General features: G+C 66.7%; 93 protein-coding genes and 1 pseudogene (2 of these 94 running past the window's edge). 38 read left to right on the top strand and 56 right to left on the bottom strand.

The window, feature by feature from the left end:
* The 4 genes and pseudogenes from cysS to betC all read right to left on the bottom strand — a co-directional run.
* A pseudogene (gene cysS / locus AB3K92_RS20175) lies at nt 1–49 on the bottom strand (cysteine--tRNA ligase) (it extends 1,362 nt beyond the left edge of the window).
* Nucleotides 50–434: 385 nt separating this feature from the next.
* Nucleotides 435–1,574, bottom strand: coding sequence for a porin (locus AB3K92_RS20180; protein WP_021161478.1), 1,140 nt, complete (start codon nt 1,572–1,574; stop codon nt 435–437).
* 260 nt (nt 1,575–1,834) lie between these two features.
* Nucleotides 1,835–2,803, bottom strand: a complete 969-nt coding sequence (gene choX, locus AB3K92_RS20185) for a choline ABC transporter substrate-binding protein (RefSeq protein WP_059853320.1) — start codon at nt 2,801–2,803, stop codon at nt 1,835–1,837.
* Between the two features lie 45 nt (nt 2,804–2,848).
* Entirely contained in the window at nt 2,849–4,384 is a 1,536-nt protein-coding gene (betC, locus tag AB3K92_RS20190; RefSeq protein WP_021161480.1) for a choline-sulfatase, read from the bottom strand.
* Nucleotides 4,385–4,671: 287 nt separating this feature from the next.
* On the opposite strand from betC, the gene AB3K92_RS20195 reads away from it, so the two are divergent.
* On the top strand, nt 4,672–5,577 hold the full coding sequence (locus AB3K92_RS20195) for a LysR family transcriptional regulator (RefSeq protein WP_042976344.1): 906 nt from the start codon (nt 4,672–4,674) through the stop codon (nt 5,575–5,577).
* A gap of 283 nt (nt 5,578–5,860) precedes the next feature.
* Nucleotides 5,861–6,748 (top strand): formyltetrahydrofolate deformylase, encoded by an 888-nt coding sequence (purU, locus tag AB3K92_RS20200; protein WP_060222306.1) that lies wholly within the window; start codon nt 5,861–5,863, stop codon nt 6,746–6,748.
* A gap of 21 nt (nt 6,749–6,769) precedes the next feature.
* On the opposite strand, the gene AB3K92_RS20205 is transcribed toward purU, so the two are convergent.
* Nucleotides 6,770–7,762 carry a DMT family transporter gene (locus AB3K92_RS20205; protein WP_369465691.1) on the bottom strand — a complete coding sequence of 331 codons (993 nt, stop codon included), beginning with the start codon at nt 7,760–7,762 and terminating at the stop codon, nt 6,770–6,772.
* A 166-nt stretch (nt 7,763–7,928) separates the two neighbouring features.
* Nucleotides 7,929–8,540 (bottom strand): TetR/AcrR family transcriptional regulator, encoded by a 612-nt coding sequence (locus tag AB3K92_RS20210; RefSeq protein ID WP_369465692.1) that lies wholly within the window; start codon nt 8,538–8,540, stop codon nt 7,929–7,931.
* Here AB3K92_RS20210 and AB3K92_RS20215 point away from each other — a divergent pair.
* The 3 genes from AB3K92_RS20215 to AB3K92_RS20225 all read left to right on the top strand — a co-directional run bounded on the left by AB3K92_RS20215 (nt 8,539) and on the right by AB3K92_RS20225 (nt 11,920).
* The gene (locus AB3K92_RS20215; RefSeq protein ID WP_369465693.1) at nt 8,539–9,048 is read left to right on the top strand and encodes a phospholipase D-like domain-containing protein; all 510 of its coding nucleotides are present in this window, start codon (nt 8,539–8,541) and stop codon (nt 9,046–9,048) included. The two genes, AB3K92_RS20210 and AB3K92_RS20215, sit on opposite strands and share 2 nt — an antisense overlap.
* 3 nt (nt 9,049–9,051) lie before the next feature.
* Entirely contained in the window at nt 9,052–10,368 is a 1,317-nt protein-coding gene (locus tag AB3K92_RS20220) for a sel1 repeat family protein (RefSeq protein WP_369465694.1), read from the top strand.
* A 226-nt stretch (nt 10,369–10,594) separates the two neighbouring features.
* Nucleotides 10,595–11,920, top strand: coding sequence for a sel1 repeat family protein (locus AB3K92_RS20225; protein ID WP_369465695.1), 1,326 nt, complete (start codon nt 10,595–10,597; stop codon nt 11,918–11,920).
* 111 nt (nt 11,921–12,031) lie between these two features.
* Here the strand turns inward: AB3K92_RS20225 and AB3K92_RS20230 are convergent, their stop codons facing one another.
* From AB3K92_RS20230 to AB3K92_RS20280, 11 genes are all read right to left on the bottom strand, one after another.
* Nucleotides 12,032–13,687, bottom strand: a complete 1,656-nt coding sequence (locus AB3K92_RS20230; protein WP_369465696.1) for an APC family permease — start codon at nt 13,685–13,687, stop codon at nt 12,032–12,034.
* Between the two features lie 178 nt (nt 13,688–13,865).
* Nucleotides 13,866–14,729 (bottom strand): glycine betaine ABC transporter substrate-binding protein, encoded by an 864-nt coding sequence (locus AB3K92_RS20235; RefSeq protein WP_021160639.1) that lies wholly within the window; start codon nt 14,727–14,729, stop codon nt 13,866–13,868.
* Nucleotides 14,730–14,863: 134 nt separating this feature from the next.
* Nucleotides 14,864–16,012 (bottom strand): hybrid-cluster NAD(P)-dependent oxidoreductase, encoded by a 1,149-nt coding sequence (locus AB3K92_RS20240; RefSeq protein ID WP_021160638.1) that lies wholly within the window; start codon nt 16,010–16,012, stop codon nt 14,864–14,866.
* A gap of 26 nt (nt 16,013–16,038) precedes the next feature.
* On the bottom strand, nt 16,039–17,280 hold the full coding sequence (locus AB3K92_RS20245; protein WP_021160637.1) for an SRPBCC family protein: 1,242 nt from the start codon (nt 17,278–17,280) through the stop codon (nt 16,039–16,041).
* Nucleotides 17,281–17,332: 52 nt separating this feature from the next.
* Nucleotides 17,333–18,118: an electron transfer flavoprotein subunit beta/FixA family protein gene (locus tag AB3K92_RS20250; protein WP_060349666.1), complete on the bottom strand. Its 786-nt coding sequence runs from the start codon at nt 18,116–18,118 to the stop codon at nt 17,333–17,335.
* Nucleotides 18,115–19,284, bottom strand: coding sequence for an electron transfer flavoprotein subunit alpha/FixB family protein (locus AB3K92_RS20255; RefSeq protein ID WP_369465697.1), 1,170 nt, complete (start codon nt 19,282–19,284; stop codon nt 18,115–18,117). The genes AB3K92_RS20250 and AB3K92_RS20255 overlap by 4 nt, the downstream gene beginning before the upstream one ends.
* Nucleotides 19,285–19,288: 4 nt before the next feature.
* A complete protein-coding gene (locus tag AB3K92_RS20260; protein WP_059494909.1) occupies nt 19,289–21,214 on the bottom strand; it encodes a (Fe-S)-binding protein in 1,926 nt (641 codons plus the stop codon).
* Between the two features lie 3 nt (nt 21,215–21,217).
* Nucleotides 21,218–23,281: an FAD-dependent oxidoreductase gene (locus AB3K92_RS20265; RefSeq protein ID WP_369465698.1), complete on the bottom strand. Its 2,064-nt coding sequence runs from the start codon at nt 23,279–23,281 to the stop codon at nt 21,218–21,220.
* A 68-nt stretch (nt 23,282–23,349) separates the two neighbouring features.
* Nucleotides 23,350–23,883, bottom strand: a complete 534-nt coding sequence (locus tag AB3K92_RS20270; protein ID WP_021160632.1) for a DUF5943 domain-containing protein — start codon at nt 23,881–23,883, stop codon at nt 23,350–23,352.
* Between the two features lie 142 nt (nt 23,884–24,025).
* Nucleotides 24,026–24,997: a dipeptidase gene (locus AB3K92_RS20275; RefSeq protein WP_021160631.1), complete on the bottom strand. Its 972-nt coding sequence runs from the start codon at nt 24,995–24,997 to the stop codon at nt 24,026–24,028.
* 31 nt (nt 24,998–25,028) lie between these two features.
* On the bottom strand, nt 25,029–26,303 hold the full coding sequence (locus AB3K92_RS20280; RefSeq protein WP_048026434.1) for a serine hydroxymethyltransferase: 1,275 nt from the start codon (nt 26,301–26,303) through the stop codon (nt 25,029–25,031).
* A gap of 445 nt (nt 26,304–26,748) precedes the next feature.
* Here AB3K92_RS20280 and AB3K92_RS20285 point away from each other — a divergent pair, with 445 nt between their 5' ends.
* The gene (locus AB3K92_RS20285; protein WP_059677179.1) at nt 26,749–27,774 is read left to right on the top strand and encodes a GlxA family transcriptional regulator; all 1,026 of its coding nucleotides are present in this window, start codon (nt 26,749–26,751) and stop codon (nt 27,772–27,774) included.
* A 59-nt stretch (nt 27,775–27,833) separates the two neighbouring features.
* On the opposite strand, the gene AB3K92_RS20290 is transcribed toward AB3K92_RS20285, so the two are convergent.
* Complete coding sequence (locus AB3K92_RS20290) at nt 27,834–29,246, bottom strand: discoidin domain-containing protein (protein WP_226203833.1); 1,413 nt, start codon at nt 29,244–29,246, stop codon at nt 27,834–27,836.
* Between the two features lie 270 nt (nt 29,247–29,516).
* On the opposite strand from AB3K92_RS20290, the gene AB3K92_RS20295 reads away from it, so the two are divergent.
* The 3 genes from AB3K92_RS20295 to AB3K92_RS20305 all read left to right on the top strand — a co-directional run bounded on the left by AB3K92_RS20295 (nt 29,517) and on the right by AB3K92_RS20305 (nt 33,031).
* Entirely contained in the window at nt 29,517–30,938 is a 1,422-nt protein-coding gene (locus AB3K92_RS20295; RefSeq protein ID WP_369465699.1) for a PLP-dependent aminotransferase family protein, read from the top strand.
* Nucleotides 30,939–31,202: 264 nt separating this feature from the next.
* On the top strand, nt 31,203–31,973 hold the full coding sequence (locus AB3K92_RS20300) for a hypothetical protein (protein WP_060222313.1): 771 nt from the start codon (nt 31,203–31,205) through the stop codon (nt 31,971–31,973).
* Between the two features lie 170 nt (nt 31,974–32,143).
* Nucleotides 32,144–33,031 carry a DMT family transporter gene (locus tag AB3K92_RS20305; protein ID WP_369465700.1) on the top strand — a complete coding sequence of 296 codons (888 nt, stop codon included), beginning with the start codon at nt 32,144–32,146 and terminating at the stop codon, nt 33,029–33,031.
* Here AB3K92_RS20305 and AB3K92_RS20310 read toward each other — a convergent pair.
* The 9 genes from AB3K92_RS20310 to AB3K92_RS20350 all read right to left on the bottom strand — a co-directional run bounded on the left by AB3K92_RS20310 (nt 33,020) and on the right by AB3K92_RS20350 (nt 44,094).
* Nucleotides 33,020–33,934 carry a LysR substrate-binding domain-containing protein gene (locus tag AB3K92_RS20310; protein WP_369465702.1) on the bottom strand — a complete coding sequence of 305 codons (915 nt, stop codon included), beginning with the start codon at nt 33,932–33,934 and terminating at the stop codon, nt 33,020–33,022. The two genes, AB3K92_RS20305 and AB3K92_RS20310, sit on opposite strands and share 12 nt — an antisense overlap.
* Before the next feature lie 232 nt (nt 33,935–34,166).
* Nucleotides 34,167–35,363, bottom strand: coding sequence for a formaldehyde dehydrogenase, glutathione-independent (gene fdhA, locus AB3K92_RS20315; protein WP_027789739.1), 1,197 nt, complete (start codon nt 35,361–35,363; stop codon nt 34,167–34,169).
* Nucleotides 35,364–35,618: 255 nt separating this feature from the next.
* On the bottom strand, nt 35,619–36,809 hold the full coding sequence (locus AB3K92_RS20320) for an efflux RND transporter periplasmic adaptor subunit (protein WP_369465703.1): 1,191 nt from the start codon (nt 36,807–36,809) through the stop codon (nt 35,619–35,621).
* Nucleotides 36,809–38,686, bottom strand: coding sequence for an efflux transporter outer membrane subunit (locus tag AB3K92_RS20325; protein ID WP_369465704.1), 1,878 nt, complete (start codon nt 38,684–38,686; stop codon nt 36,809–36,811). The genes AB3K92_RS20320 and AB3K92_RS20325 overlap by 1 nt, the downstream gene beginning before the upstream one ends.
* A gap of 8 nt (nt 38,687–38,694) precedes the next feature.
* On the bottom strand, nt 38,695–39,645 hold the full coding sequence (locus AB3K92_RS20330; RefSeq protein ID WP_021162575.1) for a glycosyltransferase family 2 protein: 951 nt from the start codon (nt 39,643–39,645) through the stop codon (nt 38,695–38,697).
* 10 nt (nt 39,646–39,655) lie between these two features.
* Nucleotides 39,656–41,257, bottom strand: coding sequence for a DHA2 family efflux MFS transporter permease subunit (locus AB3K92_RS20335; protein ID WP_059494921.1), 1,602 nt, complete (start codon nt 41,255–41,257; stop codon nt 39,656–39,658).
* Nucleotides 41,254–42,537, bottom strand: coding sequence for a glycosyltransferase (locus AB3K92_RS20340; RefSeq protein WP_059812653.1), 1,284 nt, complete (start codon nt 42,535–42,537; stop codon nt 41,254–41,256). Before AB3K92_RS20340 ends, AB3K92_RS20335 begins: the two co-directional genes overlap by 4 nt.
* A gap of 17 nt (nt 42,538–42,554) precedes the next feature.
* On the bottom strand, nt 42,555–43,124 hold the full coding sequence (locus AB3K92_RS20345) for an isoprenylcysteine carboxylmethyltransferase family protein (RefSeq protein WP_021160336.1): 570 nt from the start codon (nt 43,122–43,124) through the stop codon (nt 42,555–42,557).
* A gap of 67 nt (nt 43,125–43,191) precedes the next feature.
* Entirely contained in the window at nt 43,192–44,094 is a 903-nt protein-coding gene (locus AB3K92_RS20350) for an alpha/beta fold hydrolase (protein ID WP_059620296.1), read from the bottom strand.
* 719 nt (nt 44,095–44,813) lie between these two features.
* Here AB3K92_RS20350 and betI point away from each other — a divergent pair.
* The 3 genes from betI to betA are packed head-to-tail and all read left to right on the top strand — an operon-like array spanning nt 44,814 to nt 48,626.
* On the top strand, nt 44,814–45,398 hold the full coding sequence (betI, locus tag AB3K92_RS20355) for a transcriptional regulator BetI (protein ID WP_021160333.1): 585 nt from the start codon (nt 44,814–44,816) through the stop codon (nt 45,396–45,398).
* Between the two features lie 32 nt (nt 45,399–45,430).
* A complete protein-coding gene (gene betB / locus AB3K92_RS20360; RefSeq protein ID WP_027789748.1) occupies nt 45,431–46,900 on the top strand; it encodes a betaine-aldehyde dehydrogenase in 1,470 nt (489 codons plus the stop codon).
* Between the two features lie 25 nt (nt 46,901–46,925).
* Nucleotides 46,926–48,626, top strand: coding sequence for a choline dehydrogenase (gene betA / locus AB3K92_RS20365; RefSeq protein WP_193094458.1), 1,701 nt, complete (start codon nt 46,926–46,928; stop codon nt 48,624–48,626).
* Nucleotides 48,627–48,710: 84 nt separating this feature from the next.
* Here betA and AB3K92_RS20370 read toward each other — a convergent pair whose 3' ends face one another.
* The 12 genes from AB3K92_RS20370 to AB3K92_RS20425 all read right to left on the bottom strand — a co-directional run bounded on the left by AB3K92_RS20370 (nt 48,711) and on the right by AB3K92_RS20425 (nt 60,751).
* The gene (locus tag AB3K92_RS20370; protein WP_124842077.1) at nt 48,711–49,997 is read right to left on the bottom strand and encodes a type II toxin-antitoxin system HipA family toxin; all 1,287 of its coding nucleotides are present in this window, start codon (nt 49,995–49,997) and stop codon (nt 48,711–48,713) included.
* The gene (locus AB3K92_RS20375) at nt 49,990–50,304 is read right to left on the bottom strand and encodes a helix-turn-helix domain-containing protein (RefSeq protein ID WP_319002050.1); all 315 of its coding nucleotides are present in this window, start codon (nt 50,302–50,304) and stop codon (nt 49,990–49,992) included. The genes AB3K92_RS20370 and AB3K92_RS20375 overlap by 8 nt, the downstream gene beginning before the upstream one ends.
* 417 nt (nt 50,305–50,721) lie before the next feature.
* Complete coding sequence (locus AB3K92_RS20380; RefSeq protein WP_021160329.1) at nt 50,722–51,312, bottom strand: dual specificity protein phosphatase family protein; 591 nt, start codon at nt 51,310–51,312, stop codon at nt 50,722–50,724.
* Between the two features lie 13 nt (nt 51,313–51,325).
* Complete coding sequence (locus tag AB3K92_RS20385) at nt 51,326–51,820, bottom strand: hypothetical protein (RefSeq protein WP_048026409.1); 495 nt, start codon at nt 51,818–51,820, stop codon at nt 51,326–51,328.
* On the bottom strand, nt 51,817–52,959 hold the full coding sequence (locus AB3K92_RS20390) for a glycosyltransferase (protein ID WP_176130160.1): 1,143 nt from the start codon (nt 52,957–52,959) through the stop codon (nt 51,817–51,819). The genes AB3K92_RS20385 and AB3K92_RS20390 overlap by 4 nt, the downstream gene beginning before the upstream one ends.
* 419 nt (nt 52,960–53,378) lie before the next feature.
* Nucleotides 53,379–54,470 carry a hypothetical protein gene (locus AB3K92_RS20395; protein WP_369465707.1) on the bottom strand — a complete coding sequence of 364 codons (1,092 nt, stop codon included), beginning with the start codon at nt 54,468–54,470 and terminating at the stop codon, nt 53,379–53,381.
* Nucleotides 54,471–54,704: 234 nt separating this feature from the next.
* A complete protein-coding gene (locus AB3K92_RS20400) occupies nt 54,705–55,211 on the bottom strand; it encodes an activator protein (RefSeq protein ID WP_369465708.1) in 507 nt (168 codons plus the stop codon).
* A gap of 180 nt (nt 55,212–55,391) precedes the next feature.
* Nucleotides 55,392–55,895, bottom strand: coding sequence for a hypothetical protein (locus AB3K92_RS20405; protein WP_021160324.1), 504 nt, complete (start codon nt 55,893–55,895; stop codon nt 55,392–55,394).
* 121 nt (nt 55,896–56,016) lie between these two features.
* Complete coding sequence (locus AB3K92_RS20410; protein ID WP_048026405.1) at nt 56,017–56,841, bottom strand: OmpW family protein; 825 nt, start codon at nt 56,839–56,841, stop codon at nt 56,017–56,019.
* A gap of 74 nt (nt 56,842–56,915) precedes the next feature.
* Complete coding sequence (locus tag AB3K92_RS20415; RefSeq protein WP_059589774.1) at nt 56,916–58,169, bottom strand: DUF2957 domain-containing protein; 1,254 nt, start codon at nt 58,167–58,169, stop codon at nt 56,916–56,918.
* Between the two features lie 71 nt (nt 58,170–58,240).
* Nucleotides 58,241–59,836, bottom strand: a complete 1,596-nt coding sequence (locus AB3K92_RS20420; protein WP_369465709.1) for a DUF2957 domain-containing protein — start codon at nt 59,834–59,836, stop codon at nt 58,241–58,243.
* Between the two features lie 618 nt (nt 59,837–60,454).
* Nucleotides 60,455–60,751, bottom strand: coding sequence for a cupin domain-containing protein (locus AB3K92_RS20425; RefSeq protein ID WP_021160319.1), 297 nt, complete (start codon nt 60,749–60,751; stop codon nt 60,455–60,457).
* A 431-nt stretch (nt 60,752–61,182) separates the two neighbouring features.
* Here AB3K92_RS20425 and AB3K92_RS20430 point away from each other — a divergent pair, with 431 nt between their 5' ends.
* The 3 genes from AB3K92_RS20430 (at nt 61,183) to AB3K92_RS20440 (ending at nt 64,477) form a co-directional block, all read left to right on the top strand.
* Entirely contained in the window at nt 61,183–62,130 is a 948-nt protein-coding gene (locus AB3K92_RS20430; protein WP_021160317.1) for an ABC transporter ATP-binding protein, read from the top strand.
* A 3-nt stretch (nt 62,131–62,133) separates the two neighbouring features.
* Complete coding sequence (locus AB3K92_RS20435) at nt 62,134–62,895, top strand: ABC transporter permease (RefSeq protein ID WP_059620304.1); 762 nt, start codon at nt 62,134–62,136, stop codon at nt 62,893–62,895.
* 160 nt (nt 62,896–63,055) lie between these two features.
* Nucleotides 63,056–64,477: an MFS transporter gene (locus tag AB3K92_RS20440; RefSeq protein ID WP_021160315.1), complete on the top strand. Its 1,422-nt coding sequence runs from the start codon at nt 63,056–63,058 to the stop codon at nt 64,475–64,477.
* 199 nt (nt 64,478–64,676) lie between these two features.
* Here AB3K92_RS20440 and AB3K92_RS20445 read toward each other — a convergent pair whose 3' ends face one another.
* A complete protein-coding gene (locus AB3K92_RS20445; RefSeq protein ID WP_021160313.1) occupies nt 64,677–64,907 on the bottom strand; it encodes a hypothetical protein in 231 nt (76 codons plus the stop codon).
* A gap of 208 nt (nt 64,908–65,115) precedes the next feature.
* On the opposite strand from AB3K92_RS20445, the gene AB3K92_RS20450 reads away from it, so the two are divergent.
* On the top strand, nt 65,116–65,547 hold the full coding sequence (locus tag AB3K92_RS20450) for a YciI family protein (protein WP_059494943.1): 432 nt from the start codon (nt 65,116–65,118) through the stop codon (nt 65,545–65,547).
* A gap of 65 nt (nt 65,548–65,612) precedes the next feature.
* On the opposite strand, the gene AB3K92_RS20455 is transcribed toward AB3K92_RS20450, so the two are convergent.
* Nucleotides 65,613–66,209 (bottom strand): TetR/AcrR family transcriptional regulator, encoded by a 597-nt coding sequence (locus tag AB3K92_RS20455; protein ID WP_059709392.1) that lies wholly within the window; start codon nt 66,207–66,209, stop codon nt 65,613–65,615.
* Nucleotides 66,210–66,391: 182 nt separating this feature from the next.
* Here AB3K92_RS20455 and AB3K92_RS20460 point away from each other — a divergent pair, with 182 nt between their 5' ends.
* From AB3K92_RS20460 to AB3K92_RS20480, 5 genes are all read left to right on the top strand, one after another.
* The gene (locus AB3K92_RS20460; protein WP_042975586.1) at nt 66,392–67,162 is read left to right on the top strand and encodes an alpha/beta hydrolase; all 771 of its coding nucleotides are present in this window, start codon (nt 66,392–66,394) and stop codon (nt 67,160–67,162) included.
* An 87-nt stretch (nt 67,163–67,249) separates the two neighbouring features.
* Nucleotides 67,250–68,056 carry a DinB family protein gene (locus tag AB3K92_RS20465; RefSeq protein WP_021160308.1) on the top strand — a complete coding sequence of 269 codons (807 nt, stop codon included), beginning with the start codon at nt 67,250–67,252 and terminating at the stop codon, nt 68,054–68,056.
* Nucleotides 68,053–68,847: an alpha/beta fold hydrolase gene (locus tag AB3K92_RS20470; RefSeq protein WP_369465710.1), complete on the top strand. Its 795-nt coding sequence runs from the start codon at nt 68,053–68,055 to the stop codon at nt 68,845–68,847. Before AB3K92_RS20465 ends, AB3K92_RS20470 begins: the two co-directional genes overlap by 4 nt.
* 79 nt (nt 68,848–68,926) lie before the next feature.
* The gene (locus AB3K92_RS20475) at nt 68,927–69,805 is read left to right on the top strand and encodes an alpha/beta hydrolase family protein (protein WP_059552768.1); all 879 of its coding nucleotides are present in this window, start codon (nt 68,927–68,929) and stop codon (nt 69,803–69,805) included.
* A gap of 68 nt (nt 69,806–69,873) precedes the next feature.
* Nucleotides 69,874–70,191, top strand: coding sequence for a hypothetical protein (locus AB3K92_RS20480; RefSeq protein WP_369465711.1), 318 nt, complete (start codon nt 69,874–69,876; stop codon nt 70,189–70,191).
* 87 nt (nt 70,192–70,278) lie between these two features.
* On the opposite strand, the gene AB3K92_RS20485 is transcribed toward AB3K92_RS20480, so the two are convergent.
* The gene (locus tag AB3K92_RS20485) at nt 70,279–70,512 is read right to left on the bottom strand and encodes a hypothetical protein (RefSeq protein ID WP_021160304.1); all 234 of its coding nucleotides are present in this window, start codon (nt 70,510–70,512) and stop codon (nt 70,279–70,281) included.
* A 207-nt stretch (nt 70,513–70,719) separates the two neighbouring features.
* Nucleotides 70,720–71,619 (bottom strand): hypothetical protein, encoded by a 900-nt coding sequence (locus AB3K92_RS20490; RefSeq protein WP_369465712.1) that lies wholly within the window; start codon nt 71,617–71,619, stop codon nt 70,720–70,722.
* A gap of 78 nt (nt 71,620–71,697) precedes the next feature.
* Here AB3K92_RS20490 and AB3K92_RS20495 point away from each other — a divergent pair, with 78 nt between their 5' ends.
* Together AB3K92_RS20495 and AB3K92_RS20500 are read left to right on the top strand one after the other, a co-directional pair.
* Nucleotides 71,698–72,036, top strand: coding sequence for a helix-turn-helix transcriptional regulator (locus tag AB3K92_RS20495; RefSeq protein ID WP_021160302.1), 339 nt, complete (start codon nt 71,698–71,700; stop codon nt 72,034–72,036).
* 1,058 nt (nt 72,037–73,094) lie between these two features.
* Complete coding sequence (locus AB3K92_RS20500) at nt 73,095–75,023, top strand: protease pro-enzyme activation domain-containing protein (protein WP_369465713.1); 1,929 nt, start codon at nt 73,095–73,097, stop codon at nt 75,021–75,023.
* Here the strand turns inward: AB3K92_RS20500 and AB3K92_RS20505 are convergent.
* From AB3K92_RS20505 to AB3K92_RS20540, 8 genes are all read right to left on the bottom strand, one after another.
* Complete coding sequence (locus AB3K92_RS20505) at nt 75,001–75,285, bottom strand: hypothetical protein (protein WP_175926569.1); 285 nt, start codon at nt 75,283–75,285, stop codon at nt 75,001–75,003. The genes AB3K92_RS20500 and AB3K92_RS20505 overlap by 23 nt on opposite strands.
* 59 nt (nt 75,286–75,344) lie before the next feature.
* On the bottom strand, nt 75,345–75,728 hold the full coding sequence (locus tag AB3K92_RS20510; protein ID WP_060058415.1) for an energy transducer TonB: 384 nt from the start codon (nt 75,726–75,728) through the stop codon (nt 75,345–75,347).
* 567 nt (nt 75,729–76,295) lie between these two features.
* Complete coding sequence (gene pqqE, locus AB3K92_RS20515; protein WP_219707003.1) at nt 76,296–77,435, bottom strand: pyrroloquinoline quinone biosynthesis protein PqqE; 1,140 nt, start codon at nt 77,433–77,435, stop codon at nt 76,296–76,298.
* A 1-nt stretch (nt 77,436) separates the two neighbouring features.
* Nucleotides 77,437–77,718 carry a pyrroloquinoline quinone biosynthesis peptide chaperone PqqD gene (gene pqqD / locus AB3K92_RS20520; RefSeq protein ID WP_021160296.1) on the bottom strand — a complete coding sequence of 94 codons (282 nt, stop codon included), beginning with the start codon at nt 77,716–77,718 and terminating at the stop codon, nt 77,437–77,439.
* Complete coding sequence (gene pqqC / locus AB3K92_RS20525; RefSeq protein WP_059494956.1) at nt 77,715–78,434, bottom strand: pyrroloquinoline-quinone synthase PqqC; 720 nt, start codon at nt 78,432–78,434, stop codon at nt 77,715–77,717. The genes pqqD and pqqC overlap by 4 nt, the downstream gene beginning before the upstream one ends.
* Before the next feature lie 2 nt (nt 78,435–78,436).
* Nucleotides 78,437–79,360: a pyrroloquinoline quinone biosynthesis protein PqqB gene (gene pqqB, locus AB3K92_RS20530; protein ID WP_021160294.1), complete on the bottom strand. Its 924-nt coding sequence runs from the start codon at nt 79,358–79,360 to the stop codon at nt 78,437–78,439.
* 61 nt (nt 79,361–79,421) lie between these two features.
* On the bottom strand, nt 79,422–79,496 hold the full coding sequence (gene pqqA / locus AB3K92_RS20535) for a pyrroloquinoline quinone precursor peptide PqqA (RefSeq protein WP_006485436.1): 75 nt from the start codon (nt 79,494–79,496) through the stop codon (nt 79,422–79,424).
* A gap of 312 nt (nt 79,497–79,808) precedes the next feature.
* The gene (locus AB3K92_RS20540; protein ID WP_059494958.1) at nt 79,809–81,827 is read right to left on the bottom strand and encodes a sigma-54-dependent Fis family transcriptional regulator; all 2,019 of its coding nucleotides are present in this window, start codon (nt 81,825–81,827) and stop codon (nt 79,809–79,811) included.
* A gap of 314 nt (nt 81,828–82,141) precedes the next feature.
* Between AB3K92_RS20540 and AB3K92_RS20545 the strand changes: the two genes are divergently transcribed.
* Nucleotides 82,142–83,176 carry an alpha/beta fold hydrolase gene (locus AB3K92_RS20545; protein WP_369465714.1) on the top strand — a complete coding sequence of 345 codons (1,035 nt, stop codon included), beginning with the start codon at nt 82,142–82,144 and terminating at the stop codon, nt 83,174–83,176.
* A 46-nt stretch (nt 83,177–83,222) separates the two neighbouring features.
* Here the strand turns inward: AB3K92_RS20545 and AB3K92_RS20550 are convergent, their stop codons facing one another.
* A complete protein-coding gene (locus AB3K92_RS20550; protein WP_369465715.1) occupies nt 83,223–85,622 on the bottom strand; it encodes a TonB-dependent receptor in 2,400 nt (799 codons plus the stop codon).
* A gap of 430 nt (nt 85,623–86,052) precedes the next feature.
* Here AB3K92_RS20550 and AB3K92_RS20555 point away from each other — a divergent pair, with 430 nt between their 5' ends.
* From AB3K92_RS20555 to AB3K92_RS20585, 7 genes are all read left to right on the top strand, one after another.
* Nucleotides 86,053–87,774: a methanol/ethanol family PQQ-dependent dehydrogenase gene (locus AB3K92_RS20555; protein WP_021163956.1), complete on the top strand. Its 1,722-nt coding sequence runs from the start codon at nt 86,053–86,055 to the stop codon at nt 87,772–87,774.
* Nucleotides 87,775–87,845: 71 nt separating this feature from the next.
* Nucleotides 87,846–89,087: a transporter substrate-binding domain-containing protein gene (locus AB3K92_RS20560; RefSeq protein WP_369465716.1), complete on the top strand. Its 1,242-nt coding sequence runs from the start codon at nt 87,846–87,848 to the stop codon at nt 89,085–89,087.
* 87 nt (nt 89,088–89,174) lie between these two features.
* Nucleotides 89,175–89,489, top strand: coding sequence for a high-potential iron-sulfur protein (locus AB3K92_RS20565; protein ID WP_021163958.1), 315 nt, complete (start codon nt 89,175–89,177; stop codon nt 89,487–89,489).
* Nucleotides 89,473–91,383 (top strand): sigma-70 family RNA polymerase sigma factor, encoded by a 1,911-nt coding sequence (locus tag AB3K92_RS20570; RefSeq protein WP_369465717.1) that lies wholly within the window; start codon nt 89,473–89,475, stop codon nt 91,381–91,383. Before AB3K92_RS20565 ends, AB3K92_RS20570 begins: the two co-directional genes overlap by 17 nt.
* A gap of 277 nt (nt 91,384–91,660) precedes the next feature.
* On the top strand, nt 91,661–93,643 hold the full coding sequence (gene acs / locus AB3K92_RS20575) for an acetate--CoA ligase (RefSeq protein WP_369465718.1): 1,983 nt from the start codon (nt 91,661–91,663) through the stop codon (nt 93,641–93,643).
* A 185-nt stretch (nt 93,644–93,828) separates the two neighbouring features.
* Complete coding sequence (locus tag AB3K92_RS20580; RefSeq protein WP_059487078.1) at nt 93,829–94,899, top strand: porin; 1,071 nt, start codon at nt 93,829–93,831, stop codon at nt 94,897–94,899.
* A gap of 267 nt (nt 94,900–95,166) precedes the next feature.
* Nucleotides 95,167–96,573: a methyl-accepting chemotaxis protein gene (locus tag AB3K92_RS20585; RefSeq protein WP_048024905.1), complete on the top strand. Its 1,407-nt coding sequence runs from the start codon at nt 95,167–95,169 to the stop codon at nt 96,571–96,573.
* A 31-nt stretch (nt 96,574–96,604) separates the two neighbouring features.
* Here AB3K92_RS20585 and pbpC read toward each other — a convergent pair whose 3' ends face one another.
* Nucleotides 96,605–99,016 carry a penicillin-binding protein 1C gene (gene pbpC, locus AB3K92_RS20590; protein WP_053076296.1) on the bottom strand — a complete coding sequence of 804 codons (2,412 nt, stop codon included), beginning with the start codon at nt 99,014–99,016 and terminating at the stop codon, nt 96,605–96,607.
* A gap of 54 nt (nt 99,017–99,070) precedes the next feature.
* Nucleotides 99,071–105,073 carry an MG2 domain-containing protein gene (locus tag AB3K92_RS20595; RefSeq protein ID WP_369465719.1) on the bottom strand — a complete coding sequence of 2,001 codons (6,003 nt, stop codon included), beginning with the start codon at nt 105,071–105,073 and terminating at the stop codon, nt 99,071–99,073.
* A 12-nt stretch (nt 105,074–105,085) separates the two neighbouring features.
* On the opposite strand from AB3K92_RS20595, the gene AB3K92_RS20600 reads away from it, so the two are divergent.
* Both AB3K92_RS20600 and AB3K92_RS20605 read left to right on the top strand, forming a co-directional pair.
* Entirely contained in the window at nt 105,086–105,370 is a 285-nt protein-coding gene (locus tag AB3K92_RS20600; RefSeq protein WP_124469811.1) for a hypothetical protein, read from the top strand.
* Nucleotides 105,371–105,381: 11 nt separating this feature from the next.
* On the top strand, nt 105,382–106,635 hold the full coding sequence (locus AB3K92_RS20605; protein WP_369465720.1) for a lipoprotein-releasing ABC transporter permease subunit: 1,254 nt from the start codon (nt 105,382–105,384) through the stop codon (nt 106,633–106,635).
* A gap of 28 nt (nt 106,636–106,663) precedes the next feature.
* Here the strand turns inward: AB3K92_RS20605 and AB3K92_RS20610 are convergent, their stop codons facing one another.
* Nucleotides 106,664–107,479 carry a hypothetical protein gene (locus tag AB3K92_RS20610; RefSeq protein WP_021163910.1) on the bottom strand — a complete coding sequence of 272 codons (816 nt, stop codon included), beginning with the start codon at nt 107,477–107,479 and terminating at the stop codon, nt 106,664–106,666.
* Between the two features lie 590 nt (nt 107,480–108,069).
* Between AB3K92_RS20610 and AB3K92_RS20615 the strand changes: the two genes are divergently transcribed.
* The 3 genes from AB3K92_RS20615 (at nt 108,070) to AB3K92_RS20625 (ending at nt 112,638) form a co-directional block, all read left to right on the top strand.
* Nucleotides 108,070–110,022 carry a Xaa-Pro dipeptidyl-peptidase gene (locus tag AB3K92_RS20615; protein WP_369465721.1) on the top strand — a complete coding sequence of 651 codons (1,953 nt, stop codon included), beginning with the start codon at nt 108,070–108,072 and terminating at the stop codon, nt 110,020–110,022.
* Between the two features lie 502 nt (nt 110,023–110,524).
* A complete protein-coding gene (locus AB3K92_RS20620) occupies nt 110,525–111,487 on the top strand; it encodes a cyclopropane-fatty-acyl-phospholipid synthase family protein (protein WP_042978216.1) in 963 nt (320 codons plus the stop codon).
* A 47-nt stretch (nt 111,488–111,534) separates the two neighbouring features.
* Nucleotides 111,535–112,638, top strand: a complete 1,104-nt coding sequence (locus tag AB3K92_RS20625; RefSeq protein ID WP_175850564.1) for a methyltransferase type 12 — start codon at nt 111,535–111,537, stop codon at nt 112,636–112,638.
* 134 nt (nt 112,639–112,772) lie between these two features.
* On the opposite strand, the gene AB3K92_RS20630 is transcribed toward AB3K92_RS20625, so the two are convergent.
* Nucleotides 112,773–113,702 carry a 2-hydroxyacid dehydrogenase gene (locus AB3K92_RS20630; RefSeq protein WP_369465722.1) on the bottom strand — a complete coding sequence of 310 codons (930 nt, stop codon included), beginning with the start codon at nt 113,700–113,702 and terminating at the stop codon, nt 112,773–112,775.
* Between the two features lie 164 nt (nt 113,703–113,866).
* Here AB3K92_RS20630 and AB3K92_RS20635 point away from each other — a divergent pair, with 164 nt between their 5' ends.
* Both AB3K92_RS20635 and AB3K92_RS20640 read left to right on the top strand, forming a co-directional pair.
* Nucleotides 113,867–114,790, top strand: a complete 924-nt coding sequence (locus tag AB3K92_RS20635) for an ABC transporter substrate-binding protein (protein WP_027790640.1) — start codon at nt 113,867–113,869, stop codon at nt 114,788–114,790.
* Nucleotides 114,787–115,343, top strand: partial view of an ABC transporter permease gene (locus AB3K92_RS20640; RefSeq protein ID WP_048024894.1) — the 5' end (the start) only. 622 nt of this gene lie beyond the right edge of the window; the window shows 557 of its 1,179 coding nt (coding positions 1–557); it begins with the start codon at nt 114,787–114,789; its stop codon lies beyond the right edge, outside the window. Before AB3K92_RS20635 ends, AB3K92_RS20640 begins: the two co-directional genes overlap by 4 nt.

The following is a 115,343-nucleotide window of genomic DNA, read 5'->3' on the forward strand; positions in this document are numbered from 1 at the left end:
TGAACGGGCGTACGGTACGCGACCAGGTGTCATACAGCGCAAGCGGCATCGAGTTTCTCCGTCCGAAGGTGTCGGCCCAAAAACAAAAAGGCCGCCTGTCTTGCATCACAGGCGGCCGGAAGGCGATTGCTTGAATGTTCAGCGAGTTCGCTGGACGCAACTTCCCCCTGGCACGTTCTGACAACATGCGCGGAGCAGCGACGAGAGGAAATGGGCGCGATCAAGCATGGGGACGATGCTAGCGTCTATAGACGGCACCGGTCAATACCGTCGGGCAGTCGCCCGGTGACGATCCCGGTGCGGCGGCCCGGCAGCGGGCCCTGACCGGACGGCCCTCGTGCCCACTCACTCCCGTCAGGCAAAAAAAAGCGCGAACCTCGGTTCGCGCCAAAGAGAGACCTCGCTGAAGACGTCACAACCTCACACCACCCCGCTTAGAACGAATGCCGCATCCCGATCCGCACGTCGGCCTGCGTCTGCGTCGTCGACGGCGTGAAGCTGTAGCCGACCACCGCATCGACGCCTTGCGACGCGCGCAGGTAATCGCCGGAGATATACACGTCGGTCCGCTTCGACAGCAGGTAATGCAGGCCCGCCGTGCCCTGGTTCCAGTGATGGCCTTCGAAGCGCGTGTGCTGGTAGCCCGCGATCAGGCTCAGCGCCGGCGTGAACTGGTACAGGCCGCCGCCTTCATACACCTGCATGTGCGACGACTGGCCGAAACCCTTGATCGTCGTGTACGAGAAGTTGGCGTCGAGCGTCAGCTTGCCGATCGTGTAGCTCGAGCCGATGCCGAACGTGCCCTGGCTGTCGACGTCCATCGGCGTGTTCGCGAACAGGTCGGTGCGTGCGCCGGTCGCCGGATCGACGGTCACCGTCTGCTGGCCGAGGAACGTGTGCGTGCCGATCATCGCGTACGGGTCGAACGCATAGATGCCGTTCGGGTTGTTCAGGCGCGTGTACGCGGCGCCGATCGAGAAGTCGCCCTTCGTGAAGCTCGCGCCCGCGCTCCACGCGCTGTTGCGGTGGAAGTTGCCGGCGACGTTGCCGAACGAGTACATCGCGCCGAACTTGAAGCCGCTGAGGTCGTTCGACAGGAACTTCACCGAATTCGGCAGGCGGTCGCCGTTGAAGCGGTCGAAGTCGCCCTGGTGGATCGCATAACCGCTGCCCCACGCGGAGATGTTGTAGATCGACACGAGTTCGTTCGTGATGTCGAGCTGGTTGCCGAACGACAGCGTGCCCCAGTCGTTCTGCAGGCCGACATACGCCTGCCGGCCGAATTCGGCGCCGCCGAAGCCGAGCTGCCCGGTGCCGAGGCGGAAGCCGCTCTCGAGGGTGAACACGGCCTTCAGGCCGCCGCCGAGGTCTTCCGTGCCCTTCAGGCCGAAACGGTTTCCGTACGCGACGCCGTCGTCGAACTTGACCACGTGCGAGCCGCCCGTGTTGTTCACGTACGTGATGCCTGCGTCGAGAATCCCGTACAGCGTCACACTGCTCTGCGCATGCCCGATGGCGGGCACGCAGGCCGCGCATGCAAGCGCGGCGGCTACGGCAACTTTGGTGTGCTTCATTGTCGACCACCCTCCCTGAACCGTTCGATGGAAAGAATCTCGTCCCGGCGCGTGCCGCGATGCGCCGGTGGATTCGAATTCGGTACGCCCGCTGGCTTCGGCATTTCGTTTTCCGCAATAACGCAGCCATTGGCGAAAAATACAAACCCATATTTCGCGTCACCCGTCTGAAGGCGACACCAAATGGTCACGATGCGACCCGCTCGGGAAAACACGTAGACGGGCGGCCCGGTAAAAACCGGCCGCCCGGAAGGAGGGAATCAGCGCCCGTCGAGGGCCGCGCGCACGGCCGGCAGGCCCGGTGCGCCGGCCGCCGTCGTCACGCCGTCCAGCCAGCCGGCAACCAGCGCCGGGTCGGATTTCAGCGCACGCTGCGCCGCGAGCGCGGGCGACGTCTTGTGGTCGAGCATGTCGGCGATCATCCTGTTCTCGACGTCGACGGAGAACGTCATCTGCCGGAACAGCCGCGCCAGGTTCGCGCACTGGCCGGCGAACCCGGCGCGCGTAACGGTATTGACGGTCGCCCCGCCGTAGTTCGGGCCGAAATACGCATCGCCGCCCGACAGGTAGGTCAGGTGGAACTTCGTGTTCATCAGATGCGGCTCCCAGGCCAGGAACACGATCCACCGCTTGTCGCGCACCGCGCGCTCGACCTGCGTGAGCATGCCCGTCTCGCTCGATTCGACGAGCGACCAGTTTGCCGCGCCGAGCGCATGGTCGGCGAGCATCCGCTTGATGTTCTGGTTCGCGGGCGCGCCAGGCTCGATCCCGTAGATCTTGCCGCCGAAGCGGTCGGCGTAGCGCGCGAGATCGGCGAACGTACGCACGCCGGCGGCGGCCACGTAGTCGGGCACCGCGAGCGTGAACTTCGCGCCGCTCAGGTTCGCGTGCAGCACGTCGATCGATTTCTCGTCGACGAACGGCTTCACGAGCGGCGCCTGCGCGGGCATCCAGTTGCCGAGGAACACGTCGACCTGCCCTTTCTTGAGCCCCTGGTACGTGATCGGCACCGACAGGTTCGCCACGTCCTGCCGGTAGCCGAGCGCCTTCAGCACGACGCCCGCCATCGCATTCGTCGCATCGATGTCGGTCCAGCCGGGCGCCGCCATCTTCACGTCGCCGCACGTCTGCGGGTCGGCCGCGTGCGCAGGCTGCGTCGCCGCCACGCACGCGGCGGCGGCGAGCGCCGCGCCGATCCTTCGGATTGCTGCATTGCGTTGCCGTTTCATGGTTCGCTTCCTCCGTCGTTCTTCAATGATCGCGATGCGGGGCGCTCAACGCCCGATGCGCGGAAAGCGCGCCATCGCCTCGAGCGTGTCGAGTTCGATGTGATTGCGCATGTAGCGCTGGCTCGCGTCGGTGAACGGCTGCCAGTCCCACGCGTGGATGCGGCCCTGCGTCGTCGCCGCGTAATGGAAACGCCGGCGCCGCTGGCTCGCGCGCACCTGGCGATCCAGTTCGGGCAGGTTCCAGCGCTGCGCGGCTTGCGCACGGAACGCGGCCAGCACGTCCGCGGCTTCCGGCGTGCCGGCGAGGTTCGTCAGCTCGCGCGGGTCGTCGCCGAGGTGATAGAGCTGGTCGGGATCGGCCGGGCAATGCACGTACTTCCAGTCGCCGCTGCGGATCATCACGACCGGCGCGACCGCACCTTCCGCGAGGTATTCGCCGAGCGCAACATCGTGCGCCGGCGTGCCGTTCAGGTGCGGCACGAGGCTTGCCCCGTCGACGGGGTCCGGCCAGCCGCCGGCGGGGGCGGCGCCGGCCAGGTCGACGAGCGTCGGCAGCAGGTCGACGTGCGACACCGGCCCGCGCACGCGCGCGGCGCCGAAGCGGCCCGGCGCATGCACGATCAGCGGCACGCGGCAGCCGCCCTCGAAGAAGGTCATCTTGTACCAGAGCCCGCGTTCGCCGAGCATGTCGCCGTGGTCGGACGTGACGATCACGATCGTGTCGTCGGCGAATCCGCACTGCTCGAGCGCGGCCAGCACACTGCCGAACTGCGTGTCGACGTACGAGGTTGCACCGTAGTACGCGCGACGTGCGGCGCGGATCTGTGCGTCGGTGGGCGGCGTCCGGTCGTTCTCGCAGACGAAACGCAGCCGCTGCGAATGCGGATCGCTTTCCGCCGCGTCGAGGCGCACGGCCGGCAGGTCGATCTCGTCGTCGCGATAGAGATCCCAGTATTCGCGCGTGATCGCATACGGGTCGTGCGGATGGGTCAGCGACACGACCATGCAGAACGGCCGCGCATCGTGTCCGGCCGCGCGCTCGCGCGCGACGTCGTACAGCTTCTGCTTCGCGGCGAACGTGACCTCGTCGTCGAAATCGAGCTGGTTGGTGCGCACGCACGGGCCCGCGTCGAGTACCGAACTCATGTTGTGATACCAGCTCGGCCGCTCCGCCGGGCTGTCCCAGTCGGGCACCCAGCCGAAATCGGCCGGATAGATGTCGGTCGTGAGCCGCTCCTCGAAGCCGTGCAACTGGTCGGGCCCGCAGAAGTGCATCTTGCCGGACAGCATCGTCCGGTAGCCGCCCGCGCGCAGGTAGTGCGCGAACGTCAGCGTTTGCGCCGGCAATTCGGCGGCGTTATCGTAGGCGCCGATCCCCGACGGCAGCTTGCCGGTCAGCAGCGAAAAACGCGACGGCGCGCACAGCGGGCTCGCGCAATACGCGGCGTCGAACACCACGCCTTGCGCGGCGAGACGGTCCAGCGTCGGCGTGCGCGCGACGCGGTTGCCGTAGGCCGGCAGCGCGAACGGCGTAAGCTGGTCGGCCATCAGGATCAGGATGTTGGGTGTCGGGTTCGTCATCGGCAGTCGTGGGGAAAACGGTGTTCGAATGGAACGGCGCGCCGCTCGCGCAGCGAGACGTCCGGCATGACGGAAGCGGCCCGACGAAAGTGCCGCGCGGGCACGCCGCGCTGGCTAGAATCGCGGAATGCGTTGCGTGCCACCCGTGGCGCGGAATGCGAAGCGGGGCGTGAAGCAGCCCGTGAAGCAGCCTGTAAAGCACGTGTGCCGCACCGTCCGATGCACTATCGCCTGCCCGAATTCGCGCGGGAAGGCGTCCGGCCCTTATGGGGCCATTAGAGGGACTTATGTCGAAATCCGAACCGTTACCGTCGATGCAGGCGCTGCGCGCGTTCGAATCGGCTGCCCGGCTCGCGAGCTTCACGGCCGCCGCGCGCGAGCTCGGCTCCACCCAGCCGGCCGTGAGCCAGCAGGTGTTCCAGCTCGAGGCCGAACTGGGCGTGCCGCTGTTCGAGCGCAGCCCGCGCGGTGTCACGCTGACGGCCGACGGCGAGTGCCTGTACGAAGCGGTGCGGCTGAGCCTCGACACGCTGCGCGGCGCCACCGCGACCCTGCGGGCGCGCCGCGAGCACGGCGCGCTCACGATCGTCACCGACTTCGGCTTCGCCACCTACTGGTTGATGCCGCGCCTGGCCGGGCTGAAGCGCGTGATGCCGGATGTCGACGTGCGGGTCGTCACGTCGCAGGATTACGACGCGCAGCGCGACCACGGCGACATCGCGATCCTGTTCGGCGACGGCCACTGGCCGTCGTGCACGGCCGCGCGACTCTTTCCGGAATCGGTCACGCCCGTGTGCTCGCCCGCGTTCCGCGACGCGCACCCGCACGTCGCCCGGGCCGATCACCTGCTCGCGTTGCCGCTGCTGCACGTGCAGCCGACGCGCCCCGAGCGCTGGCTGTCGTGGTCCGGCTGGTTCGACGCGCACGGCCTCGACACGGCAGCCGCCGCGCGCGGCGTGACCTTCAATAGCTATGCGCTCGTGATTCATGCGGCGCTGCTCGGCGAAGGCGTTGCGCTCGGCTGGGCACCGCTCGTCGACGAACTCGTCGCGTCCGGGCAGCTCGTGAAGCTCGTCGACGCGCCGGTCGTCACGCCGCGCGGCTACTTTCTCGTGCGGCCGCCGCAGCGGCCCGAGCCGGACGCGACCCACGTGTTCCGGCGCTGGCTGCTCGACGCGTGCGCGCCGGCCTGAACGGCCGTCCGTCCGGCCGGCGGCACCGGGCCTGATGCACGCCTGACGCCCGCTGGACCGGCCGCGCCCGCCCCGCCTGACGCCTCCCCCGGCGCCCGCCTGAAGCCCCGCCCGCACCCCGCCGCCGTCCGGCCGCGCTGGCGTGCCGATACCAGCCACACGGCGGGTTGGTTCTATCCGCGCCCCAATCGTCCTGATTTACTTGAGCCTCCCGCTACCCGCGTAGCGTGGCGCCCCGTCGCGCCGCCGCGCGGGTTGCGTTCCATGACATCCGAGGAATCTCATGACCGCCGACTCACGCCCCGATCAATTCGTCCTGACGCTGTCGTGCCCGAGCGCGGCCGGCCAGGTCGCCGCCGTCGTCGGCTTTCTCGAGCGCCATCGCTGCTACGTCGATGCGCTGAACGTGTTCGACGACGATCTCAGCAATCGCTTCTTCGTGCGCTGCGTGTTTCATCCGACCGATGAAACGCTGCAGATCGACGCGCTGCGCCAGGAATTCGGGCCGATCGCGACCGCGCTCGGCGGCGGCGGCGCAGGCGACACGCAATGGGCGATTCACGACGTGAATGCACGGCCGAAGGTGCTGATCATGGTGTCGAAGCTCGAGCACTGCCTCGCGGACCTGCTGTTCCGCTGGCGGATGGGCGAGCTGAAGATGGACATCGTCGGCATCGTGTCGAACCATCCCGACTTCGAGCCGCTCGCCGCGCAACACGGCCTGCCGTTCCGCCATTTCCCGATCACGGCCGATACGAAGGCGCAGCAGGAAGCGCAATGGCTCGACTTCTTCGAGTCGAGCGGCGCCGAACTCGTGATCCTCGCGCGCTACATGCAGGTGCTGTCGCAGGAAACGAGCGCGAAGCTCGCGAACCGCGCGATCAACATCCACCATTCGTTCCTGCCCGGCTTCAAGGGCGCGAAGCCGTATCACCAGGCGCATGCGCGCGGCGTGAAGCTGATCGGCGCGACCGCGCACTTCGTCACCGACGATCTCGACGAAGGCCCGATCATCGAGCAGGTCGTCGAGCGCGTCGATCATGCGCTGCGTCCGGAGCAGTTGCTCGCGGTGGGGCGCGACGTCGAATGCATCACGCTCGCGCGTGCGGTGAAGGCGTTCATCGAGCGCAGGGTGTTCCTGAACGGCGACCGGACGGTGGTGTTTTCGTAAGCGGGCGGGCCTCGCCGTCCGTCACGCGGAAGCCGACGGCACGCGCGCACGCGCCGTGCCGATTCGTCGTGCACGGTGTCGCAGATAGAGGTTGTTGAGGATCAGCGCCACGCCCGTCAGCGCGGCCCCCAGGATCTGCGCGCGGTTGGGCACGACGCCCGTGACCGCGGATACGATGAATGCCGTGATGGGCACGACGTCCATGAACAGCACGCCGTTCATCGGCCCGAGGTTCCGGTTGCCCGTCATCCACAGCAGGATCGCGCCGAAGCCGGCCACCGGCCCCATGTACGCGAGATGCGGCAGCACCGCATGCACCGCGGCGAGTGACGGTGCCGCGATCCGGTGCGTCGCGATCAGCACCAGGTTGACTGCGACGATCGTGGTCAGTCCAAGCCACGTCGTGAAGGTCGTGTATTTCAGTGCCGACCATTTCGTGAACCGCGCTGCGCCGAACGTATAGACGACCCAGCACAACGCGCCGACGACGATCAGCGCGTTGGCCGCGTAGTGCTGCGGTTCGTGCAGTGCGGCGATCACGTCGCCGCGCGTGATGACGAGCGCGACGCCGGTAAAGGACAGGACGACGAACAGCACCGACACCGGCGCGGGCGCGACGCGCCGCACCAGTGCGTTGAGCAGCAGCCCCATCATCGGCTGCGTGGCCATCATGATCGATGCGGTCAGCGCGCCCTCGTCGCCGGCCAGCTGCTGGCCCAGGAACACGAACGACCCGAATCCGCAGAAGCCGACCGATCCGAGCAGCCATGCGAGCGCCACGGGTTCTCCGGCAGAACGAAACGCACCAGGCCCTTCGACGACCCGCAGCAACACGAGGAAGCACATCCCGGCGATCAGATAGCGCAGCGACGTGAACGTAAAGGGATCGATGTACCGCAACGCATCGGTCATCACCGGAAACATCACGCCCATCAGGATCGTTGCGGTCACACATGCGACGACGCCTTTCCCGTACGCGTTCGCGGCAGGCATTGCGAGTGTTGCGTCATTCATGACTGATCATTCCCAAATTGATTGAAAAACGATGCCGGTACGGTTGCGCGCAGCGGCAGTGTCGTATCGCGTTCGTTACCCTGTTTGCCTACCCTTCACGGTCGCGATGCGGGGCCTCGGTATGCCTCGCATTTGAAACCATTCATTCTCAAAATAACCAAAAAAATCAGGTCAGTGCCCGCATCGCGATTTCGACGATCGATGCCAGCTCCGCCTCCGATGCACTCGACTTGCCCAACACACGCATGCCCTGGATCAGGCACAACAGGAACCGGCCCACCTCCTCCGGATCGAGATGCCGGTCGAAATCGCCCGACTGCTGGCCGCGCGCGACAGCCAGGCTGAATTGCGAGCCAATGCGCAGCAGGGTCGATTCGATGTACGGGCGCAACGCGTCGTCGCCGGGCAGGAGTTCGACGGCCGAATTCGTGATGAAGCAGCCGCGCCGCTCCGACAGGCGTGCGCCGATTTCCGTGTAGTACAGGAGCGCCGCCTTGAGTGCCTGCCGTGGCGGCAGATCCGCCACGAGACGCTCCTTGAGCCGTGCGATCGCACCTTCCGCATAGCGGTCGAATGCGGCGACCAGCAACCCGTGCTTGTCGCCGAAGGTGCGGTACAGGCTGCCGCGAAAGACACCGGTCGCGTCGCACAACGCGTCGATCGATGTCGCGTGATACCCCTGCTCCCAGAACACGCGTGCCGCCGCGTCGATCACCTCGTCGGTGTCGAATTCGCGTGGGCGGCCCCTGTCACGGGAGCTGGGAGAGGTCGGGCTCATGAGTCCGGATATTAGAACTGATCATTCCCAAAATCAAGCTCGAACACCGAAAGTCGTCGACGACCAGCTCACCGCGCAGCAGAACTCCCCCTTGTCACAGCTCGCGGCAGAGCAGGCATCGTTACAGAAAATACAGTCTCAAGGAGCAAATCCGTTCGACGACTCGCACCCGGACAACTGGTTGCCGGTATACGTTCATGCCAAACTGATGACGGTCGACGACGCATTCATGACGCTGGGCTCGGCGAACGTGAACATCCGAAGCATGAACGTCGATAGCGAGCTCAATATCTGTCACGAGAACAGCGATGTCACGAAGCCGTTGCGAAGGAAGCTTTGGGGGCTTCATACCAAAAACCAGGGCGCCCAGGATGATGTCACGAGCGCTTTCACTGGCTGGACCATGGTTCTCGGCCAGAACAAGATCAACGAAGACAAAGGGCTTGCTCCGTTTGCATCGCTTGTCAAATTCGCGAGAGCTTCTGACAGTCGCACCTACGACGATTGATCGATGAAAAAATACATACTGCTTATTTCATTTGCCGTACTCGTCTGTGCCTGCTCGAAAAAGGATACTCCCGTGCCCCAATCGACCCAGCTACCCGATCTGAACACCGTGCACGCCAATCTCGCATTCAACTGCGCGCATGAGGCTGATCATCTCCCGGCGCTTGATCCGAAAGCTGACCTTCTGTACCAGTACGCCAGATACCTGCAAAAGCAGAGCGCGCCAAAAGACTTCGACGATATCGTCCATTACTATCGGATCGCGGCAGCATACGGTCACTACAAGGCGAACAACAACGCTCAACTCCTGATTTCGCAAGAACTGGCCCACTCGCCCAACGCGCCGAAAGAATCCGTGGACCTTGCAGCACAGCTCGTCGAACAAGGCATTCCCGCCGGATACTATGACATTGGCCACTATCTCGAGATCGGGTACGGCCTGAAACAGGATCCGGACGTATCGTTGCGTTACTTTCGCAAAGCGGCTGACTTGGGAAGCCCGCAGGCCCAGTATTACGTTGGGGAACTACTCGCTCCACGAGACAATGCACCTGCCATTGCAAAACAAATGCGGGAATGCGCTACGGCGCAAGGCTATGGGAAAGCAGCTTTGATGCTCGGACTGGACTTGAAGACCGACGGGGCATACCCGGAGGCGCTGAAGACCTTCCAGAAAGGCGTCGAGGCCGGAAGTACCGAATGCGCGTTTACACTGGAAAATGCATTTCGAGGGCCGTCGAAATCCGACACGCTGTATTACCTGTCGCTCTCGAACGATCCTGAGCGCTCCAGACGATATCAAGTGATCGGCAAATTCATCAACAGCAACGATGGCCGCAATCCCAAGGTTCCCGATATCGACAAGATCGTCCCTCTGCCGCCGGCCAAGCTCCCGCCCTGGGACGGTACCTTCCAGTGGCAAAAGGAGCAGGATGCCGCCGCGCCTCCGCAAAAGCCTTCTGACGAGATGATCAACGAAATGGCGAAGGCGAAGCACCTCGACCCGGCGACGGGCTTGCCGCTCGCCGGCGTACAGGACAAGACTTCGGCTGAGCCGCAACCGGCAACCCTCGCAGCTCGACTGCCGATCGGAACGGTCGCTCGCACCGGGGAACGCTGCCCCGAAGACGGCGTCTGGTGTGCGGCGCTGAAGGAAGGTCAGGCCGGCGACTCGGAACGGCGGTTCCTGAAGGGCGATACGCTGCCTTCGATCATCGTGCACGAATCAAGAGCACTTCCGCTCCTCGATCGCGTGATCGGCATGCGTCAACAGACCACGCAAGTCGCGTGGCGGCTTGTGTCGTACCTCGATCAGGCCTGACGACGATGCGTGCGCCACATTCTACGCCGCTCTTCCCGTTCCCGCCCCATGTACGGTTTCCGTATCCGGCTCGGGGGTCACTTCGAACGCTACATGCCCACGCAAAACAGCACGACCGTCAGATCGTCTGCGCCGCATACAGCATGAGATTCGGCCACACGCTGCGCAGCGGCACTTCGAGCTCCAAGCCGTGCAGCATCCGAACCGTACTTACTACGATTGCTCGATGAACAGATTCGTCCTGTGCATTTCGCTCGCCCTTCTCATGGCTTCGTGTACGAAAAAGGACACCCCCGTGCCCCAATCGACCCAGCTACCCGATCTGAACGCCGTGCACGCCAATCTCGCATTCAACTGCGCGCATGAGGCTGATCATCTCCCGGCGCTTGATCCGAAAGCTGACCTTCTGTACCAGTACGCCAGATACCTGCAGAAGCAGAGCGGCCCAAAAGACTTCGACGATATCGTCCGTTACTATCGGATCGCGGCAGCATACGGCCACTACAAGGCGAACAACAACGCCCAACTCCTGATTTCGCAAGAGCTGGCCCACTCCCCCGACCCGGCGAAAGAAGTGGTTGATCTCGCTTCAAAACTGGTCGAGCAAGGCATACCGTCCGGCTACTACAATATCGGCCACTATCTCGAAACTGGATATGGCCTGAAGCAAGACTACGAGATGTCGCTGCGTTACTTCCGAAAGGCTGCCGATTTGGGCAACCCCGATGCGCAGTACTACATCGGCGAATTGCTCGCACCGCGAGACAATGCACCGGCCATTGCGAAGCAGATGCGGGAGTGCGCAACTGCCCAAGGCAACGGCAAAGCAGCCAACATGCTTGGCGCCGACTTGATGACCGACGGTTTCTATCAGGAAGCACTCAAGGCCTTCCAGAAAGGTGCCGAGTCCGGAGACACGCAAAGTGCATTCCTGCTCGAACACGCGTTCCAAGGCCCGCCCAAGTCCGATGCCCTGTATTACCTCGACTTGGCCAGCGATCCCGAACGCACACGACGCTACGCACAGATCGGAAAATTCATCGACCGCAACGACGGCCGTAACCCCAAGGTTCCCGATATCGACAAGATCGTCCCTCTGCCGCCGGCCAAGCTCCCGCCCTGGGACGGCACCTTCCAGTGGCAAAAGGAGCAGGATGCCGCCGCGCCTCCGCAAAAGCCTTCTGACGAGATGATCAACGAAATGGCGAAGGCGAAGCACCTCGATCCGGCGACGGGCTTGCCGCTCGCCGGCGTACAGGACAAGACTTCGGCTGAGCCGCAACCGGCAACCCTCGCGACTCGACTGCCGATCGGAACGGTCGGAACGGTCGCTCGCACCGGGGAACGCTGCCCCGAAGACGGCGTCTGGTGTGCGGCGCTGAAGGAAGGCCAGGCTGGCGACTCGGAACGACGGTTCCTGAAGGGCGATACGCAGCCTTCGATCATCGTGCACGAATCAAGAGCGCTTCCGCTTCTCGATCGCGTGATCGGCATGCGCCAACAGACCACGCAAGTCGCGTGGCGGCTTGTGTCGTACCTCGATCAGGCCTGACGCACGCGCGCCGGGCAATCGTGAAGCGCAAGCAGTGCACCAGCTCCTCTCGCGTCGGACCCGTGTGCGGTTTCCGTGTCCGGCGCAAGAGTCGCCTTGCTCACCACCCGCTCACTTCACCCACGCAAAGTAATACGACAACCAGATCGTGAGCCCTGCCCCGACCAGCGCCGCATACGGCATCAGGTTGAGCCACATCGCTCGCTTCGGCACCTCGAGTTCCATGTCGCGCTGCATCTGCGCAGGGAACCGGCCGCGATCCTGCCAGTAGTGGCGATAGAGAAACACCGGCACGATCAGCAGCATCGCGATCAGTCCGTTGCGCAGCGTGCCTTCGCCCTGCAGGTTCGCGCCCGCGCCGACATAGACGAGGTTCGCGTAGCCGCAGATCGAGCCGGCAACGAGCAGCCATGTCGGGCAGCGGAACGGCCGATCCCAGTTGCCGCGGTCCATCCGGTGGATCCAGCCCGACTGAAGATTCAGGAATACGAACAGCATGTAGCAGACGTTCGAGATCGACAGCACCGTCATGTAGTCCGACATCATCAGCAACACGAGGTTGAAGCCGAGATCGGTCCACATCGCGCGCGTGGGCGAGCCGTGCTCGTTCACGTGCGACAGGTACTTCGGCAGCCAGCCGTCGACCGATGCCTGGTACAGCGTGCGCGACGAGCCCATCATCGACGTCATCACGATCAGCAGGATCGACAGCATCAGCATCACGACGACCGCGTTCGCGACCCACGCGCCGCCGCCGACGATCTTCGCCATTGCGGCCGCGACGCCGGTGCCGTCGCCGATCGACGGATCGAGCATCGCCTGCGTGCCGAGCGCACCCTGGAACGCCATCGGCACGAGCGTCATCACGACGAGGCACAGCGCGCCCGACCAGAAGATCGCCTTGGCGGTATCGCGACGCGGGTCGCGGAATTCGCGCGTGTAGCAGACGGCCGTCTCGAAACCATACGACGCCCAGCCGGCCATGAACATCGCACCGAGCGCCATCGTGACGCCCTGCCCGTTCCACGAGCCGAACGTCGCGGTCGTGAGATTGCCCTGTGCGTCGTGACCGAGCGGCAGCAGCGGGAGCAGGTTCGACATCGGCACGTCGCCCGTGACGAACGGCACGATGCCGACGATCAACAGCGGCGTGAGCGACGCGATGCCGAGAATGCGCTGCGTGCGCGCCGCCTTCGATGCACCGCTGTGTTGAAGCTTGAACGTGATGAGAAGCAGGATCGTCGCGATGATGAACGTCGCATTGATCCGCAGGGACAGACCCGGCTTGATGAACCCGAGATCCGCAACCTTGAGCTGCCAGTGCAGCACCGCCGCGTCGGCGGGAAAGAGACTCGTGAGCGCATAGCTCGCCGCGAGGCCGCAGCCGAGCGCGAGCATCGGCGACCACGCGAGCCAGTTGCACCACACGGAAACCGGGGCAATCAGCTTGCTGTAACGGACCCAGCCGATCGCGCCATATACGGACGCGCCGCCCGATTTATGGGGAAATAGCCCCGATATTTCCGCATAAGTCGCGCTCTGAATCAGCCCCATCGTGATCGCGGCGATCCAGATCGCCCACCCGGGCTGGCCGATCGTCGCGCATACGCCGCCGATCGTGAACAGCACGCCTGCCGGCACGCCGCTCGTTACCCAAAAAGCGTCTTTCCAAGTCAGGCCACGATGCAGCGTGTGGCCCGTCGAATCATGTGAGATGGTTGCCTCAACATCACTGGTGCTGTTCGCACGCAGTCCTGCCTGACTCATCCAATTCCTCCTGTGATGACTCCGCACAAGGGCCGTAGTGTAACAACATACCGGCTTTCTTGCAGAATCAAAAAAATAATTCCGGGATATGATCGCATCGCAGTGCAATTATTTCGCTATCCTGCCGATCAATCCCGGACTGTCTCTTCGTCTTTTTATTGCGGCGAATCGTGGCGGCTTATTGCGCGCCTTCCGTCCACGAATTCACGCGGTCCGCATGCGCTGCAATCCATGCATCGGCAGCCGCTTCCGGCTTCGAGCCGTTCTGGATCGCGAGCATCACGCTGTCGATCTCGCCCGGCTTCCACTGGAATTTCTTCAGGAACGCAACGACCGGCTTGGCCTTCGTTTCGAGCTGCGGGTTCACGACACTGTCGACATGCTCCGCACCGCCGAACACCTTCTTCGGATCCTCGAGGAAGCGCAGCTTCCACTTCGCGAACATCCAGTGCGGCGCCCAGCCGGTCACGATCACCGGCTTGTTCGCGCCGACCGAGCGCGACAACTCGGCCGTCATCGCGCTGCCCGAGCTCGGCATCAGCGTGTAGTTCAACCCGTAGCTCTTGATCGCGTCGTCGGTCTTGCGCATCACGCCCGCACCTGCGTCGATACCGACGATCCGGCCGCCGAAGCTGCTTTTTTCGGCATTCAGGTCGTCGATGCTCTTCGCCTTCACGTACGCGGGCACGATCAGGCCGATCTTCGCATCGGGGAAATTCGCGCCGAGGTCGACGACCTTGGCCTTGTACTCGTCCCAGTACGAGCCGTGCGTGACCGGCAGCCACGCGGACAGCGTCGCGTCGAGGTCACCGCGCGCAACGCCCTGCCACATGATGCCGGCAGCGACCGGCACGAGCTTCACCTCATAGCCGAGCTTCTTCTCGATCACGCGCGCCGCGACGTTCGACGTCGCCACGCTGTCGTCCCAGCCTTCGACGTAGCCGATCTTCAGCGTGGGCTTCGTATCGGCGAGCGCCGATGCGCTCAGTGCCACCATCGCCGACAGTGCGCCGGTCCACATCAGTTTTCCGAACAGCTTCATGGTCGATCTCCTTGAAATGCGCACCGTGCGCGTTGTCTCTCTAGGTTCTTCAACCACAAATCCGCGGTATCGTTGTTTTCCGACGGATGCTTGTCCGGACGCGACGCGCCCGGACAGCCGATGGCGAGTTTCGACTACTTGTCGATCACGAGATCCGACAGCGGCTTGCTGCAGCACAGCAGCACCATCCCCTGGTCGATCTCGCGCTGGCGGATACCGCCGTTGTGCTTCATTTCAACCTGCCCCGACACGAGCTTCACCTTGCAGGTGCCGCACATGCCCTGCGTGCACGAGGCCGGCAGCCGCACGCCGGACTGGCGCGCCGCATCCAGCACGTGCTGCTCCGAGCCGCATGAAATCTCGCGATTGCTCTTTGCAAAGCTGACCGTGTACTGCTTCGTATCGGTGTCGGCGCCTTCGGCGGGCGGGGCGAGATCGGCGAGCAGCTCGTCGCTTGCGGTCTGCGCGAGCGTTTCGAACGAGAAGCTCTCCTCGTGATACTGCTTGCGATCGAAGCCGGCTTCGTCGAGCAGGTCGCGCACGGCCTTCATGTACGGCGCGGGGCCGCACGTGAAGATCTCGCGCTCCATGAAATCCGGTGCGATCAGCTTCAGCAGCGGCAGCGTCAGGAAGCCCGTGACGCCCGGCCAGTTGGTGCGCGCGCCGACGCGCTCGACGACGAACGACGTGCGGAAATTCGTGTGATTCGACGCGATCAGGTCGAGCTCGCGCGCGAAGATGATGTCGTCCGGCGTGCGTGCGCTGTGCACGAACAGGATGTCGCGATCCTCGGCGAGATCGTGGTGCGCGCGGCTCATCGACATCAGCGGCGTGACGCCCGAGCCCGCCGACAGGAACAGGTACTTGCGCGCCGGATGTCGTGCGCACGTGAATTCGCCGGCCGGGCCGAGTACGCGCACCGGTGCGCCCGGCTGCAGGTTGTCATGCAGCCAGTTCGACACCTTGCCGCCCGGCACGCGCTTCACCGTGATCGACACCGTGTGCGGCCGCGCGGGCGACGACGAGATCGTGTAGCAGCGGTTGATCGTTTCGCCGTCGATGTCGAGCTCGAGCGTGAGGAACTGCCCGGGCTCGAACGAGAACGAGCGGCCCTGCGGCGAACGGAAGAAGAAACTCTTCACGTCGTGCGTTTCCTGCCGCACATGGCAACACACCAGCGTTTCCTCGACGTCGCTCGTCCAGCGCTCGGGAAGGGCGTTCCAGAACGCCGGGCGTGTGACCCGGCTGTCCACCGGCTCGAAATTGGCCGCATCTCGCATCATCTGTAACTCCGCTTCAGTGCTGGGTACTACGCGCCGGTTTTTTCGGCGAGCCGGCCGATGTACCAGGCCGAGAATTTTTCGACGAGACCTTCCGTGAACGGCGAATACGGGCCCGGCTCGTACGCGCTGCTGGTCGCGCCGCGCTGCGAGAACTCGACGAGCGCGCGATCCTGGTCGTTGGTCGCGTTCCACACGGCCGTGAGGTTCTTCACGTCGTAGTCGATGCCTTCCTTCGCATCCTTGTGCACGAGCCACTTCGTGCGCACGAGCGTCTTGCCGGCCGACAGCGGGATCACCGAGAACGTCACGATGTGATCGCTCATGAAGTGGTGCCACGAGTTCGGCTGCGTCCAGAACGACAGCCCGCCGAGGTCGGCCTTGTCGAAGCCGCCGAGCAGCTTCTTCGACGCGACCTTCGCGTCGAGCGTCTGCGATTCGCCGTGGCGATCGAGCGGCAGGCGCTGCGTGCGGAAACCCGTCACGTCGAGCAGCTTCTCGATCTCGGCGGACGGCAGGCCCATCTCGGCCCACTCCTTGCCGCGCCGCACGCAGGTTTCCGCAAACGCATCCATGCCTTCCGCGTTGGCGTCGGAACGCTGGTAGCCGAAACCGTATTCGTACAGCGAGATGGTGAGCTCCGGATGGTTCGCGACGCAGTGATAGCACTCGCGGTTGTTCTCCATCGTGAGCTTCCAGTTGCCTTCCTCGATGATGTCGATCTGCGCGGCGATCTTCGTGTTCGGCAGGTCGTGCGGCAGCAGGTACGGCTCCATCTCGGCGCGCAGCTGCGCGAAATCGACCGGCGGCTCGTCGGCGAGGCAGATGAAGATCAGGCCCGCGAGGTTCTCGACGTGCACCGACTTCAGGCTGTGCTTGCAGCGGTCGAACTTCTCGCCCATGTGCTCGGCGAACATCAGCTGGCCCGTCAGGTTGTAGGTCCAGCTGTGGTACGGGCACACGATGTTGCCGACCGAGCCCTTGTCCTCGTTGCACAGGCGCGCGCCGCGGTGACGGCACACGTTGTGGAACGCGCGGATCGCCATGTCGTCGTCACGCACGATCAGGATCGAATCGCTCCCCAGCTCCACGGTCACGTAGTCGCCCGGCTCGGGAATGTCCGGCTCGACCGCCACCTGGATCCAGTGCTGGCGGAAAATCGCCTCCATGTCGAGCGCGAAGATGTCCTCGCTCGTGTAGAACGGCGCTTCGAGGCTGTAACCTTCCTTGCGCCGCTCGATCAATGCACGAATGTCTGCCGATACTTTCATCGTTTGCTCCGGATTCCTTGCATCCCTGGGTTCTTGCCGACAGGCATCAAAATCAGTAGTCGATGAGCTGATGCTCGCGCAAATACGCGAGGATCACTTGTGCTTTTTCGACCGAACTCCCTTCATTTACGACGTTGCCGCCACGGCTTTCGGTCGTCGTCGCGGACAGCATCCGGGCATGCCCGGAGCGCTTCTCGGCGGCGACCAGCTTTACGGGTTTACGCTCGACCGGGCCGACCGTCCACGCAGCCGCGTCGGCGTCCGCGCCGGGCGCCGCGAGCGCCGGCCGGATCGCGCCGGCGCGCAGCCGCGCATACGCATAACGCGGCTCGGCATTCGCGAGCGGGTGGACGGCGACAACGGCCGGCAGTGCCGCGTCCACGCGCCGCCGCAGCCCTTTCGGCAAAAATTGCCGGACCGCCGCACGGCCGCCCTCGACCGTCACGTCGACGGCCGAGCCGACCAGCGGATAGCCGAGCGCCGCGGCGATGCGATACGGCAGCATGCCGGTGTCGTACGCGCCCTCGGCGCGCGTGCCGGTCAGCACGAGGTCGTAGCCGTCGATACGCGCGGCGAGCGCATGCACGGCATCGTCGCCGTCGCGGCAGGCCAGCACCTCGACCTCCCGTGCGCCGAGCGCGAGATATTCGGCAAGCGCCGCATTCGCGGGATCGCCGGCATGGATCACGTCGAGCTTCGCGCGATGCTGCTCGGCGAGCTGGCGGCCGGTTTCGAGCGCGGCCGCGTCGTTGCGGCTGTAGCGCGCGACGCCGCTGACCGGATGACGGCCGACGGACACGAGCACCGCGATGCGTTGCAAGGGACGGGGGGCGTTCATGCGGCGACTCCTTCCGGTTCACGGGTGCCGACCGCGGCCGGCGATTCTCCACGCGCGGCGCGCGCGGCCTGCACCTGCTCGATCAGCGCGGCGATCGTCGCCTGCGCATCGCCCACCACCGTCAGGTTCGCGCGTTTCGCGATCGGTGCGCTGCCGTCGAGGTTCACCGCGATCACGTGGCGGCAGTCCTTGATCCCCTGCAGGTGCTGCACCGCGCCCGAGATGCCGAACGCGATGTACACGCTCGCCTCGACCGTCTTGCCGGTCGCGCCGACCTGCTTGTCGCGCGTGAAGTGACCGTTGTCGACCGCGACGCGGCTCGCGCCGATCGCCGCGCCGAACACGCCGGCCAGCCGCTCGAACGCGCCGATGTCGGATACGCCGTTGCCGGCCGACACGATGAAATCGGCTTCCTCGAGCGCGACCTGGGCCGCGTCGATTTCATCGAGGCCGAGATCGCGATACGGCTGCGCGGCGTCATGGGCCGGGCGGATGAAGTCGGCAGCGAGACGCTCGCCCGCGCCGACGAACGGCAGCTTCGCGTCGACCGCGTTCTGCGCGAGCAGGACCACGTCGGGCAGCGCACGGGTGGCGAAGGCGCGCCCGGCCTGCGCATACGCGCCGACATGCTTCGCGTCGATCTCGACAACGTGGGTCGCGACGCTCGCGCCGGCGGCGGCCGCGTAACGCCGGCCGAGATCGCCGTCGCCCGTCGCGTTGTCGGGCACGAACACGTGTTTCGGCGCGAGTGCGGCCACACAGGCCTGCAACGCTTGCAGTTCGCTTTCGGGATCGAACGCGCGGCGATCGAAGCCGGTCAACTCGAGCAGCTTGTCGACGCCCAGTTCGGCCACGTCGTCCTTCAGTTCGCCGAACGCGAGCAGCGCGACTTCGGTCTGGGCATCGGCGAGCAATGCCGCGGCGGCGATCGCCTGCCGCGAATGATCGTCGAGTGCTCCCCGCTCACCGTGCGCCACCACCAGCATCACGTGCTTCGGGTCCTGCACCGCGCGGCGCGGTTTCGCGGCCGCTGCGCCATGTCCGTGTGCGGACCACTGCGCGGCGTTCGCATCGGCGCTGCCTTCCTCGCCGAGCGTGATGCGCTTCAGGCCCGCGGCCGTGATGATGAACGGCCGGCGCGGATCGATTCGTTTGATCGTGTTCATCGATTCACTCCAGCGAGGCGGCGACGAGTTCGGCCACGTCGAGCACGTCGGGGCGCGGGCCCACGACGCCTTCGAGCATCGCCGTGCAGTTCGGGCAGGCAACCGCGACCACGTCCGCGCCGATCGTGCGCGCGTCGGCGATGCGGATGTCGGGAATGCGCTGCTTGCCGGGGATGTCGGTCAGCGGCGCACCGCCGCCACCGCCGCAGCAGCGGCCGCGCATGCCGTTGCGCTCCATCTCGACGACCTGGATGCCGATCGTCTTCAGCAGCTTGCGCGGCGCTTCCGTCTCGCCGTTGTAGCGGCCGAGGTAGCACGGGTCGTGATAGGTCGTGCGCTTCTCCTGCAGCGCCTCGACGGCCTTCGGCGCGATCTTGCCGCTGTCGGCCAGTTCGGCGAGAAACGTCGTGTGATGCTTGACCGTCACGCGCAGCCCGAGCGCGCGGTATTCGTTGCGCAGGCTGTGCATCACGTGCGGGTCGGCCGTCACGATCTGCTTGTACGACAGCGTGCCGAGCGTGCCGATCAGGCGCTTCGCCATCTGCTGGAACGTCGCTTCGTCGCCGAGCCGGCGTGCGACGTCGCCCGTGTCGGTCTCGGTCGAGCCGAGCACCGCGTAGTCGACGCCCGCCTTGTTCAGCACCTTGACGAACGCGCGCAGCGTGCGCTGGTAGCGCATGTCGAACGCACCCTCACCCGCGACGAACAGCACGTCGACCGGCTTGCCGGGCTGCGCGACGGGCGCGCTCAGGTCGACCGACCAGTCGTAGCGCGCGGCCGTGTCGTAGCCGCCCATCGTGCCCGTCTCGCGCAGGTTCGCGAGCACTTCCTGGCCCTTGCCCGGCACCGTGCCGTGCACCAGCGTGCGGTTGCGGCGCATGTCGACGATCGCGTCGACGTGCTCGATCAGCATCGGGCATTCCTGCACGCAGGCGCGGCAGGTCGTGCACGACCACAGCGTCTGCTCCTCGATCAGGCCGGACACGATCGGGCCGTTCGGCTCGCCGCGATGCTGGCCGACCGCGAGGCCCGGCGAAGGACTGCCCGCGTATGCCGCATCAGTGCCGCCCGCCATCCCGACGACGAGATCCTGGATCAGCTTCTTCGGGTTCAGCGGCTGGCCCGACGCGAACGCGGGGCACGCGGCTTCGCACTTGCCGCACTGCACGCACGCGTCGAAGCTCAGCAGCTGGTTCCAGCGGAATTCGACCGGCTTCTCGACGCCGTACTCCTGATGCTCGATGTCCGGCAGTTTCAGCGCGGTCGGCGGCGTGGCCGTGCCGTTGCCGGTGAACGATTCACGGGTGGCCGCGAAGCGTTCCTGGCGCGGGTGGAAGGCAAGGTGCAGCAGGCCGGCGATCGCATGCTTCATCGGGCCGCCCTTCGCGGCGCCGACCGTCATCGTGAATGCGCCGACGCCGATCAGCACCGCGCAGAGCACCGCGAACGCGCCCGACATCGCGCCGGTCGGCACCAGCATGAACAGCACGAGGCCGAGCGCGAACGAGCCGAGCAGCCAGGGCAGCGTATTCCACGGGCCTTTCGACAACCGTGCGGGCACGTCCTTCGCCGCGCGCCGGCGCCACACGAACACCGCACCGACCAGCATCGCGAGCGCCGCGAGGAAGATCAGCTTGTCGAGCCACGGCGAGTAGATCGCGAGGCCGTAGTTGATGAACACCAGCGCGAGCGCGCCGATCGCGCCGCCGGCCGTCGCGACGTGGGTCTTCGCGATGTACGGATCGCGGGCGACCACGTGGTGCAGGTCGACGAAATAACGCTTCGGGATCGCGAACAGGTTCGCGACGCCGAACGCGCCGGGCGCCGTGGCGCGGCCGAGCCGCCAGTATGACGAGCGCTTCGCGACCGCGAACGCGAGCCCCGCCACCGACAGCCACAACAGGGCGGTAATGAGGAAGGACGGGTTCATCGTTTAGAAATCCTTCACGAGACGCAGCGAGTCGTAGATCGCACCGTGGACGTTGTGCATCGAGATGCAGTCGCCGACACGGAACAGCAGGAAACGGCCGTTGCCGAGTTCTTCCGACAGGCACGGCTGCGGCTCGGCCGCGAACAGCGTGTGCGGATCGATCTGGCCGCGGTTCACCGATTCCGGCTTGAGCTTCCAGTACAGCTCGTCGTTCGGCGACGAACCGTTCTCGATCACCACCTGGTCGACGGCGCGTTCTTCGAGTTCTTCCGTGTACTCGTTGCGCAGCACGGCGATCAGCTTGCCGTCCTCTTCATAGACGCGATCGAGCATCGTGTTCGGCGTCGGGATCACGCCGAACGCATACAGCCGGCGATAGAAGATCGGGAACGTCGTGCCGCCGCAATCGTCGGCGACCTTCACGTCCGGCGTGACGACCTCGACCTTCGAGCCGCGGCTCGCCATGAAGTCGGCCACGCCCGCGCCGGCATGCGTGCTCACGCCGTCGAACAGCAGCACGTTCTGCTTCGGCTCGACCTTGCCGGTCAGGATGTCCCACGAGCTGACGGCGAGGCCCTCGGCCACGCCCCAGCCCGGCACCTGCCACGTGAAGCTCGACCCGCCGGTGGCGAGCACGACGATGTCCGGCTTCTCGGCCATGATCATCTTCTCGTCGGCGGCCACGCCGAGGCGGCGATCGACGCCGAGGCGCTTCGTTTCCATGTCGAACCAGCGGATGATCCCCGACATCTGTTCGCGCTGCGGCGCCTTCGCCGCGATCATCACCTGGCCGCCCACTTCGGCGTTCTTCTCGAACAGCACCACGTCGTGGCCGCGCAGCTTCGCGACACGCGCCGCCTCGAGGCCCGCCGGGCCCGCGCCGACCACCACGACCTTGCGTTTCGGGCCGCGCGACTTCTCGATGATGTGCGGCATCGTCGCTTCGCGCGACGTCGCGGCGTTTTGAATACACAGCACGTCGAGGCCGTTGTACTGGCGGTCGATGCAGTAGTTCGCGCCGACGCACTGCTTGATTTCGTCTTCGCGGCCGTCGCGGATCTTGATCACCATGTGCGGATCGGCGATCTGCGCGCGCGTCATGCCGACCAGGTCGATCATGCCGGTCGCGAGCAGGCGCTCGGCCTGGCCCGCGTCGCGGATGCTCTGCGCATGCATCACCGGAATCTTCACGACCGACTTGATGCCGGCCGCGAGGTGCACGAACGGCTCCGGCGGCAGTGCCATCGGCGGCATGCAGTTCGCGATCGTGTTGTGCGTGTCGCCGCCCGAGCCGACCACGCTCAGGTAATCGATCAGGCCCGTCTCCGACATCGCCTGCGCAATTTCCTTCAGCGCTTCGTGATCGAGGCCGTCCTCGTGGAATTCGTCGCCGCACATGCGCAGGCCGACGCAGAAATCCTTGCCGACCGCCTCGCGCACGGCCGTCAGCACTTCGATACCGAAGCGCAGGCGGTTTTCCAGGCTGCCGCCCCATTCGTCGGTGCGGTGGTTCGAACGCTTGCTCCAGAACTGGTCGATCAGGTGCTGGTGGGCGGCCGAGATTTCGATGCCGTCCATGCCGGCCGCCTTCACGCGCTTCGCGGCCGCCGCGAAATCGCCGATGATGCGGCGGATTTCCTCGATCTCGATGATCTTCGCGTTACCGCGGTGCACGGGTTCGCGCACGCCCGACGGCGACATCAGGTGCGGCCAGTGCTCGCCGTGGAACGACGAGCGGCGGCCCATGTGCGTCGCCTGGATCATGATCTTCGCGCCGTGCTTGTGCATCGTGTCGGCGAGACGCGTGAGCGGATCGATGATCTTGTCGGTCGACAGGTTCACTGATTTCCACCAGCCCTGCGGGCTGTCGATCGACACCGGGCTCGACCCGCCGCAGATCGCGAGGCCGACGCCACCCTTCGCCTTCTCTTCGTAGTAGCGGATATAGCGGTCGCCCGGCAGGCCGCCCGGCTCGGCATACACCTCCGCATGCGCGGTGCTGACGATCCGGTTGCGCAGCGTCAGCTGGTTCAGCTGCATGGGTTTGAACAGGTGGGAATAACGCATCGCTGGCGACCTCTGGCGTTCGAATGTCTCGTGTTGCGGGTGTTGTTCTGCTTCAGTGAATCAATGCGTCAGTGCGCGATCGGCGACACTTCGAAGATGCAGTGGTCGTGATGCTCGGCCGCGCACTGCACTTCCTTCGAGAACGCGCGCGGCGCGCCCTTGCCTTCCGGCGTCGTGTCGTTGACCCAGTCCATCGCGCCCGCGAACCAGCCCGCGAACATGTAGCAGAGCTTGCCTTCCTTGCCCGGCTGCTGGAGCACGAACGACGAGTGGCGCAGCTCGATCTTCGCGCGCGCGCTGGCCGGATCGGCCTCGATGATCGAGAACAGGCCCCAGCCGCGCTGCGACAGGCGCTTCAGGTAGTGCTCGAACACGGCCATGCCGGTCAGGCCGTGCAGCTTCGCTTCCTTGTCGCACCAGTGGTAAGCGGACTTGTAGCCGGCCTTGTAGAGGATCTCGGCATACGCTTCGACGCCGAGCGCTTCCTCGACCGCGACGTGGTTGTTCGTGAAGAAGTGGCGCGGCACGTACAGCATCGGCAGCGCGTCGGTGGTCCAGACGCCGGTATCGGGATCGACGTTGATCGGCAGTTGCGGTTGCATCGTGGTGACTCCGTGAGGAAATGGGTCGCGCGGCTCAATGCGCGGGCGCGACATCGTCCGCGTGCCCGCGCGGCTTGCGCGGGCACGTCCCGATTTTTGTTGTTGAATCGCTGCGGGTGAGGCGGTCCGGCGTTCGCGGCGCTTACGCGCCCCACACGTCCTTGAACACGCGCACCCAGTTTTCGCCCATGATCTTGCGGATGCGCGACTCCTTCCAGCCGTGGCGTTCCATCGCGGCAGTCAGGTTCGGGAATTCGCCGATCGTGCGGATGCCGTCGGGGTTGATCACCTTGCCGAAGTTCGTCAGCTGGCGATAACGACCCTTGTCATGCGTGAGCATGTCGAAGAATTCCTTCGCGTAGTCCTGCGTGAAATCCGTGCCGATGCCGACCGCGTCCTCGCCGATCAGGTTCACGACGTAGTCGATCGCCTCGATGTAGTCGTCGATGTTCGCTTCGATCCCGCGCTTCAGGAACGGCGCGAACATCGTCACGCCGACGAAGCCGCCCGCGTCGGCGATCTCCTTCAGCTGTTCGTCGCTCTTGTTGCGCGGATGCTCCTTCAGGCCCGACGGCAGGCAGTGCGAATAGCACACCGGCTTCTTCGAGAACGCGATCGCTTCCGACGACGTGTTGCCGCCCACATGCGACAGGTCGACCATGATGCCGACGCGGTTCATCTCGGTGATCACTTCGCGGCCGAAGTCCGACAGACCGCCGTCGCGTTCGTAGCAGCCGGTGCCGACCAGGTTCTGCGTGTTGTAGCAAAGCTGCACGACGCGCACGCCCATGTCGGCGAACGCCTCGATGTAGCCGATGTTGTCCTCGAACGCATGCGCGTTCTGGAAGCCGAGGATCACGCCGGTCTTGTCTTCCTTCTTCGCGCGGAAGATGTCTTCCGTCGTACGCACCAGCGTCAGCAGCTCGCTGTTGTCGCGGATCTTCTTCTTCATCACGCCGATGTTGTCGACGGTCTTCGTGAAGTTCTCCCAGACCGACACCGTGCAGTTCGCGGCCGTGATGCCGCCGCGGCGCATGTCTTCGAACACGGGCTTCTCGAACTTCGAGATGTTCAGACCGTCGATGATGATGCTGTCTTGATGCAGCGTGCTCATGAGTAGCTCCAGTATTGTCGGGTCGGTCGGATCAATAGATCGGGAAGCGTTCGCACAACGCGAAGATCTCGCGGCGCACGCGCTGTTCGGTGGCGTGGTCGCCTTCCGGGTTCGCGCGCAGCGCGTCGAACACTTCCAGGATCAGGCGGCCCACCTCGCGGAACTCCGCGACGCCGAAGCCGCGCGTGGTGCCGGCCGGCGTGCCGAGGCGGATGCCCGACGTGACGGTCGGCTTCTCGGTGTCGAACGGAATGCCGTTCTTGTTGCAGGTGATGCCCGCGCGCTCCAGCGCCTGTTCGACCGGTGCACCCTTCAGGCCCTTCGGGCGCAGGTCGACCAGCAGCAGGTGGTTGTCGGTGCCGCCGGTCACGAGATCGACGCCGCCCGCCTTCAGCACTTCGCCGAGCGCCTGTGCGTTCGCGAGCACGTTGTCGATGTAGGTCTTGAAGTCCGCGTGCAGCACTTCGCCGAACGCCACCGCCTTGCCGGCGATCACGTGCATCAGCGGGCCGCCCTGCAGGCCGGGGAACACGGCCGAGTTGATCTTCTTCGCGATGTCCTCGTCGTTGGTCAGCACGAAGCCGCCGCGCGGGCCGCGCAGCGTCTTGTGGGTGGTCGACGTGACGACGTGCGCATGCTCGACCGGGTTCGCGTGGCGGCCCGCGGCGATCACGCCGGCGATGTGCGCCATGTCGACCATCAGCTTCGCGCCGACGCTGTCGGCGATCGCGCGGAAGCGCGCGAAGTCGAGCGCGCGCGGGTATGCCGAGAAGCCGGCGATGATCAGGTTCGGCTTGTGTTCGTGTGCGAGCGCTTCGACCTGGTCGTAGTCGATCAGCATCGTGTCGCGGTTCACGCCGTACTGGACCGCGTTGAACCACTTGCCCGACAGCGCCGGCTTCGCGCCGTGCGTCAGGTGGCCGCCGGCATCCAGCGACATGCCGAGCACCGTGTCGCCCGGCTTCGCCAGCGCGAGCATGACCGAACCGTTCGCCTGCGCGCCCGAGTGCGGCTGCACGTTCGCATAACCGGCATTGAAGATCTGCTTGACGCGCTCGATCGCCAGCGCCTCGACTTCGTCCGCGAACTCGCAGCCACCGTAGTAGCGCTTGCCGGGATAGCCTTCCGCGTACTTGTTGGTCAGCACCGAGCCCTGCGCCTCGAGCACGGCTCGCGACACGATGTTTTCCGACGCGATCAGCTCGACCTGCGACTGCTGACGCTCGAGTTCCTTCAGGATGGCGCTGCGCACCGGCGCGTCGCGCTCGGCAAGGGACTGCGAGAAGAAAGGCTGGGTGTTCGACATAGTGCGTCCGTGACGAAGAATAAGGGGCTGAAACCGAAGCTCAAGGCCCGCCCTGCCTGGGTTTCCCGCTCGTCCCGTACAAGGCTGCCGACGGCTCTATTCTTGTCGTTCGGATTTTCGGCGGATTGATGAATTTAGACGCGTTCTTTGCCTTTTCCGCCATCCGCGTCCGTTTTATACAAGTGACCGGTCGTGCTTTTTCGGATGACCAAGCAAATCGCCGTCGACGGTTCACCTATGAACAGGCACGCCGTCGGTGCGATTGCCGCCCGGTCGGGGTGCACTCCGTCACGAATACGGTGCAGTGCAGCATGCGGCTTTCAGCCATACAACGTATGGAGCTAGGGTTTAGCCGTATGGCACGCTTGTTGCGCTGGCTCACACAATACCGCAGCCCGATCCGTGCCCCGGGCCTATAGCTATTAGAGATTTCAGGAAGCTCCCCATGTCCCCCGACCGCACAGCGTCGCTGTCCCACTTCGCGTTCATGCCGTTACCGAATTTCACGATGATCGCGTTCACCAATGCGATCGAGGTGCTTCGGATGGCGAACTACCTGAGCGGCCAGCCGCTCTACCGCTGGTCGGTCATCAGCCCGGAAGGCGGCCCGGTCACAGCGAGCAACGGCCTGACGGTCGATACGGGCCCGGCCGAATGCGTGGGGCAGCCCGACATCGTGTTCGTGTGCGGCGGCGTCGACGTGCAACGCGCGACCACGCCCACCCATCTGTCGACGCTGCGCCGCTTCGCACGCGCGGGCATCCCGCTCGGCAGCCTGTGCACGGGCACGTATGCGCTCGCGAAGTCGGGGCTGCTCGCGGGCTACGCGTGCGCGATCCACTGGGAGAACATGTCGGCGCTGAAGGAGGAGTTTCCGGATACGCGCTTCCTGAAGGAACTGTTCGTGATCGACCGCGACCGCATCACGTGCACGGGCGGCGTCGCGCCGCTCGACATGATGCTGAACCTGATCGCCGCGCGCGTGGGCACCGCGCGCGTCACGCAGATCGCCGAGCAGTTCATCGTCGAACACGTGCGCGACACGAGCGCGCAGCAACGCATGCCGCTCGTCGCGCGCCTCGGCTCGGCGAACAAGTCGCTGTTCGAAGTGATCTCGCTGATGGAGAACAACATCGAGGAGCCGCTGTCGCGCGAGGAGCTCGCGCGGCTCGCGAACATGTCGCAGCGGCAACTGCAGCGCCTGTTCCGCGAACACCTCGGCATGACGCCGACGCACTACTACCTGACGCTGCGGCTGCGCCGCGCGCGCGAACTGCTGCTGCAGACCGACATGTCGATCATGCACATCACGATGGCGTGCGGGTTCCAGTCGGCGTGCCATTTCAGCAAGAGCTATCGCGACGCGTTCGGCGTCGCGCCGACCCGCGAACGCCGCAAGCAGGTCGCGCCGCTCGCGCAAGGTGCGGCGAGCGCCAGCCCCGCCTTTCCGGCGCACGTGCTGCATGCGTGAGCGTCGCTGCGATTGACGCATAAAAAAAACGGCCTGAAAAGGCCGTTTTTTTCTTGCGCTTACGATCCCCACACCTGCATTTCGTACAGCGAGTAACCCCACTGCGTCGCGCGTTTCGTGCCGAGCATCCGCACGTAACGACCGCTGCCGTTGAGATTCGGCAGCGTGACGTGGGTATATGAACCGCCGTTGCTCGTCGAATAGATCGTCGTCCAGTTGACGTTGTCGTTCGACGTCTGGATCTGATAAACGAGCGCGCCCGCATCCCAGTACAGATCGACGTGATCGATGCGCTTCACCGCGCCGAGATCCACGGAGATCCATTGCGAACCGGCACCGGCGCCTTCCGGCGAATCCCAGCGCGTGCCCGTGGTGTTGCCGTCGAACGCCTTGTCCGGCGTGAGCGACGCGTTGTAGCTCGCCGACGCGGCGGCCGGATGCCCCTGCGACAGCAGCACCGGCTGCGCGCCGGCCGGGCCGCCGTAATAGCTCGCCCCGAGCTTGGCCTTCGTCGTGTCGGCATTCACGCCGAATTGCGACAGGCTCCAGCGCTGGCCGGTCGTCACGTCACCGACGTAGAGCTGATAACCGCCCGCCGTCGTCGACGAGAAGAACACGTAGTTCGTGCCGTTCACCGGAGCCGGATCCGAGTTGTTGCTCACGCAGTCGTTGATCGGCAACGCGTTCGGCGTCGATGCCGGGTCGGCGGTCTTCGTATAGATCTGGTCGGCCTGGCCGCTGTCTTTCCAGCGCGCGTAGAACACCATGCCGTCCGCACGCACGATCGGGTAGTACGTCTGCAGCCCGGCCGGATTGTCGAACGTCGCGGTCGCGCCGGTCGCGAGCGTGCGCTTCATCAGCCCCATGTTCGCGCCGGTGCCCGTCGCGTAGTACACGGCGCTCGAATCGGGCGCGAGATACGGCATCGAATACTCGGCGCCGGCCGGCGCGTTCGTCAGGCTCACGACCGACGTGAACACCGGGCCCGCGCTCGTGTACGACAGCGTCGCCTGCTTGACGTCGCCGTTCTGCTTGAACACGAGCGTCTTGCCGTCGGCGCTGAACTTCGGATCCTCGTTGCGCGTGGCACCCGTGCTGTTCGTCAGGTTGACGGGCGGCGTGCCGGCGCCGAGCTGCAGCATGAACACGTTCCATGCGCCGTTGCTGATGCCCATGAACGCGAGCCACTTGCCGTCGGGGCTGAACACGCCGTTCATCGGATCGGTGATACCCCACGTGCTCTTGCTCAGTTGCGTCAGCGTATGGGCCGAGAAGTCGTAGAGGAACAGCTGGCTCGTGCCGTCGCCGTACTTCACGTAGCTGTGGTAGACGAGCTTGCCGGTGAGTGTCGCGGGGAACGTCGCGTTCGGCTGGGCGGCGGGATTGCTGATGCAGGCGGCCGTTGCGATGCCGCTCGACAGGTTGAGGGCGATGCCGGCCACGAGGCCGGCGACGAGAGTCTTCAATTTCACGCTGAATGTTTCCGGGCAAGGTTGTGACGCCGCAGAAAAGGTCCCGCGCAGGATGTGCGCGGGCCAGGAGTCCGCCGTCGGGCAGCGTCGATTCCGGTCGGTCGGACATCGGGAACGCGGATTGCTCGAGAGCATGCCGGCTTGTCAGACGAAAGAAAAGAATCAGAGCCCGGCAAAAACATGCGGATCAGCAATTGGGGGCGCGCTTGCACGCGACGGGTGCCGTGCTACTCTTTTTTCGGCAAGGCCCCGATCGGGCGGAGGGCTGGCATGAAGCGATACGCTGTGCTCGCACGAACGATCGCCGACGCAATCCACCGCGGCGACCTGCCGCCCGGTGCGCGCATCCCCACCGTGCGCATGGCCTGCCGCGTGTATGGCGTGAGCCCGTCCACCGTGTTTCGCGCGTATTACGCGCTCGAAGGCGAGGGCCTGATCGTCGCGCGGGCGCGATCCGGTTATTTCGTTGCGAACCTCGAAGACAAGCACGTGCGGTTCGCCCGCGATCCGCCGCGCAAGCCGGCCGCCGAGACGACCGGCGGCGACGATGTGCTGTTCCGCCTGCTCGACTCGCTCAAACGCGACGAGATCGTTCCGCTCGGCTCGGCCTTCGCCAGTTATTCCCTGTTCCCGATGAGCAGCCTGTGGCGCGCGATGGCGTCGGCGGCCCGCAACATGGATCGCACGGCGCTGCTGTCCGGCTTGCCGCCCGGCTACGACACGCTGCGCCGCCAGATCGCGCTGCGCTACCTGAACGCAGGCGCGGCGTTGCCGATGGACGAGATCGTCATCACGACCGGCGCGCTCGAAGCGCTGACGCTCAGCCTGCAGGCACTGACCCGCCCGGGCGATATCGTCGCGATCGAGCGTCCGGCATTCCACGCGGCCCTCGACGCCGTGCAGCGCCTGCACCTGAAGGCCGTCGAGATTCCGGTCGACCCGCGCACCGGCCTCGATCTCGATGCGCTCGAAACGGCGCTCGACACGCATCCGGTGCGGGCATGCTGGTTCATGACGTCGTTCCACAACCCGACCGGCGCGACGCTGACCGACGAGCGCAAGCGCGAGCTGATCGACCTGCTCACGGCGCGCGGCGTACCGCTGATCGAGGATGACGTCTATGGCGAGCTGCATTTCGGAACGGCACCCACGCGCCCGGCCAAACTGTATGACGACAGCGGGCTCGTCCTGCATTGCGGTTCGTTCTCGAAATGCCTCGCGCCCGGGTTCCGGATCGGCTGGGTCGCGGCCGGACGTTACGTGCGGCAGATCCGTCAGGCAAGAGGCGTGAGCGCGCCGGCGGCCGACGTGCCCGCGCAGATGGCGCTTTCGAACTACCTGCGCGACGGCGCGTACGACCGCTTCCTGCGCAAGCTGCGCCGCAATCTCGCCGCGCACCAGGCGCAGATGCTGGCGGCCGTGCGGACGTATTTTCCGGACGGCACCGAAGTGTTCGCGCCGCGCGGCGGGTATTTCCTGTGGATCGAACTGCCGCCGCGCGTCGATGCGATGCACCTGTTCGACGATGCGATGGAAAACGGCGTCAGCATCGCGCCGGGGCCGATCTTTTCCGCAACCGGCGGATTCCGCCGCTTTCTTCGGCTCAATTACGGCCGGCCGTGGACACCGGCCGTCGAGCACGCGATGGAGACCATCGGGACGCTCGCGGCCCGGCAGCGGCAGGACGGATAGCACGAAACGTGCACGTCGCGATGCTCCTTTTTGCGCATTGCGTTTCACGCGCAGGCAGCCAAGAATGAAGCGGAAGGTAACCGCGGAAGAACGTGCTCCGCCCACCCGACGTCACGGAGAATCCCATGAGCACCGCATGTGCACGACCGTCGGCGATGCACGCGCCGCCGGATTCCGGCTCGGGCCGATCGGTTGCCTTGCAGGAAAGCGTCATGTCGACCGGCGAACGTTCGCCTCGTTGACGGCACCTGCCCGCTTCCGGCGATGCGAGTCCTGCCCAACCGGACGTTCCGCGCACGCGACGACTGGCGCGCGATCCTGAACGCGCGAGCCGACGCGCGGCGCACTGCCCGCTGCCGCTGCAGGGAATGCGGCTTCGTGGCCTTCCGCGCGCTCGAGCACTGCCCCGTTTGCGGCCAGTGGGACTGGCCGTTCGATCCGGTTCGCCGCACGCCGGACGACGCGCGCACCCCGCACGCGGTGCAGCGCTTCGATACGTGGTCGTCGCGCGTCACGCGGACGCTTCGCAACGCGGCGTTCCGGCGGCCGCGCGCATCGAGCGCGCCGATCCTGAGCATCCTGACGCTCGTGCTGCTGGTCGGCGGCTACGTGATGGTCGACCGGTCGTGCAATGCCGATCCGGTCTGTCGCGGCTCGAAGATATCGGGCGCGGCGACGAGCGATGCGGGTGCGTACGTGTCGAACGATCCCGTGCTGCCGGTCCTGCCGGCGCCCGCCTATCCGTTTCATTCGACTGATGGAACCCAGGTGGCGGCCGCGCGACAGCGCAGCCCGGACGTCGGCGAAGCCGCCGGACGAACCACGGTCGCGCGGGCCGCGCCGGCCAACCGTGCACCCGATCGGCCGCATGCCGCCGCCACGGTTCGGGTGGCCGACCTGAAAGCCGGTCGCAATGCCGCGCATCGCGCCCGCGTTTTCCACCGAGTGAGCGCGCACACCGCACACACCGCGCGTGCGCGACGCACCACCACCGCCAGCAATACGCAACTCGCCCAGCTCTATCGCGGCCACTGAGCGCGTACACGCAATCCGTGCGCACGCTTGCGTCGATTCATTTTTCTAAACCGCCCCTCGCAAAACCTCGTTTGCGCCGCGACGCATGCGTGACGTTCAATGGGTCATTCGCCCGCGCCGGCGCGTATCGCGTTCCGGCCGCTCACCCGATCCACCGAACGGAGCCGTCGATGAATGCACTACAGCTCGTGACCCTTGCTGCCATCTGGGGCGCGTCCTTCCTGTTCATGCGCATGGGTGCGCCGGAATTCGGCGTGGTTCCGCTGATCGCGCTGCGCGTCGCGATCGCGGCCGTGCTGTTGTCGCCGGTGCTGCGCAACGCGCAAGCGCGACAGGAATTCCGCTCGCACGTCGTGCCGCTGTTCGTCGTCGGCATCGCGAACTCGGCGCTGCCGTTCTGCCTGCTGACCTACGCGGCGCTGTTCGTGACGGCCGGCACCGATTCGATCCTGAATGCGACGACGCCGTTGTGGACCGCGATCGTCGCATTCGCATGGCTGCGTACACCGCTGACGAGACCCCAGGCGATCGGCCTCGCGCTGGGCTTTGCCGGTGTCGTCGTGCTCGCCGGTTCCGCGGTCGGCGCCGGCACGCCCGGCGCACCGCGCGCGATCGCCGCCGCGATGCTCGCGACGCTGTCGTACGGGTTCGCCGCGCATTACTCGAAGCGCAAGCTGGCGAATGTCAGGCCGTTCGTGTCGGCGTTCGGCAGCCAGTTGTTCGCGACGGTCGCACTCGTGCCGCTCGCGCTGCCGATGTGGCCGCACGGCCCCGTTCACATGTCCGCATGGATCGCGGTGGTGCTGCTCGGCGCGATCTGCACGGCCGTCGCCTATCTGCTGTATTTCGGGCTGATCCGCAACGCGGGCGCGCAATATGCGGCGTCGGTCACGTTCCTGATCCCGATCTTCGGTGTCGTATGGGGCGCGATCTTCCTGCACGAGACGATCACCGTGCAGACGGTCGCCGGCTGCGCGATCATCCTGCTCGGCACCGCGCTCGCAACCGGTAAGCTCAAGGGGTTCGCAACCGCCGCCGTGCGCGGGTCACGCCAATAGATCGCGCGGGCCGTCGTCGCCACTGCCGATCTCGCTCGCGAGCCATTCGCGGAATGCGGCGATCTTCCACTCGTGCCGGCGCGCTTCGCTGCACACGACGTAATAGGACAGTTCGGTCGGCCAGGGCCGCGCGAGCACGCGCACCAGCCGGCCGGCCGCGACTTCGTCCCGCGCATAGATGTCGCGCACCAGCGCCATGCCCTGCCCGGCGACCGCCGCCTTGATCAGCAGCGCATCCTCGCTGAAGCTCGCGCCGCGCGGCGCACGGGCATCCTCGATTCCCTGCGCGCGCAGCCACAGCGCCCAGTCGGCGCGGTCCGCGTCCTGCAGCAGCGGATACGACAGGCAGTCGGCCGGCGTGGCGATCGGGCGGGCGGGATCGAGCAGTTGCGGGCTGCAGACGGGCCACAGCTCGGGTGTCCAGATGCGGAACGATGCATGCCCGGGATAATGGCCCAACCCGTGCCGGATCGCGACGTCGACATAGTCGCGACGCAGGTCGACCAGTTGCGCGCGTGTTTCGACGGTGATTTCGATTTCGGGGTATGCGGCATTGAACGCGCCGAGGCGCTGCACGAGCCACGTGTTCGCGAAGGAGGCGGTGGTCGTCACGGCGAGGCGGACGATGCGCCGATGGGCACCGTGCACGTTCGCCCATGCGGCCTCGATCTCGTTGAAGCCGCCGGCGAGCTGATCGAACAGCGCGCGGCCCGTGCCGGTCAGCTCGAGCTCGCGGCCGGTGCGCTCGAACAGGCGCACGGCAAGGCGATCCTCGAGATTGCGGACATGCTGGCTGACGGCGCCCGGCGAAATGCAGAGCTGGTCGGCCGCCTGCTTCATGCTGCCGCAGCGCGCCACTTCGACGAACGTGTGCAACGCGGCGAGGGGAAGTGACTTGGCCATTCGTGGATGCGGCGCCGGGCGGCGGCGGCGATGGGTCGGGAACGGGCGACGATTATCGCAGCAATTCCGTGCGGCCGGGATCGGCGGTGCGCAAGCGTTCCGGCCCGCGCGATACCCACGCGCTACCCGCGCGCAACCTGCCCTTCCCCGTGCTTCCTCAGCAAAAACGGGCGACCCGTTTCCGGTGCCGCCCGTTTTGCGTGACGCGCTGCGCGCGTCGGACGCTAGCGCGTCACGCCGCCAGCAACCCGTGCGGATCGATGACGAATTTGCGCGGTGCGCCGCCGTCGAACTTCTTGTAGCCTTCCGGCGCCTGGTCGAGCGAAATCACTTCGACGTTGACGATCTTCGCGATCGGCAGACGGTCGAACAGGATCGCCTGCATCAGGTTGCGGTTGTACTTTAGCACCGGCGTCTGACCCGTGAAGAACGAGTGCGACTTCGCCCAGCCGAGGCCGAAACGGATGCTCAGGCTGCCGTGCTGCGCGGCCTTGTCCTTCGCGCCCGGATCGTCCGTCACGTACAGGCCCGGGATGCCGATCGCACCGGCCGGCCGCGTGATTTCCATCAGCGAGTTCAGCACCGTGGCCGGAGCCTCTTCCGCGTGGCCCGACGAGCCGTGGCCGTGCGCCTCGAAGCCGACGCAGTCGACCGCGCAGTCGATCTCGGGCACGCCGAGAATCTGCTCGATCTGCTCGCCGAGCGACGCGTCCTTCGACAGGTCGACCGTCTCGAAACCCATCGCCTTCGCGTGCGCGAGGCGTTCCGCGTTCATGTCGCCGACGATCGTCACGGCCGCGCCGAGCAGGCGTGCCGATGCGGCCGCCGCCATCCCGACCGGGCCCGCGCCCGCGATATAGACCGTCGAGCCCGGCTTCACGCCCGCGCTCACCGCGCCGTGATAGCCGGTCGGCAGAATGTCGGACAGGCAGGTCAGGTCGCGGATCTTCGCCATCGCCTGGTCGCGGTCCGGGAATTTCAGCAGGTTGAAATCGGCATACGGCACGAGCACGTACTCGGCCTGGCCGCCGATCCAGCCGCCCATGTCGACGTAGCCATAGGCGCCGCCGGCACGCGACGGGTTCACGTTCAGGCACACACCCGTATGCGTGTCCTTGCACATCGCGCAGCGGCCGCAAGCGACGTTGAACGGCACCGATACGAGATCGCCGAGCTTCAGCGTTTCGACGTCGCGGCCGATCTCGACCACCTCGCCCGTGATTTCGTGACCGAGCACGAGGCCGACCGGCGCGGTCGTGCGGCCGCGCACCATGTGCTGGTCGGAACCGCAGATGTTCGTGCTGACCACTTTCAGGATCACACCGTGGCCGATCGCGCGGCCGCTCGGATCGACCATCTTCGGATAATCGATTTTCTGGACTTCGACCTGGCCCGGTCCAAGATAGACGACACCTCGATTGCTGCTCATCGTATTGTCTCCATGTCTCGTTGGTGGCGCCGCGGCGCGCCGGCGCCATCCGGCGCACGCGCAACGTGCTGTTCGAGAGTAGTCCCGGAGGCAGGGGCGCCGATGTCTCAAACGCGACACGCGTTTGAACGGCGCCGACATCGATGGCGGAAATACGAAAGTCGGGCGGGAACCGATGGAAAGGTTTCGCGGGCGGCGTGACGCGCGGGGGGCGGGCCGGTCGTCGCGATCGGCCGCCCCTCTCCCGGGCAGGCGCTACCCGCCCTGATTCTCGCGAATGATCGCGGCCGCCGCCGCTTCCGCGTCGCTCGCCACCCCGTCGTGCACGCGCGTGCTGACGGCCGGCGTCGGCGGCTCGCTGTCGAGCGCGTGGCCGTTGCGGTCGTGCGTGTCGACCGTGGCGCGCATCGACAGCCCGACGCGCAGCGGATGCGCGGCGAGATCGCGCGGCTCGAGCGCGATGACGACCGGCACGCGCTGCACGACCTTGATCCAGTTGCCGGCCGCGTTCTGCGACGGCAGCATCGAGAACGCGCTGCCCGTACCCGCCGAGAAGCCCTGCACACGGCCGCGATAGGTCACGCGCGAGCCGTAGAGATCCGACACGACCTCGACCGGCTGCCCGATGCGCATGTGGCGAATCTGCCCTTCCTTGAAATTCGCCTCGATCCACAGCTGGTTGAGCTGCACGATCGACATCAGCGGCACGCCGGGCCCGACCTGCTGGCCGACCTGCACCGAACGCTGCCCGATCGTGCCGTCGACGGGCGCGACGATCGTCGTGCGCTTCAGGTTGCGGTACGCGAGCTTGAACTGCGCGGCCGCCTGCACGACGGCCGGGTTTTCGTCGACGGGCAGCCTGGTGCCGAGCGCGCGCGCCGCGTCGAGCTGCGCCTGCGCGGCCGCGAGATTCGCCTGCGCACCGGCGACCGCCGCCCGTGCACGTGCGAGTTCCTCGGGGGCGACGATCTCGACCGACGCACCGGAGCGCGCGGCGAACGCGCGCTGCGCGAGCGACAGGTCGGCGCGTCGCGCGTTCACGGCCTCGACGTACATCGTGTTCGAGATCTTCGCGTTCGCGACCTGCCGCACGGCCTGTGCGAGCTGCGCCTTCGCCTGCGCGAACGCGACGGACGCCTCGGTGTCGTCGAGCTTCACGAGCGTCTGGCCGGCGCGCACGGCCTGCGTATCGGCGACCACGACGTCGGTCACCGATCCCGGGATCTGCGCGGCGACCTGCACGATGCTGCCGGCCACGTACGCATCGTCGGTGTCTTCGTAATAACGATCGCTCAGCAACCAGTATGCGATCCACGCAAGCGCGGCCACCAGCACGACCGCGAAGTACACGATGAAGCGCTTGCGACGCGTCGCGCGGCGCGCGTCGAGTGCAGGATCGTTCAGTGCGGCCGGCGGCGCGGCGGTATGTAGGTTGTCGTGGTGCATCAGTCGCTTTGCGTAACGATCAGACGATCGTGCTGGAACAGAGGGATCGGCGGCATGACCGACTGGCTCGGCGCCGGAGTCGCAGCCGCCGTGCGCGCGGGAACGGCGGTGCCGCGAGGCGTCGCGCCGACAGCCGGCGTGCGTGCCGCGTCGTCGCGTCGTGCGGCCGCGGTATCCGATGCGGCGACGACCTGCGGGACGGCCACGCTCCGCGCATGCGCATCGGCCGACGGCCCCGCCATCGATGTGCCCGCGTTCGCGGCGGATGCGGTCGTGGCGGTCGCAGCCGCCATCGCGCGTGCTGCGGGCGCTGCCGGTGCGACGGTCGACGCACCTCGTTTCGCCGCCCCGCTACGCGCCCGATGCGCGGCCGGCGCCTGCGCGACCGTCGCGCCCGCATCGAACCCGCCGCCCAACGCACCGACCAGCCCGACACGCAGCGTGCGCTGCCGGCCGAGCAGCGCGATCAACTGCGCGCGCTCGTCGATCAGCGTGAGATCCGCGACATCCACGTCCTTCTGCATCAGCACACCGCGCCGATGGCGGTCGGTCGCGATCTGCACGATCTTTTGCGCGGCCGCGACCGCATCCTGCTGCTGCGCGACGAGTGTCTGCGACGTCTGCAGCGACGTGACGAGTTGCGCGACCTGCCCGAGCGCATCGTCGACGGTCTTGTTGTACAGCCCGATCGCCACATCGGCCTGCGCGACGTCCGCACCGAGCTTCGCCTTCAGCCGGCCGCGATCGAAGACCGGCAGCGAGATCGCCGGGCCGACCGAACCGGCGAGCGCGTCGCGCGAGAACAGCGACGCGGGCGTCAGCGCGAACACGCCGCCGAGCGCAACGAGGTTCACGTCCGGATAGAACTGCGCGCGCGTCGATTCGGCATTCGCGAACGCGGCTTCGACGCGCAACCGCGCGGCGACGATGTCGGGCCGGCGGCCGAGGAGACCGGCCGGCAGCCGCGCGGGCAACGCGCCGCCGGCAAATGCGCCGACGCGCGGCCGCTGCAGCGCGAGCCCGCGCTCCGGGCCGCGGCCCGACAGCACGCCGAGCTGCAATTGCGCGAGCTTGATCTGCTCGTCGTTCTGCGCGATCTGCGCGAGCAGCTTGCTGCGCTTGATCGAGGCATCGCTCGCGTCGTATGCGTTGTCGAGCCCACGCGCGGTGCGCTCGCGCAGCACGGTCGTCACGCGCTGGCTCACCTTCAGCTTCTGCTGCAGCAGTTCCTGCATCGCATACGCCTGGTCGAGCTGGCAGTACACGGTGACGATCGCGACCGCCAGCGTGAGCCGCACCTGCTCGGCCTCGACCCGCGCCGCTTCACGCAGCGACATCAGGCTCTTCGTCGCGGCGCGGTTCTTGCCCCACAGGTCGAGCTGGTAGTTGAGCCCGACGAACACCGACGACGGCGATACGTTCGGATCGCCGAAGATCTCGACCGGCACGCGGTAGCCGCCGACCGACACGTTGGCGACGTCGTCGCCCGGCTTCGGCATCCGCGCGCGGCTGACCGTTGCGCCGGCCGTGCCCGTCAGCCCCGTCAACGAATCGAACTGCTGAAGCTGCGCCTGCGCGATCCGCAGCCGCGCCTGCGCAACCTGCAGGTCGGGGTTGTTCTGCGATGCCTCGGCGACCAGCGCATCGAGCTGCGGATCCCGCAACTGCTTCACCCAGTCAGGCGCGGGCCATGCGCCGTTCACGCCGGGGCCGGCCGTCTGCGCGAGCGCATCGTCGGCCGGCGCGTGCAACGACAGCGACGGCAGGAAGCCCGTCGGCACGCATCCGCCCAATGCCAGCGACACCGCCGCGGCACCGATCGCCGCGCCGCCCTTCATGCGGTGCGCCCAACCCGCCGCTTGTTTCACCCGCCGCATCTCGCTCCTCATCCCTGCTGAATGCGCTGCTCGACGCGCCGCGCACGCTCGGCCAGCCGTGGCCGCGTGCGCTCGAGCGGACCGAGCCGGCCGAACAGGCCGTCCGCGATGCCGAACAGGATGCCGGCGAGCTTCGCGCGCTTGTCGCGTTCGACGAGCGCGATCTGCACGACCTGCCACACGGTCAGCAGGTTCGGCACGATCGCCACCGGAAAGCGCAGCCCGTACTGCATCCCGAGCTGCACCGCATTGCGTGCGCTGTAGTAGCGCCGTTGCCACGAGTGATTCATCGACGTCATTTCGAACGGGCCGATCGCGTGACGCTGCTTCGCGCCGATCCGGTGCGGCAGCACCAGCGACGGCACGACATAAAGCGGCACGTTGCGCGCCAGTGCGCGAAAGCTGTACTCGGTGTCGACGTGATCGATGAACAGCGTCTCGTCGAAGCGGCCGAGCACGTCGAACGCATCGCGCGACACGACGCAGCCCGACGAGATCAGGAACGCGCAACGCTGCAGCGACGCGCCCGGCTCGATGCGCAAGCGGCGCAGCCCGATCCCGTTGGTCGAGAGTTCGGGCAGGAAACTGCGCGCGTTCTCGTCGAAAATGCGCGGGCCGGCCAGAAACGCGCGCCCCGCGAGCCCTGCGCAGACGTCGCGCATCGCCGGGAAATACGCGGCGGGCACGGACGAATCCTGGTCGAACAGCGCGACGGCATCGACGCGGTCGCGAAACAGCGCCGCGAGGCCCGCGTTGTACGCGCCGGCTATGCCGCCGCGATTGCCGTGATGCAGCAGCGCGATGCCTTCCCTATCGCACAGCGCGCGCGCCCGTGCATCGGGCTGCGGCGTGTTGTCGACGACGAGCAGCGCGTCGCACGCGTGCCGCCAGGTGCCGAGCGCGTCGAGCTGCGCGTCGCTCGGGTGATACAGGATCACGAGTGCGCCGAGTGTCGTCATGTTCCTCTCCTCAATGCCCGAACGACGCGGCCGCGCCACGCTTCGGCCGCGTCAGCCACATCATCGCCGCGAGTGCGAGACACGTCATGCTCGCCATCCAGAACATGTCGTTGGTCGCCATCATGTAGGCCTGCTGCATCACGACCTGGTGCAGCGTCGTCAGCTCGCGCACGCCGTCCACGCCCATCGCGTTCAGCGTGTGCACGAAGCGCTGCGTGTTCGCCGATGCGTGCGTGACGGATTGCGACACGACGTCGTAGTGATAGGTCGCGCGGTTGTCCCACAGCGTCACGCTCATCGCGGTGCCGAACGCGGCCGACAGCGTGCGCAGGAAGTTCGACAGGCTCGACGCGGCGGCAAGCCGGTCGTCCGGAATGCGCGACAGCGTTGCGGCCGTCAGCGGAATGAAGAAGCACGGCAGCCCGATCCCCTGGATCAACCCGGGCGCGGCGATCTGCGCGAACGTCATCTTCAGCGTGAAATGCGCATCCCACGCGAGCACGGCCGCGAACACGAGGAAGCCGAAGGTCGCGAGCACGCGCGCGTCGAAGCGATGCGCATGCAGCCCGACGAGGATCGAGAACACCAGCGCGAGCACGCCGAGCGACGCCGTCGCGAGCCCCGCGTGAAACGCGTTGTAGCCCATCACGGCCTGCATCCACAGCGGAAACACGACACCGACCACCGAGAAGCTCATCATCCCGAGCGAGATGATCAGCACGCAGAACGAGAACGTGCGATCGCGGAACAGGCTCAGGTCGACGACGGGATGCGCCTCGCCCGCCTCCCAGATCAGCAGCGACACGATCGCGAGCGCCGCGACCACCGCCAGCGTGACGATCAGCGGTGAACCGAACCAGCCGCGATCATGGCCGAGATCGAGCATCGCCTGCAGCGAGCCGACGCCGATCACGAGCAGCACGATGCCCGGCACGTCGATCGGGCCGGCCGTGCCGCGTTGCGCGTCGGGGCGCAACATCGCGGTGCAGACCGCGAACGAGAACAGCCCGATCGGCAGGTTGATCAGGAAGATCCACGGCCACGAGAAGTTGTCGACGATCCAGCCGCCGACCACCGGCCCGAAGATCGGCGCGAGCAGCACCGTCATCGCCCACAGCGCGAGCGCGATCGTGCGCTTGTCCGGCGGGAACGTGCGCAGCAGGATCGTCTGCGACAGCGGCACCATCGGCCCCGAGCACAGCCCCTGCAGCGCGCGGCAGATCACGAGCACGTGCAGGTCGCGCGCGAGCCCGCACAGCAGCGACGTCAGCGTGAACAGCAGCACCGCGCCGACGAACAGCCGCAGTTCGCCGACGCGGCGCGCGAGCCAGCCCGTCAGCGGCACCGCGATCGCGGCCGCGACCGAATACGAACTGATCACCCACGTGCCCTGGCTGTTCGAGACGCCGAGACTGCCGGAAATGGCCGGCACCGCGACGTTCGTCACGGTCGAGTCGAGCACCTCGATGAAGGTCGCGAGCGACAGCGCGAACGTCAGCAGCGCGAGCCGGATGCCGCGCACCGGCTGCGCGGCCGGTTCCGACGCCGGGGCCGGCGCATCGAACGCGGACGCCGCGACGGGCCCGTCGTGAAGCGGCGACGCGGTGCTCATGCGCCGGCCGCCGCGACAGCGGCCCGCGCGGTTGCCCGCGTGCGCTTCGGCGCGAACCGTTCGATGAAATCGGCGGCCGCGCGACAGCCGTCCGGCGCGGCGGCGAGCAGCGCACGGGCGCGCTCCGCATGCACCGCGAACGCGGGTTCGTCGAGCACGTGCGCGAGCGCCGCGCCGAGGCGCGCACCGTCGATCGGGCCGTCCACGCGCACGCCGCAGCCGCTCGCCGCGACGCGTTGCGCGTTGTCGAACTGGTCGTGCGCGAACGGCGTGACGACCTGGACGATCCCGGCTTCGAACGCGAGCGCCGCCGTGCCGATCCCGCCGTGATGCACGAGCGCGCGGCAGCGCGGCAGCAGCGTGCGCATCGGCACGAAACGGCGCACCAGCAACCGGTTGCCGTCCGGCGCCGCATCGTGCGGCGTCAGCAGGATCCCGCGCGCGCCGGTCGCGCGCAGCGCGTCCGCCACCGCGCGCGCATACGCCGCGTGATCGACGAGCGTCGAGCCGGCCGTGAACACGACGGGTGGCTCGCCGGCCGCAAGAAACGCATCGAGTTCCGCATCGTCGTCAGGCACCGCGATATCGTTGAACAGCGGAAAACCGCTTTGCAGATGATTCGACGGCCAGTCCGGCTGCGGCGGCGCGAACCAGCCGGGAAACAGGCACAGCACGCCGTCGGTGGAATGCAGCCAGCGGCCCAGCACGCGCCGCGCGGGCGCGAGCCCGAGATCGCGGCGCACCGCGTTGAGCGCGGGGCCGCATGTGCGATCGAGCACCTGGCGCTCGATCAGCGTCATCAGCGCCGTCTTCACGGGCAGCGGCCAACGCGCGGGAATCGTCAGGCGCGGGTGGGTCGGCGGCGCATGCGCGGACAGCAGCGTCGACGGCGACACCTGCACCGACACATACGGCGTGCCGTGCAGCTCCTGCATGAAGCGCGCGGAGAACGCCCACAGCGTGCCGACGAGCACCGTGTCGCCGTCGGCCAGCGCACGCAGCGCGTCGTAGTGCGGGCGCAGCGTCGGTGCGATCACCTGCCACAGCGTGCGAAACGACGTGCGCGAATCCCACAGCGCGGGGTTCGCCATCGCGGCCTCGTATTCGGCCGCGGTGCCGATCGGCACGAATTCGAACCCGCAATGGCGCACGGCCGCCTCGAACGGCGCGTGCGTGCAGAACACGACGTCGTGGCCGCGCGCCGCGAGCGTGCGCGCGACGCCGAGCAGCGGATACACGTCGCCCGCCGAGCCGATCGCGGTCACGATCATCTTCGCCATCGCGCGCCTCGCGGGGATCAGTAGAAGCCGGGAATCAGCGCCGCGACCTCGCGGCGGTACTGCGTGTATGCCGGCCCGAAATACCCGGTCAGCCAGCTTTCCTCGACACGCACCTTGTACGCGAGCGACGCGAACACGAGCAGCACGCCGATCGCGCCGCGCCATTCGCCGCCGATCAGCGCGGCACCGGCGAGCGCGATCAGGCAGCCCGTATAGATCGGGTGACGCACGAGCGCGTACGGCCCGGTGCGCACGAGTTCATGGTCTTCCTTCAGCGTGACCGACACGCTCCAGTTCGTGCCGAGATGCAGCCGCGCCCACACCGAGAACAGCAGGCCCGCGACCAGCACCGCGAGCCCGCACTGCGCCTGCAGGCCGAAGCGCTGCCAGTCGGGCACGAGTGCCTGCCACGACGGATCGGGCAGGATGATCAGCGCGCCGCCGACGATCAGCGGAATCGACTGCAGCGTGCGCGAGCGCGACGCTTCCTTGCGCACGGTCGCCTTCACGCCTTGCGAAGTGGCGATCCAGTAGGCGAGCCACGCGGCCCACGGAACGACGATGGCGATGGTCTGAACGATATTCACGGCTGGCCTGCCTCGTTGGGATGGGAATTCGGATGCGCGTTGCGTACCGGACGCACGGCGCGCGGCGTCACGACGACAGCGCGTGCATCGGCGCGGGCACGCACGCCTGCGCGGCGGCGAGCGCGATGCCGGGGGCGAGCGACGACTCGCCGCAGAAAAAGTCGAGCAGCGCCGCACGCGTGTATTCGCGCTGCGCGCGGCCTTCGATGTCGAGGAAGTGGCCGGCGTCCGGCACCGTCGCGAACCGCGCGCGCGGCACGTGCGCGCCGAGCTGGCGCACGTCGGCGGGCGTCGTGTATTCGTCACGCTCGCCGTTCAGGAACAGCAGCTCGCAGCCGATGTTCGAGAACTCGCTGAGGTAGCGCTCGGGCTGCAGCGACAGGATCTGGTCGACGTGGAACGCGACCTGGTCCTGTTCGTCGCGCGGCAGGCGCGTGAGATAGCGGTAGTTGTACAGCTTCATGATGCGCGGCAGGTAGCGGCCGACGGTGTCGTTCAGCAACTGCGCGGCCTTCAGGTTCTCGCCGGCCGCGATGTGGTCGCGGGCGCGCGTCACGTAGTCGACCATCGCGTCGTTCAGGAACGGCGAGAACGAGCAGATCGCCGCGCGCCGCACGCTCGGGCAGCCGCGCGCGAGCGCGAACAGCGACGCCACGCCGCCCCACGATACCGACACGAGGTAGGCCGGCGCGAAACGCTCGACCAGGTACTGCAGGATCGCGGCTTCGTCGTCTTTCGTCAGGATGAAGCAGCCCGGATTGTGCTGGCGCGACTGCCCCGCGTACGGCAGGTCGAAGCAGATCGTGTTCATCCGCTCGCCGAGATACTGGACGGTCTGCCCGAACGACGCGGTCGTCGCGAGCGCGCCGTTGACGAGCATCGCCGTGTCGAACGCCGGGTCGAACACGTTCCGTTCGACGTAGACCTTCAGACCATTCGGTAGCGGGACCACGTGTTTTTCGGTCAGCATCGTCGTTCTCCGGTGGATGCGGCGTCTCGACGTCGCGGCATGCTGCAGGTGCGCAATGGCTGCGCCGGTTTTCGCGCGCAATCCGAATCGCGCGGTTGGCCAATGCGCCGCGGCAATACCGGCGGCATCGATTCATTCCTCGTAGTGCGGCGCCATACTAATACGGACAATATTACTGACTCAAGTCATTCCAACGATACCCTCTACTCTGTCAGGAAATACCGCCGCTTCAAATTATTCCGTCATTTTTTATGGTAAGCGGAATCCTTTCGAGGGTGACCGCAATCGTTTGCGGAGCGCCGGCCCAAGCCCGCCTTACCATGCATTATTCATTGCAAATCAATGACTTGATCCGTTTCATTCGCTTATTTCAAACGGATTTTCATGAATGAATCGTGACGTCGTTTCTTCGTCCGACTTCGATATTTCACCGAATATCACATAGCTCAATATTCTTTCATTTCGCAATCGCTTCGGCACCCGTAACGATTAACCGGATTGATTGCCTAATTCAGAAAGCGTTTTAAACAAACTTCTGTTTTCTTAACCATCTTTCGATTATTTTTCCGCACCTGCACAACGCTCGGCCGACTGCCCTTTCGTCTGCCCGGCACCCGTCGTCACCATCAGACCCCGATTTTTTATTGATTGAACGATCAATAAAAAACCGCTAAGCTCTCGACTTCCATGGACGGCCCGTCCGGGCGAAGGGAGTCGCGATGCCGAAAGTCGGAATGCGGGAGATTCGCCGCGCACAGTTGATCGACGCCACGCTGCGTTCGATCGACGAAGCGGGCCTGCCCGGCACGACGCTCGCGTCCGTCGCGCAGCGCGCGAACATCTCGACGGGTATCGTCAGCCACTACTTCGGCGACAAGGACGGCCTGCTCGAAGCGACGATGCGGCACGTGCTGCGCGACCTGTGGTCGGCCACCACGCGCCGCCGCGTGGCGGCACGCAAGGACCCGCGCTCGCGGCTGCGCGCGATCGTCGCCGCGAACTTCGACGACACACAGGTGAGCGCGCCCGTCATGAAGACGTGGCTCGCGTTCTGGTCGCAGAGCATGCACGACCCGATGCTCAAGCGCCTGCAGCACGTCAACACGCGGCGCCTCCATTCGAACCTGTGCGCGGAATTCGCGAAGGCGTTGCCGCGTACGCAAGCGCGCGAAGCCGCCAGCGGCCTCGCCGCGCTGATCGACGGCCTGTGGCTGCGCGGCGCACTCGCCGGCGGCCCGATCGACACCCGGGCTGCATTGAAGCTCGCCCACGATTACATCGACCTGCTGCTCGCGTCCGACTGACGCGCGACGCAGTCGCCCTCAAGGAGATCCTCATGTCCGTATTCGGTTTGCAGCGCCTCTACATCGGTGGCGGTTACGTCGACGCCACGAGCGGCAAGACTTTCGACACCTTCGATCCCGCCACCGGCGAACTGCTCGCGCAGGTGCAGCAGGCCAGCGCGGCCGACGTCGATCGCGCGGTTGCATCCGCGCAGGAAGGCCAGCGTGAATGGGCCGCGATGACCGCGATGCAGCGCTCGCGCATCCTGCGCCGCGCGGTCGACCTGCTGCGCGAGCGCAACGACGAGCTCGCGGCGCTGGAAACGCGCGACACGGGCAAGCCGATCGCCGAGACGCTCGCGGTCGACATCGTCACCGGCGCGGACGTGATCGAGTACTACGCGGGCCTCGCCACCGCGATCGAAGGGCTGCAGGTGCCGCTGCGCGCCGAATCGTTCGTCTACACGCGGCGCGAGCCGCTCGGCGTGTGCGCGGGCATCGGCGCATGGAACTACCCGATCCAGATCGCGTGCTGGAAGACGGCACCCGCGCTCGCGGCCGGCAACGCGATGGTGTTCAAGCCGAGCGAAGTCACGCCGCTCACCGCGCTGAAGCTCGCGGAGATCTACACGGAAGCCGGTGTGCCGGCCGGCGTGTTCAACGTCGTGCAGGGCGACGGCTCGGTCGGCGCGCTGCTGACGGGTCATCCGGACATCGCGAAGGTGTCGTTCACGGGCGGCGTCGAGACGGGCAAGAAGGTGATGTCGCTGGCCGGCGCATCGTCGCTGAAGGAAGTGACGATGGAGCTCGGAGGCAAGTCGCCGCTGATCGTGTTCGACGATGCGGATCTCGACCGTGCGGCCGACATCGCGGTCACCGCCAACTTCTTCAGCTCGGGCCAGGTCTGCACCAACGGCACGCGCGTGTTCGTGCACCGTTCGGTCAAGGACGCGTTCACGCAGAAGGTGCTCGAACGCGTGAAGCGCATCCGCGTGGGCAAGCCGACCGACGCCGACACCAACTTCGGCCCGCTCGTATCGGCCGCGCAGCTCGACAAGGTGCTCGGCTTCATCGAAAGCGGCAAGGCCGAAGGCGCGAAGCTGCTCGCGGGCGGCACGCGCCTGACGGACGGCCACTTCGGCGGCGGCCAGTACGTCGCGCCGACCGTGTTCGGCGATTGCCGCGACGACATGAAGATCGTCCGCGAGGAAATCTTCGGGCCGGTGATGAGCATCCTCGATTTCGAATCGGAAGACGAAGTGATCGCCCGCGCGAACGACACGCACTACGGGCTCGCCGCCGGCGTGGTGACGGAGAACCTGTCGCGCGCGCACCGCACGATCCATCGCCTCGAAGCCGGCATCTGCTGGATCAACACGTGGGGCGAATCGCCGGCCGAGATGCCGGTTGGCGGATACAAGCAATCCGGTGTCGGACGCGAGAACGGCATCACGACGCTCGAGCACTACACTCGAATCAAGTCGGTACAGGTCGAGCTCGGCCGCTACAACCCGGTGTTTTAAGGATCACGAAAGGAGATTGACCGTCATGACGACACGCGAATACGACTACATCATCTGCGGCGCGGGTTCCGCGGGCAACGTGCTCGCAACGCGCCTGACGGAAGATCCGGACGTGACGGTGCTGCTGCTCGAAGCGGGCGGCCCCGACTACCGCTTCGACTTCCGCACGCAGATGCCGGCGGCGCTCGCCTATCCGCTGCAGGGCCGCCGCTACAACTGGGCGTACGAAACCGACCCCGAGCCGCACATGGACAACCGCCGGATGGAATGCGGGCGCGGCAAGGGGCTCGGCGGCTCGTCGCTGATCAACGGGATGTGCTACATCCGCGGCAACGCGCTCGACTACGACAACTGGTCGACGCACAAGGGCCTCGAGAACTGGACGTATCTCGACTGCCTGCCGTACTTCAAGAAAGCCGAGACGCGCGACGTCGGCCCGAACGACTATCACGGCGGCAGCGGCCCCGTGTCGGTCACGACCAGCAAGCCGGGCGTGAATCCGCTGTTCGAGGCGATGGTCGACGCGGGTGTGCAGGCCGGTTATCCGCGCACCGACGACCTGAACGGCTATCAGCAGGAAGGCTTCGGGCCGATGGACCGCACCGTCACGCCGAAGGGCCGCCGGGCGAGCACCGCGCGCGGCTACCTCGACCAGGCGCGTGCACGGCCGAACCTCGAGATCGTCACGCATGCGCTCGCTGACCGCATCCTGTTCGACGGCAAGCGCGCATCGGGCGTCACGTACCTGCGCGGCAACGAACGGGCGACCGCGCATGCGCGCCGCGAAGTGCTCGTGTGCAGCGGCGCGATCGCGTCCCCGCAATTGCTGCAGCGCTCGGGCGTCGGCCCCGGCGCGTGGCTGAAGGCGCTCGACATTCCCGTCGTGCTCGACCTGCCCGGCGTCGGCCAGAACCTGCAGGATCACCTGGAGATGTACATCCAGTACGAGTGCAAGGAGCCCGTCTCCCTGTACCCGGCGCTGAAGTGGTGGAACCAGCCGAAGATCGGCCTCGAATGGATGCTGAACGGTACGGGCCTCGGCGCGAGCAACCATTTCGAGGCGGGCGGCTTCATCCGCACGCGCGACGACGACCTGTGGCCGAACATCCAGTATCACTTCCTGCCGGTGGCGATCAACTACAACGGCTCGAACGCGATCGAGATGCACGGCTTCCAGGCGCACGTCGGCTCGATGCGCTCGCCGAGCCGCGGCCGCGTGAAGCTGCGCTCGCGCGATCCGAACCAGCATCCGAGCATCCTGTTCAACTACATGGCCGAAGCGCTCGACTGGCGCGAGTTCCGCGATGCGATCCGCGCGACGCGTGAAATCATGCGGCAGCCGGCGCTCGACCGCTATCGCGGCCGCGAACTGAACCCGGGCGCGGACTGCAAGACCGACAAGGAACTCGACGCGTTCGTGCGGGCCCGCGCGGAAACCGCGTTCCATCCGTCGTGCTCGTGCAAGATGGGTTACGACGATATGGCGGTGGTCGACGAAGCAGGCCGCGTGCACGGGCTGGAAGGGCTGCGCGTGGTCGATGCGTCGATCATGCCGATCATCACGACCGGCAACCTCAATGCGCCGACGATCATGATCGCGGAGAAAATCGCGGACAAGATTCGTGGCAAGCAACCGCTCGCGCGTGTCGACGTGCCCTATTTCGTCGCGAACGGGGCGATGGCGCGGAATGTCGCGAAGGCCGTGCGGCAGCCGGAGACGGTTTGACGACGGCGGACGCACTGCCCGCTCATCAATATACTGACGAAGCGCCGCCGACAGGGATTGTCGGCGGCGTATTTACGTGCATCCTCACCGGTGAGCGCGACCCACCGGAGCCTGGCGAAGCAGGGCAACGTTCTCGTTGATGCGGCCCTGGATCGTGCGCAGGGTATCTCGAGTAATGATCCGCGGGTACATGTTCTCGGCCATGCCCGAGAATTGACCGGCCACTTCGCAAATGTCGTCGATCATCCTGCCGGCAACGTCCTGGGGCACTTCGGCTTCCTCGGCAAGCCGAAGCATGTGCGTGCGGGAAATCTCCAGTGCCTCCCCCATCACGTCCATCTGGTGATATCCACCGGGCCCCTCGCAGAAGGTCACATCGTAGGCCGGCGCCAGTTTCCACTGACCATGTGGCGCCATGACGTAGGCGAAGTTCTTGGGATGGTCGTCGCGGTTGTTGAACGCGACGTTGAAGACGGCGCGCTCGAAGGCCCTCCTCATCTCTCGCACGTCGTTGGTACAGATCCGGGTCGCCCGCAAGAAGTTGAGGTAGTCCAGCGAACCCGCATGCCGGTAATCGGCCCCCGTAAACGCCGCGAGACTCTGCATGGGGACACGCGATCCCTCATGCCGATCAAAGCGCTTGCTGGCGAACGCCGCCAGCCCATTGGGCAAACTGAAGTACTGCGTGTCCGGAGTCTCGATGCCACATCTGCGCAGACATTCGGCGTAGACCATCTCGATGGCGCACACCTCGGCGTGCTCGTCTCTTGCGGGGAACTTGACCAGCCAGGCTTCGAAGCCCGGTGTGGCGGCCGTGGTCAACCCGCCGGTTTGCGGATCGCGATAGATCAGGACCTTGGGCCGTGCACCTTGGGGCGAGCCGCCCACCCGCAGCAACGTCTGCAGGAACTCACCCCCTTCACCATGGAGCACGTCCTGAATTTCGGCAGCAAGCTGTTCCAGCGGGATGTGGGCGTCCGGCGCTTCCCCTTCGGGTGCGACGGGTTCGAACGCCATGGCCCCCATCGCGTTGCTGCCGATATACGCCAACCGCTCCAGGGCGCCAATGCGCGCCGTGTTGAGCCCACGGCGCCGGAACATACGGTCCATCAGCAGCATGCCCCACCCGTCCGGCAACGCGTCATAGACAGGCCCCGGCAGTTGCAATTGATGAACCGGGAAATCTCGCCGCAACCGGGGACCCTCCAGCGGCAATGTGTACAAAGACAGCTCCAGGCCCCTCTGCCTCGCCTCGTTGCTGTACTCGAACACGATCAGCGGGCGACCGGTCAGCGCAGTCGTGGAGACCAGCGTGCCCCAAAGCCACCGCTCCCCCCAGCCCTCATAGAAAACATTCACTTGTTCAGGCATCGCCGGATTTCCTCCTCGTACGGAGGCGCTTGGCTGATTTCTCGTAGCGCAGAATGTCCTCGATGCTGTCCAGCTTTGGCTGGAACAGGCCTTCGAGCTCCTTGATCCGGCCGAGCGCCATCGCCACCCGGACCACGGCCTCGAAGCCGACATTGCGCCCGGCCTCCAGGTTCGACACGGTGTTGGTCGCGATGCCGGCACGCCCCGCAAGATCCGACTGCGTCATGCCCGCAGCCAGACGCTCGGTGCGCAGGCGCTCGCAGAGTCGCTTGACGACCTCGCTCGGCTTGCTGAAGCTTAAATCCAACATAGTGCGTCTTACACCCTTTCCATGCCGGTTAACACCCAAAATTATAGAATTAACGCCACCTTGGCTCAAGGAGGTTAATTCTTTAATTCTGCGTTTTATCGGCAAAATTACCAGCTTAGCCACAGTATGTTGGATTTAAGTGGCTTCCCCTCAAAGATGCGGTCGATCAGATCGCCCCGCGGCTGCGCGAACGATCCGGGGCAGTGCAAAGGCCGGATTCCGTGTTGCACGGGTGCACGGCCTTGTTCGCGCCTCTTCGAGGATCGTGGCGGAGCCGACCGGCTGCTTGGGCTTTGCTGCAGCTCGTGGGTGAAGAGCCGGCTGCATGCCGGGAGAGTCGGCTTTCTGCTGCTGCAGCGAAGACGAGCGCCGAGCGCTACGGTGACGTCGGGAGCTGGTCCTCGCAGGTCGGGCTCAGCCGCTATTGACCTCCTGCCGCAACCGCTCGACATCCACGCGCTTCAGATAGTTCGTGATGTTCTGCCAGATCGGATGGAACCCGTAGCCGCCATGCTGCAGCTCGTCGAGCGCCTGCTCGCGCGTCCAGCCCTGGTACACCATCCGGTACAACGCCGACACGAGGCCGGTACGATCGGCGCCGTGCTGGCAGTGGATCAGCACCGGGCCGTCCTGGTCGGCCGTACGCAGCGCCTTCAGCGCCGCGACCATGTCTTCGTCGCGGATGTCCCAGGTGTTGATCCGGATGCGCTGCATCTTGATCTGCGTGCCGGCCAGGATGCTGTCGTCCGCGTGAAACGAACGGAAGCTGATGACCTTGCGAATGCCGAGCTTCTGCAGTTCCGGCACATCCGCGCGCGACAGCTGCGCACTGCGGTACAGCGTCGGCGTGATGCGATGCAGGTTGTTCACATGCGCATCGGTCACGCCCTGCGCCCATTTGATCGGCCTCGGCCGGGCGGACACCTCGGAGGCCGGGTCCGCATGGGCCGGTTGCACGAGCCCGGCGAGCGTGACGGAGAGCGCGGCGATGAAGGCGAGTTTCATGTCGGGTCGGGGATCAGTAAAACGCGCGCTTGCGCTCGCGGGAAAGAATGAACAGCACGATCGCGGCGGCGCTCATCGTCCAGTAGTCGGTCGGTGCCACGCCGAACCAGTGGATATGCCACGGCACGTTGGCGGGATTGAAGCGGGCGAGACCGTAGGCCGGATTCAGCACGAACCACAGGAAATCCTCGGTCAGCCAGAACACCATGATGCACGCGACGATCCGCGCTTCGATGCGCCACGACCACCGTCGGTTGAACACGGCCGGCCAGTGAAAGAACAGCGCGACGAACGGGAAGACCCACGCGTGGTAGCCGGTCATCGGCCGCCCGCCCCAGAAGATGTCGAGCAGCCAGTGATGCTCGATGCGCCACGTCGGCAGGTTGGCCGCCCAGCCCGCGCTGCCTTCGATCTGGATCTCCACGTTCGCGAAGAAATACGCGAGCAACACGACCCATGCAACGACAAACAGCGTATGGCGCGTCGGCACGAAGCGCGCGACGCTCATGCGGCGGGCTCCAGGCCCAGCACGCGATCGAGCACGAAGCGGCCGGCGAGCGGCCGGCCGAGCGGCGCGAGGCGGCGGCGCATGTCGGCGAGACGCTCCGGCGCCTGCAGCAGCGCGCGGATCCGGTAGACGAGCGCGTCGTCGTCGATCGCCTTCAGCGCGACACCCTGTTCGAGCAGGAAATCCGCATTGCGCTCTTCCTGGCCCGGAATCGGCGAGTTGACGATCATCGGCAACTGCATCGCGAGACATTCGGACGTCGTCAGGCCGCCCGGCTTCGTGATGACGAGGTCGGCGCAGGCCATCAGGCGCTCGACCTGCTGCGTGAAGCCCTGCGGAAACAACCGGCCCGGATGCTGCGCGGCGAGCGCCTGCAGCGACGCGAGCATCGCCTGGTTCTTGCCGGCCAGCGCGATCAGCTGGAAGTCGGCGTCCATCCCGAGCAGGCGCGCCGCCAGCACGTCGAGCCCGCCGAGGCCCGCGCCGCCGGACATCATCAGGAAGGTCGGGCGCGCGGGATCGAGGCCGTACTCGGCCGCGCAGGCCGCGCGATCGAGCGGCTGGCCGAACGCCGGCATGATCGGGATGCCGCTGACGTGCACTGTTTCAGGCGCCATGCCGCGCGCATGCATGCGCCACGCGATCTCGTCGTTGGCCGCGAAATAACCGCGCATGTTCGGCACGACCCACATGCTGTGCAGGTCGAAATCGGTGACCTGCACCCACACCGGCGTGTCGACGCGCGCCTTGCGGATCTCGCGCGACAGCAGCTCGGCCGGCAGGAAGTGCGTGCAGATGATCGCGTCCGGGCGCTGGCGTTCGATCTCCGCGAGCAGCGCCCGGCAATTGAGCCGCTCGATCGCGCGCCGGATCTTCTGCGACGGGGCGGCGGGATCGACTTCGTCCGTCTTCTGGTACAGGTAGCCCCACAGCGCCGGCTGGCTGCTGACGAGCTTGATGTAGAGATCGGTGTACAGCTTGCGGAAGCCGGTGGACACGAAATCCATCACGTCCAGGTGGGTGGCGTCGATGCCGGCGGGATGATGGTCGGCGAATGCGCGGATCGCTTCGGCCGCTCGGGTATGGCCGGCGCCGGCGCTGACGCTCAGGAGGAGGATCTTCTTGTTTTGCTTTGACATCTGACTGACCGTTTCGATAAAGGTGGTCGGAACGCGGGTTCGCGGCGGCGCTCTCACACGGCGGCTGTTTGCGTCCGGCTTACAGCAAGCTTGGCAATTCTTCGGCGACGCGGGCGGGCTGTGACGTCGAAGCGGTCGCCGGCATCGTCTGCGGAATCATACTGCGTTCGGGCGATGGCGCCGGAATCGGGGGGCGCAGGCGGGATGGATGGTGCGGTGTGCGGCCAGTGTGGACTGGTGACGGCATGACGGCTCGGCGCGCTGCCGCCCGATGCCCGTTCGCGTGAGCGAACGGGGTCCGGCATGGCGCGCGAATCAGGATGCGCGTACGCGAATCGTTTGGCATCCTTGCGGATTACTTCGAAAGAGGCTTCGGAAAAGCTGGCGCGTCAGCCGGCCTTGCCCCCTTGCTCGTGGAATCAGGGCGCTACACCGGCCCGCTTCCGCATCCGCTTCCCGCGGACGATCGGATTCCATCGCGATGTCAGGCTCATTGCGCCACGCAGGTGATCGAACGCGATGTCCTCCTTCGGCCCGAAGCGATCGACTGCCGGCCACGCGAGCACGTGATCGAGCCACGCCTGCCACTCGTCGCCATGAAAGCGGCGACCGATTTCGCGCACGACGTCCGGCGCTTCGATCACGATGCCCGCCAGCGCGTAGTAAGCCCAAAAGCTGCCCGCACCGACGAGTCGATCCAGCCTGCATACGGATAACGCCGCGAGCAGCCCGTCCACCGACGCGAGATCGGCGCGATGCGTGCGGATCGCCCGCGCGACGAGGTTGTGCTCACCGCCATACGCGGCAATGGAGATCCCGTTGCCGGCAGCGAGCACGGCCGAGAACGTCACGAGCGCAGCCATCTCGTCGATGCGCGATGCATCGTCACGCGGCCCGCATACATGCAGCACGATCGCGTCGATGACGGCGCCCGGCAGGGTCGACGTTTCTCCGCTCGCCGCCGCGATGACGGCGAGCCTGTCTCTCAGGTTCTTCGCAGGCAGCGTGTCGCCCTGCACGCCCGTCTCATGTGCGGTGCATGTGCCGGCATCCCCCCCGCTGCATTCGAGACCGCCGGCAATCCGCTCGAGTGCGGCCCAGCCGACATCGGGATCGTCGAATGCGCACGCATCGATCACGCCGTGCGCGGTGTCGAACACGGCTCGCGAGCCGGGACAACTGCGTTCGGCTTCGGCGAGCTGCTGCATCGAAGGCACATGCGAGCATGCGCCGTGCGGGTCGGTCAGGTCGCATGCACAGGCGCTGCCGTCCGATACGATCCACGGCGCGAGCCCGTGAAGCACGGCCGTTGCGTCACGAGACAGATTCGCGCCTGTCCGCATGCGTATCGCCTGCGACGCGGCGACGGTTGTGTCGCCGGCGTCGGCCGCCATCGCGACGCAAGCGGCAGCGTCGAGATGTTCGATCAGGTACTGCAGCCACGCGGCCGTGCGCAGCCGGTCAGGCGTCGCGCCGCGGGCATCGCCATACTTTGCTGGATCGGTAAGCATGGGTCTTCCGGGATAGTTCTGGCCAATTTGGAATAGTGGTAATTCAGTCGAATCGGATGGCGCGGTACGCCGTACCGATCCTGCAACGCCACACGCATCGGATCGCGATACGTGCGGCCAGCCTGTCGTCACGCGGATACGGAAGACGGCTCGAGCGCATCGACGAAGCGGCAACCCGTGTACATCCCGCACGGCCTTCGTGAACGGCGAGTTCCCCGCTTCGACTCTCGACGCTTACTGCACGTGGAACTTCGGCGACGTCATGATCCAGCCGTTCACCGTGCAATCCGGCGTCAGCACGGCGTTGTTGAGCGTCAGCCGCGAGTCCGGATCACTCCACGCCGTCGTGACCTTGCTCGGTCCGCAAGTACCGAGCACCCGCATGTCCAGCTTCACGTTGTCGATCGACACTTGCGTCGTGCTGCCCACGTTTCCCGTCCATGGCGCCGCACTGCTCGCGCTACCGGTGAACAACACGCACAATGTGCCGCCGGTGAACTGGGTCGACGTGATGTTGATGGTGCCGGTCGGCGTGACCGTGCCGTTGACCGTCGTCGTACAGGAGATCGGACTGAACGCTCCCTTCTGGACCGACGTGAGCCCCGACGCGGAAAACGGCTCGCCGTTCGGATTCATCGGCTGGCCGTCCACGCGCGAAACGGTCACAGCAAAAGCAGGCGCGGCCGAACCCGCGGTGAATGCCACTGCAGCAACAAGCGATGCAATTTGACGAATGTTCATCTGTACGGCCTCTCTCTTGATATATGGCGGCCTTACACGAGAAACGCGACCGCTCTGCCGAATGAATCCGGCCGCCGCGCCCATGCACGCGACGGCACGAGCCCATCGAAACCGCGAATACCCGCCGCACCTGTCGCACGGCCCTCGCGCGCGGCGGGTACCCGCTTCGATCCGCGACGCTTACTGCACGTGGAACTTCGGCGACGTCAGCACCGTGCCGCCCACCGTGCAATCCGGCGTCAGCGTGGCGTTATTGAACGTCAGCGAAGAGTTCGTATCGCTCCACGTCGTGACAACCTTGCTCGGCCCGCAGGTGCCGAGCAGCGTGACGTTCACCTTCACGTTGTTGATCGACAATTGCGTCGTGCTGTCGGCCTGCCCCGTCCACGGCGACGTGCTGCTCGCGCTGCCGTTGATCAACGAGCATGTCGCGCCGCCCGAGAACGTCGTCGACGTGATGTTGACGATGCCGGTCGACGTGATCGTGCCGTTGAACGTCGCGGTACAGCCTGCGCTGATCGCGCCCTTGCTGAGGTTCGTGAGCCCGGTCGCCGAGAACGGCTCGCCATTCGGGTTCATCGGCTGACCATCAGCCCGCGAAACGGTGACTGCGAAAGCAGGCGCGGCGGAAACCGCGGTGAAAGCCACTGCAGCAACAAGCGATACGATTTTGCGAATGCTCATTTGAACTGCCCCCTCTCTTCACAAATGGCGGCACGCCGCCAGGAACGCGACCGCCCGGCCGGATCGTTCCGGCCCGACGGTCGCAGGAAGCCGCCGGTGCGCGTCATGCGCGCCGGACGGCTCAGAACTTGTAGGAAATCCCGACGAACGTGATCAGCGGATCCGCCTTCAACCGTGTGCGCGTGGTGGCGAGCGTCGAACCGTCGGCCGCCTTGATCACGAGCGACGAGTAGGTCTTCAGCGGCATGTACGTCAGCGTCGCCGTCAGCCCCCAGTGCTTGTCGATCGCGTAGCTCGCGCCCACGTTGTAGACCGGCGTGAACGACGACGACGCCTTGCCCTCGACCGACGTCGGCCCCGGCTTGCCGGCGCCCGCCGCGAGCACGCTGCCGAGGTTTTCGTTGATGTCCTTCGCGAAGTTGCCGTTCAGTTCGATGTTGCTGAACCAGCTGTAGGCCACGCCGATCCCGACGAACGGGCGGAACTTCGCCGTCGGCGAATTGAAGTAGTACTGCAGAATGATCGTCGGGCTCCACTGCCTTGCGTTCTTCACGGCCGGCTGGTTGGCCGGGTTGTCCATGTTGACGCTGCCCAGCGCGCCGGACGGCCCGGGCGGCCTGATCGTGCCGTGCCCGGTCAGCGTGAACTCCGGCGGCACGCCGAGCACCGACGTCACCGCGATGTGGTCGGTAAAGAAGTGCGTGAGCGTCAGGCCGACCGTATCGGCGTTGTTGACAGTCAGGCTCGTGCCCGGCGACGTGAACGACCCGGGAAGGCGCAGCGGCCCGTTGATCGGCATGCCGGCGAGATTCGTCGTGAGCCCGTTGGTCGAATCCTGCGGCATGATGTGCAACCAGCCCAGCGTCGCGACGTTGTCGCCCGCCTGCTGGGCCGATGCGAGCGTCGATATGCCTGCGACGACACCCGCGACAATCAGCTTCTTCATGAAGTCTCCTTCTCGTTCTGTCCGGGCGCCGCGCCCCTTCGCGCGGCGCCGCCGTGTCTCCATCCGGGCTTGCGTCACTGCACGAAGGCGCCGACCGTGAAGTACGGATTACTCGTATCGTTCATGTCGAGGAACCCGAACACGCCGCCGGTGAACACGAACTTGCCGGTCGCGGGCCCCGACGCCGCATCCGCATGCACGGTCGTGACGACACCCGGCACCTTCTGCGTGAAATCGAGGTTCAGTGCACGCGTGAGCGCGGCCTGCGACGCGTTGAACGGATCGAGCAGCGTGGCCTGCGCGCCGACGAGCGCGGTCGCGCGGTAGTTGAACGCGCTGTCGACACCCGTGTACTCGCCGTTCTGCGAGCCTTGCGTGATCGCCGTCTGCGGGCTCAGGAACGAGATGCCCGATTCGTCGTCCGCGCTCGGCGAGCCCTGCGTCAGGTCCGCATTCGCCGCGCCGGTGCGGATGAAGATCGGCACGAGCTGGTTGCGCAGCTTGCCGACGATCAGGATCCCCTTGCCGGCCTTCGCGGGATCGACCGCCGCGAGCGTCGGCGGAATCTGCGGCAGGTAGTTGAGCGACTGGAACGCCGGCGCATCCGGACGCAGCGTGAACGGCTGGTTCACGGTCGCGCTCGACGCGAGCGGCTGCCCGCCGTTCTTCTTGCCGAAGTTGTCGGTCTCGACGTAGCTGCCGTCCGCGTTGATCGTCACCTGCTGGTCGAGCGCCACCGGCTGGAAGCTTTGCGACGGCACCTGGTGGTAGCCGAGCTGGTTGTACTTCCCGGCGATCTTCGTCAGGTCGGTTTCCAGCGACGAGAAGCTGATGAACGGGTAGTACGGGAACGTCGTCTTCGGGATCTTGCCGACGCCGATCACGCCGTCGAACTGGATCGTCGCGCCGGGGATCGCGCCGCCCAGCACGCCTTCGCCGAGGAACAGCCGCGCGGGCCGGCTCGGGTCGAGGCTCGCGTTCTGCATCCGGAACGTGCACTGGTTCAGCTTCACCGTCGGCAGCCCCGTCTCGTCGGCCAGCGTGCCGTCGACCACATTGGCGGGCGCAGTATCGCGCGTCGGCTGCACGGTGCCCGTCGTGGTCGGCACCGGCGACGCAAGATAGGTCATCCGGTACGTCATCTTCGTCGTGTCGAGCTGCACCTTCACGAGTTCGCCCGATCCCGAGCCGCCGATGAACACCGTGTTGTAGTCGATCGTCTGCGGGCACAGCCGGACCACCGGCGCGGGCGGCGGGTCGCCGTCTCCGCCGCACGCAGCCAGCACGGGCGCGAGCGATGCAGCGGCCATCCATTGCTTCACATTCATAGGAATCCTCTTGAAATTCGATTCGCCGGCGGCGACGCATGCGCCGCCGGTGTTACGTGTTCAATACAGGGTTACTGGACGAACGCGCCGACCGTGAAGAACGGGTTGACCTGGCTGTTGTTGACGACCATCGCGTAGACATTGCCGGCCGTCACGAGCCAGCCCGTGTCGCCCTTCTTGAAGATCGCCACGTTGCCGCTCGCGCCCTTCGCGTTGAAGTCCTGCGTGGCCGTGACCTTGATCTTGCCGGGCGTCGCCTGCGTGTAGTCGAGCCCGAACTGCGAGGTCACCCCCGACGTCTGCGGATCGATGAACGCCGCGGTACTGCCCTGGAACAGCGTGGACGTATAGTTCGCGGCCATCGTCGAGACGGCCGTGCCGTCATCGCAACTGCCTGCTACCGAATAGAAGGTGTTATTGGTGAAGACACCGGGCAGGTCTGGGTGCGGAATGTTCGGGTTGAAGCTCGGCCCCGGCGACGTCACCTTGTTCGCCTGGCCGCTGGATGTCACAACGCCGCATGCGGATGCGCTGGTCGCACCGATATATCCCCCCTTCAGGGAGTTCGCGGCAATCGCTTTCGTCGACGCCAGCATCGAGATGCCGACTTCGGCATCGGCGACCGATGCGAACAGATTGACCGTATCGACGTGCGTATAGCCGACACGAATCACGATCGGCACAAGTACGCCGTTCAGCCTGCCGACGATCATGATGCCTTTCGCCTGACTCGGTGCAATGATCAGCGTCGAGCCCTGCCCCGCGATCGGATACCCCTGCCCCACCGGATTGCTCACGAATACATTGTCTGCCGATCCGTCCGCGTTCTTGCGCTGCGCCCACGGCGTCCCGGTCGTCTGACACGAGTAGTCGCTGCCCTGCGTGATAGAACACGAACCGTCCGCATTGAACGTCTGATTCCAGTTGACGACGTCGGGCTCCCAGCCGACCGGCCCGGTCGGGCTCTGACCATCACCGCCGATCGGCGACAGATGGATGCCGACCTCGTTGTAGTTGCCCGCCACTTTCGTGAAGTCGGTTTCGGTGTCGGTGAAGCCGATGAACGGATAGAAATCGAAGGTGCGCGACGGTACGACGCCGAGCGTGATGCCCGGGAGCAGCGGGATACCGGCGAACGCAATCGTCGCCCCCGGAATCCCGCCGCCCACCACGCCATTGCCGACGAACAGCATCGGCGGATCCGCACGGTTGATCGTCACCGAATACGCGCCGTCGCTCGTCGCGCCGCTGTCGAGCACGAACGCACAGCGGTTCTGCTCGGCGGTCGGGAGCGTGGTCGGATGATGGAACGCGCCGCTGATCGTCAGGCCTGCGCGCGTGTTGTTGACCTGCCCTGCCGATGTCGGCACCGACGATTCGATGAACTGCATCTGGTAGGTCATCTTCGTCGTGTCGAACTTCACCTTCACGTACTCGCCGCTGCCTGCGCCACCCGTATACGTCGTCGTGTAATCGAGCGCGTCAGGGCACAGCTTCGTGACGACGGGCGGCGTCGTGACGGAACCGCTCGGCCCGCATGCGCTCCCCGAGCACTGCGGCACGTTGATCGGCCCCGGATCGTCGCCGCCGCCGCAACCGGCGACGAACGGCAAAGCGATGACCGCGCACGACAGGATCGCTTTCCGCCATTCAGGAATACAAATCATCAACCCCTCCTTTTCAGGTACGACAAGTCTCGTCCGGACAGGCTGCATGGCCCGCCGGTTGGTATCGCGCCGCCGCACGAACGCGCGGCGCATGACGGTGTGCGCCAGGTTGCCGCGATGCCGGTCAGGCAAATGCGGCACGCGCCGCGGCGGCAGGCAAGCGCTCTCCCGCGGCGCCGTCATGCGGCACGGCGCCGTGAGAACAATCGAAACGGGATGTGGTTCGCCGCTACACGGCGATATGACAACGCAGGTACGCGACCTGCATCGCGCCTGCGTTCAGCGAAAAAACGGGAAACGGCAGTCCGACTGGCCCCGCGGATAGGCGTCTCATCAATTGGTCTCCATCCGTACGCTTGATTCGTTATCGTGATGCGTCGTTTGACGAGACTATGATCGGACGATTCCTACAAGTAAATGGATGCAGAGTTCCAAACGGCCGAAACCGCGCAATCGCAGTGCGTGCCGGGGATTTGACAGATTTTCAAACAGCCTTCAATTTATTTGCTCAGACAAATACATGGCCCGTGTAACACGCGTTTGAATAATCATGGCCGATCCCGCGCTCTGCCTTGCCGGCCGGCCCTCGACGCTCCGCCCGCATGCTGCGGCGCAACCTCATACGTCGACGATCGCGAGCGTGCCGTGGCTGCCCGGCAGCACCGCGTGAGGCGTGCCGGCAAGCGCCAGGTACATCTGCCCGGCCTCGACGACGACCGTCTCGCCCCCGACCTCGAGCATCATCCGGCCGTCGAGCACCAGCAGCCCCTCGTTGTAGTCGTGCACTTCCGCTTCGTAAGCCTGCGCATCCATGCGCAGCACCTTGATCCTGGCCGGCCCGACCTCGCCGACGATCGTGGATTTCCACGCGACGGCCTGTGCGGCCGCCACGGATTTGAAATCGATCAAAGACATGCGTTTCGCTCCGTAAACGATGAAAGGAACGCATTATCGCGAGCGCGGCACACGCCGTCCCGGTACGGCGCGACGGGCTTCGGGCGGCACAGTCGGCCGGCCGCGCCGCATCCGGGCGGACACGCGATCGCCTCCCTGTTCGCGGAAAATGGCGCTCATTGTTCGCAAGCCGCAAATAAATCACCCACGTTATTGGGTAATGCGCCGTCAATTCGCGCCAATCCGACACCGGTAATGCTCGCCCTTTCCACGAGAATGCATTTCCATCTGTCGATTGCTAATATGGCGATCCCGCGATCCCGCACCACAACGCCGTTCGACATGACGCCCGTTCGCCATGCCGTCCCCGGTCCCGGCCGCTTCGCAGCGGCGGCGGCGCCGGGCACGCGCGGCGCACACCGTTGCGCCGGCCGGCCGTGCCATCCGTGAGCATGCAACCGATCCTTTCCGTCTCCGACCTCTCCAAGACTTACGCGTCCGGCTTCCAGGCGCTGAAGCACGTGACCCTCGACATCCGCCCCGGCGAGATCTTCGCGTTGCTCGGGCCGAACGGCGCCGGCAAGACGACGCTGATCGGCTCGATCTGCGGCATCGTCACGCCGACCTCGGGCCGCGTGACGGTCGGCGGCCACGACATCCGCGATCACTACCGCGCGGCCCGCGAAATGATCGGCCTCGTACCGCAGGAACTGACGACCGACGCGTTCGAAACCGTCTGGGCGACCGTGTCGTTCAGCCGCGGCCTGTTCGGCAAGGCGCCCGATCCCGCGCATATCGAGAAGACGCTGAGGGCGCTGTCGCTGTGGGACAAGCGCGACAACAAGCTGATGACGCTGTCGGGCGGCATGAAGCGCCGCGTGATGATCGCGAAGGCGCTGTCGCACGAGCCGCGCATCCTGTTCCTCGACGAGCCGACGGCCGGCGTCGACGTCGAGCTGCGCCGCGACATGTGGAAGCTCGTCGATTCGCTGCGCGAAAGCGGCGTGACGATCCTGCTGACCACGCACTACATCGAGGAAGCCGAGGAAATGGCCGACCGGATCGGCATCATCCTCGGCGGCGAACTCGTGCTCGTCGAGGAGAAGCGCGAGCTGATGCGCAAGCTCGGCAAGAAGCAGCTCACCGTGCAGCTCGAGCACCCGCTCGCGGACGTGCCGCCCGCGCTCGCGCCGTTCGGCCTCGAACGCGCGGACGACGGCACAGCGCTCGTCTACACGTACGACTCGCAGCGCGACGACGCGAGCATCGCGACGCTGATCAACGCGCTCGGTTCGGCCGGCATCGGTTTTCGCGACCTGCATACGACGCAGAGCTCGCTCGAGGACATTTTCGTCAGCCTGATCGACAACCGCCGCAACGGCGTGCAGCAAGGAGCCTGACGCATGAACCTGCATGGAATCCGCGCGATCTACCGCGCCGAAATGGCCCGCACGCGCCGCACGCTGATGCAGAGCATCATCGCGCCGGTGATCTCGACGTCGCTGTATTTCGTCGTGTTCGGCTCCGCGATCGGCTCGCGCATCAGCGACGTGAACGGCATCGGCTACGGCTCGTTCATCGTGCCGGGGCTCGTGATGCTGTCGCTGCTGTCGCAAAGCATCTCGAACGCGTCGTTCGGCATCTACTTCCCGCGCTTCACGGGCACGATCTACGAGATCCTCTCCGCGCCCGTGTCGTACTGGGAGATCGTGATCGCGTATGTGGGCGCGGCCGCGTCGAAGTCGATCCTGCTCGGCGTGATCATCCTCGCCACGGCCGGCCTGTTCGTGCCGCTGCACATCCTGCATCCGTTCTGGATGGTGCTGTTCCTCGTGCTGACGGCGGTCACGTTCAGCCTGTTCGGCTTCGTGATCGGCATCTGGGCCGACAGCTTCGAGAAGCTGCAGCTCGTGCCGCTGCTGATCATCACGCCGCTCACGTTCCTCGGCGGCAGCTTCTACTCGGTCGACATGCTGCCGCCCGCGTGGCGCGTCATCACGCTGTTCAACCCGATCGTCTACCTGGTCAGCGGCTTCCGCTGGTCGTTCTACGGGCTCGCCGACGTGCACGTGTGGATCAGCCTCGCCGCGACCGCGCTGTTCCTCGTGATCCTGCTGGCGATCGTCGCGTGGATGTTCCGCACCGGCTACAAGCTGAAGAACTGATGCAAAGCGGCCGCATCTCGCGCCGCCGCCGATGACGCATTTGGGCAAGCAGGCGGCGTTTTTCCTCTGATGCGGCATTTTGTGGTCGCGTCTACTGAAGACGAAGCATCGGGGCCGCGAAGCACGCGCTTCGCGGCCCCTTTTCATTTCAGAGGACGCCATGCCCGCCGCCACCGCTCCCGCCTCCGCCGCCGCCCGGCTCGAACGCCTGCCGTTCTCCGGCTATCACAAGCGGATCTTCTTCATCATCGCGATTGCGTTCTTCTTCGACTCGGTCGACCTCGGCACGATGACGTTCGTGCTCGGCTCGATCCGCAAGGAGTTCGGCCTGTCGACCGCGGCCGCCGGCCTCGTCGCGAGCGCGAGCTTCTTCGGGATGGTGCTCGGCGCGGCCGTCGCCGGCCTGCTCGCCGACCGCTTCGGCCGCCGGCCGGTATTCCAGTGGAGCATGGTGCTGTGGGGCGCGGCCTCCTACCTGTGCTCGACCGCGCAGAGCGTCGACGCGCTGATCGTCTACCGCGTGCTGCTCGGGATCGGGATGGGGATGGAATTCCCGGTCGCGCAAACATTGCTGTCCGAATTCGTGCCGACCGAGAAACGCGGCCGCCTGATCGCGCTGATGGACGGCTTCTGGCCGCTCGGCTTCATCACGGCCGGCATCGTCGCGTATTTCGTGCTGCCGCAGTTCGGCTGGCGCACGGTGTTCGCGCTGCTCGCGATTCCCGCCGTGTTCGTGCTCGTCGTGCGCCGGATCGTGCCCGAATCGCCGCGCTGGCTCGAGCATGCGGGCCGGCACACGGAAGCCGACACGGTAATGCGCACGATCGAGGCGAAGGTGATGCGCTCGGCCGGCGTCACGACGCTGCCGCCGCCGTCGCGGCTTGCGGAACCGGTCGTGGCACGCGGCCACGGCGCGCTGCGCGAGATCTGGAGCGGCGTGTATCGTCGCCGCACGGTGATGGTGTGGCTGCTGTGGTTCTTCGCGCTGCTCGGCTTCTACGGCCTCACGTCGTGGCTCGGCGCGCTGCTGCAGCAGGCCGGTTTCGAGGTCACGAAATCTGTGTTCTACACGGTGCTGATTTCGCTCGGCGGCGTGCCGGGCTTCCTGTGCGCCGCGTGGCTCGTCGAACGCTGGGGGCGCAAGCCGACCTGCATCGCGTCGCTGATCGGCGGCGGTGCGATGGCATACGCATACGGCCAGAGCGCGCTGTACGGCGGCAGCACGACGCTGCTGATCGTCACCGGCCTCGCGATGCAGTTCTTCCTGTTCGGGATGTGGGCCGCGCTGTACACGTACACGCCCGAACTGTACGGCACGGGTGCGCGTGCGACAGGGTCGGGCTTCGCATCGGCGATCGGGCGCGTCGGCTCGCTGATCGGGCCTTATGTGGTCGGCGTCGTGCTGCCGGTGTTCGGCCAGGGCGGCGTGTTCACGCTCGGCGCGCTGTCGTTCGTCGCGGCGGCAATTGCAGTGTGGACGCTCGGTATCGAGACGAAGGGGCTCGCGCTGGAACAGCTCGCGGCAGGCGACGAAGCGGGCGGCGGCGGCCGGTATGCGGCAGCGGCCGACAAGATGTCCTGAACGCCGAGTCGACGACCCGGGCGTGCTTTCCGGCTGGCATGGCGTTCAGCGCCGTGCCGGCCGCTGCGTGAACTGACAGGATTCGCGCCCGATCACACACGACATCCCGCGCGTGCTCGCCGGCGCGATCGCGCATTGCGAGGCCGCCGCCGCGTAAGCCGTGGAGGCGGCCACCCGACGACGGTCCGGCTGGCTCCGGTCAGGCGCCGGCGACGACGAACTCTTCGGCCGCCTTGCGCTGGACCGCGGCCATCACCGCCAGTTCGCGCTTGCTGCGCGCGTCGCCGGACACGACACCCGTCGCGTTCTTCGCTTTCGCACCCAGCGGGAAAAAGACAAACGACGCGCCGGCCGGGGCCTCCGGTTCCGCGCGCAGGCGTTTGTTCAGGATTTTCAGGTACTTCTTCTTCGACACTTCCTTAGCAGCCATGGCACCCTCCGCGTGAACGTGGTGGGGATCAGCATACCAGTTTTGGCACAGGGCTCCGCCGCATCGCCCGCCGGCGCGTGCATCCCCGAATATTCGTCGGAACCGATGTCGATTCGCGTCGCCGTCGCGCGTCGTGTTGTCGTAACCGATCGTTTTGCCGTCGGCGCGGCCGGCGGCGCCCCCTCATTCCTTTCAAGGAGATACGACCATGCGCGTCCTGGTAATCGTCAAGGCCACCGCCGATTCCGAATCCGGCCGGATGCCCGACCCCGAAATGATCGCCGCGATGGGCCGGTTCAACGAAGAACTGGCGAAAGCCGGCATCCTGCTCGCCGCCGACGGCCTGCACCCGAGCATGCGCGGCAAGCGCGTGCACTTTGCCGGCAGGAACCGCACCGTCATCGACGGCCCGTTCGCTGAAACGAAGGAACTCGTCGCCGGCTTCTGGCTGTGGCAGGTGAAATCGATGGAAGAAGCGGTCGAATGGGTGAAGCGCTGCCCGAACCCGATGCCCGGCGACTCCGACATCGAGATCCGCCCGCTGTTCGAGGCCGAAGATTTCAGCCCGGCATTCACGACCGAGTTGCAGGAACTGAAAGCGCGGCAGAGTGCGCAAGCGGAGGCGGGGAAACACGCGTAAGACGGGCGGCGCCGGACGGTTTCACATGACCGCCGGGCGCGCCCTGTTTTTTGAGTGTGCGCGGCTCATGCGCGTTTGCGCGGCACCGCGAGCCGCTCGACCGCCCCGCCGGTCACGTCCCGGAACAGCCCGGCATTGCCGTACGCCCGCGCGGCAAGCATCGCGCCATAGACCAGCGCCACGAACGTCGCGGCCTCGGTCTGCACCGACACGTCCGGCTGCACGATGCCGTCTTTCACCCCTGCCTCGAGCACGCGCACCAGCCATGCGGCAAGGTCGTCGAAATGCGCCTTTACGGCCCGCGCGACTTCGTCAGGCAGCGCCGGCAGCTCCGCGCCGAGCATGCCGGCCACGCAGAACGGCGCGCTGTCGTCCGCGATGCAGCGTTCCCAGTAGCCGATGTATGCGCGCATCTGCACCAGCGCGTCGGCGCCGCTCGCGTCGAGCAGCGCCATGTCGGCATCGAATTTCGCCTGCGACTGCTGCAGCACGGCGACCGCCAGGTCCGCCTTCGTCGGGAAGTGGTGGTGAATGCTCGCCTTCCGGATGTCGATCGCGTCGGCGATGTCGGCGTAACTGAACCCGCTGTAGCCACGCCGCATGATCAGTTGCCGCCCGGCCTCGAGAATGCGGCCCGCCGTACTGTCCCCCGTTACCGTCATATCTGCCTACCATCTAGTCGGATGAAAAAAAGGGATAGTTTACCGCCCTGAGATACTCTTTTCCAGCCGTGATTTTTCATTGCATCTCACCCTACCTACTAGTAGGATGAGCGTATCGACAGAACGAGATAGCTGTCGATATCCGACGGTTTCCTACCCTGTCTTCCTTCTGGAGAATGAAAATGAAGCGTTTTTCCCAAGTCCGCCAGATCGCCGCGGCACTCGCATTGTCCGCCGCCGCGCTCGGTTCGCATGCGGCCGTCGCGGCCCCCGTCAAGAACGTCGTACTGGTTCACGGCTACTTCGCCGACGGTTCGGGCTGGCAAGCCGTCTCGAACATCCTCACGCGCGACGGCTACAAGGTTTCGGTGGTTCAGCAACCCGAAACGTCGTTCGACGACGACGTGAAGGCGACCCGGCGTGTCGTCGACGCGCAGGACGGCCCGAGCATCCTCGTCGGCCACAGCTACGGCGGCGCGGTGATCACCGAAGCCGGCAACGACGACAAGGTCGCGGGCCTCGTCTACGTGGCCGCGTTCCAGCCCGACACCGGCGAAAGCCCGCTCGACCTCACCAAGAAGACGCCGCCCGCGACGAAGGCGATCAAGGCCACCGAAGACGGCCACCTGTATTTCGACGAAGCGTCGTTCCACGCCGACTTCGCGGCCGACGTGCCGGCCGCCGAAGCGAAATTCATGGCGATCTCGCAAGTCACGCCGGCCGCGCAGTCGTTCGGCGTACCCATCACGCACGCCGCATGGCGGACGAAACCGAGCTGGGCGGTGGTCGCCTCCGCGGATCGCGCGATCAACCCCGAGCTCGAACGCTTCATGACGCAACGCGCCGGAAGCAAGACGATCGAACTCAAGTCGAGCCACGTGGCCTACATCTCGCATCCGGCCGAAGTCGCGAAGCTGATCGAACAGGCCGCCAGGGGCGCCGGCAAGGAGTGATGCCGCGCATCGCCCGACTTCCCCGGTTGACGCTCCCCACCGGGTAACGTATCGTTTTGATACGTTACCCGGCGAACGCCTTCCATCATGCATTCCCGTTTCGACCGCTTCCGCACCACCGCGCTCGGCGCCCAGCTCGAAGCACTGATCGCTCAACCCGAGCGCTACGTCGAATTCGCGGCGCTGTCGCGCGTGGGCGTCGCCGCGATCGGTGCGATCCAGCACGAGATCGCGCTGAAATTCCCTGAAATCGAAACCGACACGACGGCCCGCCAGTTCTGCGGCGCGATGGTCGCGGACGTCATGCGCCGCCACGGCCACGACGTCGTGCAGGCGCGCGGGCGGCTCGGCGGCACGCTGTTCAGTTACGGCGCGGTGTTCAGCGCGCATCCGCAGTTGCTGCCGTTCGCCGGTGTCGTCGCCGCGCTGGCGCAACTGCCCGATCGGCTCGCCGCGTATGCGGCGCACGTGCCGGCCGCACTGCGGACGCGCCGCCCCGACGGCACGGGCTTCTCGCTCGTCGAGCATGCGTGCCACCTGCGGGATCTCGACGCAGTGTTCGCCGAACGCATCGACGCCGTACGCACGCTCGACTTGCCGGTGATCGCCTCCGTCGACGGCACCGCACTCGCCGCGCAACGCGACTATCTCGCGCAGCCGCTCGACGCGGCGGTCGCGGCGTTCCGCACGGGCCGCGCGGCGCTGTGCGCAGTCGCCGCCGCGCTCGATCCCGCGCAGCTCGCACGCTGCGGGCTGCGCGACGGCATCCGCCGCATGTCGCTCGACGAACTCGTGCGCGAACTGCTCGATCACGACCGCACGCACGTGCTCGAACTCGACGAACTGCTCGCCGAACTCGCATTGCCGCCCCTTCCTTGCCCGCCCGCGCCATGACCCAGCCCACGCCCGTCGTCTTCATTCACGGTTTCATCGGCACGCTCGACGTGCGCGGATGGAACGGCCCGCATCTCGCGCCCGACCTGCTCGGCTACGGCGCATATCGCGCGGCGCCATTCGACGCGATCTCGCTTGCCGGCCAGATCGACCATATGCGCCAAACCGTCGATGCTCACTTCGGCGCGCAGCCGGTCGATGTCGTCGGCCACTCGGTCGGTGGCGCGATCGCGATGCTGTTCGCGCATGCGCACCCGGAACGCGTGCGGCGGATCGTCAACGTCGAAGGCAACTTCACGCTCGACGATGCGTTCTGGTCGGCGTCGGTCGGCCGCATGACACCCGACGAAGCCGATGCGATGCTCGACGGGCTGCGCGCCGATGCGCCCGGCTGGCTGCGCGGCGCGATCGACGCGCCGTCGCCGGCCCAGCTCGACGACGCCCGCCGCTGGCTCGCGCATCAGCCTGCATCGACGCTGCGCGCGATGGGCCGCTCCGTCGTCGCGACGACAGGCGAACCCGGCTACCTGCAGGCGCTCGCGCAGGTGTTCGAGCGTCATCCCGTCTGGCTCGTCGCCGGCGAACGCTCACGCACGGGCTGGCACGTGCCCGACTGGGCGCTCGCGCACTGCGCCGGCTTCGACACGATCGCAGGCTGCGGGCACTTGATTCCGGCCGAGCGGCCGGATGCGTTTCGCGATGCAATCGCGCGCATCCTGGGCGCAGCAGGAAACTCCGGTCGTCAGGCGGGGAAAATGTCGAAACCGTATGATTCGCCGAAATTTGGTTGAAAGGCGCGGTTGCTAGAGTCACCGGAACAGGGTTTTCCCGGCGCCCGACGCCGGACTGGGTCGACACATGCAACGATCGATGCACCTGGCACGTACCTTCTGGCTGCTTCTGCTGCTGGCCGTCACGAGCCCTGCCTTCGCGTTTCATGCGCGGGTCGTTGCGATCCCGAGCGCTGCGATGAGCGAGACGCTGAAGGCGACGATCGTGCTGCCCGACGATTACGCGCGCGACAACCGCGGCAACGAACGCTATCCGGTCGTCTATCTGCTGCACGGCTCGGGCGGCGACCATACCGACTGGACGTCGAACACGCACATCGCCGCGCTCGCCGACCGCTATCACGTGATCCTCGTGATGCCCGACGGCGGGCACGAAAGCTGGTATATCGACAGCCCGTTCGATTCGGGCAGCCGCTACGAAACCTTCATCGGCGATGAAGTCGTGTCCTACGTCGACCTGCATTTCCGTACGATCGCGACGCAGCACGCGCGCGCGATCACCGGGCTCAGCATGGGCGGCTTCGGCGCACTGCGCATCGCACTCGACCGGCCCGACACGTTCGGCGCGGTCGGCAGCATCAGCGGCGCGGTCGATCCGCGCTGCTGCGCGGACGAGCCGGGCATCGACCACGTGTTCGGCGATCCCGAACGCCATTCGTCATTCTGGAACCGCAACGTGATCGTCGAAAGCGCGCGCGCGTTCGTGCGCGCCCATCTCGACCTGGCGATCGATTGCGGCCGCGACGATTCATTCGTCGGCTCGAACCGCACGCTGCACGAACGCCTGCTCGCGCTCGGCGTGCCGCACGACTATACGGAGCGGCCCGGCGGTCATACGTGGGATTACTGGGCGAATGCGATCCGCTACCAGATGCGGTTCTTCGCGACCTCGTTCCAGCATCGCGGTTACGCGTACCATCCCGCACCGGCTGTGCCGGAGATGACGCGCGCGGGCTGACGCGTACGCCGCGCGGCCCGCTGAACCCGGTGGTACGTTGCACTGGCATCGACCACCCGACACCTCCCATGCCGCGCGACAACCTGGCGGACCTCCCCGCCGTCATCGCCGTCGCGCGCAAGCGCAGTTTCACGCGAGCGGCCGGGCGCTGTGCGACATCGGTGGCGTTCGCGCTCGCATGGGTCATGAAGAACCGCATCGTCTGCTCGACGATCGCAGGGCTGCGCACCGATGCGCATCGGGACAGCGACATCGCTATGCTGACGCTCGAACCCGGCCGGACGACGAACGGTTCGTCGATTCGCTCGTGCCGCCCGGGCACACATCGACGCACGGGTATACCGATCCCGGCTATCCGGCCGAAGGCCGCAAGGTCTGAAATCTGAATAGTACGAACGAGATGCCGGGCTGCCCTGCCCGGCATGAAGAGGCGCGCGCGTCACTCGACGCGCGGATACATGGAAGCGGCGGAATCAGCTGTCGTGCGCAGTCGTATCGGCGCCGACCACGCGATCGAAGAACTCCTGCGCACGCGCCAGTTCGGCGAGCGCACGATCGAGGCGCGACATCGCGCGCGCGTATTCGGCCGACGAACCGTCGTCGTCGCTTTCGCCGCGCACGGCGCGAAAGGCCTGATCGACGTTGCGCGTCGCTTCGACGAAGCGTTGCGCGGCCCGGGCTTCCCGCGAACAGATGTGGGTCGACATCGACACTTCTCCCTCAGGGTTGCAGTGTGAAGCACGCCGACGCCCCGTGTGCGTGGTGCGCATGTCGGCAGCGCGAACCACGACCCGTCGATCGTCGACGCATCGGCCGCCGCGCAGCGCGCTTCGAGCCGATTGTCCCTCTGCACTCGCCGCTCCGCTATGGCGAGATTGCAACAAATTCTTGCGCGACGTACTGCGCGCGATTCGTCACGCGCGCCCGACGCGCGGATGTGCAAGGCCCGCGAACGCGGTCGCTTCGCCCGGCGACAGGTCGAACAGGTCGCCCGTGAGATCGCGCGGATGCTCGGCCGCCGGCCGGTTGCGCAAGCGCGCCACGTGCGTGGGCGCCACATACGCGGCCGCCGTTTCGATCGGCGGCACGTCGAACAGATCGCGTGTGACGCCGCGCACGGCGTCCGTCGGCGAACGGCCGCGCAAGCGCGCGACGAGTTCGACGAAACGATCGAAATCACCGGCGCGCGTCGCCTTGTTCACTTCCGCGAGATCGCGCGCCTTCAGCACGCACGGCTGGGCGAGCCGCACGAAATACGGGGCCTCGAGCTCGACCGACAGCGCGAGCGGATAGCTCTTGCCCGTCTGCTCCTTCGCTCGCCCGACGCAATCGACCACGGCCGCGCCCTGTGCGGCGCCGAGCGCCTTGCCGGTGCTCACGCTGCGCAGGTGATCGGGAAACACGCGCAATTGCGTGCCGACCGTCAGCGCGGTGGAGGACGCGCAGACGAGCGCGTAGTGCTGTTCGCGGCGCCGGCCCGACGGCAAGGTCGAGCGGCTCGCGATGAAGGTATGCGGCGGCAACGGCCGCACCTGCCCGCTCGCGTCGATCCACGCATTCCACAACAGCGCGTCCTTGCGCTCGCCCGCGCGCGGGCGCGACGCGACCGGCGAGAACAGCGCGAGCAGCGAACCCGTGCGATGCGCGGCGATCTGCGCGCTGTTGCCGAGCGGCTGGTTGATGCCCCACAGAAAACGCCCGCCCCCGAGCCGGCGCTCCCATTCCTTGCGGAGCACGACGGTCGGCAGTTCCTCGCCGGACTCGGTACCGATCTTGGTCCAGCAGAACGTGGGTGGGAGGTGTTTCAGTGTCATCAACTTTCTCGGGATACAGCCTCGCTGGTGACAGCAAGCCCATTCAACAGCCGTAACTGTATAGGTATAATGCATCGCATGGAAGCCCCGGACCAAGATTTTCCCGTACAAGACCTGTTGCGCCGCCTGCTGGCAGATACACGCTCGTCCAGTGAAATAGCGCGACTCTCCGGGGTCAGCCAGCCGACCGTATCGCGCCTGAGGCTGTCGAACGGGCATCGGCTGCGCCGCAGCGCGCCATTCAATAAGCTATGCAATTTCTACGGCGTCGATACCGAGCCATCGCGCCGCCAATACAACGACCTGTTGCGCGACGCGATCGTCGACGCGTGGGACGGATCGGACGAGCACGGCCGCGCGCTGCTGGTCGTGATCCAGGGGTTGAAGGGATTGCAGGCCAAGGCGGACGACGGATGATCGCCGGGCCGTGATGCGCGGCACATGGCGCGCGACCCGCGCGCCGCCGCTGCGCGAAGCAGGAAAGCCGGCAAGAAGGAAAAGAAGATGCCGTGCAACACCAGGCGTGCGATCCGCCCGGCTTCAATCGAAGGGAATCGAGCGCTGCGCCGAACGCGCGCGCTCCCGCCACACGACAGCAAGCAAACCTCGAGATCCGGCGTCGGAACGCCGCCGCGAAATGACAACGGACAGCGGACAGCTGACGCCGGCCGCGCCGGTTCTCGGCGACGCCTGCGCTTCGCCTGCATTGCGTCAATGCCTCATTCGTCAAGGATGACGAACGACTTACATCATCGTTTCCCGTTTATAAAAAACACCCTGAGAAGCGATTATCTAAACTTTTTAAACCCAATCAAAAAAAGTTTGACTCGTCGTTTTCTTTCTTGTTATCTTTCCCCGCAAGAAATCTCGCCGGGAAATCGAATCCGCATCAGGGAATCAACGGCCCGACAATCCACTTCCGTTTTTATTACGTTTCAAACGACAAGTAGCTGATTCGTAAGCCGCAGCACTCGCTCGCAATACACAGCTCCCGCTTCACCGGTCATCCCGTTCCGCTTCCGGCGGAAGAGGACGATGTCGACATCTCTCCCGGCTGACCGGGACATTCGATCTCGCCCGCAGCACCTCACACGAAACACGCACACCACGTCGTCGCTCGACAATGCATTGCCCGCTTATACGGATTTCATACATTGGATTCCTAATTAAGTGATAACGCAGTGAAGCATCCGCAACAGCAGATTGAAGGGAAACAGATGGCCGGCACGCGCGCCGTTGCTGCGACGCGAGCCGGCACGACAGCAGGCCGTGCGCGGGATCGACGTTCGCGAAACGCGAATCCGACACCCGGGCCGGCCTCCGATCTTGATGGTGGGAGGGGGAGGAAAACTCATGTCGCCGTGAATCACGCCGGTCGGTCCGGTCTTGCGTCAGGTTGCATGCGCCGCCCTGCCGCTACCCGCGATCCGGGTCGCGCGCTGCACCGGTTCTTCGTCGAAATCTCGGAGCTCACAATGCAGAGAACTCAGCACGTCAATCGCACACGCTCGCAACGCTTTGCCCTCGCCGCACTGCCGCTCGCGCTAGCCGCCACGCTGGCACCGCTGCCCGCCCAGGCCGCCACCAGCTGGGTGCCGACCCGCACCGCCGCTTTACTGCTGTCGAATGTGCCCGCCGCGGCTGCTTCGGCCGCCACGCAGGCCCAGCCTGCGTACTCGCTCAACAGCATCGGCACGCCGGCGCTCACCGACACGCACGTCACCCCGCTCGAACTGAGCCAGCCGCTGCATGTCACCGTGGTGCTGAAGAACCGCAACACCGACCAGCTCGACGCGTTCCTGCGCGACGTCAACCAGCCGGGCAGCGCGAACTACCGCAAGTACCTGACGCCCGCGCAGTTCAAGGCGCGCTTCGCGCCGACCGACGACCAGGTCGCGGCCGTCGTGGCCCACCTGAAGGCAAACGGCTTCAGCAACGTCACGGTGTCGGAGAACAACACACTGGTCTCCGCCGACGGCAACGCGACCAACGCACAAAACGGCTTTCACGCGAGCATCAAGCGCTTCAACTATCGCGGCAAGCCGGTCTTCGCGAACGATTCGGCCGCGTTGATCCCGGCGTCGCTCGGCCCGGTCGTCGATGCGGTGCTCGGCCTGCAGAACGCCGCCGTGCCGCACCGCCTGCTCCACCGCTTCGCGCCGGCCGCCGCCATCGAGCCGAACAGGATCGCGAAGAACGCGGCCGCCGCGTCGCAACAAGTCGGCCACCAGCCGACCGATTTCGCGAAGATCTACGATGCGAGCGGCCTGCCCGCCGCGACCAACACCACGGTGGGCATCATCACCTGGGGCGACATGACCCAGACCATCGCCGACCTGAACACCTTCACGCAGAATGCCGGCCTGCCGACCGTCAACACGGCCGTGGTCGCGGGCGGATCGGGCACGCTGGCCGACGACGGCGATCCGGGCGAATGGGATCTCGACAGCCAGGACATCATCGGCACGTCCGGCGGCGTCAAGCAGCTGATCTTCTACTCGGCGGTGAACGGCGACAGCAACGACAGCGGCCTCACCGACGCGACGCTGACCGCGGCGTACAACAAGGCCGTGACCGACAACAAGGCGACCGTCATCAACGTGTCGCTCGGCCTCGACGAAACCGCCGCGAACTCGGACGGCTCGCTCGCCGCCGACGACGCGGTGTTCAAGCAGGCCGTCGCGCAGGGCCAGGTCTTCTCGGTCTCGGCCGGCGACGCGGGCGTCTATCAATGGTCGACGTCGCCGCAAGGCGCGCCCGGCTACATCGGCACGTACAACGGCACGTCGGTCAGGACGACGATCAACCTGTCCAAGTACAGCGTGTCGTCGCCCGCGAGTTCGCCGTATGTCGTCGCGGTCGGCGGCACGACGCTCTCGACCACCGGCACCACGACGTGGGCCGGCGAAACCGTGTGGAACGAAGGCGTCGCGTACGCGGATCTCGACAGCAACGGCAACCCGGTCGACAACGCCGTGCGGATCTGGGCGACGGGCGGCGGCGTGAGCGCGTTCGAAACCGCGCCGAGCTGGCAGACGGCCGCGCTCGGCAGCACGGTGACGAAACGCGTGGTGCCCGACGTGGCGTTCGACGCCGCGCAATCGACGGGCGCGTACATCGTCATCAACGGGCAGGCCAACCAGCTCGTCGGCGGCACGAGCCTCGCCTCGCCGATCTTCGTCGGCGGCTGGGCGCGGGTCGAATCGGCGAACAACAACAGCCTCGGCCTGCCGACGTCGGCGTTCTACCAGAACTTCCCGACCAATACGTCGCTGCTCCACGACGTGACCTCGGGCAACAACGGTTATAGCAGCCACGGCTATACCGCGAAGGCCGGCTGGGACGACGATACGGGCTTCGGCAGCCTGGACTTCGCGAAGGTCAGCGCGAGTTCGGCGAAGTAAGCCCCCGGCACGATGCGGTGCGGCGAAGGTGCCGCATCGCATCGTCCATGCAACGCGACACCGCGTGAACGAGATCGACGAACGGACTGTCCTGCTCCCCGAGCGTGTGCATCGCGCCGGCCGCGCCGCCGGCGCCCCGAAAGCGCGCTTCCGCGCTCACCGCGCGGCAACGGATGCCGACGCGTTCGATCGCCTTGATCACGATCGCCGTCCACGATGCGATCGACATCGCGACGAGCAACAGCGCGACCGCGCGCGTCATCGGGTCACCCTGCGTCCATCCGTGCTCGATTCCATGGATTGTCGTGATGACGTGTCCTGTCAGTCGTCGAGGTTGAACGCGATCGGCGCGCGTGCCCGCGTCGGCACCGGAGCGCCGTCGAACACATGCGGCGCGCAGCGGCTCGCCAGTACGGCTTCACGCGCCGCCGCGTCGAGACGCGGATAACCGCTGCCGGTCACGACACGCGCGGCGACGATCTGCCCCGTCGCATCGGTCTCCAGCTCGACGAGCACGGTGCCGTGCTCGCCCAGGCGCAGCGACTGCGGCGGGTAGTCGGGTTTGACCAGCGCGCAGTCGGGATGCGCGACGAAGCGCGGCGGCGCAGATACGGAAGACGATCGGGATTCGGGTTGAGTCGGCGTCGGTGTCTGCGTCGGCATCCGTGCGGCCGCGTCGCCGTGCGACGTATCGCGTTGCGCCACGGCCGGCGGGGACGGATCTGGCCGTGCCGGAGCCGGCGCGGGCGCATCATGCGCCGGTGGGCGGGTACGGCCGGACGCGACCTGCCGGTTCGTCCGCAACGCACTGCCCGCAGATGATCGGGGCGCAGACGTAGCCTCCTGCACCGCGCGCGACGCGGCAACCGGCTTCGCCTTCGCAGCCGCCATCGTCGACGCCTCCGGCACCGCCGCGATCAGCGTCGCCACCATCACCTGCCGTTGCAGTGGTTCGCGTCGTACGATCTGCTGATGTGCGAGCAGAACGAACAGGGCAGCATGCAGAGCGCATACGACTGCGAAAACCGACGCGACGCAAATTCCGCGATGGCGTGCCCGATCGCCAGCAGCACCACGCACGCCGGTCGCCTGCCGCGCGCCGAAGGCAGCGGTGCTCATCGCCCCCGCCTTCCCGCGTTCACCCATCCTCGTACATGCGCGCCACATCGCCGACATGAAGAGGAGTGCATATCTATCGATCCGTCTTCCATCGCGTTGCCTTGCCGTGTTAGCCGCGCCGTTGCCGTTGCCGTTGCCGTTGCCGTTGCCTTTTCAGCAGTCGCAGGCCGCCCCACATTGCGCGAGCGAATTCTCCTTGCTGCGGAACACCAGCGGTCGTTCGTCGCGCGGCGCGGGCCGCCGCGCGAATTGCACGGCCTGCTCGACCCGGCCGTGATGCGCGGACTTCTCGCACACCGGATCGGGCTGCGCCGGGTCGCCGGCCAACTGATACGCCTGGCACCGGCAGCCGCCGTGATCGACATGCCGCTCGTCGCACGTGCGGCACGGCTCGCGCATCCAGTCCTCGCCGCGATACGCGTTGAATGCGTCGCTGTCGTACCAGATTTCCTTCAGCGACCGGTCGCGCACGTTCGGCAGCGCGAGCCCCGGCAGCGACCGCGCGGCATGACACGGCAGCGCGGTGCCGTCCGGCGCGACGCCGAGAAACACCGAACCCCAGCCGTTCATGCACGCTTTCGGGCGACGCTCGAAATAGTCGGGCACGACGAACAGGATCTTGCAACGCTCGCCGATCAGCTTGCGATAGCGGTTGACCGTTTCCTCCGCCTCGCGCACCTGCTCGACGGTCGGCATCAGCTGGTCGCGGTTCACCATCGCCCAGCCGTAGTACTGCGTATTCGCGAGCTCGAGGTAATCGGCGCCGAGGTCGAGCGCCATCTCGATGATCTGTCCGACGTGCGGCAGGTTGTAGCGATGCAGCACGCAGTTGAGCACCATCGGGTAGCCGTGCGCCTTGATCAGCCGCGCGACGCCGCGCTTCAGCTCGAACGTGCGCGTGCTCGTCAGGAAATCGTTCAGCTCGCGCGTCGAATCCTGCAGCGACAACTGGATATGGTCGAGCCCGGCCGCCTTGAGCCGCTCGATGCGCGTGACGTTCAGCCCGACGCCCGACGTGATCAGGTTCGTATAGAAGCCGAGCCCGCGCGCATGCGCGACGAGCGTCTCGAGGTCGTCGCGCTGCAGCGGCTCGCCGCCCGAGAAACCGATCTGCGCGGCGCCGAGCGCGCGCGCATCGCTGATGACCGTGCGCCACGCATCGGTGTCGAGTTCCGCGCCGTGCGTCGCGAAATCGACCGGGTTGTAGCAGAACGCGCAGTGCAGCGGGCATCGGTACGTCAGTTCCGCGAGCAGCCACAGCGGCGCGGACGGACGGGAAGTGTCGGGCGTCATGTCAGTCCAGCCAGCCGCGCAGTCGCGCATGATCGAGGAAACGGTACACGTCGGTCGCGAGGTCCGACTGGCTGAACAGGCGCTCGAGTTCGCCGATGATGTCGTCCAGCTCGCGCGTGCCGTCGCAACGCGCGAGGATCTCGCCGGCACTCGGGTTCAGTTTGACCATTCCTTCCGGGTAGAGGAGCACGTATGCATCCTGGGCCGCCTCCCATTGCAGGCGGTACATGCCCCTGAGGCAGGGGCGCAGCGGCACGCCGCTGGCAGCTTCGATCGCGTTCATAGCGGGTAGGCCTTTTCGACGGCGTCGAGCATCGACCACAGGATGTCGAGCTTGAATTGCAGGATGCCGAGCGCACGCTGCTGCGCATCCGGCGTCGTGAAGTGCTGCAGCGTGACCGCAAGTCCGTGCTCGACGTCGCGCTGCGCAAGCGGCACGCGGCTGCGGAAGTAATGCAGCCCGTCCGGCTCGATCCACGGGTAATGCGACGGCCAGCCCGCGAGCCGGTCGAGATGGATCTGCGGCGCGAACATCTCGGTCAGCGACGAGCACACGGCTTCCTGCCATGGCGCGCGCCGCGCGAAATTCACATACGCGTCCACCGCGAAACGCACGCCGGGCAGCACGTGTTCGAGCGACCACAGTTCGTCTCGCGTCAGACCGCATGCCTCGCCGAGGCGCACCCATGCCTCGATGCCGCCTTCGTTGTCGCCCTGCCCGTCGTGGTCGATCAGCCGCTGGATCCAGCGGCGCCGCGTGTCGCGGTCGGGGCAGTTCGACAGGATCGCCGCATCCTTGAGCGGGATGTTGATCTGATAGTAGAAGCGGTTCGCGACCCAGCCGCGGATCTGCGCGGGCGAACAGGCACCGCTGTTGAGCCGGCGGTTGAACGGGTGATGGATGTGATAGCGCGATTCGAGCGCGCGCAGGCGCGCCTCGAACTCGGTCGCGCTCCAGGGCGTCGGATGCAATGCCGTAGCGGGAATCGGTGCGTTCATGGTCAGACCTGGAATTGCATGCCGTCGTGCGCGACGTCGATGCCATGCGCGCGCAGGTGCGCGTGCTCGACGGAATGCGGATCGAGAATCGGATTCGTGTTGTTGATGTGCGTGAGCACCTTGCGCGTGCGCGCGGGCAGCGTGTCGAGCCAGTCGATCATGCCGGGCCGCCCGTGCTCCGCGCATTGCGCGAGATGCCCCATGTCGGCCGCGTGCTTGCCCGACAGGCCGAGGTCGATCATCTCGGTGCCGCTCCAGAACGTGCCGTCCACCAGCACGAGATCGGCGCCGTCCATCGCCGCGCGCACGTCGTCGGTGACGGCCGCGAGCCCCGGCGCATAAAACGCGCGCCGGCCGCTCGCGACATCCTCGATCGACAGCGCGATGTTGTCGCCGGGCGCGGCCGACGCACGCCGCGGCGAATAAGGCGGCGCCTTGCTGTCGACGGGAATCGCGGTAAAGCGGACGCCGCTTGCCGCCGGCACCGTGAATGGCTCGCCGAGCACGATCGTGTGCGCGGCGACGCCGCAGTAATGGCCGAGCAGCGGCACGAGCGGCAAGCCGGTCGACAGGTCGTCGAGCACCGGCGCGCTCGCGTAGAGCGGCAGCGGCGTCGAACGCTCGCGCAGCATCAGCAGGCCCGTCACGTGATCGATCTGCGCGTCGCACAGCACGACGGCGGCGATGCCGCTGTCGCGAATCGCGCGTGCCGGCTGCAGCTCCGGATCCGCGCGCAACTGGGAAAGGATGTCGGGCGACGCGTTGACGAGGACCCAGTCGATGCCGTCGTCGCTGACCGCGATCGACGACTGTGTGCGAGGCAGCACGTGGCCGCTTCCGCTGCGCGCGCGGCGACAGTTCGCGCAATTGCAGTTCCATTGCGGCAGGCCGCCGCCGGCTCCCGAGCCGAGTATCTTGATCTTCATGGGCGTCAGCTCCCGACGCCGCCCGCGCCGATCACGGCAAGACGGGCGGCACGCTCGGCGATCAGCGGTTGGCGATGTACATCGTGATTTCGAAGCCGAAACGCAGGTCGGTGTAAGACGGGGTGGTCCACTGCATGATGTGTCTCCTGATTGAGTTGATGAGTTGCGTCGGTGAGTCGTACAACCGCGGCAATCGAGCGGTCGGTTCCTATTCAGCAAGGAGCGTGCCGAGGCCGCACTTCGACGGCCCGACAGCGATACGCGGCGGTCGCCCGGGCATCGGGACGGAATCCTTACGATTTGCCTACGCGATTGGCACGAATGCGGTTCGGCGCCACGGCCGCACGATGCGCGTAGGCGGTGACAGGTGTTGAATCGTTGAACACCGGTGTTGCAACTTGACACACCGGCTGTGACAGGCCGCGCGGCCGCGAACCCGTGGCGCGGGTCAGCTTTCGTCGGACGGCTGGCGCTGCGGGTCGGCGGCCGGCATCTTCCGGTAGATCGTGTTGCGCGACACGCCGAGCGCGCGCGCCGCCGCGGACACGTTGCCGCCATGGCGCGCGAGCGCAGCCGCAATCGCGGACGCGGCGACATCCTGCAACCGCGCATCGCCTGCCGGGAGCGCGTCCGCGGGCCATGCCGCGGCGGACGGATCGTGCGCGGCCGGCTCGGCCCGGGTATCGTCGCGGCGCAGGTCGTCGAAGAAATCGTCCGGCAGGTGCTCGCGCCGGATCTCGCCGTCGTCGTCGACCATCGCCGCCGCCGTGCGCAGCAGGTTGCCGAGCTGGCGGAAGTTGCCGGGCCACGCGCAGCGCACGAACAGCGCCATCACGTCCGGCGCGACGGACAGCGGCGGCCGGCCCGGGCCCGCGTAGGCTTCCCGTTGCAGCATCTTCTGCACGACCACCGCGAGATCCGTGCGGTCGCGCAGCGGCGGCAGGCGTACCACGAGGCCGTTCAGCCGGTAGTACAGATCCTCGCGAAAGCGGTTCTGCGCAATCATGTCGCGCAAGTCGCGGTGCGTCGCGCAGATGATCGCGATGTCCACGGCGATCGTCTTCGTCGATCCGAGCGGGTTAACGAGGCGCTCCTGCAGCACGCGAAGCAGCCGCACCTGCAGCGGATACGGCATGTCGCCGATCTCGTCGAGAAACAGCGTCCCGCCGTTCGCCTGCAGCAGCTTGCCGATCGAGCCCTTGCGGCGCGCGCCGGTGAAGGCGCCCTCTTCGTAGCCGAACAGCTCGGACTCGATCAGCGTCTCCGGAATCGACGCGCAGTTGACCGCGACGAACGGCGCATCGCGCCGCGGCGAGTCGTTGTGGATCGCCTGCGCGAGCAGTTCCTTGCCGGTACCGGTCTCACCGGTGATCAGGATCGGGATGTCCTTGCCGATCACCTTGCGCACCTTCGCGATCACGCTTGCAACCTGCGGATCGCCGGTATCGAGGTAGTTGAGCCGCGACAGGCCGGCCGACGTGCCGGCCGCCGGCGCGGGCACGGCATTCGCGCGCGCGGCTGGCGCACCCGCATCGTGAACGTCCGTCGGCCGGCTGCCTTCGGCGAGCGTCGCGCGCCGGAAATGCACGCGCGCGCAGACCACCGCGCCGTTGCAGAGGTTCAGCATCAGGTGCCGGTCGGTGCTTGCGCGCATGCGGTCGATCAACTGCGCGCTCGTGACGTCGAACAGCGACGACAGCGTATGCGCGCGCAGCGCGGCGAGCGGCATGCCGAGCTGGAACTGCGCACTGCGATTGGCCGACAGGAAACGGCCGTCGGCGGTGAAGGCGACGATCCCCTCCATCAGCGTGCCGAGGAACTCGGGGCGGCCATGGAACGACACCTGCAACGTCTCCTGAAAGGTCGTCGTAAACAGGTGATTCTCGATCATCTGCACCGACATCTTCGCGAGCGCCATCGTGTGCTGGTGATAGCTGCGGTGGTCGCCGGTCACGTCGAGCACGCCGATCGCGTCGCCGTACGGATCGAGGATCGGCACGCTCGAACAGGTGAGGAAGCGGTTCGCTGCGAGGAAGTGCTGGTCGCCGTGAACGACCATCGGGCACAGCTCGGCGAGCGCCGTACCGATCGCGTTGGTGCCCTGCCGGTCCTCCGCCCAGTTCGCGCCCGGGCGCAGCGCGACCTTCTCCGCGCGGCGCAGGAAATCGTCGTCGCCGATCGAATGCAGGATCAACCCCTGCGCATCGGTCAGCACGATCATGCTCTGCGTATTGACGATCTGCTCGTGCAGCGTCTCCATCACCGGCATCGCATGCGCGCACAGCACGCGGCTCTGCTCGCGCTTGAGCACCAGCGCCGCGCTCGACAGCACGTCGTAGTCGGGGCGCGCCGAGACCTGCAGGCCGAACGTCTCGGACCGCTCATGGGCTTTCTGGATCGACGGCGCGGGCCAGCCGGCGGGATGCGCGGCCCGCGTTCCGGCCGCCTGCTCTACGTCATCGCGCATTGTCTCCTCCGGGGATCTTCCGGTCAGTTGCCGGACTCTTTGCCGTCATTGCAAGCAAGCATCGGGCCACGCGAGCGGCACGGCTTCAATCGAAAGCAGGATGTAAGACACGATCCGGTTCCGCCGGCGTGTCGAGTCACCCGACGGGCCGGTCTTCGTGATACCGCGTCTGCCCGGCGCGTGACTACCCGTGCGAATCCCGATCTTTGCGGCTGGCGCGTTTCTGGCTTTGTCATGGATCAATTACAGTGGTCGCGTCGGCTCTCTCGCGGCCGCATGACGATTGCCCCGATTCCCAGAACCGATTCGACACGATGCCTGCCCCGATTCGCCCCCTATCCCGATCCCGACCCGCGTCGCCGACGTCACCGGCCGCGCTCGCCGCGCCCGTTCGCGGACACTTGCACCGCGACGCGCAATCGATCGCGTTCTCCGTCGCCGGCGCGGCGCACGGTCATCCGGTCGTGGTGCTGCACGGCGGGCCCGGCAGCGGCAGCCAGGCCGGCATCCTGCGGCTGTTCGACCTGACGCGGGTGCGCGTCGTGCTCGTCGACCAGCGCGGCGCGGGCGCGTCGGCACCGCGCGGCGGCACACGCCACAACGACACCGCGCGGTTGATCGACGATCTCGAAGCGGTGCGCGCGCAGCTCGGCATCGCGCGCTGGGGCGTCGTCGGCGGCTCGTGGGGCGCGGCGCTCGCACTGGCATACGCGGGCACACATCCCGCACGGATCACCGGCGTCGTGCTGCGCGGGCTGTTCCTGACGTCGCGACGCGAAGTCCGCCGGTTGTTCACGACGTCGCGAACGCGCGCACCCCGCGAATGGCGACGCCTGTACGCGGCGGCCGGCTGCAGCCGGCCGGATCGCCTGCTGTCGTGCTGCGCGCGGCGGCTGCAACCCGGCGCGGGCGCGGCCCGGCAGCGGGCGGTGGCGCTTGCGTGGCACGCGTACGAGAACGCCATCCTCGCATCGCCGAACCCGCGCCGCTCGCCCGCGAATGCGATCCGCTCGCACAAGACCGTCGCCCGGCTGATCGACAAGTACCGGATCCAGGCGCATTACCTGCTGCGCGACTGCTGGCTCGGCGAGCGCCGCGTGCTCGCGCTCGCGCGCCGGGCGGCGCAGGCGGGCGTGCCGCTGTTCGCCGCGCACGGGATGCACGATCCCGTCTGCCCGGCCGCCAACGTCGCCCGCCTCGCGCGTGCCGTGCCCGCGGCCACGATCGAACACGTGAGCGCCGGGCACCTCGCAAGCGACCCGGCATTGGCACGCAGCATCGCCCGCGCCGTGGCCGCGATGTTCGCGGCGGCACCGCTCGCCCGACCGGGCCCGTCGCGCACATCCTGAGCGCCGCTCAGGCTGCGACGCGGCAACGCACGCAGCCGGGCAACGCTCAATCCCACGCGTAACGCACGCCGACCCACGCACCGCGCGGCGCACCCGGCCCGACGAACTGCTCGTTGACCGGATTCGCACCGTCGAACGTGTGATTCGGCCCGTTGAAGAAGTTCTGGCCCAGCACGCCGAAGCTCGCATAGCGCTTGTCGAACAGGTTCGTCACGCTCGCGAAGACTTCGAAGCGCTTCGTGATCCGGTAGCGCATGTCGAGATCGACGAGCACGTAGCCCGCGATCCGGCCGTTCACGTCCTGGTTGTTCTCGTCGCCGCGCGCATACACGCCGCTGCGCCACGTGACGTTCGCGCCGATATCCCACCTGGGCGTCGCCGCGTAATCGAGCCGGAGTTTCACCGTGTGTGCGGGAATACCGGGAATATGGTCGCCTTGCTTGACGGCCACGTTGCCGTTCGCGTCGGCCGCCGAATTCGCCGGGCTGTGCTCGGTCCACGACGACCGGTAGGTCGCATCGACATAGCTGTACGAAAGCCCGACACCGAGCGGGCCGAACCGCGTGCGGCCCGCGAGTTCGATGCCTTGCCGCCGCGTATCGCCGACGTTGCGGAAATAACCCTGCGCGCTTGCCGGGCTGCTGATGAACTGGATGTCGTCGGTCAGCGTCGTGCGGTAGGCGGCGGCGCTCCAGGTCGTCGCGGCGCCGATGCGGCCGCGCATGCCGGCTTCGAACGTCTTCGAGATCACCGGCTTGAGCGCCGGGTCCGCGATGAAGTCGTTCGGCAGCGAGCACGGCGCGGCCGGATCCGCGCATGCGAGTTCGATCGCGGTCGGCGAGCGCATCCCTTCGTTGTACGTCGCATAGGCGGTGAAGCCCGCGACCGGGTTCCAGTTGAGCCCGACTGCCGGGTTGAACCGGGAGAACACGTGGTTGCCGTCGAGCAGCGGCTGCATGCCGCTCTCGTCGCCGATCTGCGCCTTCGACCAGTCGTAGCGGCCCGACACCGTCAGCGTCCAGTGCGGCGTCAGCGACAGTGCATCGCTCAAGTACACGCCGAGGTTCGCGTTGCGCGTCTTCGCGCGGGTCTGCGGCTCGAAATCACCGACGCCGATCGCCGCGCGCGTGTCGGTGAAATACGCGTCCTGCGACGACGCGACGTAGCTCGAGTTCGCGACATCGGCCGCCACGCCCGCGATCAGCTGGTTCGCCATCCCGCCGAGCTTGCCGAGCAGCGTGAGCTGCAGGCTGCCGCCGTAGCTGTCGGTCACGATCGTCGACTGCGCATTGGTGCCCTGCACCGCGTCGACCGTGCCGTCGTCGCCGACCGATCCGTAATCGGTATTATTGTTGCTGCTGATGTTGGTGTTGCGCAGGTGCCGATAATACGCATTGCCGCTCAGATCGACGTGCTCGCCGAAGAAGCGCTCGCCCGACAGCGTCAGGTAGCCGGCGCTGTTGCGATTCAGGTCGGGATAGGTGTACGCCTGCTTCCGGTTGTCGAGGAACGAGCGCGGGATCGTCTGGGTGCCGTACAGCGCATTGTCGGCGCCGCCGGCGGAAATCGACAGCGTCGTGTCCGAATCCGTGTAGCGCAGCTTGCCGAACGCCTGCCGCACGCGGCTCGCATTGTGGTCGGCCCAGCCGCCGTCGTTCGCGACGTTCACCGTCGCGTAGTAGTCGAGGTTCGGGCCGATCGTGCCGCCCTGCTCGAGTGCGGCCGTCTTGCGGCCCCACGAGCCGCCCGACACCTCCGCTTCGCCGCCCGGATTCGACTTGCCGTTCTTCGTCGTGATCGCCAGTGCGCCGCCGAGCGTATTGCGCCCGTATACCGGGTTGGAGCCCGGGATCAATTGCATCCGGTCGATTGCCTGCGTCGGCAGGATGTCCCAGTTCACGACGTCGCCGAACGGTTCGTTCACGCGCACGCCGTCGACGAACACCGACAGCCCCTGCGGCGTACCGAGCAGCGGCGATGCGGTGAAGCCGCGATAGTTGACGTCCGTCTGGTACGGATTGCCCTGCGCCTCCGAGATCGTCACGCTCTGCAGGTTCGCGGCGAAGAAGTCGGCAAGCGTCGCGCGGTGCTGGGCGTCGAGTTCCGCCGCGCGTACCGTCTGCACGTTCGCCGGCACCTTCTGCAGCGGCGTACCGATCCCGAGCAGCGGCGTCGTGCCGACGACCACCACCGTCGGCAATGTGACGGCCGGCGCTTGCGGCGCTTCCGGAGCGACCGCGACGGCAGCCGGCGGCACCGCACCGCCCGTCGCGGCCGTGCCGTCCGCAGGCTGCTGCGCACGCGCGCTGCCCGCCGACAGGCCGAACAGCGCGATGGCGCCGAGGGCCGGCCCGAGAAGCGCGCCACGCATCGCGCCACCGTGCAGCGCGCGACGTTCGCGTCGCATCGCGCCGCCCTTTCCGGCTGCCTTTGGCCTCCTGATCATTTCATTCGTCTCCATGCTTGTATTCCGCCGTGGTGTGCCCCGCACCGCGCGGCGTGCTGTTGTCGCGAAGCAGCGTGCGAGAACCGTGCCAGCCGCATCGGCACGACGCCCACGCGCGTCGCCGCGCACGGCGTGCGTGACACCGGCGCGGGCGGCGCTCCACCTGTCACGGATGCCGCGCCACCTGTCATGTTTGGCAACACTGCGCGCACGGGGGTGTACCTGAATGCAACACCTTCGTTGCCACGTGCGCGCGACGCGCACCGACGCCGCACGATGCACGATGCGCCCGTGTGCCGCGTCACACCGGCTTCGCGCCGCGATGGCATGCGACTTGCGTGAACGGCAGCGCACTCGGCCCGGAATCCCCACCGTGCCGGCGCGACGAATCGTTCGCGGCGGTGCGACCACAATGACTCAGGAGACAACCATGAAGAAACTCTCGGCTTCAGCGAGCCGGCTGGCGACGATCGGCATCGCGGCGGCAGCGGCCGTCGCGTTGAACCCCGGCCTCGTCGAAGCGGCCGCGGACTACCCGGCCGTGACCTACCAGCGGCTGACCGATGCGCACACCGATCCGGGCTGGCTGACCTACTACCGCACCTACGACGGCCAGTCGCATTCGCCGCTCAAGCAGATCGACGCGTCGAACGCGAAGGAACTCAAGCAGGTATGGGCCTACAAGTTCCCTGCCGAGCTGAAGCAGGGCTTCGAAGCCACGCCGATCATCAACGGCAACTACCTGTTCGTGACCACGCCGAAGGACAACGTCTACGCATTCGATGCGAAGAGCGGCAAGCAGCTGTGGAAATACGAACCGAAGCTTGGCGCGGCGTCGTTCAAGACCGCATGCTGCGACGTCGTCAACCGTGGCGTTGCGCTGTACGGCAAGAACGTCTACGTCGCGATGCTGAGCGGCGAGGTCGTGGCGCTCGACGCGCAGACGGGCAATCTCGTCTGGAAGAAACAGATGTTCGAGCCGGGCCTCGGTTATGCGTTCTCGCTCGCGCCGCTCGCGCTGGACGGCTCGATCATCGTCGGCACCTCCGGCGGCGAATACGGGATTCGCGGGTACATCGCCGCGCTGAACCCCGAAGACGGCTCGCTGGTCTGGAAGCGCTACACGATCCCGAGCCCCGGCGAAAAAGGCGCGGACACCTGGCCCGACGGGATGCAGGCACACGGCGGCGGCGCCGCCTGGCTGACGGGCACGTACGATGCGGCAAGCCGCACGCTGTACTGGGGCGTCGGCAACCCCGGCCCGTGGCTCGCGGCGCTGCGTCCCGGCGACAACCTGTATTCCGACTCGCTGCTCGCGCTCGATCCGAAGAACGGCAACCTGAAGTGGCACTACCAGTACACGAGCAACGACACGTGGGACTACGACGGCGTCAACACGCCGATCCTCGCGGACATCAAGTACAAAGGCAAGGACTACGATGCGATCATCCACGCCGACCGCAACGGCTTCTTCCATGCGATCGATCGCACGACCGGCAAGCTGATCTACGCGGAGCCGTTCGTCACGGCAACGTCGGTCACCGGCTACACGGCCGACGGCAAGCCCATCGCGGACCCGTCGAAGTTCCCGAAGGCCGGCACGACGATCGACACGTGCCCGAGCTTCCTCGGCGGCAAGAACTGGTGGTCGGTGTCCTACGACCCCGCGCGCCACATCGCGGTCGTCCCTTCCCTTCATGCGTGCATGAGCCTGTCCGGCAAGTCGGTCAGCTACATGGAAGGCCTGCCGTATCTCGGCGAAGGCTTCGAGATCAAGCCTGAACCGGGCAGCCAGGGTTATGGCGAACTGCAGGCCATCGACGTGAACACCGGCAAGAAACTGTGGGGCCACTGGTCGAAGAAGCCGTGGAACGGCGGCGTCGCGACCACCGCGAGCGGTCTTGCGTTCAGCGGCTCGCTCGACGGCCACCTGTATGCCTTCGACACGGCGACCGGCAAGGTGCTGTGGGAGAGCCCGCAGCTCGCGAGCGGCATCATCGCGCAGCCGTCGGTGTACGAGGTCGACGGCAAGGAATATGTCGCGGTGCTCGCCGGATACGGCGGCGCGAACCCGATCTGGGGCGGCCCGATGGCCGACGTCGCGAAAGACGTTCCGCGCGGCGGCACGCTCTACGTATTCGCGCTCGACTGAACGCGCGTCGCGCCCGGCATGCGCCCGATCCGGGCGCGACGCCCCCACTGTTTCAACCGGAATGCACGAACATGAAGACTCGACTCGCTCCCCTGACCCTCGCCAGTCTGCTCGCCGCGGGCGTGGCGCTGACCCCGATCTCCGCCGCGGCCGGCGGCGTGCGCGTCTGCACGCTGCCCGGCAGCCCGACCGCCGCCCTCGACATGTCGGTCGCACGTGAAGTGCTGCGCACTGCCGGCATCGCCGCCTCGTTCAACCGGCGCGGCGTGGACGACGACGGCGGCGACGACGGCATCTCCGCCGCCGAACTGAAGCACTCGCTCGAACGCGACTGCGACATGATCGCCGGCTTCCCGCGCTCGGCGATCGCCGATGCATCGAATGCCCGGATGAGTTTCTCGCAGGGGTATCTGCGCTCCAGCTACGTCAGCGTGACGCTGCGCGACGCGCATGCATCGTCCACCGGCAAGGAAACGATCGCGGCCACGTACTCGAGCCCGTCGCAACTGATCGCGGCACAGGCGACGAATGCCCGCTTCGATCTCGAGAACACGTCCGAGAAGACCATCGACGCGCTCGCGACCGGTCGCGCACAGCGCGCGATCGTCTGGTATCCGAGCGTCGTGGCGTACCGGCGTACGCATCCCGGCCAGCCGTTCCGGATCGCGGCCACGGCGTCACCGTACTCGGACTGGCAGCTCGCGTTCGCGTTCGGCCCCGATCGGGACGCGCTGCGGCAGCGCATCGACGCGGCGTTGTCGCGGCTGAATGCCAACGGCCGGATCGCCGCGCTCACACGCGGCTGGAACCTGCCGGAAAACATCGCTCAAGCGGCCAATACGCCGTCGCGCGGCCGCTTCCTCGACGGTGCTGTCGCGTCGGCCGGGCATTCGCGCACCGGCGTGCTGCTCGCCCGCGGAACGTCTGCGACGGGCGGCTTCATCAAGGTGTCGGCGAGTGACGACAGCGGCGTGCCGTCGTTCGACAATGCGCAGGCACAGCACGGCAAGAAGCTCTATATCGATGCCTGCGCGAAATGCCACGGCGACCAGCTCGAAGGCAATACCGCTCCCGCGCTCAGCGGGGAGTCCTTCGCGCCCGAGGGCAAGTCGCACATCACGGTCGGCGGCATCTTCCAGTACATGTCGAACAACATGCCGGCCGATCGCCCCGGCAAGATGACGGCACAGGAATACGAGGACCTGATGGCGTTCCTGCTCTATTCGAACGGTTATGACGCGTCGAAGAGCAAGCTGACCGCCGATGTCGCCACCTCGTCGAAGGCGCCGCTCGTCGCCGGCCCGCGCAAATAACGCCTTTCACCCTCCGCTTCGATCGACCGCCGCGCCGGGAAGCAATCCCGGCGCGCGGGGCCGTACTTTTTTATTCAGGAAAACCACATGATCTCCCGCACTCGCAGAACCTTCATCGTTCAGACCGCCGGCCTGTGTGCCGCACTCGCAGCCGGAACCGGCGCATTCGCGGCAGCGCCGCTCGTCGACGAAAACGACGCGGCCGCGAAGACGCTCGGTTACCGCGCGAAGGCAACGACCGTCGATGCAGGCAAGTTCCCGAAGTACCAGGCCGGCCAGACGTGCTCGAACTGTCGCTTCTACAAGGCCGGCGCCGGCGAATCCTCGGGCACGTGCCCGATGTTCGGCGGCAAGGCGGTTGCCGCCGAAGGCTGGTGCAACGTCTATGCAAAGCTTGCTTGATCCCGGGCGCGGGCGCGAACACGACGGCGTGCCGCGCGGCGGCACCAACGCGGAGCGCACGGACCATTTGAATGCGCTGGTCGCGCTGGGCATCGGGCGCGGCTACGTGACGCGCGGTGAAATCGTCGACGCGTTGCCCGACGATGCGGCAGACGGCACGGATTTCGACGCCGCCGCGTCGATGCTCGGCGAATGGGGGATCGAGGTTCGCGAGCACGTCGACTCGCGAAGCGCATGGACGCTCGATCGTCATTTCGCGCGAGCGGCGGACACGACGTCGCCGCTCGCCGACGCGTCGGCCCCGCTCGCGACCGCCGATCTGCTCGCGGCCCGCACGAGCGATCCCGTGCGCATCTACCTGCGCGAAATGAGCGCGACACCGCTGCTCGACCGTGAAGAAGAGATCGCGCTCGCGCTTCATCTGGAAAGCGGGCGCGCGGCGTGCATCGACGCATTGTGCCGCGACCCGGCTGCGCTCGACGCCGTTGCGTCGATCGCCGGCGACATCCGCGCCGGCAAGGTGGCGGCATCGGTCTACGTGACGGGGTTCGTCGGCGACGCCGAATCGCTCGATGAAGCGCGCGCGGTTTTGCCCGGGGAATCGCCCGCCAATGCAACGGCGCCTGATGATTCAACCATGGCATCCCCGGAGGGGGAGGACGACGCGGACCGCGCGCCGGACAGCCCCGCATGGCGCGACAGCGTCGTCGCATCGCTCGACCGCGCCGGCGCGCTGGCCGCCGGGATGCAGCATGCATTGCGCACCGGCGGTTTCGCGTCGGCCAGTTACCGGGCGCTCCTTCGCGAGGCCGCCGCGTCCACCGGCAGGATCCGCTTCACCGCACGCGCGATCGAACGCATCGGCCACGCGATTCGAGACCGTGCGACACAAGCACGCAAGTTCGAGAAGCGCATCGTCGACATCCTGGCCGAATCGGGCATCCGCAACGATTCGCCGCGCCGTGACCTCTTCATGCCGTGCGACGACGTGCGCGCATGGATGACCGACTGCATCGCCGCGCATGCCGACTGCGCCGCTGCCCTCACCCGCCGCGCGCCGGCGCTGATCGAAGCACGCGCCGCGCTCGCCGGCCTCGCCGGCGAGTCGAGCCTGCCGCTCGACATCGCGATCGCGATCGACGCGCGACTGTCGCGTATCGAGCGCGCGATGCAGCCCGCGAGAACGAAGCTGTTCCAGAGCAATCTGCGGCTCGTCGTGTCGATCGCCAAGCGCTATCCCGATCGCGGCCTGCAGTTTCTCGACCTGATCCAGGAGGGCAATCTCGGCCTGATGAAGGCCGTCGATCGCTACGATCACCGGCGCGGCTTCAAATTCGCGACGTATGCGACCTGGTGGGTCCGGCAGGCCATCACGCATGCGATCGCCGACCAGGGCCGCACGATCCGCGTGCCCGCGCATACGGTCGACGCGATCAACAAGCTGGCGCGCCTCGCGCGAACGCATGCGCAACGAACCGGCGAGGTTGCCGGCGCCCCGACGCTCTCGGCGCAGATGCGGATCCCGGTCGACAAGGTGCGGGACCTGATGGATATCGTGCGCGAGCCCATCTCCGCGGACCTGCCCGTTTCGCCCGATCACGACCTCACGTTGTGCGACGTCGCGATCGACCACGCCGCGCCGACCCCGGAAGAATCCGCGAGCGCCCGCCAGCTTCGCGCGGCGGTTGCGGCGCTGATCGACCGCCTGCCGGCACGCGAAGCGTGGATTCTTCGCTTGAGGTACGGCATCGACGTCGAAAGCGAGTATTCGCTGCGCGAGATCGGCCGGCAACTGAACCTGTCCGCCGAACGCGTTCGCCAGATCGAGGTGTCGGCGCTCGAACGGATCAGACAGTTCGGGCACGCACCGGCGCTTCGGTCGCTGATCGCCTGACGCCGCCAGGTCGCCCCACCGCGCTCCGGAACGAGCGGCCGATCACCTTCCCCGGCGCGCGCCACCTGTTGAGGACTGCAACACGATGTGCTGCATTTATGAACGGCCGGCTTCGGCTTGACGGTATCCACCCCGTCGCCCGTTCGACCGGATCGCTCGCAACGCGCACGGTGCGCCGCGACTTTCGCCGAATGCGCGCATCGATCGCTGACGCTGGCACGCATGTTGCGTTTTCCTGAACAGCAGCCCTGCATCCCAAGAACGCATGGAGACACGCTTGTCCACGATTGAATCGGTTCTTCACGAAACCCGCCAGTTTGCGCCGCCCTCGGCGCTCGAGCAGGCGGCGACCATTTCCGGCATGCCGGCCTATCGGGCGCTCGTCGCCGAGGCCGAGCGCGATTACGAAGGCTTCTGGGCGCGCCTCGCGCGCGAGGGCCTCGCGTGGCACAAGCCGTTCACCAAAGTGCTCGACGAGTCCAACGCGCCGTTCTACAAGTGGTTCGACGACGGCGAGCTGAACGCGTCGTACAACTGCCTCGACCGTCACGTCGAAGCCGGCAACGGCGAGCGCGTCGCGGTGATCTTCGAAGCCGACGACGGCACCGTCACGCGCGTCACCTATGCGGATCTCCTCGCCCGCGTGTCGCGTTTCGCGAATGCGTTGAAGAAGCGCGGCATCGGCAAGGGCGATCGCGTCGTCATCTATATCCCGATGTCGATCGAAGGCATCGTCGCGATGCAGGCCTGCGCCCGCATCGGCGCGACGCACTCGGTCGTGTTCGGCGGCTTCTCCGCGAAGTCGCTGAACGAGCGGCTCGTCGACGTCGGCGCGACGGCGCTGATCACGGCCGACGAGCAGGCGCGCGGCGGCAAGACGCTGCCGCTCAAGAGCATCGCCGACGAGGCGCTCGCGCTGGGCGGCTGCGAAGCGGTGAAGAGCGTGATCGTCTATCGCCGCACCGGCGGCAAGATCGACTGGCATGCCGACCGCGACCTGTGGATGCACGAACTGACGGCCGGCGAGTCCGACACGTGCGAGCCGGAATGGGTGAGCGCCGAGCATCCGCTGTTCATCCTGTATACGTCGGGCTCGACCGGCAAGCCCAAGGGCGTGCAACACAGCACCGGCGGCTACCTGCTGTGGGCCGCGCAGACGATGAAGTGGACCTTCGACTGGAAGCCCACCGACGTGTTCTGGTGCACGGCCGACATCGGCTGGGTCACCGGCCACACGTACATCACGTACGGCCCGCTCGCCTGCGGCGGCACGCAGGTCGTGTTCGAAGGCGTGCCGACCTGGCCGGACGCCGGCCGCTTCTGGAAGATGATCGGCGACCACAAGGTCAGCGTGTTCTACACCGCGCCGACCGCGATCCGTTCGCTGATCAAGGCCGCCGAGGCCGACGACAAGGTGCATCCGAAGAGCTACGACCTGTCGAGCCTGCGCATCATCGGCACGGTCGGCGAGCCGATCAATCCGGAAGCGTGGATGTGGTATCACAAGCACGTCGGCCAAGAGCGCTGCCCGATCGTCGATACGTGGTGGCAGACCGAGACGGGCGGCCACATGATCACGCCGCTGCCGGGCGCGACGCCGACCGTGCCCGGTTCGTGCACGCTGCCGCTGCCGGGCATCATGGCCGCGGTGGTCGACGAAACCGGCCAGGACGTGCCGAACGGGCAAGGCGGCATTCTCGTCGTCAAGCGCCCGTGGCCGGCGATGATCCGCACGATCTGGGGCGACCCGGAACGCTTCAAGAAGAGCTATTACCCCGAAGAACTCGGCGGCACGCTCTATCTCGCCGGCGACGGCACCGTTCGCGACAAGGACACCGGCTACTTCACGATCATGGGCCGGATCGACGACGTGCTGAACGTGTCGGGCCACCGGCTCGGCACGATGGAGATCGAATCGGCGCTGGTCTCGCACGAGCTGGTGGCCGAGGCGGCCGTGGTCGGCCGTCCTGACGACACGACGGGCGAGGCGGTGGTCGCGTTCGTGGTGCTCAAGCGTTCGCGTCCGGAAGGCGAGGAGGCCGCGGCACTTGCCAAGACGCTGCGCGACTGGGTCGGCAAGCAGATCGGGCCGATCGCGAAGCCGAAGGACATCCGCTTCGGCGACAACCTGCCGAAGACGCGCTCGGGCAAGATCATGCGGCGCCTGCTGCGTTCGCTCGCCAAGGGCGAAGCGATCACGCAGGACACGTCCACGCTCGAGAACCCGGCCATCCTCGAGCAGTTGAACCGTTCGCTGTAACACCGCCCGCCCGGGCGGAGCGTTTCGCTTCGTCGCGGTGCCGGGATGCGGTCGCATTCCGGCCCTCGCGAAGCACCGCCGTGCGTTCCCCGACGGCACGGCATGCAGGCGGCACGCGTCGATTCCGCCGCCGCAATATTAATTAGCTATACGTATTACTAAATTCAACAAAACGGAGACAGACGATGAAGATCACGACACGGACGATTTGCGCGGCGCTGCTCGGCGCGGCGGCGAGCACGAGTGTTTTCGCGCAGAGCAGCGTCACGCTGTACGGCGACCTCGACGCCGCGTTGCTTTACACGAGCCGGTCGCTCGATTCGACGACCGGCGGCAATGCGGGCCGCCAGTTCGCGCTGACCGATACCGGCATGACGCCGACCAACTTCGGCTTGACGGGTACCGAGGATCTCGGCGGCGGGCTGCACGCGAAATTCAAGCTCGAGAGCGGCTTCAACATCACCGACGGGGCGTTCGGCCATTCGAACGGCAACTTCTTCGGCCGCCAGGCGTGGGTCGGGATCGACGGCGGGTTCGGCGAAACGAAGATCGGCCTGCAGTTCTCGCCGTTCGTGCTCGCGGTGCTCGGATCGGACCCGCGCAACGTTTCGCACTTCGGCGCCGCGCTGATCCCGTACGTCGACAACGTGCTCGTCACCGGCCTCTTCAACCCGAATGCGATTTCGTACACGAGCCCGACGATCGCCGGGCTCACGGGCAGCGCGATGTTCGGCTTCGGCGGAAAAGCCGGGGACTTCCAGGCGGGACGCCAGTATTCCGGCAGCCTCACGTATGCGAATGGCGGTTTCATGCTCAACGCGGCGCTCTACGACGGCAACGGCGGCACGTCGCCGACGCCGGTATCGAGCACGGTCGCGTTCGTCGGCCGCACGATCGGCACCGCCTACACGTTCGGGCCCGTGACCGGCAAGGCGTCGTTCACGAGCTACAAGGTTGCCGGTTCGTTCAGCAACAACGTGTACAGCGCCGGCCTCGACTATCGTGTCACGCCGGCCCTCGACCTGAACACCGGCGCGTGGTACACGATCGATCGCAACGATTCGCACAATCATTCGCTGCTCGCCGCGCTCGGCGCCGACTACAGCCTGTCGAAACGAACGGGCCTGTACGCGCAGGTCGGTGTCGTCAACAACCATGGCGCGATGAATACGGGCCTCGGCATCACGGGCGGCGCGCTGTTCGGGTTGCCGGGCACGACGGTCGGCGTCAACGCCGGCATCCACCACGTGTTCTGACGCGGCGCGACGCGCCGGGCCGGCCGGGCAGCCCGCGTGCGCCCGTCCGGCCCGGCGCCGAAACACGGCCGCCGAAAACGCCGCAAAAGCAGCAAAAGCCGTGAATGGCGGGCAACGCGCGGCACCGGCCCGACGATCCGCCCTCCCGATCCCGGCCTCGATGTTTACCCGCCCTCAAGTCCGTGCCCTCGCTGCCGTCAAGACAGGAACGCACGCCCAGCATCCGCCAATAACCAGGCACGCGTCCCTTCAAGGAGACCCAGCAACGTGAACTTCTTCGGAATCGGCCGCGGCCACCGTTCGTCGCGCGCGCTCGTCGGCGACATCGCCGAGCAGGCCGGCAAGCTCGGCATCGAGATCTGCGACGTGTCGGGTCACGTCGAGGAAGTCGCGGCCCGCGTGGCCCGACAGGCGGAGGTCTGCCACACGCTGCGCGAATCGGCCGCCGTCACGTTGCGCGGCAACCACCGGATTGCCGAGGCCGCGCAGCAGGTGCGCGCCGTGAGCGCGAATGCGTCGAACGCGGTTCGCCAGTCGCAACAGACGATCGAGGCGTCGCTCGCCGACATCCACGGCCTCGTCGAAGGCGTCACGTCGATCGGCAACCAGATGGGTGCGCTGCGCGACGCGCTCGATCATGTACGGGCCGTGTCCGAGGAGATCTCCGTGATCGCGCGACAAACTCACCTGCTCGCGCTGAATGCCGCGATCGAGGCCGCACGTGCCGGCGATTCGGGCCGCAGCTTCGCCGTCGTCGCGGCCGAGGTCAAGAACCTGTCCGCGAAGACCGGACAGGCGACGGCCCAGATCGAGACGACCCTCGCGCGCCTCGCCGAGCAGACCGAACACCTGATCGCGGAAGGAACCGACAACGCCGCCCGCGCGCATCGCGTGCGCGAGGGCACGCGTACGATCGGCGAAGTCGTGCACGCGACCGGGCACGCGATCACCGAGCTCGCCGGCGAGGCCGAACAGATCGCGTCGCTGACGGACGACATCGAGACGCAATGCCACCGGCTCGACGAACAGGTCGGCGAGATGGCATCCGGCGTCGAGGATTCGAGCGACAACTTCTCGCAGGCCAAGGACCGGCTCGGCAACCTGCTCTCCGTCTCCGAGACGCTCATCGAACTCACGGCCGCGACCGGCATCGAATCGCCCGACACGCGCCTGATCGACACCGCGCGGCACACGGCCGCCGCGATCAGCAAGTGCTTCGAGGAAGCGGTCGGGCGCGGCGAAATCGCACTCGACGCGCTCTTCGACGCAAACTATGTGCCGATTCCCGGCACCGATCCGCAGCAGTTCATGACGCGCTTCACCGACTTCACCGATCGCGTGCTGCCGGCCATCCAGGAGCCGGTGCTCGGGATCGACGCGCGCATCGTCTATTGCGCGAGCTTCGACCGGCAGTGCTACCTGCCGACCCACAACCGGAAATTCTCGCTGCCCCAGCGCGCGGACGCCGCGTGGAACGCCGCGAACTGTCGGAATCGCCGGATCTACACGGATCGCACGGCGCGCACCTCCGTGTCGCATACCAAGCCGTTCCTGCTGCAAACCTATCGGCGCGACATGGGCAACGGCAACTTCGCGCTGATGAAGGACGTTTCCGCACCCATCGTCGTCGGCGGACGGCAATGGGGCGTGCTGCGGATCGGCTACAGCGTCTGAGGCCGGGCCTGCACCGGCAGGCCGTCGTCCATCACTGTTCGAGCCCCACCGCCAGCGGCCGCTGATCGCCGCGGCCGTGATCGTCGACCACGCGCACCGTATAGCTGCCGGCCGTCCGCGGCTGCCAGAACAGCGCATCGCCCGGCACGCTGCGCCCGACGAACGCATCGTTGACGAACCAGTACAGCGCATGCGCGCTCGCATCGGCCGTCGCGTTGAACGCGATGCGCGTCTCCTCCGTGCTCTTCACGCGCATCGCATACGTACTGCCGCGCAGCGGCGACGTGATGCGCGGCGGATCGCCGTCGACCTGCCCCGCGTCGCGGCACTCCGCGTTCTGCGGCGGCCGCCGGCGCGCAATGCCGGCCTGCACGAACACCTGCTGCAGATCCGACGGCCAGAACTCGAAGATCTCCGTATGCGTGCGCTTGCCGTCGTAAGGCGGGCACGCGGCCTTCCCGGTCGCGTCGTCGATCACGACCGGCCGGTGCACGGTGCTCACGCGGATCGGCGACGTGCCCGGAATGAACCACGTCCAGCCCTGCTGCGGGCACCACTCGTTCGGCAGGTCGCCGCTCGCGAGGCAGATCCGCACGCGCTTCAGGCGCGGCGGAACCGCGCGCGGCGGCTCGACGAGCGTGCGCTCGGCATTCAATGCGTCGACGACCTGGAAGAACAGTGGTGCGGCCGCGTCGACGCCGACGAACGCCGTATTGGTCGAGTTGTCGAAATTGCCGACCCACACGACCAGCACGTAAGGGCCGAACACGCCGGCCGTCCACGCATCGCGGAACGACCATGACGTGCCGGTCTTCCAGTAGACGGGCACGCTCGACGGCTGCGCGCCGCTCGTTTCGTCGGGGCGCAGATGCTGGCGCAGCATGTCCATCGTCATGTAGCTCGCCTCCGCGCTCAACAAGCGCCGGCCGGGCAGCGCCGGTTCGTCCGCGCGCAGCCGCAGCGGCCGGAATTCGCCGCGATTCGCGAGCATCGCGTAGAGGCCCGCGAGATCCTGCATCGTCACTTCGCCGCCGCCGAGCACGAGCGCGAGCCCGTAGTGCTGCGCGCTCGCGAGCCGGCGCACGCCGGCTTCCTGCAGGAACCGGTACAGGTCGGGCGACTTGAGCTGCGACGCGACCCACACGGCCGGCACGTTGCGGCTGCGGTTCAGCGCGTCGGTCGCGGTGATCGGCCCGAGGAAATGCCCGTCGAAATTCTCCGGCGCATACGGGCCGAACGCGGTCGGCACGTCGCGCAGCACCGTTTGCGGGTGCAGCACGCCCTGGTCGAAACCGAGCGCATAGATGAACGGCTTGAGCGTCGAGCCCGGCGAGCGCCGCGCGAGCGTGCCGTTCACCTGCCCGTCGATCGTGCGGTCGAAGAAGTTCGCGGAACCGACCAGCGCCTTCACGCCCATGTCGCGCGTATCGACGAGGATGGCCGCCGCATTGCGCACGCCGCGCGTGTCGTTGCGCGCGACATAACGCGCGATCTGCCGTTCGAGCGTGCGCTGCAGGTCGAGATCGAGCGTCGTCACGAGCCGCGCGCCGCCGTCGCTGTCGTCCGGCGCACCGCCCGAGGCCGTGCGCCACGCGCTGCGTGCGGCGAGCGCCTGGTCGACCGCGTGCGGCGCATCGAAAGGCAGCGCCGACAAGGGCCGCATCGCAAGCGGCAACGCGAACAGCGGCTTGAGCGACGCATCGCCCGGATGCTTCGTCAGCCAGCGCGCATACAGCCGGTTGCGCGACGCGGCCAGCGCACGGTTGATCTCGTCCTGCCCGCCGCGCACGCGCCGCGCCGGGTCCTGCGGAATCACCGCGAGCGCGAGCGCCTCGGGCAGCGTCAGCGCATCGGGCATCCGGTCGAAATACACGACGCTCGCGGTGCCCGCGCCTTCGACGTTGCGGCCGTACGGCGCATCGTTCAGATAGGCTTCGAGGATCTGCCGTTTCGAATAGAAGAGTTCGAGCTGCACCGCGCGCGCAACCTGCTCGAGCTTGCCCGCCGGCGTGCGCGTGTTCAGCCGCCACAGCGAGCGCGCGAGCTGCATCGTCAGCGTCGAGCCGCCCTGCGGATTGCCGCCGCGCACATACGTGATCCACGCACCACGTGCGAGGCCGTACGGGTTGAAGCCGGGATGCCAGCGGAACCAGCGGTCCTCGTGCAGCATCACGGCCTCGACGAGCTGCGGCGACATCCGGTCGAGCGGCACCCACAGGCGGTAGCGGTCGTCCTTCGCGAGCGTGAGCCGCAACAAGCGGCCCTGTGCATCGACCACCGCGACCGACGACGGCTTCCAGTCGCGCAGCGGCGGATGCGGCCACAGCCGGCATGCGGCCAGCGCACCGAATACGAGCAGCGCGCCGGCGATCCAGTTCTGCCAGCGATGCAGCCAGCGGCCGGCGCCGCGCAGCGCGCGCCGCAGCACCGGGGCGTCAGCCACGCGCGGGCGCCCCGCGCACCCGGCACCTCTGGCACGGCCGTTGCAGCCGCGTCGTCATCGCACGCGCTCCACGGTCAGTGCCGTGCCGCCGGGTGCCTGTGCCTGCACGCGGCGGTCGTACATCGACTCGCCGTAAGCCGGCGGCGCGACGAAGCGGCCCGCGTTGCTCGCCTTGATCCGGTAGACGAACTCGCGCACGTCGGTCGTCGCCGTGCCGTAGATCACCACGCGGTCCTCGCGCACGTCCGCGAACTGCGGCTGCCACGTGGAGCCCTTGACGCCGATCGGCGAACGCCACGGCGCATCGGCCGCCGGCGCCGACGCGCCGCCGTCGCTGTCGGTGTCCTGCGTGTCGGCGACGGGCGGCGGCGCGATCACCGGATCGAAGCCGCCGGGCAGCAGGTCGACGATCGCGACGTTGCCGACGTTCGCCTGGCCCGTCGCGCGGATCTTCAGGTGCACGTCGATCTCCTGGCCGAGCGTGATCTTCCCGAGCGGCTTGCCGTCCGTGTCGGTGTAGTCGCGCACGATCTCCAGGCCGTTCCTGATCGCCTTCGTCGACGTGCCGCGGTCGTAGCCCGACTGGCTCGCGATCCACCACGCGGGCAGCGTGCTGCCGTTCACGAAGTCGACGCGCGACGCATCGGCCGCCCACGTACCCGAGCGCACGAGGTTCGCCTGGATCGACGACACGTCCTTCGGCGCGGCGCCCGCGCGTACCTCGTCGATCGCGAGCTGGTCGAGCTGCCCCGCGCTCGACGCCGCATACGCATCGAGCGCGAGAATCGTCATCGCCGACGACAGCGTGTTGTAGCGGTTGTCGACGAGCGGCGCGGCGAGGTTGTCCATCGCGCGCGGCGACAGCTTGCGCACGCGCTCCGGGAAGTGCTTCGCGATCAGGTACAGCACGCTCGCGTCGCGCGTCAGCGGATCGAGGTAGTAGCCGGTCGTGTAACCGCCGTCGGACGCGCGCTTGCGCTCGAGCAGCGCCTGCGGGCCCGCGATCAGCGCCGCGGCCTCCTTGTCCTGCTTCAGCAGCTGGTACGACGCGGCAAGCCAGGCGGCCGCGAGGTCGTTCTTCCAGTCGTTCGGATACGCGTCCTGCAGCCGCTTCTGCACGGCCGCGAGGCTGTTGGTCGTCACGTTGCCCTGGCGCGTCAGCAAGTACACCGCGTAAGCGCGCTGGCGCAGCAGGTCGAGCGAGCCGAGCGAATCGTTCGCCGCGAGCTTCTGCAGATACTGGTTGCCCGCGTCGAGCATGTCCTTCGGCACGGCGATGCCGCGCTCGCGCGCGTCGAGCAACACGTGCATCGCGTACGCGGACACGAACGGATCGGCGTCGGGCGTCGCGCTCCACAGGCCGAACCCGCCCTGTGCGTTCTGCCGGCCGCGCAGCACGCCGAGGAACTGCGCGATCGCCGCCGCGTTCGACGTGTCGGCGCCGGCGTCGGTCGCATGCATCGCGCTCGTCAGCGCGCGCACCGACAGCCACTTCGCCGCGAACACGCGCGGCACGGCCGCGCTCACCATCTGCTCGCTGCAGTAGTGCTCGAAGTTGACGAGATACGACGCCACCCCTTCGGACAGCACGAGCGGCGCGGTCGAGATGCTCGCGTCGCGCGAAGCATACGCGTCGTACATCGACCGCAGGTTCGGCACGCTCGCCTTCTTGCCCGGGTCGAGCCGCGCGATGTCGAGCTGCGTGCGGAACGCGGCGGCCGGCCGCACCGACACGTCGACGCGTTGCTGCGCGCCCTTCGCGCCGTAGCGCGCACCGAACGACAGCGCGCCCGAGCCGAGCGTATCGGTCGCCTTCACGCGGAACATCGCGACGCCCTCGTGCTGCGGCGCGAGCGCGACGTTCTGCGTGGCCGGCCCGATCACCTGCAACTGCGGCCCCGTCTTCAGCGTGACCGCGACCGGCACCGGCTGGTTGCCGGCGCCCGTCAGGTTGTTCGAGACACCGACGCTGACGTCGGCCTCGTCGCCCGGCGCGAGCGTCGTCGGCACGTTCGGCGACAGCACGAAGTCGCCGCGCACCGTCGTCGCGCCCTCGAACGTGCCGACCAGGTCCGGCGACACCGACACGGCCATCACGCGCAGCTTGCCGTTGAAGTAGTCGGGCACGGTGTAGCTCAGGCGCGTGTCGCCGTTCACGTCGACGATCCCCGACCAGTAGACGACCGGCTTGTCGCGCTTGCGCTTGAACGGGTTCAACTGACGGCCGATCGCGTCGTCGGCGTCGCCGCCCGGCGCGGCCATCGCCATCAGCTTCTCGAAGTCCGGCAGGATCAGGTCGAGGATCTGCGACGTGCCGACTTCGAGCATCCGCTTGCGGAAGAAGAACTTCAGCGGATCGCCGAGCTTGTAGCGCGCGACCTGCAGGATGCCCTCGTCGACCGCGAACACGACGACCTTCGCGGGCTTCGCCGAATGCACGGTGAAATTCACCGTGTCGCCGGGTTTTACGAGCGCCGGCGCATCGACCGACAGCGCGTTGCGGCGCGCATCGAGGTTCACCGAGAACGGCACGACGCCGTAGCTCAGCGGGCTCATGAAGATTTCGTCGGACGACGGATCGCGGATGTACTGCACGTTGATGTAACCGTTGCCCTCGAAACCGGCCGGCACCGTGATGTGCTGGATCGAGCTCGTCGTGTCCGCATGGAACCATGCGTGCGCATACACCTTGTCGCGCTCGATCGTGATCAGGCCGCTGCCCGCGTAAGGCGCGCGGATCGCGATCTCGACCTGCTCGCCCGGCTTGTAGTCGTGCTTCGCGAGGCTCACCTGCAGCTCCGCGTTGCGGTCGAGCGAACGCGTGACGTTCGCGTCGCCCGTGACCGAATACTCGATCCGGTTCACCGCGGCGCCATCCGCGTCGCGGATCACGAGCGCATAGCTGCCCGGCTTGTCGGTGCGCAGCGTGAAGTCGAGCCCGGCCGCCGGAATCGTCAGCGGCTTCTCGTCGACGGGCACCTCCTTCAGCCGCGAATCGTATTTGTATGCGCCGGAATCCTGCTTGGTCAGCACCGACACGTAGCGCTCCTCGACCAGCTGCGCGCGCAGGCCCTTCACGTCGATCGCCTTCGCGTTCGGATCGATCGCGACGAGCCGCACCGTGCGCGGGCTGCCGCGCTTCACGTAGCCGAGATCGTCGACGGACTTGTAGCCGACGAGCCAGTCGTTGTTCGACACGAGCGTCTGCGCGTTCGCGGCGACGTTGCGCCCGCCCTCCGCCTCATAGGCCTTCGCCTGGAAGTAGAGCTGGTAGGTCGAGTCCGCGTACTTGTCGAGGTCGAGGTCGAATTCGGCATGGCCGTGCTCGTCGGTCGTGCCGTCCTGCAGCGTCGTCGTGTAGCCCTCCTTCGCGCGGCGCGCGTCGAAGAAGTGATAACCCTGCCAGCTGCGGAACGACGGCCACACCGGGCGCAGCGTCAGCGTCGCCGCGACGCGACGTTTCTCCGCCGGCGTGCCGAACAGGTTCTGCGCGTCGACGACGCCCTTCAGCCCCTTCGGCTTCACCCACCCTTCGACGACCTGCTGCGACAGCTTCGCGTCGACCTTCATCCGGTCCGGCAGGAACTCCTTCACCTGCACCGTCGTGCTGCCGATCGGCTCCGCGCCGGGCTGGCCGTCCTTGACGATGTACAGGTTGACCGTCCACGTGCCGGTCGGCGCCGTTTCGGCCGTCGTATAGCCGAGCTCGGTGAAGCCCGACGCATCGACCGTCACCGGCTTGCGCTCGACCGTGATCCCGCGCGGGTCGACGATCTCCGCCTGCAGCGGCACGCCGGCCGGGCTGCGCGCCCAGCTCGCGGCACGCACGATCAGGCCGATGTGGAACGGATCGCCGGGCCGGTACAGGCCGCGATCCGAGAACAGGTACGCGGACAGTTGCCCCTGGCCCGTCGCATTGCGCTCGCCGTCGACGTCGAAACGCGAGAAGTCGAGCTGGCGATCGCGGCCGGCCACCGGCAGGAACGACAGGTCGGTGTCCTTCTTCACGACGTACAGCTGCGGACGTTTCTCGCGGTCGAGCCCCTTGAACGCCGGGAAATGCACGATGCCGTCGGTGGCTGTCGTCTGCGTGAACAGCGCCTGGCCGTTCACCGCGAGCACCGATACCGTTGCGCCCGCAACCGGCTTGCCCGTGCGGATCGACTGGACGAACACGTCCTGGCTGCCGTCGAGCGCCTTCTTGACCAGCATCCCGAGATCGGTCACGACGATCAGGCGCGTATCGCCGAGCGCGCTGTCGCTGTCGCTATCGTCGCCGTTGCCGCTGCTGTCGCTCGAATCGGCATTGTCGGACTGATCCTGGCTGCCGTCGCCGGACGATGCATCGCCATCCTTCGCATCGTCGGCTTTCTTTTTCTCGGCGGCCGGATCGTACTTCGTCAGGTGCAGCAGGAACACGCCACGCTTGCCGCCCTTCAGGTACTGGCCGAGATCGATGCCTTCGTAATGCGCCTTGCCGGGGTCGCCGGCCGGAAATGCGCGCGTCTGCACGAAGCGCTCGACGATGTGATCCTCGCTGAACGAATACGACAGCTCGGGCCGCGCGTACGTGCCGTTGTTGAAGCTCACGAGATGCTGGAGCTGGTCGGGCAGCACGCGGCCGATCTCGACCTTCATCCCCGGCAGGTTGCGCGACACGACCGACAACCGCTTGCTGCCGCTCATCGACAGCAGCGAACCGTCGGCCATGAAGCGCAGCAGCTTCGGATAGTCGGGCACCGTGAACGCGGTCGTCACGGGCTTGCCGAGCAGGTAGCCGCCGGCCGACTTCAAGTCGCCCTCGAACCGCACGACGACGCGCTCGCCCGGCGTCGCGTGGTACTTGAAGCTCTGCAGCGTCGCGAAATCGTTCTCGGTGGGCACTGCCTCGAGCGGCAGCGGCTTCGACTGCTTCAGCACCGCCTCGCTGATGTCGGCCACGTTCCATTCGTACGGCGGATCGTCGTCCGACTGATCGACGCCCGGCTTGCGCTTCGGCAGCACCCACGCCTTCGCGCGCGCGGCGAGATCGGCGCTGCGCACGCCGTCGGACGCTTCCGCGACGAGCACCTGCTCGGGCTCGTAGCGCTCGTTGTCGACGAGCGTCGGCGCGATGTTGTCGATCGACAGGCTGTAGAGCCCCGGCACGTCGACCGACGCATGCAGCACGTCGGGCGTGCCGTTGCCGCCGCGCGCGCTCTTCACGCCCTTGTCGACGTCGAGCCGTGCGACCAGCGGATCGCGCGGAATCTCGAGCGGCTGCGAATACACCCACGCGCTCGTCTTCATCTTGTCGTAGTTGACCGTGTAGCGCAGCGGCGTCGCATTCTTGCCGTCGCGGCCGACCAGCACGAGGCCGATGCGCTTCTCGAATTCGGCCGGATCGACCGGATAGTTGAAGCGCAGCTGCAGCAGCGCCTGCTTCTCCGCCGGATTGTCGGGATTCCGGTAGAACTCGTTGTTGCCGAACGTGGCGGCAAACGCGGGCACATCGAACGCGAAGCGGTCGTCGTGCATCGTCACCTGCGGCGCGAACACCCGGTGCACCGCGAAACGCACCTCGACGTGCGCGCCGACCGGCCAGTCGGCCGCCGGCGTGAAGCGCAGCGTCTTGTCGTCGACCCACGCCCACGCGCCCTTGAGCGCGGGCGTCATCTCGATGCCGTCTCCGGCCGGCTTGCCGACCTGCTCGATCGGCGCGGCCGATTGCGAGAACACGACGTCGAGCGGATGCACGGTGATCTTCGGCTTGTCGCTGTCGTCCACCTCATAGGTGGTGATCGGCGGCGCCTTCACGGTGAAAGTGACGGTCTCGGGCTCCGGCGGCTTCGGCCGATGCTTGAACCAGTAACCGCCGAAGCCGAGCGCGGCCGCGAGCAGCACGATGCCGCCGGCGTGCCACGGGCGGCGGCGCACGGCCGCGGCGGTGATGCCCATCCACGCGGGCGCCGTCCACGACACGTCGCCGACCAGCGGCCGCAGCGCGCAGCCGAGCAGCCACCAGACGAAGCCCGCCGCGCGAATCGGCAGGAGCAGCAGGAAGCGCAGCAAATCCATGTTGTTATTTCCTTGTTCAAGGACGTGCGGCCGGCTTCGGCGGCGTTCCCCGAGATTTATTGGTCTGTGACGGCGCGGCCCTGGTTGCGCCGGAATGCTTGGAATGTGGTGTTCGACCGGATGCTGGCCGCCATTATCGATCAGACCCGAAACGATGGAAATATCGGTGTGCCGGCGCGCAACGCCGGCCGTCGACCGGCCGGTCGGACGGGATTTCGACTCGCCGCCCCAACCGCTGCGCGCACCCGCGCCGCGTTCGCTAGAATGCGCGGCTCGGCACGAATCGAATCGAAATGAAAGGAACCCGCTTGAAACTCCCGTTCGAATGGCAGATCGGGCTGCGCTACGCGCGCGGCGGCCGGCGCTCGGCCGGCGACGGCTTCGTGTCGTTCATTGCCGGCGCGGCGATGGCCGGCATCGCGCTCGGCGTCGCCGCCCTGATCGTCGTGCTGTCGGTAATGAACGGTTTCCGGACCGAAGTGCGCGACCGGATGCTGTCGGTGCTCGCGCACGTGGAAATCTTCTCGCCCACCGGCGCGATGCCCGACTGGCGGCTCACCGCGCACGAATCGCTGCGGAATCCGGCGGTGCGCGCCGTCGCGCCCTACGTCGACGCGCAGGCGCTGCTGACGAACGCGGGCAGCGTGACGGGCGTCGCGCTGCGCGGCATCGACCCCGTGCTCGAGCCGCGCGTGTCCGAGATCGCGCGCAAGCCGAAGACGGGGCGGCTCGACGCGCTCGTACCGGGCGGGATGGGCATCGTGCTCGGTTCGGCGCTGGCCGACGCGCTGCACGTGAAGATCGGCGACCGCATCACGTTCTTCGCGCCCGGCAACACCGCGCGCATCGGCGACGCGCTGCCGCAGTTCCGGCAGTTCAACGTGGTCGGCACGTTCGAGTCGGGCCACTACCAGTACGACAGCGCGCTCGCATACATCCATATCCGCGACGCGCAGACGCTGTTCAACGTGCGCGCGCCGACCGGCATCCGGTTGCGCCTCGACGATCTGCAGCGCGCGCCGGACGTCGCGCTGGAACTGTCGCGCTCATTGTCGGGCGATCTCTACATCCGCGACTGGACGCGGCAGAACCGCACGTGGTTCGAGGCCGAGCGGCTGCAAAAGCGCATGCTGTCGCTGATCCTGATGCTGATCGTCGCGGTCGCCGCGTTCAACCTCGTGTCGTCGCTCGTGATGACCGTCACGCAGAAGCAGGGCGACATCGCGATCCTGCGCACGCTCGGCGCGCCGCCCGGGTCGATCATGAAGATCTTCGCGATCCAGGGGATGACGATCGGCCTCACCGGCACGCTGGCGGGCGTCGCGCTCGGCTGCGCGATCGCGGTGAGCATCCCGTGGGTGCTGCCGGCGGTCGAGCGGTTGCTCGGCATCCACTTCCTGACGCCGTCCGTGTATTTCCTCAGTTCGCTGCCGTCGAAGCTCGCGGTGGCCGACGTGATCGAGATCACCGCGGCCGCGTTCCTGATGTCGTGCGTCGCGACGCTCTACCCGAGCTGGCGCGCCGCGCGGGTACGGCCGGCCGAAGCGCTGCGCGACGAATAGGCACGCGGCGCTTCGGCATGGCGCGCCGTCACGCCGTCTCGTGAAAACCGAGGCTATGGGTGCCGTTCAGGATGTCCTCGAACGCGTTCCCGAAGCCGACGTCGATCAGGCCCGCGCGCCTGCCATACGTCTTCTGCCCCGACACGTCGCTGACGAAGATCGCCGCGCCCGACGACAACTGACGATCGGTATCCAGCAGCGCGAGCGTACCGCGTGCGCTGCCGGCCGACTCGTCGAAGTTCAGCCGCGTGCCGTCCTGCGTGGTGAAATGCCCGCCGACCTCTTCGAATTTCCGGTTGCGCGCGACGGACGCATTCATCTCCTTCATGAAGAGGAAGTCCGCGTCGGCGCGCTGGCTGGCCACCTTGCGATCGTCGTCGGAGAACGTGTCGCCCACCGCGGCGGCGCCCTGCTCGGCGAAGTCGACGGCCTGCTGGTGAAACTCGCGCGTCGCGAGCACGAGGCCCGCGTTCGCGTTCAGCGTCGACTCCACCCACGCGCGATCGCTCTCCGTCATCGTCTTCGACACGACCTTGATCCGGCCGTTGTCGGTCATGAAGTCGAACTTCGCGTCGGCCAGGTCCGGGCGCTTCGCGATGATCTCCTGCAGGCTCGTCGCGAGCTGGCTGGTGACGTCGCGCAGCTTCGTCGACAGGTCGCCCAGGATCGTCATCTGCTTCGTGCGCGCCGCCTGCATCGCGACCGGGTCCAGCGCCCGGATCTCAAGCGGCGTGTCCTGCGGTTTACCGGCCGACGTGTCCGCCTGTCGACGCCCGTCGAGCGCGGCTTCCTGCACCATCTGCGCGAGCGTCAGGCCGCTCGCTGCCGTGACTGAAATCGTCATGCCCTCTCTCTCCTTTCAATCCGTTTTTTACCGTTTACGGACAAATTTCGAGGAAATTTAGACCGATCGCACATCGATCGCGAAGCACGTGCCAATACTTTGTTTGACTTGAGCTAAAAAAGTTTGACACCGAGATTTCACTGAGATAAGTTTGCGCAAGCTTCCGGAAAGCAATCCGGCTCGCCTCGCCGACTCGCGTCGCGCTTTCCTGCCGTTGCAGCACCGCCGTTCGCACCATCCCCGCCTCATTGCATCGTGCCGTTCCGTTTCATCCGAAACCTGAAGGAAGATCGGGCATGCCCACATTTGATTCGCACTCCTCCATTCATTCGCACCGCCGGCAGTGGGCCGACCGCGCGTCATGAAACGGCTGCCGTGCTGACGCTTTCCGGTCGGGGCAATGCAGTCGCCCCGACACCCGCCGGGTTGCGCGACGCGTGACGCGCGTCGACGCCGGCCGTGACACCCGGGCATTGCGCCCGGCGCTTTCGAAGGTGCAGTTCCGCTTCATCCGATGCAGCACCCGGCCGGGCCGCGGGGGGCATATCGCGGGCCGGCCGGTTCCGGACAATCACAACAAGAGGTCGACAATGGACATTCATCGAACCGGATTGCGTCGCGCGTGGCTTCCCGCGCTCGTGGCGGCCACGACGCTCGCCGCGTGCGGCGGCGACGACGGCGGCAGCGTGGCGGGCGTCTCGGCGCTCGCGCAGGGCCAACAGGAGGGGGCCGCCGCATCGGCGGCCGACAAGCAGTCGCTCGCATCACGCTTCTCGCCGTCCGGCGTCCCGTACGCCAATCCGGCCAGCGGCGGCCGCTACCGCCCCGTGATCGCGAACGGCCAGGTGCAGCCGTCGCTGTCGGGCGGCACGATCGAGGAGAACGCGTGGGTCGACACGTCGGTCGATTCCGACGGCGACGGCACGCGCGACCGCATCCACGTGCGCATCGTGCGCCCGACCGAAACCGCGAACGGCGCACGCACGCCCGTCATCGTGCTCGCGAGCCCGTACTACGCGGGCCTCGCCGACAGCCCCGACCACAACGTCGACGTCGAACTCGACGGCACGCCGCACCCCGCCGCCAATGCGCCGGCGGCCGCGTCGACCTCCGCGCGCATCATGGCCGCCGCGCCGCAGGTGCGGATGCTGCAGCAGGTGGAAGCCGCCGCCGCCGGGCGCTCGTGGATCGAGGGCTACTTCATTCCGCGCGGCTTCACGATCGTCTACGCGGATTCGCTCGGCACCGCCGGCTCGGACGGTTGCCCGACGATCCTCACGCGCGACGAATCGGTCGCGATGGCATCGGTGATCCGCTGGCTCGGCCGCGACGCGACCGCGAAGGACGCGAACGGCAAGACGGTCGTCGCGAACTGGTCGACGGGCCACGTCGGCATGTACGGCGTGTCGTACGACGGCACGCTGCCGAAGATGGTCGCGAGCCTGCGCACGCGCGGGCTCGATGCGATCGTACCGGTCGCCGGGTTGACGAACATGTACGGCTACTACCGCTCGGGCGGGCTCGTGCGTGCGCCGGAAGGCTATCAGGGCGAAGACGTCGACGTGTACATCAAGGCGCTGCTGACGAACGCGCATCCGGAGCGTTGCACGCACCTGATCGACGAAGCGTTGCAGCAGGAAGACCGCAAGACCGGCGACTATTCGCCGTTCTGGGCCGCGCGCGACATCCCGACCGGCTTCGCGGTCGCGCCGGCGCTCGTTGCGCAAGGGTTGACCGACGACAACGTGCGCGTCGACCAGTCGACGTCGTGGTATCTCGCGATGCGGCGCCAGGGCGTGCCGACGCAGCTGTGGCTGCACCGCCTGAAGCACACCGACCCGACCCGCGTGCCGGCGATGGCCGATGCATGGACCGCGGAGGTGAACCGCTGGTTCACGCGTTACCTGATCGGTTACGACAACGGCGTCGAACGCGATCCGCGCGCGGTGATCGAGCAGGCGGACGGCACGCTGCTGAAGGAAGCCGACTGGGCCGCACGCCACGCCACGCCGGTCACGTACTTTGCCGGCGGCGACGGCGCGGGCACCGGCACGCTGCTGCGGCAGCCGACCGGCGGCCCGCTCGCGCGCTTCACGGACGATGCGCGCATCACCGCGCTCACGCTGGCGAACACAGCGACGGGTGAGAACCGCAGCCGCTTCGAAACCGCGCCGCTCACGGCCGCGACACGCCTGTCCGGCGCCGCGACCGCACGCGTCAGGCTGACCTTCACGGCCGTGGCCAACGTGACGGCCCTGCTGGTCGATCGCGCGCCGGACGGCACGGCCACGATCGTCACGCGCGCGTGGACCGACCCGCGCAACCGGCTCTCCGAGTGGCTGTCGGAACCCGTGCTGCCCGGCTTGCCGTACGACCTGAAGCTGACCTTCATGCCGCGTGACTACAAGCTGGAAGCCGGCCACCGGCTGGGGCTCGTCGTCCTGTCCAGCGACAACGAGGCAACGCTGCGGCCGACGCCGGGCACGGGCCTCACGCTCGATCCGGCCGGGACGTCGGTGACGGTGCCGCTGGCCGCTCTCTAAAAAAGCGGCATGCCCCCTGCCCGTCGCGCGGCCACGACCGCGTGGCGGACAGGGGCGGTACGCAGCGCCGCATCAACTCAAGGGCAACACCGTTACATCTCGCCCATTCAACTCCCCCGTTTCCCTAAAACGCTGCGCCCGAATAATAATTTCACGTTCCATCAATCAAGCGACGCTTTAAATCAAAAAACGAAACAGAATACTGTCGCTTGACATCGAAAACCCATCGACTAGATTTCAAAAAAATCCGGGCACGCTGAAGCGGTCGGCGCGAGACTCGCCTGATTCGCACGTCACCTCATGCCCGTCAACGGTTGCGGACATCTCGTTCGGCGGACCTCGCTTTCATTTTCTTGCATCGGGTACGCAGGATTCCCTGTTTCAGTCGAAGCCCCGCCCGCTTCGACCGGTCAACCGCCTATCGCAGGCATCACTACCGCACCACGAACCGGAATCCCGGCATTCCAGTGCATGACGTCGCGCCCCACTTCGGAGAATTGCGATGAGCAATCTGTCCACCGATACGACAGCCGCTTCAACCCTGCCATTGAATCATCGAGGCAGCATGCCGTTCGTAGCGATTCGGGGCCCGGAGCGGAGCGATTACGAATCCCGGGTCGTACAGGCTTACCAGGACGACCCGCAGAACTGGAGCAAGGCCATCGGCAATCGTCTCTGGTTCCAGTTCGGCGTATATGACCATTTTCAATCGCCCGGGCCGATCGACCTCGACGAATCCGGTCTCCGCTATTTCGAACGGCAACTCGAGATTGCGGGACTGGAAATGCCGGATGACAAGCCGGTCAACCGGATACTCGATATCGGATGTGGATGGGGAACGGTGCTGCGGGATCTGGCCGAGCGATTTCCCGACTGCCATCGCCTGGATGGCATCAACATCAGCGATCGCCAGCTCGAATACTGTGCCGAGATGAATGCGGCGCGGGGATTGTCCGACAGGATCAAGCTGTTCCGGTGCAATGCGCGGGACATCGATTTGCTGCCGGATATCGAGCGACCCTACGACCTCGCGATCATGCGCGGGGTGATCTCCCACTTTCCGTACGATCTCTTCGAAATGGTGATGGCAAAACTCCGGCAGCGGCTGACCCCGACCGGGACCGTCATTATTTCGGACAACCTATATAACGTCGATCTCTCGGAATATCGCTCCGATACGCCTGACATGGTCGACAGGCTGGCGTGCAAGTATCGCAAGACGCCGGCGTACCTGCGGCAGGTGTTCGAGCAAAGCGGTTTCTCGGTCAAGGACATGCGGATCCTGCCTGACAGGACCGATGCGACACGATGGTTGTTGAGCGTGCAGGACAACATCGAGCGGCATTTCCCGACGGGCGCAGTCGGGGCACTGGAGGAACTCCGCGTCATGTGCGAAAGCCTGGCGGTCGCCATCGTCAAGCATCAGGTTTCGATCTACAGCTTCGTGCTCGAGCGCGATCGATGAAATCCGTCCTTCTTCCGGCCGCCGAACGTCCTGCACGAGAACCTGCCATGAAAGACATTCCCAACTTCGTCCGCAACCTGCCGGGCCTGCCGAAGCCCGGGGAAAAAATATTCCACCCGGACTTCCATCTGCAACTGAAACCGATGTGGCATCCGCTCCACGACGAAACGGAGCGCCGGATCGCGCTCACCGACAGTCCTTATATCCTCGCCTATTACGGCAGCCAGAAGGCGGTGGAACACTATCTGGCACAAAGCATGCCGTCATTCGGGGGCCTGTGCTATCCGCACACCCTGAACGACAGGATCTACGATCTCGAACGGATGATGAGCATCACGACGCTGATCGACGACACCATCACCAACCCGGACATGCTGGAGCAAACGCAACGGCGGTCGGCTTTGCGACAGCACTACTTCGACGCGATCGCAGGCATCCGGCCGCCGGATACGGCCCCGATCGCACAACTGCTGCATGACGGGCTGCTCCCCATCAAGGACCAGCTATTGTCGAAACCGCGCGTCTGGAAACGGCTGGAGGAATCGCTTCACACGTTGATCATCAGACAGACGGATCCGTTGGCGCTGAAAATGGACGAGTTAACGTTCGACGCCTACCTGGAAATGCGGCGCATCGACAATTACGGGGAATGGGCCGCCATCATGACGGAGTACGCGATCGACGTGGACATGACCGATCACCTGATTGCCGACCGATCGCTGGCAGAAATGAGAACGGCCGCCATCGACTCGATTACGCTGGTCAACGACCCGTATTCATTCCGAAAGGAAATCCATATCGCCGATTCGGTCAATTCCGTCTGGCTGCTGATGTATCGCGAAGGCCTGAAACTCCAGGATGCATTGAACAAGCTGGCGACGCTGGTTGCCGAAAACGAGCGCAACCTGATGGCCGCCCGCGATCGTGTCCTGGCCGGCCCGCTGGGGAACCGGGCGGATGTGCGTGCCTATGTGACCGAACTCGAGCATCTGGCCTCCGGCAACGCGGAATTTCACGCAATCAGCACGCGCTACCACGGCCGGGATTTCAAAGGGAAACGGTTCATTTCCGGCGAGGTGACCATTCGGCCACTACCGTCCACCGATGAAGTGGCAGCGGCGGACCGGGCGGGCAAGCGTCCCGCGAACTGATTCACCCGATCGGGAGTCCGGCCCGGTTCCCGGAGGCATGCCGGTTTCGCAGCCGCGTCGAGCGGGGCTGCCCCGACGCCGACCGCGACCTTCAGACCGCGACCTTGTTTCGCACCGGCAGCGCAAACCGCCGATCACACCGGCGTCAACACCGGCTGCCCCGCGAAATGCCGCTTCGCGTTGTCGAGAAACTGCTGCACCGAGCGATCGAGCGCCTCCGGCGACCAGCCGCCCATGTGCGGCGTCAGCACGACGCTGTCGAGATCCGTCAGCGCGCGCGGCGGCTCCGGTTCCCCTTCGTACACGTCGAGCCCCGCGCCCGCGACGCGCCCTTCGCGCAACGCGTCTGCCAAAGCAGCGGTATCGACAACGCTGCCGCGCGACACGTTGACGAGAAAACCGCCCGGCCCGAGCGCATCGAGCACGGTGCGGTCGATCAGGTGCCGCGTGCCCGCGCCGCCCGGCGTCGCGACGATCAGGAAATCGGCCCACTGCGCGAGCGCGTCGACGCGGTCGAAGTAGCGATAAGGAACGTTCTTCTCCGACCGGTTGTGATAACCGATCTCGATGTCGAAGCCGGCCGCGCGACGCGCGCACTTCTCGCCGATCTTGCCGAGCCCGACGATGCCGAGCTTCCTGCCCGACACGTTCGGCGGCATCGGCAGCCCGTCGCGCCACACGCCGGCGCGGGTTTTCGCATCGAGCGGCACCACGTTGCGCACCGCCGCGAGCAGCAGCGCGAACGCGTGATCGGCCACGCAGTCGTCGTTGGTGCCGGCGCCCGTCACGACCGTGACGCCACGCGCCTTCGCATGGGCGACGTCGATGTGCTCGTAGCCCGCGCCGAGCGCGCTGACGAACGTGAGTTGCGGAAGCCGGTCGATCTCGGCGCCGGTGAGCCCCGTGCTGCCGTTGGTCAGCACCGCGCGTATCGTGCCGCCGTGTTCGGCGATCGCGCGTTCGCGTTCCTCGGCAGTCGGGGCATGGCGCACGTCGAACGACGCGGCGATCTCGCGGTGCGCGTCGCCGCGCAATGCGATGAGGACCAGCAGCTCGGGTTTCATGTCAGCAATTGTCGGCAGGCGGAGACGAAATCGAGTGTAACAAGCCCGCGCGACTCATGCAGGCTATCCCCACGCGGGCTGTGGGCACGCCGCCGCACGCGGTTTGCCAAAGCCCGCCCAGTCAAGTAACGTGCGGCCTACGCCCCCGTCCTGGAGATTGGCTCATGAAGCTCGCCCTGCCCGCCCGGATTCTGGGCCTCGCGTTCGCCGCTGCCCTCGTCGCACCCGGCGCGCACGCCGACGCACCCGTCGTGGTGTCGTCGAAGATCGACACCGAAGGCAACCTGCTCGGCAACCTGATTTCGCAAGTGCTGAAAGCGCACGGCATCCCCGTCACCGAAAAGATCGCGCTCGGCACCACGCCGATCGTGCGCAAGGCGCTCACGAGCGGCGAGATCGACATCTACCCCGAATACACGGGCAACGCCGCCTTCTTCTTCAACAAGGCCGACGATCCTCTGTGGAAGAACGCGAGCCAGGGTTACGACGCCGCGAAGAAGCTCGACTACGCGGCGAACCATCTCGTGTGGCTCGCCCCGGCGCCCGCGAACAACACGTGGGGCGTCGCGTTGCTCGCCCCCGTCGCGCAGTCGCAGCACCTGAAGACCTTCTCCGATTTCGGCAAGTGGGTCGCGGGCGGCGGCAAGGTGAAGCTCGCCGCGTCGGCCGAATTCGTGAACAGCGCGTCGGCGCTGCCGTCGTTCGAGAAAGCGTACGGCTTCAAGCTGAAGCCCGAGCAGCTCGTCGTGCTGTCGGGCGGCGACACGGCCGCGACGATCAAGGCCGCCGCGAACCAGACCGACGGCGTGAACGCGGCGATGGTGTACGGCACCGACGGCGGCATCGCGTCGAGCGGCCTCGCGGTGCTCGACGACGACAAGCACGTGCAGCCCGTCTACGCGCCGGCGCCCGTGATCCGCGAAGCCGTGCTGAAAGCGCACCCGCAGATCGCCGATTACCTGAAACCGGTGTTCGCGAGCCTCGACCTGAAGACGCTGCAGTCGCTGAACGCGCGCATCCAGATCAACGGCGAGCCGGCGGCCGGCGTCGCGAAAAGCTACCTGAAAGCGAAGGGCTTCGTGAAATGACCGAACGCGCGGCGGCGTCCGCGCGGCGCGTGATCCCCGACAAGGTCGGCATCCTGATCGGAATCCTCACGATCGTCGCGGTGCTCGGCCTGCCGTTCGTCGTGCTGCGCCCGAACCGGATCGCGGCCGGCACAGGGCTGTCGGTGTTCGCCGCGCTGCCGGCGATGCAGGGCGCGGCGCTGGCCGCGCTGTGGATCGCCGGCGCGCTGTGGGCGATGAAGGCGAGCCGCCCCGCGTGGCGGCTCGCGGCCGGCTGCGCATGGCTCGCGACGCTCGCATACGCGCTCGGCGCGGCCGCGACGCACGTCGTCGCCGCCGACGACATGCTCGCGCGCGTGTCGCCCGACGCGGGCGTCTGGCTGCTGCTGTTCGCGTGGGCCGTGCTCGTCGCGGACGCGCTCGCACGGCTCGCCTTCGGCCCGTGGCGGCGCCTTGCCGCGCTCGTCGTCGCGATCGCCGCGATCTCGGTGCCGCTCGCGAGCGGCTGGTGGGACGGCCTCTCCGTGATGCGCGAATATGCGGTGCGCAGCGACGATTTCTGGCGCGAAGCGAT

The organism is Burkholderia sp. Bmkn7 (assembly GCF_041103175.1).
Taxonomy (GTDB): Bacteria; Pseudomonadota; Gammaproteobacteria; order Burkholderiales; family Burkholderiaceae; genus Burkholderia; species Burkholderia cepacia.

Excerpts from the sequence above, each read along its gene's own strand:
- AB3K92_RS20180 (WP_021161478.1), bottom strand. The coding sequence starts at position 1,574 with ATGAAGCACACCAAAGTTGCCGTAGCCGCCGCGCTTGCATGCGCGGCC.
- choX (WP_059853320.1), bottom strand. The coding sequence starts at position 2,803 with ATGAAACGGCAACGCAATGCAGCAATCCGAAGGATCGGCGCGGCGCTC.
- betC (WP_021161480.1), bottom strand. The coding sequence starts at position 4,384 with ATGACGAACCCGACACCCAACATCCTGATCCTGATGGCCGACCAGCTT.
- AB3K92_RS20195 (WP_042976344.1), top strand. The coding sequence starts at position 4,672 with ATGTCGAAATCCGAACCGTTACCGTCGATGCAGGCGCTGCGCGCGTTC.
- purU (WP_060222306.1), top strand. The coding sequence starts at position 5,861 with ATGACCGCCGACTCACGCCCCGATCAATTCGTCCTGACGCTGTCGTGC.
- AB3K92_RS20205 (WP_369465691.1), bottom strand. The coding sequence starts at position 7,762 with ATGAATGACGCAACACTCGCAATGCCTGCCGCGAACGCGTACGGGAAA.
- AB3K92_RS20215 (WP_369465693.1), top strand. The coding sequence starts at position 8,539 with ATGAGTCCGGATATTAGAACTGATCATTCCCAAAATCAAGCTCGAACA.
- AB3K92_RS20210 (WP_369465692.1), bottom strand. The coding sequence starts at position 8,540 with ATGAGCCCGACCTCTCCCAGCTCCCGTGACAGGGGCCGCCCACGCGAA.
- AB3K92_RS20220 (WP_369465694.1), top strand. The coding sequence starts at position 9,052 with ATGAAAAAATACATACTGCTTATTTCATTTGCCGTACTCGTCTGTGCC.
- AB3K92_RS20225 (WP_369465695.1), top strand. The coding sequence starts at position 10,595 with ATGAACAGATTCGTCCTGTGCATTTCGCTCGCCCTTCTCATGGCTTCG.
- AB3K92_RS20230 (WP_369465696.1), bottom strand. The coding sequence starts at position 13,687 with ATGAGTCAGGCAGGACTGCGTGCGAACAGCACCAGTGATGTTGAGGCA.
- AB3K92_RS20235 (WP_021160639.1), bottom strand. The coding sequence starts at position 14,729 with ATGAAGCTGTTCGGAAAACTGATGTGGACCGGCGCACTGTCGGCGATG.
- AB3K92_RS20240 (WP_021160638.1), bottom strand. The coding sequence starts at position 16,012 with ATGATGCGAGATGCGGCCAATTTCGAGCCGGTGGACAGCCGGGTCACA.
- AB3K92_RS20245 (WP_021160637.1), bottom strand. The coding sequence starts at position 17,280 with ATGAAAGTATCGGCAGACATTCGTGCATTGATCGAGCGGCGCAAGGAA.
- AB3K92_RS20250 (WP_060349666.1), bottom strand. The coding sequence starts at position 18,118 with ATGAACGCCCCCCGTCCCTTGCAACGCATCGCGGTGCTCGTGTCCGTC.
- AB3K92_RS20255 (WP_369465697.1), bottom strand. The coding sequence starts at position 19,284 with ATGAACACGATCAAACGAATCGATCCGCGCCGGCCGTTCATCATCACG.
- AB3K92_RS20260 (WP_059494909.1), bottom strand. The coding sequence starts at position 21,214 with ATGAACCCGTCCTTCCTCATTACCGCCCTGTTGTGGCTGTCGGTGGCG.
- AB3K92_RS20265 (WP_369465698.1), bottom strand. The coding sequence starts at position 23,281 with ATGCGTTATTCCCACCTGTTCAAACCCATGCAGCTGAACCAGCTGACG.
- AB3K92_RS20270 (WP_021160632.1), bottom strand. The coding sequence starts at position 23,883 with ATGCAACCGCAACTGCCGATCAACGTCGATCCCGATACCGGCGTCTGG.
- AB3K92_RS20275 (WP_021160631.1), bottom strand. The coding sequence starts at position 24,997 with ATGAGCACGCTGCATCAAGACAGCATCATCATCGACGGTCTGAACATC.
- AB3K92_RS20280 (WP_048026434.1), bottom strand. The coding sequence starts at position 26,303 with ATGTCGAACACCCAGCCTTTCTTCTCGCAGTCCCTTGCCGAGCGCGAC.
- AB3K92_RS20285 (WP_059677179.1), top strand. The coding sequence starts at position 26,749 with ATGTCCCCCGACCGCACAGCGTCGCTGTCCCACTTCGCGTTCATGCCG.
- AB3K92_RS20295 (WP_369465699.1), top strand. The coding sequence starts at position 29,517 with ATGAAGCGATACGCTGTGCTCGCACGAACGATCGCCGACGCAATCCAC.
- AB3K92_RS20300 (WP_060222313.1), top strand. The coding sequence starts at position 31,203 with ATGCGAGTCCTGCCCAACCGGACGTTCCGCGCACGCGACGACTGGCGC.
- AB3K92_RS20305 (WP_369465700.1), top strand. The coding sequence starts at position 32,144 with ATGAATGCACTACAGCTCGTGACCCTTGCTGCCATCTGGGGCGCGTCC.
- AB3K92_RS20310 (WP_369465702.1), bottom strand. The coding sequence starts at position 33,934 with ATGGCCAAGTCACTTCCCCTCGCCGCGTTGCACACGTTCGTCGAAGTG.
- fdhA (WP_027789739.1), bottom strand. The coding sequence starts at position 35,363 with ATGAGCAGCAATCGAGGTGTCGTCTATCTTGGACCGGGCCAGGTCGAA.
- AB3K92_RS20320 (WP_369465703.1), bottom strand. The coding sequence starts at position 36,809 with ATGCACCACGACAACCTACATACCGCCGCGCCGCCGGCCGCACTGAAC.
- AB3K92_RS20325 (WP_369465704.1), bottom strand. The coding sequence starts at position 38,686 with ATGCGGCGGGTGAAACAAGCGGCGGGTTGGGCGCACCGCATGAAGGGC.
- AB3K92_RS20330 (WP_021162575.1), bottom strand. The coding sequence starts at position 39,645 with ATGACGACACTCGGCGCACTCGTGATCCTGTATCACCCGAGCGACGCG.
- AB3K92_RS20335 (WP_059494921.1), bottom strand. The coding sequence starts at position 41,257 with ATGAGCACCGCGTCGCCGCTTCACGACGGGCCCGTCGCGGCGTCCGCG.
- AB3K92_RS20340 (WP_059812653.1), bottom strand. The coding sequence starts at position 42,537 with ATGGCGAAGATGATCGTGACCGCGATCGGCTCGGCGGGCGACGTGTAT.
- AB3K92_RS20350 (WP_059620296.1), bottom strand. The coding sequence starts at position 44,094 with ATGCTGACCGAAAAACACGTGGTCCCGCTACCGAATGGTCTGAAGGTC.
- betI (WP_021160333.1), top strand. The coding sequence starts at position 44,814 with ATGCCGAAAGTCGGAATGCGGGAGATTCGCCGCGCACAGTTGATCGAC.
- betB (WP_027789748.1), top strand. The coding sequence starts at position 45,431 with ATGTCCGTATTCGGTTTGCAGCGCCTCTACATCGGTGGCGGTTACGTC.
- betA (WP_193094458.1), top strand. The coding sequence starts at position 46,926 with ATGACGACACGCGAATACGACTACATCATCTGCGGCGCGGGTTCCGCG.
- AB3K92_RS20370 (WP_124842077.1), bottom strand. The coding sequence starts at position 49,997 with ATGCCTGAACAAGTGAATGTTTTCTATGAGGGCTGGGGGGAGCGGTGG.
- AB3K92_RS20380 (WP_021160329.1), bottom strand. The coding sequence starts at position 51,312 with ATGAAACTCGCCTTCATCGCCGCGCTCTCCGTCACGCTCGCCGGGCTC.
- AB3K92_RS20385 (WP_048026409.1), bottom strand. The coding sequence starts at position 51,820 with ATGAGCGTCGCGCGCTTCGTGCCGACGCGCCATACGCTGTTTGTCGTT.
- AB3K92_RS20390 (WP_176130160.1), bottom strand. The coding sequence starts at position 52,959 with ATGTCAAAGCAAAACAAGAAGATCCTCCTCCTGAGCGTCAGCGCCGGC.
- AB3K92_RS20395 (WP_369465707.1), bottom strand. The coding sequence starts at position 54,470 with ATGCTTACCGATCCAGCAAAGTATGGCGATGCCCGCGGCGCGACGCCT.
- AB3K92_RS20400 (WP_369465708.1), bottom strand. The coding sequence starts at position 55,211 with ATGAACATTCGTCAAATTGCATCGCTTGTTGCTGCAGTGGCATTCACC.
- AB3K92_RS20405 (WP_021160324.1), bottom strand. The coding sequence starts at position 55,895 with ATGAGCATTCGCAAAATCGTATCGCTTGTTGCTGCAGTGGCTTTCACC.
- AB3K92_RS20410 (WP_048026405.1), bottom strand. The coding sequence starts at position 56,841 with ATGAAGAAGCTGATTGTCGCGGGTGTCGTCGCAGGCATATCGACGCTC.
- AB3K92_RS20415 (WP_059589774.1), bottom strand. The coding sequence starts at position 58,169 with ATGAATGTGAAGCAATGGATGGCCGCTGCATCGCTCGCGCCCGTGCTG.
- AB3K92_RS20420 (WP_369465709.1), bottom strand. The coding sequence starts at position 59,836 with ATGATTTGTATTCCTGAATGGCGGAAAGCGATCCTGTCGTGCGCGGTC.
- AB3K92_RS20425 (WP_021160319.1), bottom strand. The coding sequence starts at position 60,751 with ATGTCTTTGATCGATTTCAAATCCGTGGCGGCCGCACAGGCCGTCGCG.
- AB3K92_RS20430 (WP_021160317.1), top strand. The coding sequence starts at position 61,183 with ATGCAACCGATCCTTTCCGTCTCCGACCTCTCCAAGACTTACGCGTCC.
- AB3K92_RS20435 (WP_059620304.1), top strand. The coding sequence starts at position 62,134 with ATGAACCTGCATGGAATCCGCGCGATCTACCGCGCCGAAATGGCCCGC.
- AB3K92_RS20440 (WP_021160315.1), top strand. The coding sequence starts at position 63,056 with ATGCCCGCCGCCACCGCTCCCGCCTCCGCCGCCGCCCGGCTCGAACGC.
- AB3K92_RS20445 (WP_021160313.1), bottom strand. The coding sequence starts at position 64,907 with ATGGCTGCTAAGGAAGTGTCGAAGAAGAAGTACCTGAAAATCCTGAAC.
- AB3K92_RS20450 (WP_059494943.1), top strand. The coding sequence starts at position 65,116 with ATGCGCGTCCTGGTAATCGTCAAGGCCACCGCCGATTCCGAATCCGGC.
- AB3K92_RS20455 (WP_059709392.1), bottom strand. The coding sequence starts at position 66,209 with ATGACGGTAACGGGGGACAGTACGGCGGGCCGCATTCTCGAGGCCGGG.
- AB3K92_RS20460 (WP_042975586.1), top strand. The coding sequence starts at position 66,392 with ATGAAGCGTTTTTCCCAAGTCCGCCAGATCGCCGCGGCACTCGCATTG.
- AB3K92_RS20465 (WP_021160308.1), top strand. The coding sequence starts at position 67,250 with ATGCATTCCCGTTTCGACCGCTTCCGCACCACCGCGCTCGGCGCCCAG.
- AB3K92_RS20470 (WP_369465710.1), top strand. The coding sequence starts at position 68,053 with ATGACCCAGCCCACGCCCGTCGTCTTCATTCACGGTTTCATCGGCACG.
- AB3K92_RS20475 (WP_059552768.1), top strand. The coding sequence starts at position 68,927 with ATGCACCTGGCACGTACCTTCTGGCTGCTTCTGCTGCTGGCCGTCACG.
- AB3K92_RS20480 (WP_369465711.1), top strand. The coding sequence starts at position 69,874 with ATGCCGCGCGACAACCTGGCGGACCTCCCCGCCGTCATCGCCGTCGCG.
- AB3K92_RS20485 (WP_021160304.1), bottom strand. The coding sequence starts at position 70,512 with ATGTCGACCCACATCTGTTCGCGGGAAGCCCGGGCCGCGCAACGCTTC.
- AB3K92_RS20490 (WP_369465712.1), bottom strand. The coding sequence starts at position 71,619 with ATGACACTGAAACACCTCCCACCCACGTTCTGCTGGACCAAGATCGGT.
- AB3K92_RS20495 (WP_021160302.1), top strand. The coding sequence starts at position 71,698 with ATGGAAGCCCCGGACCAAGATTTTCCCGTACAAGACCTGTTGCGCCGC.
- AB3K92_RS20500 (WP_369465713.1), top strand. The coding sequence starts at position 73,095 with ATGCAGAGAACTCAGCACGTCAATCGCACACGCTCGCAACGCTTTGCC.
- AB3K92_RS20505 (WP_175926569.1), bottom strand. The coding sequence starts at position 75,285 with ATGACGCGCGCGGTCGCGCTGTTGCTCGTCGCGATGTCGATCGCATCG.
- pqqE (WP_219707003.1), bottom strand. The coding sequence starts at position 77,435 with ATGACGCCCGACACTTCCCGTCCGTCCGCGCCGCTGTGGCTGCTCGCG.
- pqqD (WP_021160296.1), bottom strand. The coding sequence starts at position 77,718 with ATGAACGCGATCGAAGCTGCCAGCGGCGTGCCGCTGCGCCCCTGCCTC.
- pqqC (WP_059494956.1), bottom strand. The coding sequence starts at position 78,434 with ATGAACGCACCGATTCCCGCTACGGCATTGCATCCGACGCCCTGGAGC.
- pqqB (WP_021160294.1), bottom strand. The coding sequence starts at position 79,360 with ATGAAGATCAAGATACTCGGCTCGGGAGCCGGCGGCGGCCTGCCGCAA.
- AB3K92_RS20540 (WP_059494958.1), bottom strand. The coding sequence starts at position 81,827 with ATGCGCGATGACGTAGAGCAGGCGGCCGGAACGCGGGCCGCGCATCCC.
- AB3K92_RS20545 (WP_369465714.1), top strand. The coding sequence starts at position 82,142 with ATGCCTGCCCCGATTCGCCCCCTATCCCGATCCCGACCCGCGTCGCCG.
- AB3K92_RS20550 (WP_369465715.1), bottom strand. The coding sequence starts at position 85,622 with ATGATCAGGAGGCCAAAGGCAGCCGGAAAGGGCGGCGCGATGCGACGC.
- AB3K92_RS20555 (WP_021163956.1), top strand. The coding sequence starts at position 86,053 with ATGAAGAAACTCTCGGCTTCAGCGAGCCGGCTGGCGACGATCGGCATC.
- AB3K92_RS20560 (WP_369465716.1), top strand. The coding sequence starts at position 87,846 with ATGAAGACTCGACTCGCTCCCCTGACCCTCGCCAGTCTGCTCGCCGCG.
- AB3K92_RS20565 (WP_021163958.1), top strand. The coding sequence starts at position 89,175 with ATGATCTCCCGCACTCGCAGAACCTTCATCGTTCAGACCGCCGGCCTG.
- AB3K92_RS20570 (WP_369465717.1), top strand. The coding sequence starts at position 89,473 with ATGCAAAGCTTGCTTGATCCCGGGCGCGGGCGCGAACACGACGGCGTG.
- AB3K92_RS20580 (WP_059487078.1), top strand. The coding sequence starts at position 93,829 with ATGAAGATCACGACACGGACGATTTGCGCGGCGCTGCTCGGCGCGGCG.
- AB3K92_RS20595 (WP_369465719.1), bottom strand. The coding sequence starts at position 105,073 with ATGGATTTGCTGCGCTTCCTGCTGCTCCTGCCGATTCGCGCGGCGGGC.
- AB3K92_RS20610 (WP_021163910.1), bottom strand. The coding sequence starts at position 107,479 with ATGACGATTTCAGTCACGGCAGCGAGCGGCCTGACGCTCGCGCAGATG.
- AB3K92_RS20615 (WP_369465721.1), top strand. The coding sequence starts at position 108,070 with ATGGACATTCATCGAACCGGATTGCGTCGCGCGTGGCTTCCCGCGCTC.
- AB3K92_RS20620 (WP_042978216.1), top strand. The coding sequence starts at position 110,525 with ATGAGCAATCTGTCCACCGATACGACAGCCGCTTCAACCCTGCCATTG.
- AB3K92_RS20625 (WP_175850564.1), top strand. The coding sequence starts at position 111,535 with ATGAAAGACATTCCCAACTTCGTCCGCAACCTGCCGGGCCTGCCGAAG.
- AB3K92_RS20630 (WP_369465722.1), bottom strand. The coding sequence starts at position 113,702 with ATGAAACCCGAGCTGCTGGTCCTCATCGCATTGCGCGGCGACGCGCAC.
- AB3K92_RS20635 (WP_027790640.1), top strand. The coding sequence starts at position 113,867 with ATGAAGCTCGCCCTGCCCGCCCGGATTCTGGGCCTCGCGTTCGCCGCT.